Source organism: Streptomyces sp. NPDC005931 (assembly GCF_042871235.1).
Classification (GTDB): Bacteria; Actinomycetota; Actinomycetes; order Streptomycetales; family Streptomycetaceae; genus Streptomyces.
Window position 1 is genome coordinate 687,733 of the sequence record NZ_JBIAIG010000003.1, and the last position, 89,972, is coordinate 777,704.

At 72.6% G+C, this 89,972-nt stretch carries 73 protein-coding genes, 1 tRNA gene and 4 pseudogenes (1 of these 78 running past the window's edge); 48 read left to right on the plus strand and 30 right to left on the minus strand.

Features of this window, described 5'->3' with window-relative positions:
- Positions 1 to 732, minus strand: partial view of an AMP-dependent synthetase/ligase gene (locus tag ACFYOV_RS10610; RefSeq protein ID WP_389085420.1) — the 5' end (the start) only. Its footprint begins 1,095 nt before the window's first position; the window shows 732 of its 1,827 coding nt (coding positions 1-732); the start codon lies at positions 730 to 732; its stop codon lies off the left edge, out of view.
- A gap of 335 nt (positions 733 to 1,067) precedes the next feature.
- Complete coding sequence (locus ACFYOV_RS10615; RefSeq protein ID WP_389085422.1) at positions 1,068 to 1,946, minus strand: LysR substrate-binding domain-containing protein; 879 nt, start codon at positions 1,944 to 1,946, stop codon at positions 1,068 to 1,070.
- A gap of 131 nt (positions 1,947 to 2,077) precedes the next feature.
- Between ACFYOV_RS10615 and ACFYOV_RS10620 the strand changes: the two genes are divergently transcribed.
- Positions 2,078 to 3,118: a bile acid:sodium symporter family protein gene (locus ACFYOV_RS10620; protein ID WP_389085424.1), complete on the plus strand. Its 1,041-nt coding sequence runs from the start codon at positions 2,078 to 2,080 to the stop codon at positions 3,116 to 3,118.
- On the opposite strand, the gene ACFYOV_RS10625 is transcribed toward ACFYOV_RS10620, so the two are convergent.
- Entirely contained in the window at positions 3,054 to 4,286 is a 1,233-nt protein-coding gene (locus ACFYOV_RS10625; RefSeq protein WP_389085427.1) for a DUF4185 domain-containing protein, read from the minus strand. The genes ACFYOV_RS10620 and ACFYOV_RS10625 overlap by 65 nt on opposite strands.
- A gap of 57 nt (positions 4,287 to 4,343) precedes the next feature.
- Entirely contained in the window at positions 4,344 to 5,192 is an 849-nt protein-coding gene (fdhD, locus tag ACFYOV_RS10630; protein WP_389085429.1) for a formate dehydrogenase accessory sulfurtransferase FdhD, read from the minus strand.
- Positions 5,193 to 5,701: 509 nt separating this feature from the next.
- Here fdhD and ACFYOV_RS10635 point away from each other — a divergent pair.
- Both ACFYOV_RS10635 and ACFYOV_RS10640 read left to right on the plus strand, forming a co-directional pair.
- Positions 5,702 to 5,971: a hypothetical protein gene (locus ACFYOV_RS10635; RefSeq protein ID WP_389085432.1), complete on the plus strand. Its 270-nt coding sequence runs from the start codon at positions 5,702 to 5,704 to the stop codon at positions 5,969 to 5,971.
- A gap of 158 nt (positions 5,972 to 6,129) precedes the next feature.
- On the plus strand, positions 6,130 to 7,068 hold the full coding sequence (locus ACFYOV_RS10640; RefSeq protein ID WP_389085434.1) for a beta-ketoacyl-ACP synthase III: 939 nt from the start codon (positions 6,130 to 6,132) through the stop codon (positions 7,066 to 7,068).
- A 117-nt stretch (positions 7,069 to 7,185) separates the two neighbouring features.
- Here ACFYOV_RS10640 and ACFYOV_RS10645 read toward each other — a convergent pair whose 3' ends face one another.
- Together ACFYOV_RS10645 and ACFYOV_RS10650 are read right to left on the minus strand one after the other, a co-directional pair.
- A complete protein-coding gene (locus tag ACFYOV_RS10645) occupies positions 7,186 to 7,950 on the minus strand; it encodes a hypothetical protein (RefSeq protein WP_389085437.1) in 765 nt (254 codons plus the stop codon).
- Positions 7,947 to 9,659, minus strand: coding sequence for a serine/threonine-protein kinase (locus tag ACFYOV_RS10650; protein ID WP_389085439.1), 1,713 nt, complete (start codon positions 9,657 to 9,659; stop codon positions 7,947 to 7,949). Before ACFYOV_RS10650 ends, ACFYOV_RS10645 begins: the two co-directional genes overlap by 4 nt.
- A 289-nt stretch (positions 9,660 to 9,948) precedes the next feature.
- Between ACFYOV_RS10650 and ACFYOV_RS10655 the strand changes: the two genes are divergently transcribed.
- The 16 genes from ACFYOV_RS10655 (at position 9,949) to ACFYOV_RS10730 (ending at position 30,040) form a co-directional block, all read left to right on the plus strand.
- On the plus strand, positions 9,949 to 11,130 hold the full coding sequence (locus tag ACFYOV_RS10655) for an ROK family protein (protein WP_389085658.1): 1,182 nt from the start codon (positions 9,949 to 9,951) through the stop codon (positions 11,128 to 11,130).
- A 476-nt stretch (positions 11,131 to 11,606) separates the two neighbouring features.
- The gene (locus ACFYOV_RS10660; protein ID WP_389085441.1) at positions 11,607 to 13,124 is read left to right on the plus strand and encodes a sugar ABC transporter ATP-binding protein; all 1,518 of its coding nucleotides are present in this window, start codon (positions 11,607 to 11,609) and stop codon (positions 13,122 to 13,124) included.
- Positions 13,121 to 14,140, plus strand: coding sequence for an ABC transporter permease (locus ACFYOV_RS10665; RefSeq protein WP_389085444.1), 1,020 nt, complete (start codon positions 13,121 to 13,123; stop codon positions 14,138 to 14,140). Before ACFYOV_RS10660 ends, ACFYOV_RS10665 begins: the two co-directional genes overlap by 4 nt.
- Positions 14,141 to 14,158: 18 nt before the next feature.
- Positions 14,159 to 15,208 (plus strand): substrate-binding domain-containing protein, encoded by a 1,050-nt coding sequence (locus tag ACFYOV_RS10670; RefSeq protein ID WP_389085660.1) that lies wholly within the window; start codon positions 14,159 to 14,161, stop codon positions 15,206 to 15,208.
- Between the two features lie 80 nt (positions 15,209 to 15,288).
- Positions 15,289 to 16,497: a Gfo/Idh/MocA family protein gene (locus ACFYOV_RS10675; protein WP_389085446.1), complete on the plus strand. Its 1,209-nt coding sequence runs from the start codon at positions 15,289 to 15,291 to the stop codon at positions 16,495 to 16,497.
- A 15-nt stretch (positions 16,498 to 16,512) separates the two neighbouring features.
- Positions 16,513 to 17,511, plus strand: a complete 999-nt coding sequence (locus tag ACFYOV_RS10680; RefSeq protein ID WP_389085449.1) for a sugar phosphate isomerase/epimerase family protein — start codon at positions 16,513 to 16,515, stop codon at positions 17,509 to 17,511.
- Between the two features lie 101 nt (positions 17,512 to 17,612).
- Positions 17,613 to 20,123, plus strand: coding sequence for a PQQ-dependent sugar dehydrogenase (locus ACFYOV_RS10685; RefSeq protein ID WP_389085451.1), 2,511 nt, complete (start codon positions 17,613 to 17,615; stop codon positions 20,121 to 20,123).
- A gap of 363 nt (positions 20,124 to 20,486) precedes the next feature.
- Positions 20,487 to 21,668: an inositol-3-phosphate synthase gene (locus tag ACFYOV_RS10690; protein ID WP_389085454.1), complete on the plus strand. Its 1,182-nt coding sequence runs from the start codon at positions 20,487 to 20,489 to the stop codon at positions 21,666 to 21,668.
- Positions 21,669 to 22,039: 371 nt separating this feature from the next.
- Entirely contained in the window at positions 22,040 to 23,155 is a 1,116-nt protein-coding gene (locus tag ACFYOV_RS10695; RefSeq protein ID WP_389085456.1) for an SCO3242 family prenyltransferase, read from the plus strand.
- On the plus strand, positions 23,152 to 24,138 hold the full coding sequence (locus ACFYOV_RS10700; protein WP_389085458.1) for a sugar phosphate isomerase/epimerase family protein: 987 nt from the start codon (positions 23,152 to 23,154) through the stop codon (positions 24,136 to 24,138). Before ACFYOV_RS10695 ends, ACFYOV_RS10700 begins: the two co-directional genes overlap by 4 nt.
- Positions 24,135 to 24,983, plus strand: coding sequence for an EboA domain-containing protein (locus ACFYOV_RS10705; RefSeq protein ID WP_389085460.1), 849 nt, complete (start codon positions 24,135 to 24,137; stop codon positions 24,981 to 24,983). Before ACFYOV_RS10700 ends, ACFYOV_RS10705 begins: the two co-directional genes overlap by 4 nt.
- Positions 24,983 to 25,870 (plus strand): TatD family hydrolase, encoded by an 888-nt coding sequence (locus ACFYOV_RS10710; RefSeq protein ID WP_389085463.1) that lies wholly within the window; start codon positions 24,983 to 24,985, stop codon positions 25,868 to 25,870. The genes ACFYOV_RS10705 and ACFYOV_RS10710 overlap by 1 nt, the downstream gene beginning before the upstream one ends.
- A gap of 3 nt (positions 25,871 to 25,873) precedes the next feature.
- Positions 25,874 to 27,043, plus strand: coding sequence for a metabolite traffic protein EboE (eboE, locus tag ACFYOV_RS10715; protein ID WP_389085466.1), 1,170 nt, complete (start codon positions 25,874 to 25,876; stop codon positions 27,041 to 27,043).
- A complete protein-coding gene (locus ACFYOV_RS10720; RefSeq protein WP_389085468.1) occupies positions 27,040 to 28,458 on the plus strand; it encodes an alkaline phosphatase family protein in 1,419 nt (472 codons plus the stop codon). The genes eboE and ACFYOV_RS10720 overlap by 4 nt, the downstream gene beginning before the upstream one ends.
- A gap of 107 nt (positions 28,459 to 28,565) precedes the next feature.
- Positions 28,566 to 29,753, plus strand: a complete 1,188-nt coding sequence (locus ACFYOV_RS10725; protein ID WP_389085470.1) for a sugar phosphate isomerase/epimerase family protein — start codon at positions 28,566 to 28,568, stop codon at positions 29,751 to 29,753.
- A gap of 199 nt (positions 29,754 to 29,952) precedes the next feature.
- Positions 29,953 to 30,040: transfer RNA gene (locus tag ACFYOV_RS10730), tRNA-Leu, on the plus strand.
- Positions 30,041 to 30,127: 87 nt separating this feature from the next.
- Here the strand turns inward: ACFYOV_RS10730 and ACFYOV_RS10735 are convergent.
- Positions 30,128 to 31,234 carry a VWA domain-containing protein gene (locus ACFYOV_RS10735; protein ID WP_389085472.1) on the minus strand — a complete coding sequence of 369 codons (1,107 nt, stop codon included), beginning with the start codon at positions 31,232 to 31,234 and terminating at the stop codon, positions 30,128 to 30,130.
- A 650-nt stretch (positions 31,235 to 31,884) separates the two neighbouring features.
- On the opposite strand from ACFYOV_RS10735, the gene ACFYOV_RS10740 reads away from it, so the two are divergent.
- The 14 genes from ACFYOV_RS10740 to ACFYOV_RS10805 are packed head-to-tail and all read left to right on the plus strand — an operon-like array spanning position 31,885 to position 43,525.
- Positions 31,885 to 32,316, plus strand: coding sequence for a cupin domain-containing protein (locus ACFYOV_RS10740; protein ID WP_086700962.1), 432 nt, complete (start codon positions 31,885 to 31,887; stop codon positions 32,314 to 32,316).
- Complete coding sequence (locus ACFYOV_RS10745) at positions 32,313 to 33,344, plus strand: methyltransferase (RefSeq protein WP_389085476.1); 1,032 nt, start codon at positions 32,313 to 32,315, stop codon at positions 33,342 to 33,344. Before ACFYOV_RS10740 ends, ACFYOV_RS10745 begins: the two co-directional genes overlap by 4 nt.
- The gene (locus ACFYOV_RS10750) at positions 33,341 to 34,387 is read left to right on the plus strand and encodes a methyltransferase domain-containing protein (RefSeq protein ID WP_389085478.1); all 1,047 of its coding nucleotides are present in this window, start codon (positions 33,341 to 33,343) and stop codon (positions 34,385 to 34,387) included. Before ACFYOV_RS10745 ends, ACFYOV_RS10750 begins: the two co-directional genes overlap by 4 nt.
- Before the next feature lie 2 nt (positions 34,388 to 34,389).
- The gene (locus ACFYOV_RS10755; protein ID WP_389085481.1) at positions 34,390 to 35,676 is read left to right on the plus strand and encodes a beta-ketoacyl-[acyl-carrier-protein] synthase family protein; all 1,287 of its coding nucleotides are present in this window, start codon (positions 34,390 to 34,392) and stop codon (positions 35,674 to 35,676) included.
- Positions 35,673 to 36,911 (plus strand): beta-ketoacyl-[acyl-carrier-protein] synthase family protein, encoded by a 1,239-nt coding sequence (locus ACFYOV_RS10760; protein WP_389085483.1) that lies wholly within the window; start codon positions 35,673 to 35,675, stop codon positions 36,909 to 36,911. The genes ACFYOV_RS10755 and ACFYOV_RS10760 overlap by 4 nt, the downstream gene beginning before the upstream one ends.
- Entirely contained in the window at positions 36,890 to 37,315 is a 426-nt protein-coding gene (gene acpS, locus ACFYOV_RS10765) for a holo-ACP synthase (RefSeq protein ID WP_389085485.1), read from the plus strand. Before ACFYOV_RS10760 ends, acpS begins: the two co-directional genes overlap by 22 nt.
- 37 nt (positions 37,316 to 37,352) lie before the next feature.
- The gene (locus ACFYOV_RS10770) at positions 37,353 to 37,601 is read left to right on the plus strand and encodes an acyl carrier protein (RefSeq protein WP_389085487.1); all 249 of its coding nucleotides are present in this window, start codon (positions 37,353 to 37,355) and stop codon (positions 37,599 to 37,601) included.
- A gap of 4 nt (positions 37,602 to 37,605) precedes the next feature.
- On the plus strand, positions 37,606 to 38,058 hold the full coding sequence (locus ACFYOV_RS10775) for an SRPBCC family protein (RefSeq protein ID WP_389085490.1): 453 nt from the start codon (positions 37,606 to 37,608) through the stop codon (positions 38,056 to 38,058).
- Positions 38,055 to 39,254 carry a methionine adenosyltransferase gene (gene metK / locus ACFYOV_RS10780; RefSeq protein ID WP_389085492.1) on the plus strand — a complete coding sequence of 400 codons (1,200 nt, stop codon included), beginning with the start codon at positions 38,055 to 38,057 and terminating at the stop codon, positions 39,252 to 39,254. The genes ACFYOV_RS10775 and metK overlap by 4 nt, the downstream gene beginning before the upstream one ends.
- A gap of 34 nt (positions 39,255 to 39,288) precedes the next feature.
- Positions 39,289 to 40,272, plus strand: a complete 984-nt coding sequence (locus tag ACFYOV_RS10785; RefSeq protein WP_389085496.1) for a carbohydrate kinase family protein — start codon at positions 39,289 to 39,291, stop codon at positions 40,270 to 40,272.
- Positions 40,269 to 40,793 carry a methyltransferase family protein gene (locus tag ACFYOV_RS10790; RefSeq protein WP_389085498.1) on the plus strand — a complete coding sequence of 175 codons (525 nt, stop codon included), beginning with the start codon at positions 40,269 to 40,271 and terminating at the stop codon, positions 40,791 to 40,793. The genes ACFYOV_RS10785 and ACFYOV_RS10790 overlap by 4 nt, the downstream gene beginning before the upstream one ends.
- An 11-nt stretch (positions 40,794 to 40,804) precedes the next feature.
- Entirely contained in the window at positions 40,805 to 41,650 is an 846-nt protein-coding gene (locus tag ACFYOV_RS10795) for a cyclase family protein (protein ID WP_389085501.1), read from the plus strand.
- Positions 41,647 to 42,918 carry an acyltransferase domain-containing protein gene (locus ACFYOV_RS10800; RefSeq protein ID WP_389085504.1) on the plus strand — a complete coding sequence of 424 codons (1,272 nt, stop codon included), beginning with the start codon at positions 41,647 to 41,649 and terminating at the stop codon, positions 42,916 to 42,918. Before ACFYOV_RS10795 ends, ACFYOV_RS10800 begins: the two co-directional genes overlap by 4 nt.
- A gap of 19 nt (positions 42,919 to 42,937) precedes the next feature.
- Positions 42,938 to 43,525 carry a TetR/AcrR family transcriptional regulator gene (locus ACFYOV_RS10805; RefSeq protein ID WP_389085506.1) on the plus strand — a complete coding sequence of 196 codons (588 nt, stop codon included), beginning with the start codon at positions 42,938 to 42,940 and terminating at the stop codon, positions 43,523 to 43,525.
- Between the two features lie 484 nt (positions 43,526 to 44,009).
- Here the strand turns inward: ACFYOV_RS10805 and ACFYOV_RS10810 are convergent, their stop codons facing one another.
- The 3 genes from ACFYOV_RS10810 to ACFYOV_RS10820 form a co-directional block, all read right to left on the minus strand.
- Positions 44,010 to 45,209: an FAD-dependent oxidoreductase gene (locus tag ACFYOV_RS10810; protein ID WP_389085510.1), complete on the minus strand. Its 1,200-nt coding sequence runs from the start codon at positions 45,207 to 45,209 to the stop codon at positions 44,010 to 44,012.
- Between the two features lie 34 nt (positions 45,210 to 45,243).
- Positions 45,244 to 46,788, minus strand: a complete 1,545-nt coding sequence (locus tag ACFYOV_RS10815) for an MFS transporter (protein WP_389085513.1) — start codon at positions 46,786 to 46,788, stop codon at positions 45,244 to 45,246.
- 133 nt (positions 46,789 to 46,921) lie between these two features.
- Positions 46,922 to 47,563 (minus strand): response regulator, encoded by a 642-nt coding sequence (locus ACFYOV_RS10820; RefSeq protein WP_389085515.1) that lies wholly within the window; start codon positions 47,561 to 47,563, stop codon positions 46,922 to 46,924.
- 729 nt (positions 47,564 to 48,292) lie between these two features.
- On the opposite strand from ACFYOV_RS10820, the gene fusA reads away from it, so the two are divergent.
- Positions 48,293 to 50,383 (plus strand): elongation factor G, encoded by a 2,091-nt coding sequence (gene fusA, locus ACFYOV_RS10825; protein ID WP_389085518.1) that lies wholly within the window; start codon positions 48,293 to 48,295, stop codon positions 50,381 to 50,383.
- Between the two features lie 147 nt (positions 50,384 to 50,530).
- On the opposite strand, the gene ACFYOV_RS10830 is transcribed toward fusA, so the two are convergent.
- Positions 50,531 to 52,360: a coagulation factor 5/8 type domain-containing protein gene (locus ACFYOV_RS10830; RefSeq protein WP_389085520.1), complete on the minus strand. Its 1,830-nt coding sequence runs from the start codon at positions 52,358 to 52,360 to the stop codon at positions 50,531 to 50,533.
- Positions 52,361 to 52,570: 210 nt separating this feature from the next.
- Between ACFYOV_RS10830 and ACFYOV_RS10835 the strand changes: the two are divergent.
- Positions 52,571 to 52,878, plus strand: a pseudogene (locus ACFYOV_RS10835) (family 1 glycosylhydrolase); the annotation flags it as partial.
- Positions 52,879 to 52,952: 74 nt separating this feature from the next.
- Here the strand turns inward: ACFYOV_RS10835 and ACFYOV_RS10840 are convergent.
- Entirely contained in the window at positions 52,953 to 53,468 is a 516-nt protein-coding gene (locus ACFYOV_RS10840; RefSeq protein WP_389085522.1) for a hypothetical protein, read from the minus strand.
- A 321-nt stretch (positions 53,469 to 53,789) separates the two neighbouring features.
- Between ACFYOV_RS10840 and ACFYOV_RS10845 the strand changes: the two genes are divergently transcribed.
- Positions 53,790 to 55,469 (plus strand): N-6 DNA methylase, encoded by a 1,680-nt coding sequence (locus ACFYOV_RS10845; protein ID WP_389085525.1) that lies wholly within the window; start codon positions 53,790 to 53,792, stop codon positions 55,467 to 55,469.
- Positions 55,470 to 55,584: 115 nt separating this feature from the next.
- Positions 55,585 to 55,983 (plus strand): hypothetical protein, encoded by a 399-nt coding sequence (locus ACFYOV_RS10850; RefSeq protein ID WP_389085527.1) that lies wholly within the window; start codon positions 55,585 to 55,587, stop codon positions 55,981 to 55,983.
- Positions 55,984 to 56,546: 563 nt separating this feature from the next.
- Here ACFYOV_RS10850 and ACFYOV_RS10855 read toward each other — a convergent pair.
- Genes ACFYOV_RS10855 through ACFYOV_RS10875 form a run of 5 tightly spaced genes read right to left on the minus strand, consistent with a single transcriptional unit; the run spans position 56,547 to position 64,011 of the window.
- On the minus strand, positions 56,547 to 59,519 hold the full coding sequence (locus ACFYOV_RS10855) for a hypothetical protein (protein WP_389085530.1): 2,973 nt from the start codon (positions 59,517 to 59,519) through the stop codon (positions 56,547 to 56,549).
- The gene (locus tag ACFYOV_RS10860; RefSeq protein ID WP_389085531.1) at positions 59,516 to 60,640 is read right to left on the minus strand and encodes an AAA family ATPase; all 1,125 of its coding nucleotides are present in this window, start codon (positions 60,638 to 60,640) and stop codon (positions 59,516 to 59,518) included. Before ACFYOV_RS10860 ends, ACFYOV_RS10855 begins: the two co-directional genes overlap by 4 nt.
- 58 nt (positions 60,641 to 60,698) lie before the next feature.
- Positions 60,699 to 62,120 (minus strand): VWA domain-containing protein, encoded by a 1,422-nt coding sequence (locus ACFYOV_RS10865; protein ID WP_389085534.1) that lies wholly within the window; start codon positions 62,118 to 62,120, stop codon positions 60,699 to 60,701.
- Complete coding sequence (locus tag ACFYOV_RS10870; RefSeq protein WP_389085662.1) at positions 62,117 to 63,508, minus strand: hypothetical protein; 1,392 nt, start codon at positions 63,506 to 63,508, stop codon at positions 62,117 to 62,119. Before ACFYOV_RS10870 ends, ACFYOV_RS10865 begins: the two co-directional genes overlap by 4 nt.
- The gene (locus ACFYOV_RS10875; protein WP_389085536.1) at positions 63,508 to 64,011 is read right to left on the minus strand and encodes a hypothetical protein; all 504 of its coding nucleotides are present in this window, start codon (positions 64,009 to 64,011) and stop codon (positions 63,508 to 63,510) included. The genes ACFYOV_RS10870 and ACFYOV_RS10875 overlap by 1 nt, the downstream gene beginning before the upstream one ends.
- A gap of 354 nt (positions 64,012 to 64,365) precedes the next feature.
- On the opposite strand from ACFYOV_RS10875, the gene ACFYOV_RS10880 reads away from it, so the two are divergent.
- Both ACFYOV_RS10880 and ACFYOV_RS10885 read left to right on the plus strand, forming a co-directional pair.
- Entirely contained in the window at positions 64,366 to 66,255 is a 1,890-nt protein-coding gene (locus ACFYOV_RS10880) for a DNA/RNA helicase domain-containing protein (protein WP_389085539.1), read from the plus strand.
- A gap of 201 nt (positions 66,256 to 66,456) precedes the next feature.
- The gene (locus ACFYOV_RS10885) at positions 66,457 to 68,571 is read left to right on the plus strand and encodes a DUF2075 domain-containing protein (RefSeq protein ID WP_389085664.1); all 2,115 of its coding nucleotides are present in this window, start codon (positions 66,457 to 66,459) and stop codon (positions 68,569 to 68,571) included.
- A 54-nt stretch (positions 68,572 to 68,625) separates the two neighbouring features.
- Here the strand turns inward: ACFYOV_RS10885 and ACFYOV_RS10890 are convergent, their stop codons facing one another.
- Positions 68,626 to 68,754: a DUF6408 family protein gene (locus ACFYOV_RS10890; RefSeq protein WP_389085541.1), complete on the minus strand. Its 129-nt coding sequence runs from the start codon at positions 68,752 to 68,754 to the stop codon at positions 68,626 to 68,628.
- Between the two features lie 502 nt (positions 68,755 to 69,256).
- On the opposite strand from ACFYOV_RS10890, the pseudogene ACFYOV_RS10895 reads away from it, so the two are divergent.
- Positions 69,257 to 69,564, plus strand: a pseudogene (locus ACFYOV_RS10895) (hypothetical protein); the annotation flags it as partial.
- 280 nt (positions 69,565 to 69,844) lie between these two features.
- Here ACFYOV_RS10895 and ACFYOV_RS10900 read toward each other — a convergent pair.
- Positions 69,845 to 72,703: an ABC transporter substrate-binding protein gene (locus ACFYOV_RS10900; RefSeq protein WP_389085667.1), complete on the minus strand. Its 2,859-nt coding sequence runs from the start codon at positions 72,701 to 72,703 to the stop codon at positions 69,845 to 69,847.
- A gap of 245 nt (positions 72,704 to 72,948) precedes the next feature.
- Entirely contained in the window at positions 72,949 to 73,539 is a 591-nt protein-coding gene (locus tag ACFYOV_RS10905) for an HD domain-containing protein (RefSeq protein ID WP_389085543.1), read from the minus strand.
- 168 nt (positions 73,540 to 73,707) lie between these two features.
- Here ACFYOV_RS10905 and ACFYOV_RS10910 point away from each other — a divergent pair, with 168 nt between their 5' ends.
- Positions 73,708 to 74,250 (plus strand): hypothetical protein, encoded by a 543-nt coding sequence (locus ACFYOV_RS10910; protein ID WP_389085546.1) that lies wholly within the window; start codon positions 73,708 to 73,710, stop codon positions 74,248 to 74,250.
- 12 nt (positions 74,251 to 74,262) lie between these two features.
- On the opposite strand, the gene ACFYOV_RS10915 is transcribed toward ACFYOV_RS10910, so the two are convergent.
- The 3 genes from ACFYOV_RS10915 to ACFYOV_RS10925 all read right to left on the minus strand — a co-directional run bounded on the left by ACFYOV_RS10915 (position 74,263) and on the right by ACFYOV_RS10925 (position 76,612).
- A complete protein-coding gene (locus ACFYOV_RS10915) occupies positions 74,263 to 74,655 on the minus strand; it encodes an SCO5389 family protein (protein WP_389085548.1) in 393 nt (130 codons plus the stop codon).
- Positions 74,656 to 74,716: 61 nt separating this feature from the next.
- Entirely contained in the window at positions 74,717 to 75,679 is a 963-nt protein-coding gene (locus ACFYOV_RS10920; protein ID WP_389085550.1) for an ATP-binding protein, read from the minus strand.
- Positions 75,680 to 75,847: 168 nt separating this feature from the next.
- Positions 75,848 to 76,612, minus strand: a complete 765-nt coding sequence (locus ACFYOV_RS10925; protein WP_389085552.1) for a CDP-alcohol phosphatidyltransferase family protein — start codon at positions 76,610 to 76,612, stop codon at positions 75,848 to 75,850.
- Positions 76,613 to 76,720: 108 nt separating this feature from the next.
- Here ACFYOV_RS10925 and ACFYOV_RS10930 point away from each other — a divergent pair, with 108 nt between their 5' ends.
- The 5 genes and pseudogenes from ACFYOV_RS10930 to ACFYOV_RS10950 all read left to right on the plus strand — a co-directional run.
- Positions 76,721 to 77,704 carry a zinc-binding alcohol dehydrogenase gene (locus tag ACFYOV_RS10930; RefSeq protein ID WP_389085554.1) on the plus strand — a complete coding sequence of 328 codons (984 nt, stop codon included), beginning with the start codon at positions 76,721 to 76,723 and terminating at the stop codon, positions 77,702 to 77,704.
- A gap of 184 nt (positions 77,705 to 77,888) precedes the next feature.
- On the plus strand, positions 77,889 to 78,287 hold the full coding sequence (locus tag ACFYOV_RS10935; RefSeq protein WP_389085557.1) for a 6-pyruvoyl tetrahydropterin synthase family protein: 399 nt from the start codon (positions 77,889 to 77,891) through the stop codon (positions 78,285 to 78,287).
- On the plus strand, positions 78,284 to 79,474 hold the full coding sequence (locus tag ACFYOV_RS10940; RefSeq protein WP_389085559.1) for a glycosyltransferase family 4 protein: 1,191 nt from the start codon (positions 78,284 to 78,286) through the stop codon (positions 79,472 to 79,474). Before ACFYOV_RS10935 ends, ACFYOV_RS10940 begins: the two co-directional genes overlap by 4 nt.
- Entirely contained in the window at positions 79,471 to 80,532 is a 1,062-nt protein-coding gene (locus ACFYOV_RS10945; protein ID WP_389085562.1) for a class I SAM-dependent methyltransferase, read from the plus strand. The genes ACFYOV_RS10940 and ACFYOV_RS10945 overlap by 4 nt, the downstream gene beginning before the upstream one ends.
- A 245-nt stretch (positions 80,533 to 80,777) precedes the next feature.
- Positions 80,778 to 81,767 (plus strand): annotated as a pseudogene (locus tag ACFYOV_RS10950) (lysylphosphatidylglycerol synthase transmembrane domain-containing protein); the annotation flags it as partial.
- Positions 81,768 to 81,907: 140 nt separating this feature from the next.
- On the opposite strand, the gene ACFYOV_RS10955 reads toward ACFYOV_RS10950, so the two are convergent.
- Entirely contained in the window at positions 81,908 to 82,723 is an 816-nt protein-coding gene (locus tag ACFYOV_RS10955) for a creatininase family protein (RefSeq protein WP_389085564.1), read from the minus strand.
- Positions 82,724 to 82,764: 41 nt separating this feature from the next.
- Between ACFYOV_RS10955 and ribA the strand changes: the two genes are divergently transcribed.
- A complete protein-coding gene (gene ribA, locus ACFYOV_RS10960; protein ID WP_389085566.1) occupies positions 82,765 to 83,427 on the plus strand; it encodes a GTP cyclohydrolase II in 663 nt (220 codons plus the stop codon).
- A gap of 24 nt (positions 83,428 to 83,451) precedes the next feature.
- Here ribA and ACFYOV_RS10965 read toward each other — a convergent pair whose 3' ends face one another.
- The 3 genes and pseudogenes from ACFYOV_RS10965 to ACFYOV_RS10975 all read right to left on the minus strand — a co-directional run bounded on the left by ACFYOV_RS10965 (position 83,452) and on the right by ACFYOV_RS10975 (position 86,823).
- On the minus strand, positions 83,452 to 84,684 hold the full coding sequence (locus tag ACFYOV_RS10965) for a serine hydrolase domain-containing protein (protein ID WP_389085568.1): 1,233 nt from the start codon (positions 84,682 to 84,684) through the stop codon (positions 83,452 to 83,454).
- A 251-nt stretch (positions 84,685 to 84,935) separates the two neighbouring features.
- A pseudogene (locus tag ACFYOV_RS10970) lies at positions 84,936 to 86,257 on the minus strand (MFS transporter).
- Positions 86,254 to 86,823, minus strand: a complete 570-nt coding sequence (locus ACFYOV_RS10975) for a TetR/AcrR family transcriptional regulator (protein WP_389085571.1) — start codon at positions 86,821 to 86,823, stop codon at positions 86,254 to 86,256. Before ACFYOV_RS10975 ends, ACFYOV_RS10970 begins: the two are co-directional and overlap by 4 nt.
- 107 nt (positions 86,824 to 86,930) lie before the next feature.
- Between ACFYOV_RS10975 and ACFYOV_RS10980 the strand changes: the two genes are divergently transcribed.
- Positions 86,931 to 87,365 carry a PPOX class F420-dependent oxidoreductase gene (locus ACFYOV_RS10980; RefSeq protein ID WP_389085573.1) on the plus strand — a complete coding sequence of 145 codons (435 nt, stop codon included), beginning with the start codon at positions 86,931 to 86,933 and terminating at the stop codon, positions 87,363 to 87,365.
- 52 nt (positions 87,366 to 87,417) lie between these two features.
- On the opposite strand, the gene ACFYOV_RS10985 is transcribed toward ACFYOV_RS10980, so the two are convergent.
- From ACFYOV_RS10985 to pgi, 3 genes are all read right to left on the minus strand, one after another.
- Positions 87,418 to 88,002, minus strand: a complete 585-nt coding sequence (locus ACFYOV_RS10985) for a histidine phosphatase family protein (protein WP_389085575.1) — start codon at positions 88,000 to 88,002, stop codon at positions 87,418 to 87,420.
- 5 nt (positions 88,003 to 88,007) lie between these two features.
- Positions 88,008 to 88,892 carry a phosphogluconate dehydrogenase (NAD(+)-dependent, decarboxylating) gene (gene gnd / locus ACFYOV_RS10990; protein ID WP_389085577.1) on the minus strand — a complete coding sequence of 295 codons (885 nt, stop codon included), beginning with the start codon at positions 88,890 to 88,892 and terminating at the stop codon, positions 88,008 to 88,010.
- A gap of 6 nt (positions 88,893 to 88,898) precedes the next feature.
- Positions 88,899 to 89,972 (minus strand): glucose-6-phosphate isomerase (gene pgi / locus ACFYOV_RS10995; RefSeq protein WP_389085579.1); only part of this gene is annotated, 1,074 nt, incomplete at its 5' end.

Genomic DNA, 89,972 nt, shown 5'->3' on the forward strand with positions numbered 1-89,972 from the left:
CTGCACCATGCGGCCGAAGACGTGCGCGAGCGGCAGGAACAGCAGCGTCGACGCCTCGTCGCCCTTCCTGGAGTGGAACACCGGCTCCCAGCGCTCGACGACGGTGTCCGCCTCGTACATGAAGTTGCCGTGGGACAGCACACAGCCCTTGGGGCGGCCCGTGGTGCCCGAGGTGTAGATGATCGTGGCGACCGAGTCCGGGGTGACCGCCCGGCGGTGGCGGTGCACCACCTCGTCGTCGAGGTGCGCGCCCGCGTCGTACAGCTCCTGCACCGCCCCCGCGTCGAGCTGCCACAGCCGGCGCATGGCCGGCAGCCGGTCGATGACGGTGGCGATCGTCATCGCGTGGTCCTCGTGTTCCACGACCGCGGCGGTCACCGCGGCGTCGTGCAGCATCCAGAGGCACTGATCGGCGGAGGACGTGGGGTAGACGGGGACGACCTGGACGCCGATCGTCCACAGCGCGAAGTCGAACAACGTCCACTCGTAACGGGTACGGGACATGATCGCGACCCGGTCGCCGAAGCGGACGCCCTGGGCCAGCAGGCCCTTGGCGAGGGCGAGGACCTCGTCGCGGAACTCGGCGCTGGTCACGTCCCGCCAGCGGCCGGCCCCGTCCTTGCGGCCGAGCGCGGCGTGCAGCGGGTCCTCCTCGGCATACCGGAAGACCACGTCGGCCAGACCGCCCGCGGGAGGTGCCGACGCCGACGGAGGGTTGGTGAACTCGCGCAATCCCCGCTCCCCGCTCGCTCCTCGGCGTTTCGACAGTGACACCCCGCACGGCGCGGTGAAAGCTACCCCACCCGGCCGGGGCGCGGGAGGGGCCGGGAAGGTGAGCAACGCTCTCGTCCATGCTGGTCAGTGACGGGAAATGCGCTCACATGGGGAAGGGTCGGACACAAACCTGACGGTTGAGCGAGGTTCGGTGCCGCAATCTCCACGAAATCTGTACGCCCCGGCGGCGACACCCGCAGGCCCACCGCGCCGTGCACGGGGGCCTCACCGGGATCAGCGTACGGGCGGGGCAGAACGTCACCGCCCGCCGCAGGACGACGGCGTCCGCCCGCTCACCTGCCCCCGGCGCCTGTGCGGTGGAGGCGGTCGCCGCCGCCGAGAATCGCCGCCGCCAGGGCGTCCGCCGCGTCCTGGGCGGAGGGGCGGCGGTGGCCGTGCACCAGGACGAAGTCGACCCGGCCGGGTTCGGGCAGATCCGCGCGGTCGGGGACGCGTACCAGCCCGGGCGGGATCAGGCCGCGGGAGTGGACCATCACGCCGAGGCCGGCGCGGGCCGCCGCGAGGAGGCCGTTCAGGCTGCCGCTGGTGCAGGCGATGCGCCAGTCGCGGCCCTGCCGCTCCAGCGCCCGCAGGGCGAGCGCCCGGGTGATGCCCGGCGGCGGATAGACGATCAGCGGCACGGGACGCCCCGGGTCGAGCCGCAGCCGGGGCGCTCCGATCCACACCAGTTCGTCGTGCCAGACCAGCTCGCCCCGCGGGTCCTCCGGCCGCCGCTTGGCCAGCACCAGGTCGAGCCGGCCCGCCGCCAGCTGCTCGTGCAGCGTGCCCGACAGCTCGACCGTCAGCTCCAGGTCGACCTCGGGATGCTCCTCCCGGAACCGCTCCAGGATCTCCGGGAGCCGGGTGAGCACGAAGTCCTCCGACGCGCCGAACCGCAGCCTGCCGCGCGGCCTGGCGCCGGTGAAGAACGCCGCCGCCTGCTCGTGCACGTCCAGGATCCGGCGCGCGAAGCCCAGCATCGCCTCACCGTCCTCGGTCAGCGCCACCGAGTGGGTGTCCCGGCTGAACAGCTGCCGTCCCGTGACGTCCTCCAGCCGCCGCACGTGCTGGCTGACGGTCGACTGGCGCAGGCCGAGCCGCCGGGCGGCCTGCGTGAAGCTCAGCGTCTGGGCCACCGACAGGAACGTGCGCAGATGGGACGGGTCGTACACACCGGACACGTTATCGCGCCACGTGATGACAGTCAGAACGGTGTACGGGATTCCCGATCGCCGGGGGGAACACGCACGATGAGGAGGGCGGCCGACGACCGCCGGACAGTGAGCGACGAAAGTGGAGCACCGTGAAACGCCTGCGACGGCCGAGCCGCATACCGGTCGACCCGTACCTCCTGCTCCTGCTCGGGACGGTCGGCCTGGCCACGCTGTTCCCGGCGCGCGGCACGGGCGCGGACGTCGCCTCCGGTGCCTCCACCGCCGCGATCGCCCTGCTGTTCTTCCTCTACGGCGCCCGCCTGTCCACCCGTGAGGCCCTGGACGGGCTGCGCCACTGGCGACTCCACCTCACCGTGCTGGCCTGCACCTTCGTCCTGTTCCCGCTGCTCGGCCTGGCCTCGCGCGGGCTCGTCCCCGTGCTGCTGACCGACTCTCTCCACCAGGGCCTGCTCTTCCTCACCCTCGTCCCCTCCACCATCCAGTCCTCGATCGCGTTCACCTCGATCGCCCGGGGCAACGTGCCCGCCGCCGTCTGCGCCGGCTCCTTCTCCTCGCTGGTCGGGATTGTCGTCACCCCGCTGCTCGCGGCGGCGCTGCTGGGCGGCAGCGCGGGCGGGTTCTCCGCCGACTCGCTGGTGAAGATCGTGCTGCAGCTGCTGGTGCCCTTCCTCGCCGGGCAGGTGCTGCGCCGCTGGATCGGCGGCTTCGTCGCCCGCCACCGCAAGGTGCTGGGGCTGGTCGACCGCGGTTCCATCCTGCTCGTCGTCTACACCGCGTTCAGCGAGGGCATGGTCCAGGGCGTCTGGCGGCAGGTCAGCCCCGCCCGGCTCGGCGGACTGCTCGCCGTCGAGGCCGTGCTGCTCGCCGTGATGCTGCTGCTGACCTGGTACGGCGCCAAGGCGCTGCGCTTCGGCCGGGAGGACCGGATCGCGATCCAGTTCGCGGGCTCCAAGAAGTCCCTGGCCGCCGGGCTGCCCATGGCGAGCGTCCTGTTCGGCGCGCACGCCTCGCTGGCCCTGCTGCCGCTGATGCTGTTCCACCAGATGCAGCTGATGGTCTGCGCCGTGATCGCCAGGCGCCGCTCGCACGACCCCGTGCCGGACGTCACCGGCCCGGACCCAGCCGGACCGTCACGAACCGGGGCCGGTACAGGGACACGTTCCGGCTGAGCATCACCGCGGCTCCGGTCGTCTCCATCCAGTTGACGTCGTAGCTGAGCACCAGCCGCCCGTCGCCGCTCAGCGCCGGGTGGGTCTGCGGGTTGTAGGCGGCGACCCCGCTCTGCGGCAGCGCGGGGGTGAACTCCTTCGCCGGTCCGTGCCAGGGCCCAGTGGGAGAGCAGGCCCAGTACGCCGCCAGCGTCGTCAGGCCCTTCGTCCCGGTGGCCATGGTGAACAGCACGTACGTCTCCCCGTCCCGCACCACGGAGAACGCGCTGCCCACTCCCGTGCGCCGCCCGTCGCCGAGCACCGGGCGCGGGCGGGCGCGGGTCTGCCACGCGGAGCCGTTCCAGTACTCCCAGGCAGCCGGGTCGGCGAGGGCTCCGTCCGCAACCCGCGCCACGTATGCGTGCGAGGCGGGGCGGGCGGCGGCACGGCGGTCGTCGCCGCCGAAGACGTACGTCCAGCCGTCCCGCGCCACGAGCGTCGTGCCGAACAGGACCCGCCGGGACGGGTCGGTGACCTGCCGCTGGTCCAGCACCTGCACCACCGACTCCGGGCGCAGATCGGGCAGGGACAGCGTGGCGACCTCGGTGGCGGTGGGCACGCCGTAGATCCACGGGGCCTGTCCCGCCGTACGCACCCACAGCAGGACCCGCAGGACCTTCTCCGAGGAGCCCGGTGAGCGGGGCTCGACCCGGGCGGCGACCGGCCAGCGCCACTGGTCCGGGGCCGGATCGGGGAAGAGCGGCGCGGGCAGGGTGGCCTCCAGGCGGCCGTCGCGCATCACCACGGCCGAGTTGCGCACGAGGGGCTCGGTGCTGTCCCGCCAGGCGACGGACTCGCCGACCGGGTTGGGCGGGCGGTGCACCCGGCCCAGGTAGGTGTCCGAGAAGAGCCACAGCAGTCGGCCGTCCGGCAGCCGCACCGAGTGGGTGCCGTCGCCGCCGGTCCAGTCGTCGGCGCGGGCGGCGTCGTCGCCGTAGCGGGAGAACTCCGAGGTGAGCGGGTCGTCCGCGGACCAGGAGGCGACGGTGCGGGGTGCGCAGCCGTCGGCGTCGCCCCGGCGTTCGTCGTCCGGCAGGGCGGTGAGCAGCACCGCACCGAGGACCAGGGCCAGCACCAGGCCGATCCCGGTCCCCGTCCGCCGTCGTGCTCGCGCTGATGGATCGGGCACGGTCGGGGACGTTAGCCGACCGCCGCGGCTCCGGTAAATGGCGCGTGGTGCCGCGGGTCAGCCGCGGGTGGCCCCGGCGCGCAGCGCGATGCGGTCCTCACCGGCGTAGACGTTCATGGAACGGCCGCGCAGGAAGCCCACCAGGGTCAGGCCCGTCCCGGCCGCCAGGTCCACCGCCAGGGAGGACGGCGCGGAGACCGCCGCCAGCACGGGGATGCCCGCCATCACCGCCTTCTGCGCCAGCTCGAACGAGGCCCGGCCGGACACCAGCAGCACCGTCCGCGACAACGGCAGACTCCCCTCCCGCAGCGCCCGTCCGACCAGCTTGTCGACGGCGTTGTGCCGGCCCACGTCCTCGCGCACGTCCAGCAGCTGCCCGTCCTCGTCGAACAGGGCGGCCGCGTGCAGCCCCCCGGTCCGGTCGAACACCCGCTGCGACGCGCGCAGCCGGTCGGGCAGCGCCGCCAGCAGCTCCGGGGAGAGGCGCAGCGGGGGATCGTCGGCCAGCGGCCAGCGGGCCGTGGTGCGCACCGCGTCCAGGCTCGCCTTGCCGCACAGGCCGCAGGACGAGGTGGTGTAGACGTTGCGCTCCAGGGTGATGTCCGGGACCACCACGTCCGGGGCGGTCCGTACGTCGACCACGTTGTAGGTGTTCGTTCCGTCGGCGACGGCACCGGCGCAGTAGACGATGTTCAGCAGCTCCGGCGCGGCGCCCAGCACCCCTTCGCTCACCAGGAAACCGGCGGCCAGCGCGAAGTCGTCACCCGGTGTGCGCATGGTGACCGCCAGCGGCCGGCCGTTCAGCCGTATCTCCAGGGGTTCCTCCGCGACGAGCGTGTCCGGCCGGCTGGACACCGCCCCGTCCCGGATGCGGATCACCCTGCGTCGTTCCGTGACTCGTCCCATGTCCCCTGCCCGTCCGATCCGTCCCGGTTCCGCACCGGCCGGCCCCGAAGCGGAGGCCCTCGCCGCCCGGCCGCCCGGGGGTCACCGGGTGGTCGTGCGGCGAGGTGACCTCCACCCCTCATTGTCCTGCACGCGCGGGGCGGACCGCGGACCGCACGTCACCGCGCCCCGGCGGCGGGCGGGCCAGGTGCCGGCGTGCGGCCGGCGTGGAACGCCGACGAGGTGCGTGGGCGGATACGGGTGCTGGCCGGACCTGCCCGGATACGGGTGCTGCGCCGCCGGCGTCATCGCGGCCGGCGTCCGGGCGGACCCGCGCGCTGGACGCTGCATCCGCCGGTGCCGGAGGCCGCCGTGTCCCGCTACGAGCGGGAGCATCGCTTCGCGCTCCCGCCCCCCACCGCTCGTTCCTCACCACCGTCGGTTGCGGCGGCGCCGGTCCGGCGCACGGCCCGTACGCGTGCGGTGGCGACACCTGGCTGCAGTGGCAGGAGGACCTCGACCTGCTGTCCGTGCCCTTCCCGCACTCCGGCCCGTTCCTCCCCTCGCCCGAGCGGCCCGTGTGCGACCAGCACGCGCCGGGCGAGGAGGACTTCTCCCCGTGCTGGTTCACCGGCTCCCTCGTCCTGGCCGAGATCGGCTGCGGCTCCTTCCACCGTCCGGTGGTCACCGGCCCCGCCCGCGGACAGGTGTGGACGGACGACCTGGGGTGCGGTGGCGCCCTCACACCCGGCCCGGACTTCCGGGACCGGTACGTGCGCCGGCTGGACGCAGGCCGCTGACCGGACGCGAGGCCGCCCGGCCAAGGGGTGGTGCCCGTACCGGGTGATGTGGAAGCCGACAAGCGTGGCGGGTGTTTGCTGTCGGTTCGGGTGCCCTCGTACTCGTGAGTCACTGATCAGACTGGTGCATCCTGCATCCGACCCGAGGGGGACCCGTCATGACCGGTTCGCGCATCGCCGCCGTCGGCCACTACCAGCCTGCCAAGGTGCTCACCAACGAGGACCTGGCGGGCATGGTCGACACCAGCGACGAGTGGATCACGAGCCGGGTCGGCATCCGCACCCGGCATGTCGCGGGTCCCGACGAGCCGGTCGACGAACTCGCCGCGCACGCCGCCGCCAAGGCGCTCGCCGCCGCCGGACGCACGCCCGCCGACATCGACCTCGTGCTGGTCGCCACCTCCACCGCGATCGACCGCTCGCCCACCATGGCGGCCCGGGTCGCCGCGCGCCTCGGCATCCCCGGCCCCGCCGTGCTGGACGTCAACGTGGTGTGCGCCGGATTCACCCACGCCCTCGCCACCGCGGACCACGCCCTGCGGGCCGGTGCCGCGAGCCGCGCGCTGGTCGTCGGCGCCGACAAGATGTCCGACGTGGCGGACTGGACCGACCGCTCCACCTGCGTGCTGGTCGGCGACGGGGCGGGCGCCGCCGTGGTGGAGGCCGCGGAGGAGCCCGGGATCGGGCCCGTGCTGTGGGGGTCGGTGCCCGAGATGGGCAACGCCGTCCGGATCGAGGGGACCCCGCCGCGGTTCGCGCAGGAGGGGCAGAGCGTCTACCGCTGGGCCACCACACAGCTGCCGGCCATCGCCCGCCGGGCCTGCGAGAAGGCCGGACTGGAGCCGCGGGACCTCGCTGCGGTCGTGCTGCACCAGGCCAACCTGCGGATCATCGAACCCCTCGCGCGCAGGATAGGCGCGGTCGACGCGGTCGTCGCCCGGGACGTCACCGAGTCCGGCAACACCTCGGCCGCGAGCATCCCGCTCGCCCTGTCCAAGCTGGTCGAGCGGGGCGCGGTGACGACCGGTGACCCGGCCCTGCTGTTCGGCTTCGGCGGCAACCTGTCGTACGCCGGTCAGGTCGTCCGCTGCCCCTGATGCCCCCCGAGCCGTGGACCGGGCTGCCGTCCGGGTGCGGTCCGTGCCGGTCCCGGGCGAGGGGGCTGCCGGTGCGGTGGGAGGTCGTGGCGGGGGCCGGGTGGCGGCCGCGGGCCCTCAGGGGCAGTCGTAGGTGAGGCGGACCGTGGCCGTGCGGTCGGTCGGGGCGAGGATGCGCAGTTCCGCCCGGGCCTCGTAGCGGCCCCGGCCCTCGAAGCTCCACAGCAGGTGCAGACGCGCCTGTGTCCGCCCCCGCGCGAGCTTCTCCTCCAGGACGCCCGACCGGGTGCCGTCGCTGCGCACCCAGCGGTAGGACAGGGTGCCGGGCCTGCCGTCCGTGGCGACCGTGGCGACGAGGTCCGCGGTGCCGTCGCAGCCCACGGTGGCGGGGTCGGCGGCGACCGACACCTGACGCACCGTCGGCCCGGGGCCGTAGCGCTGCCAGGCGAGGAACGCCAGCACGGCGAGCAGCACCACGGCGGGCAGCGCGTGCCGGCGCCAGCCGCGGCGCGCGGGCGAGGCGGGCGGTTCCACGGTGGGCAGGGTCACGTGCGAGCGGTGCTCGAGGGCCGCCCGGACACCCGGGCCGAACCGCAGCACCGTGCCCTCGATCCGGTCCGGCCCGACCCCTGCGGCGGACGGCGTGCCGTCGTACCGGGCGGTGGCCGCCGCCGTCGCCGACGCGGGGTCGGCGACCGCGGCCGGGTCCGGCACCGTCGCGCGGTCCTCGAGCGTGGCCGCCGCCGGGTCCCGCACGGTGTCCGGATCCGGGCGCTGGATCCAGTGGCTGGCCAGGACCGTCGCGCTGTAGTCGTCATCGGTGCCGGCCTGACCGCCGGCGTTCCCGGCGGGCGGGGGAGCGGGGTCGTTCGTCGGGGTCATCGCAGCTCGCACCCCCTGGTGAGGAGCTGCTGGGACGCGCCGCCGTCGGCGGACGCGGGGTCGGTGGTCGCCCGGACCGTCCAGTAGCACCCGGGGTTCTGGAAGGTGTGCTGGGCGCTCACGGTGTACTGGGTGGCGCCGCTGCGCTCGACGACCTGGGCCGCGCCGTCCGGGGCTCCCGCCTGGCCGGAGGCATTGCCCGTGAACCAGGCGAGGTCGATCGACACCGGCCCGGTGCCGTCGGTGGTCACGGTGACGGTGACCGAGGCGGTGGACGGCCCCGTCTGCCGCCACTCCGACACGGTGACGTCCTTGACCGCGGGCGCGGCCGGCGGGTCGTCCGGCGGGGGCGGCGGAGGGGGCGTCGTCGTGGCCGGCGGGGCGGTGGTGGCCCCGCCCGGCTCGTCGGTACCGGTCCCGGGTTCCGTCCCCGTGCCGGTGTCCGTTCCCGCGCCCGCGCCCGCGTCCGTCCCCGTGTCCGGTCCCGTTCCGGTGTCCGCCGTGGCGTCGTCGGCGGAGGCCGTGGGACCGGCGGTGCTCTCCGCGGCCGTGGCGGTGGGCGAGGCGCCGGACGCCGGAGAGCCGGAAGGGCCGGCCGGCGCGGACGGGCCCGACGTCACGCCGGGCCGGGCGCTGGTGGTGGCGAACGCCTCGGCCGCGCGCCGGGAGTCCTGCCCGGAGTCCGGCGGCGCCGCGTACGCCAGCAGCAGCGCCACGGCGGCGGCCGCGGTGGCGACGACCAGTCCGGGCCGGGTGGGCAGCCACGCCCGCGCCCAGCCCCCTCCCGGAGGCCGGCGCAGCACCGTGCGGGCGGTGTCGACGGCGGAACCCTGCCCCCCGCGGGCCGAGGGCAGCAGCAGCGGGAGCAGCGCCACCAGCGCGGCCAGCCTCCCCCGGCCCCGTTCCTCCCAGCCCGGCCCGTACGCGGCACCGGCCACCGCCTCCAGTTCGGCGACGAACGCCCGCGCGTCGCCCGGCCGGTCCGCCGGGCTCTTGGCCAGCCCGCGGTGGACCAGCGGCCGTACCGCCTCGGGAACCTCCTCGGCGGGCACGGGCGCGTCGACGTGCCGCAGCGCCAGCTCGGCGAAATTCTCCCCGGCGTACGGTTTGCGGCCGGTCAGACACTCGAAGAAGGTCGCCGTCGCCGCGTACACGTCGGTGGCGGGAGAGGCCGCCTCGCCCCGCCACTGCTCGGGTGCCATGTAGGAGGGCGTTCCGGCCACCCCGGCGCACGCCCCCGTGTCCACCGCGATGCCGAAGTCGACCAGTTTCGACAGCCCGTCGGCCGTCACCAGCACGTTCTCGGGCTTGTAGTCCCGGTGGACCACACCGACCCGGTGTGCGTCGGCCAGTCCCAGCAGCGACCCCTTGAGGACGACGAGCGCGGCCTCGGGACCGACCGGGCCCCGCCGGGCCAGCAGCGTCCGCAGGGAGACGCCGTCGACCAGTTCCATCACGATGGCGGCGCCGTCCGGGCACTCCACGTACTCGTACAGCCCGGCGACGTACGGACTGTCCAGCCCGCCCAGCAACCGGGCCTCCGCGCGGAAGTCGTGCACGAAACCCGGGCGGGTGCGCAGCTCCTCGCCGAGGTACTTCACCGCGACCGGGACACCGGTCTCCTCGTGGACGGCCAGAATCACCCGTCCGCTCGCCCCGGCCCCGAGCTCCAGCGACTCGGTGTAGCCCGGTACTGCCCACGCGTTCATCGACATTCCCCCCGGGGCCGCCGTTCGCCACCGGGAGTATCGCTCACTCCTCGGTGTCCGGCCCTCGCGGTGACAGACACCGTCCCGGCCACCGCGGTTGCGGTCGGCGCCGGTCCGGTCGACTGCAACGCACCTTTGTCCTGCGAGTGGAAGAAGTAGGGGACGATTCCTGTGCGACTTCTTCCCAGCCTCGGCGGCCGCTGCTACGTTCCTCCCGAAAGCAGGCCGCACAGCGGGCCGGAAACCGGCGCGCACAGGCCGTTCCAGGCGGGAGGGGTTCGTGAGACGGATGACGGCGCGGCCCGCCAACGCCCACCAGGCCAGACTGCTCAGGCTGTTGCGCGACGGCGGCCCCAGTTCCCGCGCCCAGCTGGGCGACCAGGTCGACCTGTCACGGTCCAAGCTGGCCGTGGAGGTGGACCGGCTGCTGGAGACGGGGCTGGTGGTGGCCGACGGACTCGCCGCCTCGCGCGGCGGCCGGCGCTCCCAGAACATCCGGCTCAACCCGCACCTGCGGTTCCTCGGCGTGGACATCGGTGCGACCTCGGTCGACGTCGCCGTCACCAACGCCGAGCTGGAGATCCTCGGGCACATCAACCAGCCCATGGACGTGCGCGAGGGGCCGGTCGCGGTCTTCGAGCAGGTGCTGTCCATGGCCGCCAAGCTGAGGGCCTCGGGGCTCGCTGAGGGGTTCGACGGCGCCGGCATCGGCGTCCCGGGCCCGGTCCGGTTCCCCGAGGGCATCCCGGTGGCTCCGCCGATCATGCCGGGCTGGGACGGCTTCCCCGTGCGGGAGGCGCTCAGCCAGGACCTCGGCTGCCCGGTCATGGTCGACAACGACGTGAACCTCATGGCGATGGGGGAGCAGCACGCGGGCGTCGCCCGCAGCGTCGCCGACTTCCTCTGCGTCAAGATCGGCACCGGCATCGGCTGCGGCATCGTCGTCGGCGGTGAGGTCCACCGCGGGACGACGGGCAGCGCGGGCGACATCGGGCACATTCAGGCCGTGCCCGACGGCCGCCCGTGCGCCTGCGGCAACCGGGGCTGCCTGGAGGCGCACTTCTCCGGCGCGGCCCTGGCCCGGGACGCGACGGAGGCCGCCCAGCAGCAGCTCTCCGTCGAACTCGCGAGCCGCCTGGAGACCAAGGGCACGCTCAGTGCCGTCGACGTCGCCGCCGCGGCCGCCGCCGGGGACGCCACCGCCCTCGACCTGATCCGCGAGGGCGGCAACCGCACCGGCCAGGTCATCGCCGGCCTGGTCAGCTTCTTCAACCCGGGCCTGGTGGTGATCGGCGGTGGTGTGACCGGCCTCGGTCACACCCTGCTGGCCGCCATCCGCACCCAGGTCTACCGCCAGTCACTGCCCCTGGCGACCGGCAACCTGCCCATCGTCCTGGGCGAGTTGGGACCCACCGCCGGAGTCATCGGTGGCGCCCGCCTGATCAGCGACCACCTCTTCTCACCCGCGTAACCCGCACACCGCACGGCAGCACCTACCGCAGCGCGACGCCCACCGGGCACCCCGCCCGCTCCGCAACGCACCGCAGCACGCGCGCACGCCCACCACTGCACTGCCCGGGCACCACGGCACTCCGCACGCCCGCACCACGGCACCTCGCCGGCACCGCCTCGCCTCGCCCGCACCACGGCACCGCCCGCACCACGGCACCGCCCGCACCACGGCACCGCCCGCACCACGGCACCGCCTCGCCTCGCCCGCACCACGGCACAGCCCGCGCAAAAGGCACAGCCCGCGCAAAGGAACCGCCCGCACCAAGGGACGGCACGCACCAAGGCACCGCCCGCGCCACCGGACCCGCACGGCCCGGCACCGAGCGGGACAGCCCGTCCCCGATGCCCGCTCCACTCCGCCTGTCCTGCCCTGACAACGTTGGCCCACCGCGCCCTGCCACCGGCCTGCCCGCACGCCCGCCGAGGGGAATCCGCATGGCACCACAACCACCGCTGCTCAGCATGTCCGGCATCACCAAGTCGTTCCCCGGAGTACGCGCCCTCGACGGTGTCGACCTCGACGTCCAGGCCGGCGAGGTGCACTGCCTGCTCGGTCAGAACGGCGCCGGCAAGTCCACCCTGATCAAGGTGCTGGCCGGTGCCCACCAGCCCGACACCGGCACCATCCACTGGCGCGGCGAACCGGTCACCCTCCGCTCGCCCATCGCCGCCATGCGCCTCGGCATCGCCACCATCTACCAGGAACTCGACCTGGTGGAACACCTGTCGGTGGCCGAGAACGTCCACCTCGGCCATGAACCCACGACCGCCGGTTTCGTCGTCCGCGCCGGGGCCGCCCGCGCCTCGACAGCACGGCTGCTGCGGCGACTCGGGCATCCCGAGATCGAACCGGCACGCCCCGTCGGCGAGTTGTCGGCGGCGCAGCAGCAGATCGTGTCGATGGCACGGGCCCTCTCCCACGACGTGCGGCTCATCGTCATGGACGAACCCTCCGCAGCCCTCGACCCGGACGAGGTGGACAACCTGTTCCGCATCGTCGCCGGCCTCACCGCGGACGGAGTCGCCGTCGTCCACATCTCGCACCGGCTCGAGGAGATCCGGCGCATCGGCGACCGGGTGACGGTCCTGAAGGACGGGCGCGCCGTCGCCGGCGGGCTTCCCGCGAAGTCGACGCCGACCCGCGAGGTCGTCGCCCTGATGACGGGACGCAACGTCGAGTACGTCTTCCCCGGGCGACCCGCCTCCGCCCCCCGCGGCGAACCGGTGCTCACCGTCGAAGGGCTGTCCCGCCGGGGCGAGTTCGCCCCGCTGGACCTCCAGGTGCGGCCCGGGGAGATCGTCGGGCTCGCCGGGCTCGTCGGCTCCGGGCGCTCCGAGATCCTCGAGACGGTCTACGGCGCCCGCAAGCCGGACACCGGCCGGGTCCTCGTCGACGGACGCCCCCTGCGGCCGGGCAGCGTGCGCGCGGCCGTGCGCGCCGGACTCGGGCTCGCTCCCGAGGAGCGCAAGGCGCAGGCGCTGCTGATGCTGGAGTCCGTCACCCGCAACGTCTCGGTCTCCGCCATGTCCCGCTTCGCACGGGCCGGCTGGATCGACCGCGGTGCCGAACTGGGGGCGGCACGCGCGGCGACCCGCGAACTGTCCCTGCGCCCCGACAACCCGGACGTGCCCGTGCGCACCCTGTCCGGCGGCAACCAGCAGAAGGCGGTGCTCGCCCGCTGGCTGCTGCGCGGCTGCCGGGTCCTGCTGCTCGACGAACCCACCCGCGGCGTCGACGTGGGCGCCCGCGCGGAACTGTACGCGGTCGTGCGCCGGCTGGTGGACCAGGGTCTGGCCGTGCTTCTGGTCTCCAGCGAGGTGCCCGAGGTGCTCGGTCTCGCCGACCGCGTCCTGGTGCTGCGCGAGGGCCGGGTCGTGCACACGGCGCCCGCCCGCGAGCTCGACGAACACCGTGTACTCGACCTCGTCATGGAAGGAAGCCCGGCGTCATGACGCAGCCCGTCTCCCCGCCGCGGGACGGCACCGACAAGGTGCCCCCGGCCGGTGAACCGCCCGCCTGGCGCGCCGTGTTGTTCCGCGCCGACGTCCGCACGCTGTCCCTGCTCGGGGTGCTCGCCGCGCTGGTCCTGATCGGCGGCATCACCAAGCCGGACGAGTTCCTCGACACCCGCAACCTCCAACTCGTCCTCACCCAGGCGTCCGTCATCGGTGTCGTCACCGTCGGCATGACCTTCGTCATCACCTCCGGCGGCATCGACCTGTCCGTCGGTGCGATCGTCGCCCTGGCCTCAGTGTGGGCGACCACCGTCGCCACCCAGGAGTACGGCTTCGGCGGCATCCTCCTCACCGCCGTCCTGGTCGGGTCGGGATGCGGCCTGATCAACGGGGTGCTCATCGCGTACGGCGGAATGGTCCCGTTCATCGCCACGCTCGCCATGCTCGCCTCGGCCCGCGGTCTCGCCCTCCAGATCACCGACGGGCGCACCCAGATCGTCACCGTCGACGGCGTCCTCGACCTGGGCGAGCGCGACGCCTACGTACTCGGCGTGCCGCCGCTGGTACTGGTGTTCGCGGCGGTCACCGTCATCGGCCGGCTGGTCCTCGACCGCACCACCTTCGGGCGCCGCACCGTCGCCGTCGGCGGCAACGCGGAGGCCGCCCGGCTGGCCGGCATCGACGTACGGCGGCAGCGGCTCTACCTCTACCTGCTGTCCGGGCTGTGCTGCGGCATCGCCGCCTTCCTGCTGATCGTCCTGTCCGGCTCCGGCCAGAACACCAACGGCAACCTCTACGAACTCGACGCCATCGCCGCCGCGATCATCGGCGGCACCCTGCTCAGCGGCGGCCGGGGCACCATCACCGGCTCCGTGCTCGGCGTCCTGATCTTCACCACGATCACCAACATCTTCGCCCTGAACAACCTGCAGAGCGACGTCCAGCAGATCGCGAAGGGCGCGATCATCGTCGCCGCCGTGCTGGTCCAGCGCCGAACCGCGAGCACGACCTGAGGAGAGGGTTTGACCGCCATGCCAGAGCGCACGCCTTTCACCAGCCGCAGAGGACTGCTCCTCGGAGCCGCCGCCGTCTCCGCCGGAGCCCTGGTCACCGGGTGCACCAGCAACGAGTCCAGTGCCGACGAGCCGGCCGCGAACGACCGGCCCGCCGCCGACGACAGGCCCGGCAAACCGGTCACCATCGGCTTCGCCGGACCGCAGGCCGACCACGGCTGGCTCAACGCCATCAACGACAACGCCAAGAAGCGCGCCGAGAAGTACTCCGACGTCACCCTGGAGATCACCGAGGGCTCCAACGACACCGCCCAGCAGATCGGTCAGATCGAGACCCTCATCAACAAGAAGGTCGACGTGCTGGTCGTGCTGCCCGCCGACGGCAAGGCGCTCACCCGGGTCGGTCTGCAGGCGATGCGCGCCGGCATCCCCGTCGTCAACCTCGACCGCATCTTCAACACCCCGCAGGCGTACCGCTGCTGGATCGGCGGCGACAACTACGGCATGGGCCTGAGCGCCGGCCACTACATCGGCGAGAAGCTCAAGGACAAGCGGAACGCCCGCGTCGTCGAACTGGCCGGCCTGGACAATCTGGAGCTGACCAAACAGCGCACCCAGGGCTTCGACGACGCCCTGAGGAACTACCCGAACGTCAGGAAGGTGGCCCGCCAGGCCGCCGAGTTCACCGTCGAGTCGGGCCAGTCCAAGATGGCCCAGCTGCTGCAGGCGCAGTCGGGGTTCGACGCGCTGTGGAACCACGACGACGACCAGGGCGTGGGCGCCCTGCGCGCCGTCGAGCAGGCCGGACGCGACGACTTCCTGATGGTCGGCGGCGCGGGCTCGCTCTCCGCCTTCCGGGCCATCAAGGCCGACAACGAGGTCCTCAAGGCGACCGTCCTGTACCCGCCGACCATGGCCGCCTCCGCGATCGACCTCGCCCGCGCCCTCGGCCAGGGCAAGGGGGTCGGCGGCCTCGCCGAGTACGAGATCCCGGCGTCCATCACCCTGTACTCGGCCGTCGTCGACAAGAACAACGTCGACCAGTACATGTCCACCGGCTTCAAGTGAGCAGCCCCGCCCCACGGGCCCGACCAGCCCACCGGGCGGGGGCCGCCCCCGCCCGCCACGACGACGAGGAGGACATCCGCATGGCACAGCCGCAGCAGTCAGAAGGGGCAGACACGGGGAAGCCACCGCTGCGCGTCGGCATGGTCGGTTACGCCTTCATGGGCGCCGCCCACTCCCAGGGCTGGCGCACCGCGGGCCGCGTCTTCGACCTTCCGCTCAGCCCCGAACTGGCCGTGATCTGCGGCCGGGACGCGGGCGCGGTGCGCGCGGCTGCCGACCGGCACGGCTGGGCTGCGACCGAGACCGACTGGCGCACGCTGGTCGAACGGGACGACGTGGACCTGGTCGACATCTGCACCCCCGGCGACAGCCACGCCGAGATCGCCCTCGCCGCCCTCGCCGCCGGCAAGCACGTGCTGTGCGAGAAGCCGTTGGCCAACACCGTCACCGAGGCCGAGGCCATGCACCGCGCGGCCGAAGAGGCCGCGGCACGGGGCCAGTCGGCCATGGTCGGCTTCAACTACCGCCGGGTTCCCGCCACCGCGCTGGCCCGGCGCATGGTGGCCGAGGGCCGCGTTGGCACCCTGCGGCACGTGCGCGTGACGTACCTCCAGGACTGGCTGGTCGACCCCGCCTTCCCGCTCACCTGGCGGCTCAGGCGCGAGCACGCCGGTTCCGGCTCGCTCGGCGACCTGGGCGCGCACATCGTCGACCTGGCGCAGTACCTCGCGGGGGAGCATCTGGCGGGTGTCTCCGCGCTCACCGAGACCTTCGTCCGCGAGCGCCCGCTGCCCGGCGGGCCCACCGGCGGTCTCGCCGCCCTCTCCGCCGCCGGCACCGGGCAGGTCACCGTGGACGACGCCGCCCTGTTCACCGGCCGCTTCCCCTCCGGGGCCCTAGCCTCCTTCGAGGCCACCCGGTACGCCACCGGCCGCAAGAACGCCCTGCACATCGAACTCAACGGCGAGCGCGGATCACTGGCCTTCGACCTGGAACGGCTCAACGAACTCTCGTACCACGACGGCACCGAACCCGGGGCGCACGCCGGCTTCCGCCGCATCCTGGTCACCGAACCCGACCACCCCTACCTGGACGCCTGGTGGCCGCCCGGCCACGGCCTCGGCTACGAGCATACCTTCGTCCACCAGGCCCGCGACCTGGTCCACGCCGTCGCCGAGGGCCGCAGCCCCGAACCCTCCTTCGCCGACGGGCTCCAGGTGCAGCGCGTGCTGGCGGCGGTGGAGGAGAGCGCCGTGAAGAACTCCGTCTACACCCCGATCGCGGCCTGAGGAGGACCGATAGGGATGCCCCGCACCTTCACCCTGTTCACCGGCCAGTGGGCGGACCTGCCCCTGGAGGAGGTCTGCCGCCTCGCCCGCGACTTCGGCTACGACGGACTTGAACTCGCCTGCTGGGGCGACCACTTCGAGGTCGACAAGGCGCTTGCCGACCCGTCCTACGTCGACTCGCGCCGTCAACTGCTCGACACGTACGGCCTGAAGTGCTGGGCGATCTCCAACCACCTCGTCGGCCAGGCGGTGTGCGACGCGATCATCGACGAGCGCCACCGGGCCATCCTCCCGGACGGGGTGTGGGCCGACGGCGACCCGGAAGGCGTACGGCAGCGGGCCGCCGAGCGGATGAAGGACACCGCGCGTGCCGCCGCCGCCCTCGGTGTCGACACCGTCATCGGCTTCACCGGCTCCGCCATCTGGCACCTGGTCGCCATGTTCCCGCCCGCCCCCGAGTCGATGATCGGCCGCGGCTACGAGGACTTCGCCGAGCGCTGGAACCCGATCCTGGACGTCTTCGACGCCGAGGGCGTGCGCTTCGCCCACGAGGTCCACCCCAGCGAGATCGCCTACGACTACTGGACGACCGTCCGCGCCCTGGACGCGGTCGACCGGCGGCCGGCCTTCGGACTCAACTTCGACCCCTCCCACTTCGTCTGGCAGGACCTCGACCCGGTCGGGTTCCTCTGGGACTTCCGCGACCGGATCTACCACGTCGACTGCAAGGAGGCCCGCAAACGCCTCGACGGACGCAACGGCCGCCTCGGCTCCCACCTGCCCTGGGGCGACCCCCGGCGCGGCTGGGACTTCGTCTCCGCCGGTCACGGCGACGTCCCCTGGGAGGACGTCTTCCGCATGCTGCGCTCCATCGGCTACCGGGGCCCGGTCTCCGTCGAGTGGGAGGACGCCGGCATGGACCGGCTCCAGGGCGCCCCCGAGGCGCTGATCCGCCTGAAGGCGTACGACTTCGAGCCGCCGTCGGCCTCGTTCGACGCGGCGTTCGGCAACTGACCGCACCCGCGCACCCGCTCACCCCCGACGCTCTCCGGGATGACGGCGCATCCCTTCATACGCACCCGCCCGTACGACCGGCCCCGATGATGGAGGCACACGTGCACGGGAACGACCCCACCACCCCCGACGGCCACGAGACCCGCAGACGGCGCCCGTCCTGGCGCAAGGCCGTGGCCCTGTTCGGGGGCGTCCTCCTGGCAGGCGCCACCCTCACCGTCACCGCCCCGCAGGCCGGTGCGGCCGACGCCGGCCCGCAGGCCGCACCGGCAGCGTCCGCCGCCGAGGACTTCCAGCAGGTCACCCTCGCCAAGGGCGAATCGGAGGTCGGCGAGCCCATGTCCCTCGCCGTCCTCCCGGACCGCTCCGTCCTGCACACGTCCCGCGACGGGGAACTGCGCCTGACCGACGCCGCCGGCAACACCCGGCTCGCCGGCAAGCTCCAGGTGTACTCCCACGACGAGGAGGGCCTCCAGGGCGTCGGCGTCGACCCCGGCTTCGCCGAGAACCGGTTCGTCTACCTCTACTACGCGCCCCCGATGGACACCCCGGCCGGCGACGCCCCCGAGACGGGCACCGCCGCCGACTTCGCCCCGTTCGACGGCGTCAACCGCCTCTCGCGGTTCGTGCTGAACACCGACGGCACCCTCGACGCCGCCAGTGAGAAGAAGATCCTCGACGTCCCCGCCACCCGCGGCATCTGCTGCCACGTCGGCGGCGACATCGACTTCGACGCGGCGGGCAACCTGTACCTGTCCACCGGCGACGACAGCAACCCGTTCCAGTCGGACGGCTTCACCCCCATCGACGAACGGGCCGACCGCAACCCGGCCTTCGACGCGCAGCGCACCTCCGGCAACACCAACGACCTGCGCGGCAAGATCCTGCGCATCAAGGTCGGTGCCGACGGCTCCTACACCGTCCCCGAGGGCAACCTCTTCCCGCCCGGCACCGAGAAGACGCGGCCCGAGATCTACGCGATGGGCTTCCGCAACCCCTTCCGGTTCGGCGTCGACAAGAAGACCGGCACCCTGTACGTCGGTGACTACGGCCCGGACGCCGGCGCCGCCGACCCCGCGCGCGGCCCGGCCGGTCAGGTCGAGTTCGCCCGCGTCACCGGCCCCGGGAACTTCGGCTGGCCCTACTGCACCGGCGACAACGACGCCTACGTCGATTACGACTTCGCCACCAAGGCGTCCGGCGCCGCCTTCGACTGCGCCGCCCCGAGGAACACCTCCCCGCACAACACCGGCCTGACCGACCTGCCCCCGGCCCAGCCCGCCTGGATCCCGTACGACGGCGGATCGCTGCCCGAGTTCGGCAGCGGCTCGGAGTCCCCGATGGGCGGCCCCGTCTACCACTACGACCCCGCACTCGACTCGCCGGTGAAGTTCCCCGAGGCCTACGACGGCGACTTCTTCGCCGGTGAGTTCGGCCGCCGCTGGATCAAGCGGATCAGCAGCGACGCCGCCGGCACCGTCCAGTCGATCACCGACGTCCCCTGGACCGGTACCCAGGTGATGGACATGGCCTTCGGGCCCGACGGCGCGCTCTACGTCCTCGACTACGGCCTCGCCTGGTTCGGCGGGGACGAGAACTCCGCCCTCTACCGCATCGAGAACGCCACCGACGGCCACTCACCCGTCGCCCGGGCCGCCGCCGACCGCACCTCCGGGCAGGCACCGCTGAGGGTGCGCTTCTCCTCCGCCGGCACCGGCGACCAGGACGGTGACGCCCTCACCTACCGCTGGGACTTCGGCGACGGCGCCACCTCCACCGCCGCCGCCCCCACGCACCGCTACACCAGGAACGGCACCTACACCGCGACCCTCACCGCCGAGGACCCCTCCGGCCGCACCGGTAGCGCCTCCGTGCGCATCGTCGTGGGCAACACCGCACCCACCGTGGTGCTGGAAACACCCAAGGACGGCCGGCTCTTCGACTTCGGCGACGCGGTCCCGTTCAAGGTGAGGGTCACCGACCCCGAGGACGGCAGGGCCATCGACTGCTCCAGGGTCAAGGTCACCTTCGTCCTCGGCCACGACTCCCACGGCCACCCGCTCACCTCCGCCAACGGCTGCTCCGGCACCCTCCGAACCAGCGCCGACGGCGGCCACGACGAGGACGCCAACATCTTCGGGGTGCTCGACGCGGAGTACACCGACAACGGAGGCGGCGGCCAGGCCGCGCTGACCTCCCACGACCAGAACGTGGTGCAGCCCCGGCACCGCCAGGCCGAGCACTTCGGCGACGCCTCCGGGGTCGACGTGATCACCAGGGACACCGCGCACGGCGGCCGCACCGTGGGCAACGTCCACAACGGCGACTGGGTCTCCTTCACCCCGTACGTCCTGCGCGACGCCGAGACGATCACGGCGCGCGTCTCCTCCGGCGGCACGGGCGGCACGCTGGAGATCAGGGCCGGCTCGCCCACGGGCACGCTGCTCGGCAGGGCGGCCGTACCCGTGACCGGCGGCTGGGACGACTTCCAGGACGTCACGGCCGGCCTGTCCCGCGCCCCCAGGGGCACCACCACGCTCTACCTGGTGTTCGAGGGCAGCGGCACCGGAGCCCTGTTCGACGTGGACGACTTCACGTTCACCACCGGCTGAGGGGGCCGCCATGCCGACGGAGGGACGACAGTTCACCGCCGCCCTGGCCGACGCCCTGCTGCCGGGCTGTGTGTCCGCCCCGGCCGTGTCACAGCCTGCGCGGCGGCGCGCAGCCGAGACGGTCACATCGGCAGCATCCAGAACCACGGTGCCGAGGACCGGGTGTCCTTCCGCGACGTCCGGATCAGGAACCTGCCCGCGAGGACGGGGGCGCCGACGGCCCCGGCCGTTTCGTCGGGCCACTGAACGGCGGCGGGCGGGGGACGCCACCCTCCCGCCCGCCCGCCACCCTCCCGCCGCCGTCACCGTCCTGATCAGCGGGTTCGCTCAGATCGTCGTCCGACTTCGATGAGGAGGCCGCCCATGTCCGAGACCCGATCCGAATCCCGTGTGGGGGTGTGGCTGGTCGGGGCGCGCGGCTCCGTCGCCACCACCGTGGTGGCGGGGTGTGCCGTCCTGACCGCGGGGCTGCACCCACCGACGGGCATGGTGACCGAGAGCCCCGACTTCGCCGGGAGCGGCCTGCCGCCCCTGTCCTCCCTGGTCTTCGGCGGCCACGACACGGTCGACTGCCCCCTGCCCAAGCGGGCCGAGGCACTCGTCGCCGGCGGGGTGCTGCCGCCCGGCCTGCCCTCCGCCGTCACCGCCGAACTCGCCGCCGCGGACCGCGAGATCCGGCCCGGCGGACCGGCCGCCGGGGACACACGGGGAGAGGAGGAACTGATCACGGCCTTCGCCGCGGACATCCGTGACTTCGCCGACCGCCGCGGACCGAACCGGGTGGTGGTCGTCAACCTGGCCTCCACGGAACCCGCCCCGGCCGGCTCCGCGCTCCCCGCCAGCTCCCTCTACGCGGCCGCCGCCCTGCGCGCCGGCTGCTCCTACGTCAACTTCACCCCGTCCACGGGACTGCACCACCCCGCGCTGGCCCCGCTCGCCGAGTCCTGCGGCCTGCCGTACGCGGGCCGCGACGGCAAGACCGGCCAGACCCTGCTGCGGTCGGTGCTCGGCCCGATGTTCGCCCAGCGTGCGCTGGCCGTGCGGGCCTGGTCCGGTACGAACCTCCTGGGCGGCGGTGACGGCGCGGCCCTGGCCGACCCGGCCGCCGCGGCCGCGAAGAACGCCGGCAAGGAACGCGTCCTGGCCGACACCCTCGGCACCGCCCCCGAGGGCCAGGTGCACATCGACGACGTCCCAACCCTCGGCGACTGGAAGACCGCCTGGGACCACATCGCCTTCGACGGCTTCCTCGGCACCCGCATGATCCTCCAGACCATCTGGCAGGGCTGCGACTCGGCGCTCGCCGCCCCCTTGGTGCTGGACCTGGTCCGGCTGGCGGCCCGGGCCCACGAGGCGGGTCTGTCCGGCCCGCTCGGCGCGCTCGGCTTCTTCTTCAAGGACCCGGTGGGGGAGGGTCCGGCGGGACTGCCGCAGCAGTACGCCGACCTGGTCCGCTTCGCCGAGAGCCTGCGGCGGGCGGGGCCGGGTGAGCACGGGCCGAGCACGCGCGGCCCGCTGTCCCGCGGAGCCGGGGAGGAAGCGTGAGGCCGGCCGGGGAGGGGTGGGGACGGCCCGAAGAGCAGGAACCTGAGCGGCCGTTCGGGACGGATGCGTGGTGCGCGACGGCGGGGGGTGGTTGGGCCCCGTCCGGCGAGGAGTCCGCGGAGGCGGCCGGGGCCGGGCGGCTGCCCGTGGTGCCGGGTGGCGAGCCGGATGCGGGCGGGGAAGGGCCGGGGGAGCCGGATGCGGGCGGGGAAGCGCCGGGGGAGCCGGGTGGGGCCCGTGGGCCGTGCCCGGCGCCCGGTGGAGATGCGGAGGTGGCCGGGCGGAGGAGGCCGCGGCCGGGTGGGCGCGGTGGTGGGCGAGAGGTGGCAGGGCGCGGGACGCAAGGGGACGGGAGCCGTCGGCGCCGCCCGGTGAGTCCCGAGCACGTCGGCACCGCACCGGGCGCCACCCGCGGGCGCGCGTGGGCCGAACTGCTGCGGCTGCCCGCCCTGTTCACCGTCCCGGGCGACGCCCTCGCCGGGGCCGCGGCGGCCGGTGGGCGGCCCGGCGGGCGCACCCTGATCGCCATCGGCTCCTCCGTGTGCCTCTACGAGGCCGGCATGGCCCTGAACGACTGGGCCGACCGCGCCGAGGACGCCGCCGAACGCCCGCACCGCCCGATCCCCTCCGGCCGCGTCCGCCCCGCCGCAGCCCTCACCGCGGCCGGTGCGCTGACGGCGGCCGGTCTGGGCCTCGCCGCCCGCGCCGGGCGCCCGGCCCTCACGGTGGCCGTGCCGCTCGCGGCGACCGTCTGGGCGTACGACCTGGCCCTGAAGCACACGCCCGCCGGTCCCGCGGCGATGGCGGCGGCCCGGGGACTGGACCTGCTCCTGGGAGCGGCGGCCACGACCGGGCGCGCCCGCCCGGCCCTGCCCTCCGCCGCGCTGCTCGGCACCCACACGCTCGCGGTCACGACCGTCTCCCGCCAGGAGACGCGCGGCGGCTCATCCCTGGCACCCCTGGTCGCACTGGCCGTCACCGGGCTGCTGACCCGGCTGGTGGCGCGCCGCCCGGCCCGGCCACCGGCCGGCCGAGGACGCGCCGACGCTGCTTGCCCGGCGGGCAGCGGGCTCACCGACGGCCTGCGTTCGTGCGCCCCGGGCCCTGGGGACCGGCCGCGCCCCGCCGGCCGCCCGGCCTCCGGGAACCCTCCCGGTGCCCGCGGGAGCGCCCGCCCGCGGACGGCGCTGGCGGCGTGGCCCGCCCCTGCCTCGGGACCGTCCCGTACGCCCCGCCTCGACGCCACCGGTGCCCTGACCGCCGTCCTCGGCGCCGTGTACGCCGCGACCACCGCGCGCCCCTACGTCCACGCCGCCCTCAACCCCTCACCTCCGCTCACCCAACGGGCCGTCGGCGCCGGCGTCCGCGCCACGATCCCCCTCCAGGCCGGCCTCGGCGCCCGCGCCGGTGCCGCCGTCCCCGCCCTGCTGACCGCCGCGCTCGCCCCGCTCGGGGCGCGGTTCGCGAGGAAGGTGAGCATCACATGAACCCGTCCCGGGCGGCTCGGCCTCCTGCAGCCGTCCCCCTCCGCCTCGGCTACGGCACCAACGGCCTCGCCGACCTGCGGCTCGACGACGCCCTCGGCCTGCTCGCCGACCTCGGCTACGACGGCGTCGGCCTCACCCTCGACCACATGCACCTCGACCCGCTCGCCCCCGACGTCGCCGCCCGCACCCGTCGGGTCGCGCACCGGCTGGACGCGCTCGGTCTCGGCGTCACCGTGGAGACCGGCGCCCGCTACGTGCTCGACCCCCGCCGCAAGCACGGGCCCTCGCTGCTGGACCCCGACCCGGACGACCGGGCCCGCCGCGCCGGCCTCCTCCTGCGGGCCGTCGAGATCGCCGCCGACCTCGGCGCGCACGCCGTGCACTGCTTCAGCGGCGTCGTCCCCGGGGGCACGGACGAGGCCACCGCGTGGAGACGCCTCACCGAGACCCTCACCCCCGTCCTGGACGCCGCCGCCACCGCCGGCGTCCCGCTCGCCGTAGAACCCGAACCGGGCCACCTGCTCGCCACCCTCGCCGACTTCCACCACCTGCGCCGCGCGCTCGGTGATCCCGGACCGCTCGGCCTCACCCTGGACATCGGCCACTGCCAGTGCCTCGAATCCCTCGCCCCCGCGGACTGCGTGCGCGAGGCCGCGCCCTGGCTCCGCCACGTCCAGATCGAGGACATGCGCCGCGGCGTGCACGAGCACCTGCCCTTCGGCGACGGCGAGATCGACTTCCCGCCCGTCCTCGCGGCGCTCGCGGCGACCGGCTACCGGGGCCTCACCGTCGTCGAACTGCCCCGCCACTCCCACGCGGGCCCCCACTTCGCCGCCCACTCCCTGCCCTTCCTGCGTCGCGCAGCCGCCCGGTCCGCCACGGCCCGCACCCCGGCCGCCGCCCACCCCTTCACCTCGCCCACCGCCCCCGACCGAGCACACGGCGATCCCTCCGTCACCCCCGAAGGGAGCAGCACCCCATGACCCGCCCCGACGCCACCCCGGCCACCCCGGAGGCAGGAACCACCCACGGCGATCGGTCGGTCCCCCACGCCCCGGACCACCAGGCAGCCGACGGCACCACCCCCGCCGCCCGCACCGGCCCGGGCACCACCCCCGTCCGCCCGGCCCCTGACGAGGCGAGCGCGCCGTCCACCGCCCGGGAGGGCGACGGCAGCCCCGCCACCACCCCGCTCCCCGACCTGCGCCGCCGCCTCGCCGACCGCCTCACCGGAGCCGCCCGCGCCTGGCTCGATCAGGCGCTCGACGAGGCGAGCACCCACCCGGGCGCCCACGGACCCATCTCCGTGTGGGAGTTGCGCCTGGCCGAGGCCGGCCGCCGCTGCGGTGCCGAGCACGCCGACGCCGCCCGTGTGCTCATCCTGCACGCGGCCCGCGCCGACGCCGACGCCCTGAGCCGGGTCTACGTCCAGGGCACCGCCGACGAACGCCGCGCCGTCCTGCACGCCCTGCCGCACCTCGTGCCCGGTGCCGAAGCACTTCCGCTCGTCGAGGACGCCCTGCGCACCAACGACACCCGGCTCGTCGCCGCCGCCGTCGGCCCGTACGGCGCCCGGCACCTCGACGCCCACGCCTGGCGGCACGCCGTACTGAAGTGCCTGTTCACGGGCGTCCCCGTGGACCGTGTGGCGGACCTGGACCGGCGGGCCCGCGGCGACGCCGAACTCGCCCGCATGCTCGCCGACCACGCCGACGAGCGCACCGCCGCCGGCCGCCCCGTCCCGGAGGACCTGCGCCGCGTCCTGACCACGACCGAGTCCGCCCCCGCGCCGCACACCACGGACCACCCCCACGGCAAGGAGTCCTGATGCGCCTCTTCGACCCCCACATCCACATGACGTCGCGCACCACCGACGACTACGAGGCCATGCACGCCGCGGGCGTCCGCGCCGTGGTCGAGCCCGCCTTCTGGCTCGGCCAGCCCCGCACCTCTCCGGCCTCCTTCCTCGACTACTTCGACTCCCTGCTCGGCTGGGAACCCTTCCGCGCCGCCCAGTACGGCATCGCCCACCACTGCACCCTCGCCCTCAATCCCAAGGAGGCCAACGACCCCCGCTGCACCCCCGTCCTCGACGCGCTGCCCCGGTATCTCGTCAAGGACCACGTGGTGGCCGTCGGCGAGATCGGCTACGACTCCATGACCCCGGCCGAGGACACCGCCCTCGCCGTCCAGCTCCAGCTGGCCGCCGACCACGGCCTGCCCGCCCTCGTGCACACCCCGCACCGCGACAAGCTCGCCGGTCTGCGCCGCACCCTCGACGTCGTCCGCGAGTCGGCCCTGTCCCCGGAGCGCGTGCTGGTCGACCACCTCAACGAGACCACCGTCAAGGAGGCCAAGGACAGCGGCTGCTGGCTGGGCTTCTCCGTCTATCCCGACACCAAGATGGACGAGGAGCGCATGGTCGCGATCCTGCGCGCCTTCGGCCCCGCGCGGGTCCTGGTGAACTCCGCCGCCGACTGGGGCCGCAGCGATCCGCTCAAGACCCGCAAGGTCGCCGACCTGATGCTCGCCGAGGGCTTCACCGACGACGACGTCGACCACGTGATGTGGCGCAACCCCGTCGCCTTCTACGGGCTCAGCGGCCGGCTGGACCTCGACGTCGCCGCCACCGCTGCCACCCACGAGGGCAATACCATCCTGCGCGGCGCGCCCAGCACCCCCGCAGGGGACCCCGCCGCCACCCCGGAGGCGTGAGCCATGCGCTTCCGCCACCCCGACGGCTCCACCGTCCACCTCGCCTACTGCACCAACGTCCACCCCGCCGAAACCCTCGACGGCGTCCTGGCCCAGCTGCGCGACCACTGCGAGCCGGTACGCCGGCGCCTGGGCCGCGACCGGCTCGGCATCGGGCTGTGGCTCGCCAGGGACGCCGCCCGCGCCCTCGCCACCGACCCCTGCGCCCTGCGCGGACTGCGCCGTCAGCTCGACCGGCGCGGCCTCGAGGTCGTCACCCTCAACGGCTTCCCCTACGAGGGCTTCGGCGCCGAAGAGGTCAAGTACCGCGTCTACAAGCCGGACTGGGCCGACCCGGAGCGCCTGGAGCACACCACCGCCCTGGCCCGGGTCCTGGCCGGACTGCTGCCCGACGACGTCACCGACGGCAGCATCTCCACCCTGCCCCTGGCCTGGCGCACCGCCCACGACGAACGGCGTGCCCGCACCGCGCGCACCGCGCTGCTCACCCTCGCCCAACGCCTCGACGCGCTCCAGGAGCTCACCGGGCGCTCCATCCGCCTCGCCCTCGAGCCGGAACCCGGCTGTGTCGTGGAGACCACCCGCGACGCCATCGCCCCGCTCACCGCGATCGCCCACCAACGCCTCGGCGTCTGTGTCGACACCTGTCACCTCGCCACCTCCTTCGAGGACCCGCACACCGCCCTGGGCGACCTGACCCGGGCCGGCATCCCCGTCGTCAAGTCCCAGCTCTCCGCCGCCCTGCACGCCGAACACCCCCGTCTCCCCGAGGTCCGCGAGGCCCTGGCCGCCTTCGCCGAACCCCGCTTCCTGCACCAGACCCGCGCCTCCACCGCCACCGGACTGCGCGGCACCGACGACCTCGACGAGGCCCTGGCCGGCGACACGCTGCCCGACGCGGCACCCTGGCGCGCCCACTTCCACGTCCCACTGCACGCGGCCCCCAGCGCGCCCCTCACCTCCACGCTGCCCGTACTGAAGGCCGCCCTGACCGGGCTCGTCGGCGGCCCGCACCCGCTCACCCGCCACCTGGAGGTCGAGACCTACACCTGGCAGGCCCTCCCGCCCGAGCTGCGCCCCCGGGGCCGCGCCCAGCTCGCCGACGGCCTCGCCGCCGAACTGACGCTCGCCCGAGACCTGCTGACCGACCTCGGCCTGAAGGAACTGCCATGACCGCGCCCGGGCACACCGCCGGCAGCCACCACGGCACCGCCCGCCCCATCCCCCTTCTCGTCCTCGACGTCGTGGGCCTCACCCCCCGCCTCCTCGACCACATGCCCCACCTCAAGGCGCTCGGGCAGTCCGGCTCCCGCGCGGCCCTCGGCACCGTGCTGCCCGCCGTCACCTGCACCGCCCAGTCCACCTTCCTCACCGGCACCCTCCCGAGCGAGCACGGCATCGTCGGCAACGGCTGGTACTTCCGCGAGCTCGGCGACGTCCTGCTGTGGCGGCAGCACAACGGTCTTATCGCCGGCGACAAGCTGTGGGACGCCGCCCGCCGCGCGCACCCCGGATACACCGTGGCCAACATCTGCTGGTGGTACGCCATGGGCGCCGACACCGACATCACCGTCACCCCCCGTCCCGTCTACTACGCCGACGGCCGCAAGGAACCGGACTGCTACACCCGGCCCGCCGCGCTGCACGACGAACTCACCGACCGCTTCGGCACGTTCCCCCTGTTCCACTTCTGGGGGCCCGGGGCGGACCTCGTCTCCAGCCGGTGGATCATCGACGCCACCCGCCACGTCAACCGCACCCGCACCCCCGACCTGACCCTGTGCTACCTCCCCCATCTCGACTACGACCTCCAGCGCTTCGGCCCCGACGACCCCCGCTCGCTCGAGGCCGCCGCCGGCCTGGACACCGCGCTCGCCCCGCTCCTGGACGACGCACGCGCCGAGGGACGCACCGTTGTCGCACTGTCCGAGTACGGCATCACCCGTGTGAACCGGCCCGTGGACATCAACCGCGCCCTGCGGCGCGCCGGTCTGCTGGAGGTGCACACGCAGGACGGCATGGAGTACCTCGACCCGATGGCCTCCCGCGCCTTCGCGGTCGCCGACCACCAGATCGCCCACGTCTACGTGCGCCGCCCCGAGGACCTCGACGCCACCCGCGCCGCCCTCGCCCCCCTGCCCGGCATCGAGCGGCTCCTCGACGACGAGGGCAAGAAGACCCACCACCTCGACCACCCGCGCGCCGGCGAACTCGTGGCCGTCGCCGAACCGGACGCCTGGTTCACGTACTACTACTGGCTCGACGACGCCCGCGCGCCCGACTTCGCGCGGCTCGTCGAGATCCACCGCAAACCCGGTTACGACCCGGCCGAACTCCTCATGGATCCCCTCGACCCGTACGTCAGGGTCAGGGCGGCCACCGCACTGGCGCGCAAGAAACTCGGCATGCGCTACCGCATGGCGGTCGTGCCTCTCGATCCCTCATCTCTTCGCGGCAGCCACGGCCGCCTCCCCGCGAGCGACGACGACGGTCCGCTCCTCATCTGCTCCACCCCCCGCGCTGTCGGTGACCGCCTCGCGGCCACCGACGTCAAGTCGCTGCTGCTCCGGCTCGCCGGACTCACCTGACGCGACAGCCCGGTGAGATCCAGCTACCGAGAGTGAACCACGCGGCACTGACAACGGCCGGTCCCGGCGGCAGCGGGAACCGGCCACGACGAAGAAGGCAGGCATCCGTGTCCCTTTTCCCCACCACCCCGACCAGCGGCGACGCCGCGGCCGACGGCCCCGGCGAGGCCCTGCGTCGCCGGCTCGGCATCGACCGCCGCCGCTTCCTGAGCAGCTGCACCGCCGCCGCGGCCGCCGTGATCGCGGCTCCCGTCCTGGGGGCCCCACCGGTGGTCGCGGCCGAGGGCACCCGCAGAGGCGAGGAGCGCGGCGGCGACCTCCTCGTACCGGCCGCCCGGCGCGGCGTCATCCTCTACACCGTCCGTGACGCCATCGGCCGCGACCCCCTCGCGAGCGATCTGCCGTCCGGCTTCCGCGAGGTCTTCGAGGAGCTGTCCCGGTACGGCTACCGTCAGGTCGAGTTCGCCGGTTACGGGCAGCACCCCAACGCCCCCGGAGGGGCGAGCCTGGAATCCGTGCAGGGCGCCCGGCTGCTGCGCTGCTGGCTCGAGGACAACGGCCTCGGGGCCCGGGGCAACCACGGCTTCATCCCGCCGTCCTGGCCGCTGACCACGGCGGACCTGGACACCTTCAAGAAGCACCTGGAGATCGCCAACATCCTCGGCATGCCCCACATGGGCACCGGCGGCGACCCCACCGGCAGCTCCCACCGGGCCGACTGGGACGTGGCCGCCGACAAGTGGAACACCCTGGGAGAGATCGCCCGGCGCGAGGGCGTCAAGCTCTACACCCACAACCACGACGCCGCGTACGGCTTCCTGCTCGACGGCGGCCCGCTGGACGACCAGGGGCGGCCCACCCGCAGCTCCGGCATCCGCAGGCTGGAGTACTTCCTCCAGGTCACCGACCCGCAGACCGTGTGGCTCGAGATGGACATCTTCTGGGCGCACGTGGCCCAGTACAAGTTCCGCACCTATACGGCGCACGACGGGTCGGTGCGGGAGAACGTCTTCGACCCGGCCGCGCTCGTCGCCCGCAACAACCGGCGTTACCCGCTGTTCCACGCCAAGGACGGCACCGTCAACACGGTGAACGGCATGGGCTACGACATGGTTCCGTTCGGCACGGGCGACATCGACTACCGGACGTTCTTCACCCGGGTCGGGCACCGTACGTACCACAACCCGATGGTCGAGCAGGACAACGCACCGAGCTCCACCGACCCCGGCCAGTCGCTGCGGCACGCGAAGACCGGCTACGACCACCTGGCCTCGCTGCGCAGACGTCGCCGCTGACCCGCGTCCGTCCGCCCGCCGGGTGGTCCTTCCCCAGGCACCCCGGGAAGGGCCCCCGGCCGACTGTGATCCTGCTCGCCCTGCGTGACCGCGGAGCCACTCCGTGTGAAGGAAACGCAGGTGAAAGGCGCTGCGAAACCTTGGTATGGTTGTCCATGTCGCCGCGGGGAGCGCCCCCGGGCACGGCGGCGGACACCTTGTCCGGGTGGCGGAATGGCAGACGCGCTAGCTTGAGGTGCTAGTGCCCTTTATCGGGCGTGGGGGTTCAAGTCCCCCCTCGGACACCAGTTGCAGTTCGTACAGCAAACTCTCACCAGGGCCCCGACCGCCAGGTCGGGGCCCTGTGTGCTGTGGTCCCTGCTGTGGCCCTTCGGCTACAGCATGACCAGCAGCCTGGTCCCCGGGACGAGCTTCCTGTTGACCGAGGTCGACTGGACGAACACGGTGTAGGCCGCGTTGCTCCCCGGCGTCACCGTGACCTCGGTCGCCGGGAGACCCAGCAGTTGCCGGGCGGCGGGACCGGAGAACACCTTCCCGGTCATGCGGCCGGTGACCGGGTCCTTCTCCGCGACGGCGATCTTCTTGGTGGCCTGGATCTTCTCGCGCTTGGACAGCTCGTAGAAGGCGCAGCCGGTCTTGTACGGATGTCCGGCGCGGGTGACGAAATCGCGGATCGAGGTCTGCTGGTCCACCGGGATCAGCACGTACTTGCCGGCGTCCAGGGCGTCGAGGCTGGACTTCACGTCCGCCGTGCTCAGGTCCTGCCCCATCGCAAAGAGGTTCCTCGTGCCGCGCACGCCCTGCTCGCGGTCCCGCAGGAACCTCGTGGCGGCCGACTTGACGGCGCCGATCGCCTCCTCGACACCCTGGTCGGAGTCCGCGTCCCAGATCGAGATGTTGCCCGTCGGGAAGCCGTACTGCTGGGCGGTGCGCTTGGCCAGGGAGTTCGGCACCATGATGGCCGAGGTCCAGTGGTCCGGCAGGTTGTTCAACTTGTCCGCGATCCTGTCCCGCCACTCGTCCAGGACCGCGCGCCCGTCGGGGAGGAGGTCGTGGCGTGCGCCCGTCCGGTCGGCGCCGGAGGCGTTCTCCTCGCCGTCGGTGACGACGACCTGGAGGAAGCTGTGCTCGCCGTACTCCTCCCATATGTGGCCGAGGTCGTCGAGCGCCTTCACCGACGCCTGGATCAGCGCCGTCGCGCCGTTCTCCACGGTGTACAGGCCCCGCATGGACGGCAGATGCTTGACGTCCATGTCCCACACCAGATTCTCGACCAGGTGGTCGAAGGCGTAGAGGCTGATCCGGGTCTCGTGGCCGAGCCGGTCGGACTCCTCCTTCAGCCCCTTCACGAACTCGTCGACCACGCGCACGAGCTGTTCCGAATGCCCGCGCATCGAACCGGACTTGTCGATGACGAGAGCGACGTGGTTCACGAAGTGCTTCTTGAGCCGGTCCTTCACCGTTGCGGTCATCGTGCCCATCCCCTTCCGATCGTTCCCCCGGACCACGACAGCGCCCTGCGGAGACACGGCTTTTCCGACGAGGACTCGCCGGTCGCCGTGCGCCCGCCCATGCCTTCGCGCCTCCGAGGAGTCGGGTGCTGAAAGGCCGTCAGCAGAGCCCCCGGGCTGCGCGCACCCCGGCATGGACTCCGGTCCGTCCAGATGATGGCTCCACCATAGGGAGGGGCACTGACAACGCGGGTCGAGCTGCGGTTTCGCGGGTGGGACGCCGGCCCCCCATGACCGGCCACGGAGAGACACCGGCCGGCGTCCTGGCTCCGTCGGCGTCATCGTGTCCGTCCCGGCCCCGTGGGCGTTCGTCCCAGGCGCCGGACGGACATTCGCCCGCCGTGCACGGTGGCCCCTGCCCGTCGAGACGCCCCGGGATGCTCACCTAGATTCGGCACCGTCGGCAGGAAGGGCGAAGGCCGACGCGGCGGGAGCGGGACGGAGAAACCCGCCGGATTCCGTGCGCATTCCGTGCGCATTCCGTCCGCACTCCGCTCGTATGCCGCGGTCTCTCGCCGTCGCAGTAGCGCAGTGGCAGTTCCGCAGTCCCAGTTCTGCCGTCGCAGTTCTGCCGTCGCAGTTCCGTGGCGACAGTTGCCCACCGAGGAGAAAGGCGTCGAATGAAACGCGTGCACCGGACACAGGTGAAGGCCGAGATCGTACGGGAGCCGGGTGCGAAGGAAACGACCCACCGCAAGCTCATCGACACACCGGACGGCGCCGACCGGTTCGTCCTCACGGAGTTCGAGGTCGCGCCCAACGGGTCCACCCCGCCCCACTTCCACGAGTGGGAGCACGAGATCTACGTGATCGAGGGCTCCATGGGCCTCGTCATGCCCGACCAGGGCCGCACCGAGCAGGTCGGCCCCGGCGACGCCGTCTTCATCCCGCGCAACGAACCGCACGGGTTCGTGACCGGCCCCGACCAGACCTGCCGGTTCCTGGTCGTCGCCCCCACCGAGCGGCCCCCGGTGCGCAACGTGTTCCTCTCCGAGGACCCGTACGAGTACACCCAGCTGCCCGAGTACACCAGCCTCCTGGAGGGCAAGTGACCGCCACGGCGCCGACGCGTGAGGACTCCTCCCGGGTCCACGCGATCCTGACCGCGTACCTCCAGTCGAAGGCGGTGTTCACCGCCCTCGACCTGGGTGTCTTCGAAGCCCTGGACAAGGCCCCGCGCCCTGTGGAGGACCTCGCCGCCGAGCTGGGGCTCAGCCTGCGCCCCACCCGGGCCTTGCTGGTCGCGCTCAAGGGCCTGGACCTCGTGCGCGCCGAGGACGGCGCGTACCGCAACAGTGAGGAGGCCGGACGCTACCTGGTCGCCGGACGGCCCGAGTACATGGGCGGCTTCGCCCGGCACCAGGACTCCCACTTCGGCCACTTCGCCCGGCTCGACGAGGCCGTGCGCAGCAACACCTCGCTCAACCAGCGTGTCCTCAAGAAGGGTTACCGCGACCAGGGCGCCGCGGCCGGCGAGGGCCGCGAGGGCACCGGCCGGCTCATCCAGGCCATGCGGGTCAGCTCCCGCCTCCAGGCGGACAAGCTGGCCGCCACCGCGCCCCTGGACGACGTGCGCCACGTCATCGACCTGGGCTGCGGCTCCGGCGACTACTCCATCGCACTGGCCAGGCGCCACCCCGGGCTGCGCGTCACCTCCCTGGACTACCCCGCCGTCACCGACCTGGCCCGCGCGAACGTCGAGGAGGCCGGACTCGAGGACCGGGTCGAGGTGGTGCCCGCCGACATCATGGAGGACATCTGGCCCGAGAGCGACGCCGTGCTGCTCTCCCACGTCCTCGACGGCTACGGCCCCGAGCGCGCCGCACACCTGGTGAAGCGGATCCACTCCCACCTCCCCGACGGCGGACGACTGCTGGTGCACTCCCACATGCCGTCGCTGGCCTCCGGGCTCTTCCCCGCCATGTTCGGACTGATCCTGCTGGTCAACACCGAGGAGGGCGAGGTCCGCGACGTGGACGAGATCCGCTCCTGGGTGGAGGCCGCCGGGTTCCGGGACGTGACCACCGGCCATGTGTCGGCGCTGTCCGGGCTGCTCGTCGCGACGAAGGACTCCGGGTGACGGACACCGCCACGCCGCCCGCCTCCGTCGCCGCGGCCCTCGCCCGCTACTCCGAACTGCCCGACCCCGCGCCGCTGCTGGCCCTGAACTTCGGCTTCGCCCGGGCACGGGCCCTCGGCACCGCCCTGGACCTGGGCGTGTTCACCGCCCTGGCCGCGGCGGCGCCCTGCAGCACTGCGCAACTCGCCGACACCCTGGGCTGCGACGCCCGGTCACTCGGTGAACTGCTCCCGGTGCTGGAGGACTTCGGGCTGGTGTCCGGCGACGACGGGGTGGGCTGGGCGCCGACCGAGGCGGCACGCGCGTACCTGGTGAAGGGGGCCCCCGCCTATCTCGGGGACCACTTCGACGAGGTGCTCGCGCAATGGGACCGCTGGGGCGCGCTCACGTCGCTGGTGCGCACCGGCCACCGCGGCGGCGACCTGGGGGATCCGGCCGGGCGCGGACGGCACCCGGGCATGTTCGCCGGTGCGTTCCCGCTCGCCGTGCGGGTCGCCGCCGCCGTGGTCGAGGCACTGGACCTGCGCGGCGCGGGCCGGGTGCTGGACCTCACCTGCGGCAGCGGCGAGTGGGGCATCGCGCTGGCCGGTGCCGACCCCCGGGCACGGGTGACCGCCTACGACGATCCCGCTCTGCTCGCCGTGGCCCGCGGGCGCGCCGCGGAGTTCCGGGTCGCGGAACGGTTCCGCTTCGTGGCGGGCCGCCTAGGTGAGACACCGTTCGCCCAGGGTGAGTTCGACACGGTCGTCATGGCGCACGCGGGCCGGTTCGCCGGCCCGCGCACCGCCGCCCGGCTGATCCGGGAGGGCGCCCGCGTCCTGAGGCCCGGCGGCACGCTGCTGCTCGCCGACGTCATGCGGGCGCCGCCCGGACAGCCCCCGCTCAGCCGCCCGATGCTCGCGCTCAGCCTCCTGGTGAACACCGAGAACGGTGGCCTGCCCGAGGCCGGCGCCTACCGCGCCCTCATGGCCGAGGCCGGGATCGCGGCGAAGGAATGCGTAACTCGCGGGCTGGTGACGGCCCTGACGGGAGAAAGGCAGTAACCATGCGAGAAGTGGTCGTCACCGGGCTCGGAGTCGTCAGCCCGGCGGGAACGGGAAAGGAAGCCTTCTGGGACACCGTCTCGGCGGGCCGCAGCGTCACCAAACCGCTCTCCGACATCACCAGTTCGGCCCTGTTCGAGGAATTCGAGTTCCTCTCGGACGCGGTGGCGGAGGTTCCGGGCTTCGAGGAGCACATACCCTCGCTGCCGCCCGAGATCCAACGGCTCGACAGGTACGTCCAGTTCGCCGTCGTGGCCGCCACCCAGGCCATGCGGGACGCCGGGCTCGACAGCGGCGGCCACGCGGCCGACCGCACCGGCATCTCGCTGTCCACGGCGATCTGCGGCACGCCGAAGATGGAGGAGGAGTTCCTCGCCGTCACGGACGAGGGCCGCAAGCCCATCGACCCGGCCAAGGCGGGCCGTGACCTGTACCTCGCCTCCATGTCGAACACCCCGGGCACGGTGCTGTCCGCCCTGTTCGGAGCGCAGGGTCCGTGCGTCACGCTGTCCACCGGCTGCATCGGCGGCCTGGACGCGGTCGGCCACGCCTACGAGACCATCGCCCACGGAGACGCGGACGTGATGATCGCCGGCGCCACCGAGGCGCCCATCACCCCCGTCACGGTGGCCTCGTTCGAGATCATCAACTGTCTGTCCCGCGCCCACCGGGACCGGCCCGAGGCCGCCTCCCGACCCTACGACGACGGACGCGACGGCTTCGTGCTCGGCGAGGGCTGCGGCGTGCTGGTACTGGAGGAGCGGGAACACGCCCGCGCCCGCGGGGCCACCCCGTACCTGCGGATCGACGGGTTCTCGCACACCTCCAACGCCATCCACATGACCGACCTGCTCTCCGACGGCGCCGACCTGACCCGCGCCATGACGCAGGCCGTCGAGGGCGCCGGGCTGAGCCCCGACGACATCGACCACGTCAGCTCGCACGGCAGCTCCACCCGCCAGAACGACACCTGCGAGACCAGCGCCCTCAAACTCGCCCTGGGGCGGCGCGCCCGGGAGATCCCGGTGAACTCGGCCAAGTCCATGCTGGGCCACGCCCTGGCCGCCGCCAGCGCCATGGAGCTGGTGCTGTGCGCCCTGGCCTGCACCCACGGCTTCGTGCACCCCACCGCCAACTACGAGACGCCCGACCCGACGTGCGACCTCGACTACGTGCCGGGCACCGGCCGGCCCTGGGACGGCACGGTCGTCCTCAAGGACGCCAGCGGCTTCGCCGGCCTGCACGCGGCCCTGGTCGCGAGCGCCGTCCGGGAAGGAGGCCGGCGATGAGCGTCGTCGTCACCGGGATCGGAGCGGTCACCCCGGCCGGCACCGGCCTCGACCCCCTCTGGGAGGGCGTCCGGGACGGCACCGCGCACATCACCGCCATCGACCGCTTCGACGCCTCGGCGTACGCCTGCCCGGCCGCCGGACAGTCCGGCTTCGACGCCGACGCCGAGCTGCCGTCCCGGTTCGTCAAGCGCACCGACCGCTTCACCCACCTCGCCGTGCACGCCGTGCGCCAGGCCCTCGACGAGGCCGGCCTCGCCGTCGGCACGGAGGTGACCCCGGAGCGCACCGGCGTCATGGTCGGCAACATCCTCGGCGGCTGGGAGTTCGCCGAACGCGAGCTGCGCAACCTGTGGACCGACGGCCCGCGCGCGGTCAGCCCGTACCAGGCCACTGCCTGGTTCCCCGCCGCCCCCCAGGGCAACATCTGCATCGACCAGGGCGTCAAGGGCCCCGCCCGCACCTTCGTCGCCGACCGGGCGAGCGGCGCGTACGCCCTGATCGGCGCGGCCGAGGCACTGCTGCGCGACCGCGCCGACGTCGTCATCGCGGGCGGTGTGGAGGCACCGCTGTCGCCGTACGGCTGGCTGTGCCTGGAGACCAGCGGGCTCGGCGCCAAGGCCCGCGGCACGCTGGAACCCAGCGAGCTGTACCGGCCCTTCGACGCCGGGCACGGCGGCAGCGTCTTCGGTGAGGGAGCGGTGTTCCTGATCCTTGAGCGGCGCGAGCACGCCGCACGCCGGGGCGCGCGGATCCTCGGCGAGCTGGCCGGCTGGGGTGTGAGCACCGACGGCTACATGCCGTACTACACCGTCGAGCCGACCGGCCGGGTCCTCGGCCGCGCCATGCGCACCGCCGCCGATCGGGCCGGGGTCTCGGGCGGGGACCTGGGCGCGGTGTTCGCGCACGGCTCCGCGATCCCCTTCGAGGACGTCACCGAGGGCTACGCGCTGCACGAGGCCTTCGGCCCGGCCGCGGCCCGGGTGCCGGTCACCGTGCCCAAGTCCGGGTTCGGCCACCTGCTCGGCGCCGCCGCACCCGCCGACGTCGCGCTGGCCCTGCGGGCCATGCGGGAGGAGACCGTGCCGCCCACCGTCAATCTCGACCGCCCGGCGCCCGGCATCGACCTGGACCTGGTGCGCGCCGCGGCACGGCCCGCCCCCGGGTGGGAGCACACGCTGGTGGTCTCCCGGGGCCTGGGAGGTGTCAACGCGTGTCTGCTGCTGAGGCGTTGACCGCGGCCGCCGGACCCCACGCACCGGGCGTGCGGGCGGTGGGCATCGACGTGGTCGGTATCGGACGGCTGGGCGCCATGCTGCAGCGGCGCGGGCAGCCGCTGCTCGACCGGTTGCTCACCCCCGCCGAACAGGCCCTGTGCCACGGCGCGTCGGCGCGCCACCGGGCCGCCTGCCTGGCCGGCCGGGTGGCGGCCAAGGAGGCCGTCCGCAAGACCCTCGGCCGGCACGGCGAGGGCTGCGCGTGGCGGGACGTGGAGATCGACCGGGAACCGTCCGGGGCGCCGGTGCCCCGGCTGACCGGGCGGGCGGCGCGGGCGTTCGAGGCCGCCGGGTTCAGCCGTCTGCACCTGAGCATCACGCACGAGGCCGGCGTCGCCGTGGCGATCGCCGTGGCCGTGTGAGACACGACGAGAGCGAGTGAAGGAGTCAGTGAGGCGGATGAACGTTCGGGAAGAAGTGGTCGACGTCCTGCGCGGCGTCGGATTCGACGGCGGGGAACTCGAGGACGGCCGACACCTCGGCCGCGACCTCGACATCGACTCCACCGAGCTGGTGGAGATCGTCGTCGCCCTGGAGCAGCACTTCGGGATCGACATCGACGCCGGGGCCGAGGGCGGATTCGCCACCTTCGGCGACCTCGTGGCCTGCGTGGCGCGCCTGCTCCCGGCCGCCGCCGGAAGGGGATGAGCCCGTGCCGCGCATCGAGAACGGCATCGTCGTACGGGCGGACGCCCGGCACGTCTTCGACGTCACCAACGACATCGCCCGCTGGTCGGAGATCTTCGACGAGTACAGCCACGCCAAGGTCGTCTCCCAGGAGCGCGAGGGCCGCTGGACCGAGATCTTCTTCGAGCTCACCAACGCCGAGGGAGCGAGCTGGCGCTCCTGGCGCATCCTGGACCACCGCGAACTCGTCGCCGTCGCCGAGCGGCGCGACCCGCTGTACCCGTTCCGCTACATGCACCTGAGGTGGACCTACCAGCCGGTCGCCGAAGGCACGCTGATGACCTGGATCCAGGACTTCGAGCTCGACGAGAGGTTCGAGGTGCCGCTGGAGACCGTCCTGGAGCGGATGAACGTCCACACCCGGCACAACCAGGCCGGCATCAAGCGCAGGATCGAGTCCGGGGCCGTACGGCCGTGACCCGGCGCCTGTTCACCTCGGAGTCGGTGACCGAGGGACACCCCGACAAGATCGCCGACCAGATCAGCGACGCGGTCCTGGACGCCCTGCTCGCCCAGGACCGTGACGCCCGGGTGGCCGTGGAGACCCTGGTGACCACCGGCCAGGTGCACATCGCCGGGGAGGTCTCCAGCCGTGCCGCGGTCGACGTCGCCGCCGTGGCGCGGGAACGGATCCTCGCCATCGGCTACGACTCCTCCGCCAAGGGCTTCGACGGAGCGAGCTGCGGGGTCAGCGTCTCCCTCGGCCGGCAGTCGCCGGACATCGCCCGGGGCGTGTCGGACACCTACGAGTCCCGGATCGAGGGACACGCCGACGCACTGGACCGGCTCGGCGCGGGCGACCAGGGGCTCATGTTCGGCTTCGCCTGCGACGAGACACCGGAGCTGATGCCGCTGCCCGTCACCCTCGCCCACCGGCTGGCCGCCCGGCTCTCCGCGGTCCGCCGGACCGGCGTCCTGCCCTATCTGCGCCCCGACGGGAAGACCCAGGTCACCGTCGAGTACGAGGGCGACCGCCCGATCCGGCTGGACACCGTGGTCCTCTCCAGCCAGCACGCCCGCGACATCGACCTCGACACGCACCTCGCCCCCGACCTGCGCACCCATGTCCTCGAGCCCGAACTCCGGTCGCTGGAGGGCACGCTGGACGTCTCCGGGGTGCGGCTGCTGGTCAATCCGACCGGCCGCTTCGAGATCGGCGGCCCCATGGGCGACGCGGGCGTCACCGGACGGAAGATCATCGTCGACACCTACGGCGGAACCGCCCGCCACGGTGGCGGCGCCTTCTCCGGCAAGGACCCCTCCAAGGTGGACCGGTCGGCGGCGTACGCGATGCGCTGGGTGGCCAAGAACGTGGTGGCCGCCGGCCTGGCCTCGCGCTGCGAGGTGCAGGTCGCCTACGCCATCGGCACCGCCCGGCCCGTCGGCCTGTTCACCGAGTGCTTCGGCACCGAGACGGTGCCGGTCGCCGCCGTCCAGCGTGCCGTCACCGAGGTGTTCGACCTGCGGCCGGGCGCCCTGGTGCGCGATCTCGACCTGCTGCGCCCGATCTACTCCCGGACCGCCGTCTACGGGCACTTCGGCCGCGCCGAGCCGGAGTTCACCTGGGAGGTCACCGACCGGGCCGACAAACTCCGCCAGGCCGCCGGGGCCTGACCGGCACCACCGCCATCCCACAGGAGGCTGCAGGGTGCGCATCGCCGTCACCGGGTCCATCGCGGTGGACCACCTCATGTTCTTCCCGGGCCGCTTCAGCGAACAGCTGGTGCCCGACCGGCTGCACAGCGTCTCCCTGTCGTTCCTGTGCGACCGGCTGGAGACCCGGCGCGGCGGGGTCGCCGCCAACATCGCCCTGGGGCTGGGCCGGCTGGGCCTGACGCCGCTCCTCGTGGGGGCGGTGGGGTCCGACTTCACCGACTACCAGGTGTGGCTGAAGCAGAACGGCGTCGACACCGACCCGGTGCTGGTCGTGCCCGGCGGGCACACGGCACGGTTCGTCTGCACCACCGACGCCGACCACAACCAGATCGGTGCCTTCCACCCCGGGGCCATGGGCGCCGCCTGCACCATCTCGCTGCGCGAGGTGGCCGAGCGGTCCGGGCCGCTCGGCCTCGTGGTCGTCTCGCCGAACGACCCGGCGGCGATGCTCCGGCACACCGAGGAGTGCCGCGCCGCCGGACTGCCGTTCGTCGCCGACCCCTCGCAGCAGATCGCCCGGCTCTCCCGAGCGGACGTGCAGTTCCTGCTGTCGGACGCCCGCTGGCTGTTCACCAACGAGTACGAGTCGGCGCTGCTCCAGGAGTCCACCGGCTGGACCGCCCGGCGCGTCCTGGAACGGGTCGCGACCTGGGTGACCACACTCGGCGCCGCAGGGGTGCTGATCGAGCGCTCCGGCCACGAACCGGTCCTGGTGCCCGCGGTCCCCGACGTCACCGCCGTCGAACCGACCGGGGCGGGCGACGCGCTGCGCGCCGGAATGCTCGCCGCCGTCGCCCGGGGCGTCCCGGTCGAGGCGGCGGCCCGGCTGGGCTGCGCCCTCGCGTCCTTCGCCCTGGAGACGGCCGGCACCCAGGAGTACACGGTGAGCGCACGCTCCCTCGCCGCACGGGTGCGCGGCGCCTACGGGGAGCGTGCGGTGGGCGCGCTGGCCACCGTGCTCGGGAGCATGCCGTGAGCCGCGGACGGACACTGCGCGCGGCGCCCCTGCTGATCCCGTTCGTGGTGGCGGGCCTGGTCCCCGCGGCGCTCGGCCTGTGGCTGCCGGGTCCGCCACCGCCCGGCCCGGGCGGGCTGCGCGTGACCGCCGGGCTCGTCCTGGCCCTGATCGGCGCCTGGATGAACGCGGACGCCGTGGACCGCGTCTATCTGCGCCAGCCCACCCCCCTGGGCGACCGCCCGCCCGAACGGCTGGTCCGGTCGGGCTGGTACGGGGTGATCAGGAACCCCATGGCCGCCGGAATGACCCTGCTCCTGACCGGCGAGGCCCTGCTGTGGTCGGCGACGGCCGTCCTGGTCTGGGCCGCGTTCGTGCTGACCGTGTCCTGCGTGACAGCCGTCCGGGTCGAGGAGCCGGGACTCAGGGAGACCTTCGCCGAGCAGTACGCCGCCTACCGGCGCGCCGTGCCCGGGTGGATCCCCGGCACCGCGGGGGCCACCGGCCGCAGGGCCGCGCGCCGGCGCGCACGCACCGAGTGAGGAGTGACTGCATGTCGATGTACGTCGATCTGAGCATCCCCGTCAGCCGCCGGGCCCCCGGCGTCGAGTTCGAGCAGTGGCTCCACCGGGACGGCATCCGCCATCTCTCCCGCCGGATCAGGGCGTTGCCCGGCGACAGCCGCAGGGACCGGCTGGTGAACCACTGGCGGTGGCTGACCGGAAGCCGCCGGCTGCGCCCCCGGGACCTGCCGGACGGCTGCTTCCTGTCCAACGAGTTCTACCGCATGTCCGTGCACCAGGGGACGCACGTGGACGCGCCGTTCCACTACGGGCCCGAGTGCGAGGGCCACCCCGCCAAGAAGGTCATGGACCTGCCCCTGGAGTGGTTCCGCGGGCCCGGGGTGGTGCTGGACGTGCGCGCCGGCGGGAGCAGGGTGACCGCCTCGGACGTCAAGGAGGCGCTGGCGGCCTCCGGTTCGCGCGTCGGGCCCGGGACCGTGGTGCTCTTCCGTACCGACTCCGACCTGCGCCTGGGCACACCGGCGTACCACACGCAGTCGACGGCGATCACGCCCGAGGCCGTCGACCATCTGCTGGACCTCGGGGTGAAGGTCCTCGGCACGGACTGCTGGAGCTTCGACGGGCCGCCGCGCGACATGGTCGAGCGCTACTACGCCTCGGGCGACCGCGAGGTGTTGTGGCCCGCCCACATGCACGGCAGGCGACGGGAGTTCGTGCAGATCGAGGGGCTCGCCCGGCTCCGGGAGATCCCGGACGGGCCCTTCACCTTCACGGCCTTCCCGGTGGCCCTGGCCGACGCGGGCGCCGCCTGGTGCCGTGCGGTGGCCGAAGTGCCCCGCGGGGAGCGCGCGTCGGCAACGGAGCGACGGCCGTGACCGCGGGCCCCGGAACCCGTTTGCTCGTGCTGTCCGCGCCCGGCCCCGAGAAGCTGGCGGAGCTCGCCCGCGACACCGCGGCGCGGCTGGCGCGACCCGGCGGACCAGCGCTGTCCGAGGTGTGCGCCCGCGCCGCCGAGGGTCCGCACTCCACCCACCGGCTGAGTGTCACCGGACGCACCGCCGACGAGATCGCCACCCGACTGGACGCCCACCTGGCGGGGGAGACGGTCCGCGAGGTGCACACCGGGGTCGCCGAGGACGTGCCGCGCGTCGCCTTCCTCGTCAGCGGCCTCGGCGCGCAGTTCGCCGGCATGGGGCTGGGCCTGTACCGGGCCGAACGGGTCTACCGGGAGACGTTCGACCGCTGCGCGGAGGCGGCCCGGCCGTTCGTCTCGGTGCCGTTGCAGCGGCTGCTGCGCCCTGACGCCGAGGCCCGTCAGGTGCATCGTTCGGCGCACGCCGCGCTCGGCACGTTCTGCGTGAGCACGGCCCTCGCCGAGCTGTGGCGCAGCCGGGGCGTCGAGCCGGCGGCGGTGCTGGGATTCGGCTCCGGCGAGTACGCGGCCGCCGTCTGCGCCGGCGCGCTCCCGATGGAGGACGCGGTGCGCCTGCTCGGCACCGAGATCACCCTGGCCGAGCGGGTCACGGACGGCGCGATGGCCCTCGTCGCCCTCGACGAGCACGCCGCGCTCGACGTCCTCGCGGACTTCGAGCCCACCGTGGGGATCGCGGCGGTCGTCTCACCGGGGGAGGTGACGCTGTCGGGGCGGGCCACCACCCTGGCCCGGATCACCGACCGGCTGACCGCCGCGGGCATCAGGGTGGGCCGGCTGCCGGTGCCCGCGGGACTGCACTCGCCGCTCCAGGAGCCGGCGCTCGGGGAACTGGCCACGGCAGCGCGAGGGGTGCGTGCGCACGCCCCGCGCGTGCCCCTCGTCTCCACCGTCACCGGGCGCCCGCTGGCCGCCGGAGAGCTCACCCCGGCGTACTGGAGGCGGCACATGCGCGGTCCGGTGCGCTTCCTGGACGCGATCCGCGCGGTGGACGCGATGGGGATACGTGCCTGCCTGGAACTCGGGCCCGGGCGTGCGCTGGTGGGGCTGGGCGCCCGCTGTCTGCCGGGCGGCGGACGGATCTGGCCGGCCTCGCTGGGACGCAGCACCGACGGCACGGCGACGCTGCTGAACGCCCACGGCCGGCTGTACACGGCCGGGGTGCCGGTGCATCGCTCCTTGGTCGCCGTGGGGGCCCGACCGGCCCCTTGACATCGATATACTCCGCGGAATGGTGCAGGGAGAAAACACCCGGTCGGTTCCGGGCCGGCCGCGCAGCGCGGAAGTGTCCAGGGAGATCGTCCAGGCGGCACTCGCGCTGCTGCGGGAACGCGGGCCCATGGGAGTGACCATGGAGGCCGTCGCACAGCGTTCCGGGGTTGCCAAGACCACGATTTACCGGCGCTACAGGAACCGCTACGAGCTGCTGCGTTCTTCCCTGGGCTTTGTGGAGGACATTCCCGAACCGCCGGTGGGAGTTCCGGCCCGGGCACGCCTGCGGTATTTGCTCGAGCAATTCAGACGGGGTGTGGAGGACGTGGTGGGGCTGCGGGCCCTCGCCGCGGCGCTGCACGGGGACGAGGACCCGGAATTCACCCGTGCCTTCCGGGAGACCATTCTGCGTCCCCGCCTGGACGTCATGCTCGCCACCCTGCGCACGGGCGTGGCCGACGGGGAACTGCGGGCGGACGTGGACCACGAGACGGTGGTGAGCATGCTGGCCGGCTCCTACATCGCCCGTTCCGTCACCCAGGGCACCCCGCCGCCCGACTGGGCCGACCAGGTCCTGGACGTCATCTGGCCGGCCATCCGCGCGTGACGCGGGCGCGTGGCGGCGACAGGTCGTCACGCGAGCCGCGCCCCGACGGCGACACCGCTCGGGCCGATCGCACCGGCAGGCACACCGCGGCCTCCCGGACCGTGGGACACGGCGCGGTGTGAACCGCGGGACAGGGCGCGGTGTGAGCTGCCGGCGCCCAAGGCCGAGCCGCCGGTCCCCCGGAACCCCGGCCGCCCGGGTGAGGCGGTCCTCCGCAGCCTGCCCGTGCCCGGGCCCGCACTCCTCGGACGCTCCCGCCGAACGCCCGCGTGAGCCGACCGCACGTGCCCCCCGCTCGCGCCCGCGCTCGGAGCGTCCGCGCGCCCCCACCGACCGCCGGGCAGCACGTGACCGTCCGCACCCGCAGATCGGGCACCCCTGCTCCATCTCCCTCCGGCCCCCTCCGGAGGGTGGCGGCCACACGGCGTCAGCTCAAGGGCTCCACCCGTTCCCGGTCCTCTCGGACGGTGGTGCCCACGCGGCGTCAGCTCACGTGCTCCGGCCGCAGGCCGACCCCGATGAACTCGGCGGTCCAGCGGGTCAGGAAGGGGAAGCGGCGCACCACGCGGGCGGCCAGGGGGCGTTCCACCGTGGCCCTGCGGTCCTTGGGGTACAGGTCGGCCAGCATGTGCACCTGGGCCGTCTGCACCGCCCGCACCGGCAGGGACCGGCGTCGCTGGACCGCGGCCAGTTCGCGCCGGTCGGGGGTGCGGCCGGCGCGCAGCACCGGGCCGAGCATCCGTGCGGCGGCCACGGCGTCCTGGACGGCGAGGTTGATGCCCACCCCGCCGGCCGGTGACATCGCATGGGCCGCGTCGCCGATGCACAGCAGCCCCGGCCGGTGCCAGGTGCGCAGCCGGTCGACGCGCACGCTCAGCAGCTTCACCCTGTCCCAGTCGGTGATCTCCCGGCCCAGCCGTGCGGCGAACGGGCCGTGCACGGAGGCCACGTCGGCATGCAGCCGGTCCAGGCCCTCCGCGCGGACCGTGTCGTAGGCGCCCCGCGGGATGACGTAGGCGATCTGCCAGTACTCCCCGCGGTCGATGGTGACCAGTACGAAGCCCGGGCCGGTGTGCAGGAAGCTCATGGTCTCGCCCGGCTCCCGGCTCAGCCGGAACCACAGCACGTCCATGGGTGCCGCGGACGCGGAGACGGGCAGTCCCACGGACCTGCGCAGGGTGGAGTGCCGGCCGTCGGCGGCGATCACCAGGTCCGCCCGGATCTCCAGCGGCCCGTCCGGCGTCACGGCCCGTACCCCGCGGACCCGGTCGCCCTCCCGGATCACCCCGGTGGCCTCGGCCTTCTGGAACAGCCGGAACGCCTCCAGGTCCTGGCCCTTGCGCGCCAGGAAGTCCAGGACGTCCCACTGCGGCATGAACGCGATGTACGGATGGGCTCCGCGGATCCTGGCGAAGTCGGCGAAGACGGTGGGGCCGGCGGGCGTCTGCACGGTGATGGTGGTGACCTTGCTGTGCGGGATCCGCAGGAACTCGTCGATCATGCCGAGTTCCTCGATGACCCGCAGGGTCGAGGGATGCACCGTGTCCCCCCGGAAGTCCCGCAGGAAGTCGCCGTGTTTCTCCAGGACGATCACGTCCACGCCCTGCCGGGCGAGCAACAGGCCCGCCATCATGCCCGCGGGGCCACCGCCGACGACGACGCACCGGCTGGTCAGGGTCTGCACAGTCTGCTCCTGAGGTTGGCGTGAGCGCGGGGAGTCAGTGCCCCGCGGCGATCGGAAGGGGCTCGCCGTCGGGCCCGGTGCTGACGAGGTCGCTGCTGCGGATCAGGGGGAGGACGACGACCGCCCCGACGAAGGCCACCACCGCGGCGACGGTCAGGATCGAGTTGAGGCCGTCGACGAACGCGCCCTGCGCCGCCCCGGCGAAGATCCCGCGCTGCTCCTCGGGCAGGTGGGCGAGGGCGGGACCGACCTGCCCGGAGGCCACCGCGTGGCCGAGCTCGCCGGCCCTGGCCTGCAGCGGGGTGCCCATCAGCGCGTCGTGGACGCCGTCGCGCACGCGGTCGGCGAAGACGGCGCCGAGCGAGGCCACCCCCACGGCGATGCCCATGGAACGGCAGGTGTTGCTCAGCCCGGAGGCGACACCGACCCGGGCCGGCCCGACCGCGCCCATCGCGGCGGCGACCACGTTCGGGTTGACCAGACCGACGCCGAGTCCGGTGACCAGCTGGCCGGCGAGCAGACCCGTCCAGTCGTCGGAGACGGAGATGTCCCCCATCAGCAGCAGCCCCGTACCGATGCAGGCCAGGCCCGCGGAGACCAGCCATCGGGCAGGCAGCCGGGTGCCCAGGCGGGCGGCCACCGCGGAGGCCACGAAGATGGACAGGGTCAGCGGCAGCAGCCGCAGTCCGGCCGCCAGCGGTTCGTGGCCCAGGACCGTCTGGAGATAAAGCGTCAGGTACAGCAGCAGCGCGAACGCCGTCGTGCTCATGGCGAGCACACCGAGCGCGGCGCCCGTGGTGGTGATCTTCTCGAACAGTTCGCCCGGCAGCATGGGGTCGCGCCGCATCCGTTCGATCACCACGAAGGCGGCGAGGGAGACGCCCGAGACGATGAACGCGCTCACCACCGGAGTGCTGCTCCAGCCCTCCTCGTTGGCTCGCAGGAGAGCGAAGGAGAGCATGCCCAGGGCGGTGCCGAGGGTGAGGAAGCCGGGCCAGTCGATGGCGCCGGGCCGCTCCGCGCGGGACTCCTCGACGCGCAGCACGGTGGCGACGAGGGCCAGGATCCCGACCGGAAGGTTGACCAGGAAGATCCACCGCCAGCCCGCGCCCTCCACGAGGACGCCGCCGGCGAGCGGCCCCACGGCCAGGGCGGCGCCGCTGACCGCGCCCCAGACGGCGAGCGCCACATGACGTTCCTTGTTGTCCGGGTGGGCGGCGGCCAGCAGAGCCAGGGACGTCGCCAGCAGGGCGGCACCGCCGACACCTTGTAGCACCCGCGCCAGGTTGAGCATCAGCGGGTTCTGGGCGACGCCGCACAGGAGCGACGCGAGGGTGAAGACGGCCATCCCCCAGCAGAAGACGGCTCGTCTGCCGAACCGGTCGGAGAGCGATCCCGCTGTGAGGAGGGCGGCCGACAGGGCGACGGCATAGGCGGCCACCACCCACTGGAGATCGGTGAGGGACGCGTCGAGCGCCTCCTCGATGTCGGGTAGTGCGATGTTCACGATCGTGACGTCCAGGAGCAACATGAAGCTGCCCACCGACACCACGCACAGGGTCCACCAACGACTGAGCACGACGCCGCCCCCTCCCCTTCCGGAGTCAATACGATACGCTACGAGTAGCGTATCGTATTGATCCATGAGGTCGCACCGGTCCACGAGGGAGGGGTGGGAGGGCGTGCCGGAGAAGGCGACGGGTGAGCCGGGGTCAGGTCTTGGCCGCGGGTTCCGGGCGGAACTCCGGGCTGCGCAGGGCGTACAGGGCGGTCTGGAGGCGGTTGCGGGTGCCGAGTTTGGCGTAGATGCGGCTGAGGTAGTTGCGCACGGTCTTCGGAGTGATGCCCAGTCGGGCGGCTATGCGGTGGGTCTCCTGGTCGTCCGCGACCAGGAAGAGGATCTCCCGTTCGCGCCGGGTGAGCAGGTCGAGGGGCGAGGAGTCGCCGCTCAGCCCGCCGGAGACGAGTTCGAGGATCTGTCCGGCGGCCGCGGCGGACAGGGCGGCACCTTCGCGGTGCACGGTGAGCAGGGCGTCGCGCAGCTCCTGCGCGTCGATGTCGCGGGAGAGGTAGGCGTTGGCGCCGGCCACGAAGGCCTCGCGCATGTAGATCGGCTGCTGGCTGGACGCCAGGATGATGATGCGGACGTGGCGCGAGTCCTGGCGGATCGCCCGGGCGGTGTCCATGCCGCCGTTTCCGCCGGCTCCCAGGCCCATCACGACCAGGTGCGGGTGGTGATGTCGCAGGTGACGCAGCGCGGTGGCCTCGTCGTGGGCGACGGCCACCACCGAGAACTCCTTGAAACTCTGCAGCAGATTCCGGAAGCCTTCGGCGACCAGGCGTTCCGTGTCCATGAGTAAGATCCGAATCGATGGCATCGGCGACCCTCCGTAATTCACGATCGTGTAGAGAGTGCGCGGGTGCATCGGGATGCCCCCGTTGCGGGCCGGTGTTCCACTGTCGAGGAATTGACCCACTGTCGGCCGATGATACACGAGTGCCCGTACTCTTTTCGGACAGCACCGAGGAGTTGATGCGCGCGTAACGCCTGGTTGATGGCGAGGGGGGCCTTCCGTTTGCGTCATTTTTCGGCACACTGGTAATTGAACGCCAGACTGCTTCTCATTTATATATCGCACGTTATTCGAATGAAGTCGATGGCGGACGCGGAACGCTCGCGGAGGGAAAGCGATTGCCCGCCGCGGGCACCGTACGGAACGGCTCGCCCGCCCCGGCCGCGAAAATCCCGTGGATCCCCGTCCGCCCGTGTCCCTACACTCGGCTCGCCATGAGGCGCCGCCCACCGCCGGGCGGCGCGCCGCTGTGAGAGAAGTTGAGGGGGAGTCCGTCGTGCGTGACCACGCCGCCGTCGTCGCTCCCCGTTTGCGGTACACGGTGATCCTGGTGTCCTCGTGCCTCCGGTACCTGCTGCGCGCCCGGTACCGGATGCCCGTGACGCACGGCTGAACCGAACCGTCGACGACCCCACCGGGGCGCACCCGTGACGGCCCGTCGCTCCGTTCCGTGCGTCCCGGCCCATCGCGCTGCCCTTTTCCCGGACCACCGAAAGGCCACCACGGGCCATGCGCACCGACCCGAACACCAACCCCCTCGCCACCGTCCGCAACCTGGGCATCCTCGCCCACGTGGACGCGGGCAAGACCACCGTCACCGAGCGGATCCTGTACGCCGCCGGCACCACCCACAAGCGCGGCGAGGTCCACGACGGCACGACGGTCACCGACTTCGATCCGCAGGAGCGCGACCGGGGCATCACCATCTTCGCCGCAGCCGTGAGCTGCGCCTGGGACGGCCACCGGATCAACCTCATCGACACCCCGGGGCACGTCGACTTCGCCGACGAGGTGGAGCGCTCTCTGCGCGTCCTCGACGGTGCCGTCGCCGTCTTCGACGCGGTCGCCGGCGTGGAGCCGCAGAGCGAGGCGGTGTGGCGGCAGGCGGACCGGCACGGTGTGCCGCGCATCGCGTTCGTCAACAAGATGGACCGGGCCGGCGCCGAACTGGACGCCGCCGTCGCCTCGATCCGGGAACGGCTACACCCGGCGCCCCTGGTCGTCCAGGTGCCCATCGGGGCGGAGGACGCCTTCACCGGCGTCGTCGACCTGGTGCACCTGCGGGCGCTGATCTGGACGGACGACGGTGACGCCGGCGACGCGGTGCCGGTGCCGGAGGCGTTGCGCGAGGAGGCGCTCAGGCGGCGCCGGCTGCTGGAGGAGGCCGTCGCGGAGCTGCACCCGGGCGCGCTGGAGGAGTTCTGCGACACGGGCTCGCTCGGCGCGGCCACCCTCGCCTCGGCCCTGCGGGACCTGACCCGCAGCGGCGACGGCGTGGTCGTCCTGTGCGGCTCGGCGTACCGCAACCGCGGCATCGAACCGCTGCTGGACGCCGTCGTCGCGTATCTGCCGTCACCGCTCGACGTGCCGCCGGTGCGCGGGACCGGGGGCGACGGTGCGCACGCCGACGGCCCGCACGGCGACGATGCCGCGCCGGAGCGGCCGGCCGATCGGGCGGCGCCCTTCGCCGCGCTGGCGTTCAAGGTGAACGCCACGGCCACCGGACGGCTGACGTATCTGCGGGTGTACTCGGGAACCATCGGGAAGGGAGACGTGGTGTGGGACGCCACCGCGCGCCGCAGCGAGCGCATCGGGCGGATTTTGCGCGTCCAGGCCGACCGGCACGCCCAGTTGGACCGTGCCGTCGCCGGGGACATCGTCGCCGTGGTCGGGCTGAAGTCCGCCCGCGCCGGGTCCACCCTGTGCGCCCCCCACGCCCCGCTGGTCCTCGAGCCCCCGGGCGTGGCGGAGCCCGTCGTCTCCGTCGCGGTCGAGGCGCTCCGGGGCACCGACACCGGGCGTCTGGCGTCGGCACTGGCACGGCTGGCGGAGGAGGATCCCTCGCTCGTCGTGCGGACCGACCCGGAGACCGGCCAGACGGTGCTGTCCGGCATGGGCGAGCTGCATCTGGAGGTCGCGGTGGAGCGGGTTCGCCGAGATCACGGTCTCGGGGTCGACGTCGGCCGGCCGAGGGTCGGTTACCGGGAGACGGTCGGACGGGGCGTCTCGGGCTTCGGGTACCGGCACGTCAAACAGGACGGCGGTGCGGGGCAGTTCGCGCATGTCGTCCTCGACGTCGAGCCGCTCGGCACGTCCGGCTCCGGCTTCGCGTTCCGGTCCACCGTGGTCGGCGGACGGGTACCGCAGGAGTACGTGCGCGCGGTTGAGGCCGGTTGCCGGGACGCCCTGGCCGAGGGGCCGCTGGGTGGTCATCCGGTGACCGGGCTGCGCGTCACGCTGACCGACGGGGCGACCCATGTGAAGGACTCGTCGGACACCGCCTTCCGCACCGCCGGCCGGTTCGCACTGCGGGACGCCCTGCGGGCCTGCGAGATGGTCCTGCTGGAACCGGTCGTCGAGGTCACGGTCACCGTGCCCGAGGACGCGGTCGGCGGGGTGCTCGGCGATCTCGCCGCCCGCCGCGGCAGGGTGACCGGCTCGGTCACCCGCGCCGGCGCGACGGTCCTCACCGCGACCGTGCCGCTGGCCGAGCTGTTCGGCTACGCGACCCGCCTGCGCAGCCGCACCCAGGGCCGCGGCACCTTCACCACCCGCCCGACGGGCTTCGCCCCGGCCCCGGCCCCGGCTCCCACGCGGTGACCGGGACCGGACCGGGCGGCGCCACCGGCGGGGCGTGGTGACGGCGGCCCCTCCCGCACCCCCATGCGGGAGGGGCCGCCACCGGCGCAGGACCGCTCCGCGCCGGTGGCCACCGGCGCGGACCGACGGCGTGCCCCGGCGCCGGGCTCAGGGGTAGGACACCACCGTCGACGGCACGGTGGTGGTGCCCGACGTCGGGGTCCCGGTGTCGTTGATGACGCACTCGTACTGCCCGTGACCACTCAGCGAGACCACCAGAAGGTCGTGGAAGCGGACGCCGGGCCGCGTCGGGGCGGCGAAACCGTGGTGCTGGACGATCGTCGGGTCGACGTTGTAGTAGCAGTAGCTGCCCATGCCCCAGCCCTCGTGGGTGGTGACGTGGTCGGCGACCTTGTAGGCGGCGTACCCCTTGATCGAGCCGTTCTGGATCGCGGCCTGGTCGGGGGCGTCGTACGCCTTCTCGTTCTGGAAGAACACCGTCCGGCCCCGTTCGCCGTTCCACTGCACGTCGTACTTGTTGAAGTGCTCGACGAACAGACCGGTCGCGAGCACGTCGTGGCCGTTGACGACGACGCCGTAGTCGCAGCGGTTGGTCTCCCAGCCCACGCCGTCGCCGTGGTCGGCGCGCCAGACCCAGGTGTGGTCGATGATGGTGTGCCGCGCGTTGACCACCATGCCGGTGGTCGCCCTGCCCGGGCCCGCGCCGCCGATCCGGATGAACACGTCCTGCACGGTGACGGGGTTGGCGGCGTGGTCCCGGGAGGCGCCCCGGGGCCCGACCTCCAGCAGGACCGGGGAGTCGACCGGTCCCGCGTCGATCAGGAAGCCGGCCAGCCGTACGCCGTCGACGTCGGCGACCTTCAGTGCGGTGACGCCGTGGTCGGGGATGAGGGTGGCGTAACCGAGGCCGAGCACCACGGTGTTCGGGCGGTTCACCCGCACCGGCCGGTCGACGTGGTAGATGCCCGGCGTGAGCAGCAGGTGCAGCCCCTGTTCCAGCGCCTGGTTGAGCGTGGCCGCCGAGTCGCCGGGCCGGGCGACGTAGAAGCGCTCCAGCGGCAGTGAGGTGCCGCGCGGGGTGCCGTTGCCCCAGGTCACACCGCGTGAGCCGGTGCGCAACGCGGGCAGGAAGACGCGGTATCCGGTGCCGTCGAGGTGCAGGAACGGCTTCTCCCGGGAGAGGGGCGTCGTGTCGAGCGTGGTGTACGGCGGGTTGGGGAAGCTGTGTGCGGGCGCGCCCTCGACGCCGGAGAACACCATGTTCCACACGGCGTTGGTCCAGCCGCCGACCGAGCTGTCCCGGGTGTACCACTGCTGCTGCGAGTACGGGCCCACGGTGCCGTCGATGCGGCTGTCGGCGATGTAGCCGCCGCTGGCCCAACCGTACCCGGACGGCGCGAGGTTGAGGCCGCCGTGCACGTGCATCCGGCGGAACGGGGCCGCCTGGGCCACCGCCCAGCGGTTGGTTCCGTTGACGGGGACGACGGCCAGGTTCTCGGCCGAGCGCCAGAAGTTCTGGGTGGCGTTGCCGCCGAACCAGCCCGCGTCGACCGTCAGATCCCCGTTGATGGTGGTGTCGTCGGGGGAGAGACCGAGGCCGGAGACGGAGGTGTAGAAGCCGATCCGGGCGTTGAGGCCGTGGTACGTGCCCGGCTTGAACAGCAGTTGGTAGCGGCCGGTGCCGAACTGCGCCGACTCCTGCTCGGCGAACACCGCGTCCAGCTCGGCCTGGATGCCGGGCGTGGAGGGGTCGAAGACGATCACGTTCGGTCCGAGGTCGCCGCCGCCCTTCAGCCGCCGGGGCTCGGCGGGGGCAGCCGGAGCCCGCGGCACCGGGGCGGCGGACGCGGTGCCGGCCAGGCCGGCGGCCAGCACGGGGACGGCCGCGGCCGCCCCGAGAACGGACCGGCGGCGGAGGGCGGACGGCCGGATGGACGGCGGGGTGGACGGCGGGGCGGAGGGGGAGTCGGAGGTCATGGGGCGGCTCTCTCTGGTTCAGGAAGTGAACGGCATGGGGTGATGGGAGCGCTCTCTCGCCGCTGAATGGTTCATCCCCGCAACAGTTGCGTCAAGAGCTGCGGCAGGAGTGGGGCGAGCCCGTCCAAACCCTTGACGCTGCGCCCCGGCAGGGATTAACTCATGTCCTAAATTAAGTCCTGAGGCACAGCCTCGTGCACGCCCGGAAAAGTCACCGAGAACGGCTCGGCTTCCCGGACGTCGTCCGCCCCGACGGCACCGTCGAGGACCCGGAACGCCAGGAGTACCTGGTGAACCACCTGGCGGCCTGTGCCGACGCCGCCCGCAAGGGCGCCCCGCTGGCCGGCTACTTCGCCTGGTCGCTGCTGGACAACTTCGAGTGGGCATACGGCTACGACAGGCGCTTCGGCCTCGTCCACGTCGACTACGCCACCCGGACCCGCACCATCAAGGGCAGCGGTCACCGGTACGCGGACATCATCCGCCGGCACGGCGAACGGGGGTGGCGGGCGGCCTGAGGACCGGTCGGGCGTGGTCCCCTCGATCTCCTGCTCGCGCGGGTGCGGACCGCCGGGATCGCCCTCCCGGTGGGCTACCGCTCGTCCGCCAGGCGGAGGACCGCCTCCTTGACGGCAGCCAGTTCGCCCATCAGACGGTCGACGGCAGCGTCCAGGAGGAGCACCGGGTCGTGGGCGGACCAGAAACGGACGACCTCGCCCAACTGCTCGTCCCAGTAGGTGCCAGAATCACCCACAGGGAGCTCGAGATGCCGTGCCAGCTCGACGAACCCGGGGCCGGGGACGCGGGATTCCTGAGCGACCACCAGCGCGGAGAGCATCGGTCTGCCGTGCTCCACCTCGTAGCGGCTGACGTTCCCGAGTGCGGGGAACAACGTACGGAAGGGCGGTCGACTCATACCGCTGCGGTGGCCCTCCGGATCGATCAACAGACCGAGTTCCTTGTACGTCAGGCACGCCTCGCGCGGCTTGCCCGGATCCGCCTCCCGGGCACGGCTGCTGAGGACACGGTGGATATCGCGTTCCGCCGGCGTCAGGGTGATCACGTCGGTCTCCAGGAGATGAAGGCCCGCGGCCGCGGCTTCGGGCACGGAACCCCAGGGCAGCGGAAACTTTAGGGCATACCGCATCGCTGCGGAAGTCCGTTGAGCTGAAAGGGCGTTCAGGGTCCGGTGGATCCCTGTGAGCGCCGCCGTGGTGGGTACGCAGGCCGAGCCCGCCGTCCCCGGCGCCCGCCCCAGGGGCAGGCGACTGCTGCGGGCCGCCGGGCTCTGCGGCTGCCCCGCCTCTACACGCGCGCCCCGGCGGGACGACGCGCCGCCGCGGCTGCCGACGGCGCCCGCCTGCCTCGTTGACGCCGTCAACGCCGGGTGTCATTGATGACCGGGTGCTGCCTGTGTACGGTGGCCGGTATGTCACAGCCCCCGGCCACCCCGGCGAACCCGTTGGTAACGGGCTCCGAGATCGCCCGTCTGGCAGGCGTCACCCGCGCCGCCGTCTCGAACTGGAGGCGGCGCCACGACGACTTCCCGGCGCCCGTCGGGGGCGGCGCGAACAGCCCCCTGTTCGACCTCGCGGAGGTCCAAACGTGGCTGGACGAGCAGCGCAAGGGACAGGACGTCGCCGACGAGGTGCAGCTGTGGCAGGTGCTGCGCGGCGCCTACGGTGACGACATCCTGCGCGGGCTCGCGGACGTGGCCGAGGCCCTCGGCGCCCCGGACGCCGCCGGTGACGCACAACCGGACCTGCCCGCCGACGCCCTCCGGCTCGCCCGGCGCATGGCCGACAGCGGTTCCCCCGGTGACGTGGTGGACGCCCTCGCCGAGCGCTTCACGGACTCGGTCCGCCGTGCAGGGTCGGACCTCGTGAGCTCACCGAGAGTCGTCCGCGCCGTCCGGCACGTCGTCGGCGACCCACCGGACGACGCGGTGCTGTTCGACCCCGCCTGCGGAATCGGTACCCTCCTCCTCGCCGTCGGCCCCGCGCGGACGGCCCACCGCCACGGCCAGGAGGCCGACCCCCGCAGCGCCCGGTTCGCACAGGCCCGGGCGAACCTCGTCGGACGCCCCGGCGTGGAGATCGCCGAGGGCGACTCCCTGCGCGCCGACCGGTGGCCGGAGCTCAGGGCCGACCTGGTCGTCTGCGATCCGCCCACCAGCGACACCGACTGGGGCCGCGAGCACCTCCTCCTCGACCCGCGCTGGGAGCTGGGCACCCCCTCACGCGCCGAGGGGGAGCTCGCCTGGCTCCAGCACGCCTACGCGCACACCGCACCCGGCGGCCGCGTCGTCATGGTGATGCCCGCCTCCGTGGCCTACCGCAGGGCCGGCCGCCGCATCCGGGCCGAACTCGTCCGCCGCGGCATCCTGACCCGGGTCACGGCCCTGCCACCCGGCACGGCCGCCGCGCACTCCCTCCCCGTGCACCTGTGGCACCTGCGGCGCCCGCGGACCCCCGAGGAGGCGGCCACCGCGGTGAGCATGGTCGACCTCACGTCCAACGACCCCGACGGCCCCCTCGACCCGCGGCCCGAACAGGTCACCGAGGTCGCCCTCATCGACCTGCTGGACGACCTGGTGGACCTCACCCCGAGCCGGCACGTCGTGGAGTCCCACCGCGACTACCTCACCGAGTACGAGACCCTGCGACAGGAGCTGGCCGACCACCTGCGGCGCCTCGGCGACCTCCTCCCGGCCCTGGCCGCCGGCGAGGGCCCGGGTGCCCTGGACGGGCCGAGCGTCAGCGTCGCCGACCTGATGCGGGCCGGACTGGTCGAGCACGCCGACCCGGAACCGGTCTCGGTCAGCGACCAGCTCGACACCGACTTCCTCCAGGGCTTCCTGCACAGCGCGGCCAACAGCCGCCGCTCCACGACCACCAGCGGTACGTTCCGCCTCGACGGCAAGGGCGCCCGCATCCCCCAGATGGACCTGGCCGCCCAACGCCGCTACGGCTCCTCCTTCCGCGCCCTGCGGGAGTTCGACGAGCGCTCACGCAGAGTGGCGGAACTCAGCCGCCAGATCACGGCCCTGGCCCGGGACGGCCTGAGCAACGGCGCGCTGACGCCGCCGGATCCGGACGGTTCGCACTGACGCACCGGCCATCCTCGAAAATGCGTACGCGGATGTCGTGGTGACCTGGCATCATGAGTCGCCGCACTGTCGTGGTCCTTCCGGGGGCCGAGTGTCCTGACCGAGGGGGAAATCCGTGGCGGACTGGATCTACGTCCTCGATCCGCGCAGGGACACCATGGACGGAGAGCCGTCCGACAAGGAGATGATCCGCCGACTGGCCGAGACAGAGCTGGAGTTGGAGCTCTGGCTCAGCCGCCGCAACCGCATGGTCCCGGGCGACCGGCTCTGGTTCCTCTTCGTCCACCCGCAGTCCGAGGTGGCCGCCGTGGCCGAGGTGGACCAGGAGCCCCTGGCCGACCACGAGGACCCCGACGTCCCGTACGTGGTCGCCGTGACCCTGCTGCCCAAGGCGACGAAGGCGCTCTACCGGGAACCGGTGCGACGCGACGAACTGGGCCTGGGACACGTGCGGTCGGTGCAGAAGGTGAAGCCCGAGGCCCTGCCGGTGCTGCTGGCACGAACGGGGCTCTGAGGCCGCCTCGCCCTCCCCGGCGCCGTACCGGGCGTCCCCGACGCAGCCCGCTCCCTTGCCGCACGACAGGACCCGGGACCCGAACCGTGGACACGGCAGTCCCGGATCCGTGGAACGCTGCTCGGCCCCGCGCTCGGAGACACCCTCGGCGCGGCTCGGGGCAGGGTGCCGGACACCGGCCCGCTGCGCGCCGGGGTCAGCACGCAGCGGGAAGCACGGCTGGGCGCCGACCGTGCGGCAGGAGGCGCATCCCGACGAGTCCGGCGACCTGCGCCAGTCGCACCGTGGCTCGCCGCCCGTGCGAACCGTGGGCCCCATCGGACACCTGCGCTTCCCGATGACGACGTGCCCGATGTGCTCCTCGCCCGGCCCGGTGCCGTGCGCAGCGCACACTCTTGGGATCGAGAAGATCGTGGATTCACCAGCCGAAGGGCTTTCGGACCCCTACGCCTGAACCCCCGCACGGCCCGCCCGCGGCTCCACGGGCGCGCCGGTCACCCCGGAGCCGGCGCAACCTCGGCGCCACGGGTGCGCCGGTTCTGCGAGCCGGCGCACCCCCGGCGTCACCTGCTCGCCAGCAGTGACTCGAGGGCCTGCGCGGTGGCGGTGTGGCGCCTCATGAGCTCGGCGCCGGTCGGGGACGGACCGGCCGACGGCGTCCACGGGCCGTCGCAGCCCAGCAGTCCCGCCAGCGCGTCGCACGTCGCGGGGTGCGCGGACAGCAGCCCCACGCCCGACGGAGCGGAAACGTCGGACCGTGCCCAACCCTGCGCACAGCCCAGCAGCTCCGCCAGCGCGTCGCACGTCGCCGGTCGGGCGGCGAGCAGAGCGGCGCCGGGACGGACCCGGTCCCCCTGCCCCGCCCGGCGGGCTGCACGCGGCTGCGGCTGCGCACGCCACGGCGGCACCCACGCGTCCAGCTCCGTCAGCCGGGCCGGGAAGGTCCGCCCGGCCTCGCGGATCAGATGTGGAGCGAGCTCCGCGGCACCCGAACGCAGAGTCGTGATCAGCTTCGGCAGCCACGGCAGGAGCACTGTATCCGGCAGCCGGCCGAACGCGTTCGACACCGCCTCCACGACCACGTCCGCCAGCCCCGGCACGGGCTCCAGCGCGTGCACGAAGCCACTGAGGTACCGCGGATAGGCGGGCACCACCAGCGGGTTGTCCAGCAGTTCGTCGCACCGTCGCCGCACCTCGGCGCGGGACAGCGTGCCGAGGTGCACCTGCGCCGCCCACAGCAGCGCCGTCCTCGACGGGTCGTCGGGGTGCGACTGGGCGACCGCCAGCTCCAGCTGGGCCCGGTCGCAGCCCAGCGACAGCGCCAGACTCTCCATGCTGAACAGGAAGCCCAGCATCGCGGCCACCTGCCCCACCGTCGCGTCCTCGTCGCGGAATGCCGTCGGCAGCAGCGTGCAGTAGTGGGCGTAGCCGGTCCTGACGAACGACTCGATCCACGACGGCAGCACCGGTTCGCTCGTGCGGTAGTACGCCAGCAGGACGCGCACCCTGCGCAGCACCTCCGGCGCGCCGTCCACGCTGCGTTCGGTGGAGAGCACCTTCAGCGCGTGGGTGCCGAGTTCGTCCGCGAGGCGACGGCTGCGCAGGTACAGGACCGCGTCCTCGACCGCGGCCAGCACGGTCGCCGTGGTCGCCTGCGGACCGTACGCGTCGCGCCGCAACCGCTGTTCCAGGACCTGTTCGAGGCTCACTCCCTCGTAACCGAGCTCGATGAGGGCCCGTTGGTGAGTACCGAGCGCCAGGTCCCACGACTCCTGGACGGACCGCTCACCGAGCCGTCGCTCACCCATGATCGGCCGAGCCGCACCGTGCGGCAGCAGACGCCGCAGCATCCACAGCACATCGGAGCACGCCCGCAGTTCGGGCCGGGACACCATGTCCAGCAGGGCGCGCTGCACCCCGCGCTGCTGGAGCTTCGGCCCCAGCGGCTCCAGCCGGTCGTACACGTCGCGGGCCAGCGGTGGCAGCGCGTCGTAACCGACCTGGCCGGTCCGGTCGCCGCCCATCATGCTCTCGACGAGCCGACGCACGTCTCGCCGCCCGGGCACGCGGTCCTTCTCGATGCAGGTGACCGCCGCGTCCTGGAAGTCGTACGGCGTCGGCTTGGCCCGGTCCCGCATCCCGGCGAGCAGGATCGACGTCTCGAAGACCGCGATGGCGTCCGCGGTGGAGGCGAGATAGCCGTTGCGCCGGGCGGCCCGCACGATGTCCACCGACCACCCGAGGAGTTCGGCCTCGTCGAGACCGTCGAGCACGGGGGGCCTGCGCAGGAAGCCGGACAACTGGTCGCCGGTGTCGGCGGTTTCCCTGACGGTCCCCGCGGACCCGGCCGCCTTCCCTCCGGCCCTCTTCACCGCGGCCTTCTTCACCGCGGCCTTCCTCCCGCCGGCCTGTCCCGTGAGCCGGTACGGCTGCACCCGGGTGCGCTTGAGGGCCTTCGCCCACTCCGTCGCCGCGATGGACACCGATCCCGCGGCGAGACCGAACTGCGCCTCGATCGCCGCATGGCTGGACGGGATCAGCCCGTACTGCCAGGTGGTGGCGGTGCGCGGAGAGATCGTGAACGTGCCGGTGCTGCCGTGCACACCGAACTCCTCCACCCGGCTGGCCGCGTGGAACGCGCCGCAGACGTAGAGGCAGTCCGCCGGATCCGTCCCCGTCTCCGCCAGGTGCTCGCGCATCCGGGTCCACATGTAGCGCTCGCGGTCCTCGTCCACCCGGACCCGGTCCCCGTCGCCGGGGGCGAGCCGCCGGAACAGACTGCCGATGAGGAACATGACCTGGCGGTAGGTGTCGTGGTCGCTTTCCCCGAGCGGCACCTCCACGTACTGGTGCCACCACTCCGACCAGTGCCGCACCCTGCCGTGGCGCAGCAGATGCTCCTCCAACTCGGCGAACCGCGGACGCAGGTCGCCGATCTCCACACCGACCGCCTCGCCGTGCAGCGCGGCCTCTTCCTCCCTCGCCTCCGCCGAGGCGTCGGGGCGTGTTCCCTTCTCGGCCGCGGGCGTCCGCCCACGGGTGTCCCACTGGAAGACGTGGTCCGAGGACCGGTCGACCAGGACGAGCTCCACTCCCGGGGTCTCCAGGGCGTACGCGATGGCCTGGTACTCGGCGGACGCCTCGGTGACCGGCGCCACGACCGACAGCGGCGCCCATTCGGCGGGGAATCCGTCGACATCGCCGGCGAACGCCTGCCCCGCCACCGGCAGCTTGCAGTTGCGCAGTTCGGTCAGCAGCGGCGCCATGTCCTCGCACAGCTCGAGGTAGACGACCCTGGGCTGCTTCTCCCGCAGGCGGCGGGCCATCGCGAGCGCCGAGGCGGGGGAGTGGTGACAGACGGGGAAGATCTCCAGCGGCTCGCGGACCGCGCGGTCGACGTCGTCCACCATGCCGAGCAGGATGTTCTCCAGCGCGTCCGGCCCGCCCGCGAACGCGCGGGCGGCTTCCTGCAGCTGGCCGCGGAGCGCGGCGAACGTGCTCTCCTGGGACGTGTCCATTGCGGTGGTGCCGCTCATGACAGCGTGGCGATGGCGTCGCGGCCGCCCTCGAGGAACTCGGGCCAGGAGCCGCCCTCCTCCTTGCTACGCGGCTCCACGACACCGTGCAGGTACTTGTTGAGGATGGCCAGGTCCTCGGGTTCGCGGCGGGTCAGGGAGCCGACGAGCGAGGAGGCGAGGGTGCGGGCGGTGAGGGTGCGCTCGCCGAAGAAGGTGCCGTGCAGCACGGCGTCCTCCAGCACACCGATCTGCTCCGCCGTGGACAGCGCGGACTCCAGCTTCTCGTCGTCGCTGCCGGCCGCCGCGGCGGAGGCCCGCAGGTCGGCGAAGCTCTGCAGCAGGACGTCGAGCAGGGTCGGCGGCACGTCCAGGTCGAGCGAGTGCCGGCGCAGCAGCTCCTCGGTGCGGAAGCGGACGATCTCCGCCTCGCTCTTCTTGTTCGTCACCACCGGGATGCGCACGAAGTTGAAGCGGCGCTTGAGCGCGGAGGACAGGTCGTTGACGCCCCGGTCGCGGCTGTTGGCGGTGGCGATGATCGAGAAGCCGGGCCTGGCGAAGACGATGTTGTCGCTGTCCCGGTCGCTGCCCAGTTCGGGGACGGAGATGTACTTCTCGGAGAGGATGGAGATCAGCGCGTCCTGGACGTCGCTCGTGGAGCGGGTCAGCTCCTCGAACCGGCCGATGGCGCCCGCCTCCATCGCGGTCATGATCGGCGAGGGGATCATCGACTCCCGCGACTGGCCCTTGGCGATCACCATGGACACGTTCCAGGAGTACTTGATGTGATCCTCGGTGGTGCCGGCCGTGCCCTGCACCACCAGCGTGGAGTTGCGGCAGATCGCGGCGGACAGCAGCTCCGCCAGCCAGCTCTTGCCCGTGCCGGGGTCGCCGATGAGGAGCAGACCCCGGTCGGAGGCCAGGGTGACGATGGACCGCTCCACGAAGCTGCGGTCGCCGAACCACTTCTGCGGGATCTCCCGGTCCAGGCCGTCGGAGCGCTCGGAACCCAGGATGAACAGGCGCACCATCTTCGGGGACAGGCGCCAGGAGAACGGCTTGGGGTTGTCGTCGATCGACTCCAGCCAGTCGAGCTCCTCGGCGTACTTGATCTCGGCGGGAGCGCGCAGCAGGTCGGACATGGAGGAAGGCCTTTCGATGAGGACGATCACGCAGTGGCTCGGCCGAACTGCCCTGTGATCAGGTGAGAAACGTCTTGAGCTCGTGCACGAGCTTCTTGATGTGGCCGGAGATCACCGGCGTGCCGAGGTCCTTGAACCGCTCCCGGAACCACGGGTTGACGCTGCCGCGCCCGGAGCTGGTGACCGAGCCCACGGGGATGAACTTCGCCCCCGAGCGGTGGATGGCGGCCATGCTCTCGAAGAGCTCGTGGGTTCGCCACTCGTAGAAGTCGGAGATCCACACCACGACCGTGTTGCGCGGCTCGGCGATCTTCGGCTGGGCGAGCGCCATGGCCACGGTGCCGTCGGTGCCGCCACCGAGCTTGGTGCGCAGCAGCGTCTCGAACGGGTCGTGGGCCCACGGAGTGAGGTCCAGTGCCTGTGTGTCGTAGGCGATCAGGTGGACGTCCACCTTCGGCAGCCCGGCGAAGATGGATGCCAGGATGGTGCAGTTGACCATCGAGTCGACCATGGAGCCCGACTGGTCCACGACGACGATCAACCGCTGGGGCGTGGTCCTGCGGCTGGTGTGTCGGTAGTAGAGGCGGTCGACATAGAGCCGTTCCTCCTCCGGGTCCCAGTTGGTGAGGTTCTTCCAGACGGTGCGGTCCAGATCGAGGTTCCGGAAGACGCGCTTCGGCGGGACGGACCGGTCGATGTCGCCGACCGTGGCCTTCTCCACCTGGGTGCGCAGCACCTCGGTGACCTCGTCGACGTAACGCCGGATCAGTGCCTTGGCGTTGGCCAGGGCCACACCCGAGAGGTTGTTCTTGTCGCGCAGCAACTGCTCGATCAGCGACATGCTCGGCGTCAGCCGGGAGGCCAGCCGCGGGTCCGCCAGCACCTCGCGCAGATGCATGCGCTGGACGAGACCGGCCTCGATGGCGCCCAGCTCCGGGCCGATCTCGGGAAGGAGCCGGCCGAGGTCGGGCGTACGTCCGCCACCGGTTCCGGTCGGACCGACACCCCCGCCGGCGCCCGCACCGCGGACTCCCGGGCGACCGCCGCGCAGTTCGCCGGGACGGCACCCCAGCGCCCGCTCCAGCCAGCCCGCGTCGGACTGCCAGCGGGCCAGCTGCTCGGCGGTGACGGTGCCGGCGCCGGAGGCGAAGACGTTCAGCAGCACCTTGGACACCAGCGCCGCGCGCCGCACCTCGGCGGCACGGTCACGCGCACCGTCCGCGTCCGGCTCGGGCGCCATCAGCCCGTCGAACTCCCCGGCCAGTCCCGGGTGCCGCTGCACGAGCGAGTCGACGGACACCCCCGGGTCGAGCAGCGCGGACGGCAGGCCGATGTCCTCGACCACGGCGAGGCTCGCCGACTCCAGGCCGGCCTGCTCCTCGTGGTCGAAGAGCCGGGCCAGCAACCGCCAGTACAGCACCTGCCGCCGGTTGTCGTGAGGTTCGGGAGCCGCGGCCCCCGCGGTGGTGGGCTCGGTCATTTCCGCAGCAGCCTTCCGGCGCGTTCGCGCAGCACGGTGACCGCGTCGGTGGCGGCCTTCTCGGCCCGCACGCCCGCCTTGTCGGTCGTGCCGCCGGCCCAGGCCCCCGCGTGGACGGCGACCGTCCTCTTCCGCACGGTCGTCTCCACGGCGAGCGGCTGCAGCAGGAACTGCCCGGCGTCCCAGCGCAGCAGCGCGAGACACGCCCCGGACGCCGCGACGGCCTCCGACGTGAGCGGACCGGCGGCCGGGATCCGGTCGGTGTCGACGGCGAGACGCCGCCCGGCCACCTCGAACACCGGCGTGTCGCCGTCCTGCTCGACGGCGTACCCCTCCAGCAGGACCGGCACGGCGATCCGTGCCGGATGCCGGTCCAGGGGAGCGGTCGCGAAGGCGGCGGCGGTGGGCAGCGCCACCCGCGCGGTGGCGAACACCTCGGCGGGCTCACCGGCGCGGGCCCGGGCGTCGTCCCAGACCAGATCGCCCTCGGCCGTGAGGGGCATCGAGTCGAGTTCCATGGCCCGGCCCTCGCCGACGGCGGCCAGCAGGGACATGTGCGGCCGGAGCAACTGCCACAGCCCCGCCCCGACGACCGTGTCGGGCTTCGTCGCGGACACCGAGGCGCGCACGAGCCGCGGCGTACCACCGTCCGAGGGCTCCAGCACCGCGTGCACCTGGGCCTGCACGGCGGTGGCGTGCTCCTGCACATCGACGCCGAGCGGCAGCAGCCGCCCGCTCACCTCGCTCACCACGCCGGCACCGGCCGCGCCCGGCAGGGCCAGCAGCAGGCCCCGCGACCACAGGTCGGCCCAGCGCCGCACCGGAACCCGCTCCAGCGTCGCCCCCGGGCAGGAGGCGGCGAGCTCGGCGGCGAACCCGTCGAGCAGGATGGCCAGGCGGCGCAGCGCCAAATCGGGCAGCATCGCCGAGACGACGGCCGCGGCCCCGGCGACCAGCTCGTGGTCGATGCCCCGCCAGCCGGCCCGCGCCAGGTCGGACAACCAGGTCCGAGCGGCGGCCAGAAGATTGACCGCGTGCCCGTCACCCTCACCCTGCACGGGGCTCTCCTCGGCGACCGGCCGCCCGACGGCCTCCTCGACGCGGGCCACCAGGGCGTCGTGCACGGACCCGAGCAGGGCGGTGCGTGCGGCGGCGAGCGCCACGAAGTGGTCCTCACCCGCAGCCCCCGCGGCGGCCTTCTCCGCCGACTCGGCGACCCGCGCGGCCAGCGGCGACCCGGCGACGGCGTCGGCGAGTCCCGTCAGCCCGTCGGCCTGGGCCGGCTGCGGGCGCAGCAGGCCACCGAGGAGGGCGTCGTCGAAACCGTCCACGGCGGCGAGGACCTCGTCGAGCCCGTCGACCGGATCGGTCAGCAGATCGGCACGCATCATGCCACCGCCCTCGTCACCGGGAACCACTGCATCTCGGGCAACGGCCGTGTGGTGGCCGCGAGTTCGAGATACGCCAGGTGCCGCAGGAACCGGCTGAACACCTGCGCCGCGGCCGAACGGTCACCCTGTGCCGGGCGCGTGGCCGTCATGGCGTCGGTGAGGGAGTGGGCGCCCGCCTGCTCACCGGTGACCTCCACCTTCAGGTAGCGGGCGACGCGCTCGGCCCCGTACTGGAGCACGGCCTCGCCCACCAGCGCCCGGAGGTGATTGCAGAACCCCCCGCGCGCCCCTCCGCAGGGCCGGTTGTTGTTGGTGCTGCACGCGAACGCGTACGTCCCCGCCGCGACCGACGACACGTACACCCGCCCGATGTCCGACCCACTGGACACCACACCCTGCAACCGCCCGTCGGCCAACTCGACGAACGGCACCTTGGCGAGCTTCCGCGGCCGCGCGGAGGGCACCACCCGCGCCGTGCTCGACTTCTCCCAGACCGACAACGCACCATCTCCTAGGCATGCGAAGGGGGACGCCCTCGCCAGAGCGGCGGGACGTGATCGAACTTAGCGGGGGGTACTGACAACGCCGTCGGTTCACCCGTTGCGGACGGATCGCGGAGGTCTGTGCAAGGCCCGTGGTCACTGCTGCTCAGTAATCCGGAGAGGGTGGGTCCCCGAGACTCCCGGAGATGCCGTCACCGGCAGAGCCCTGCCGACGGCGACGTTCCGAGTCCCGCCAGGTAACCTCGAACACATCGTCACCGCGGCCCGACGGGCTTCCGCTCCACGCCGGTGGAGTCTCGAAGGACATGCCCCCACCCGCACGAGTCACTTCGTGCTGCCTGGGGGAAGTTCTTGCTGTTCCGTGCGTCTGCGAAAACGGTCGCCGTCATGGCGTTCGACGGTTCGCTGTTCCTGCACCTCACCGACCAGTTCGCCCATATGCACGGCTACCGGCCCGGCACCTCGGAAGTGCGCTCCTGGGAGCGCAGCATCCCCGTCCTGGCAGCAGCGCTCAACGACGCAGGTCTGGGCGACGTGGAGCTCATGCTGGAGTACGCCCTCCCGCTGAACAGCAAGCGCGCCGACGTCGTGCTCGCCGGCGTGCACCCGGTCACGGGCGAGCCGTCCTACGTCGTGGTGGAACTCAAGCAGTGGACTGAGGTCCTGCCCCATGAGGACGACCCCACACTGTGCCACGTCGCGCGCTACGCCCATCCGGTCCTGAACCCCGTCGAGCAGGTGCGCCGTTACTGCGACTACCTGGTCAACTTCAACGGAGCGGTGGCCGGGCACGCGCACCGGATCAGCGGAGTGGCGTTCCTCCACAACGCCACGGAGTTCGACGTGGCCGGCCTGCGGGAAATCGAGCGCGACGGTCTCGGTCTCCTCTTCACGGGGCAACGCCGTGGTGAATTCCTCGACCACCTCCGCTCGAGGCTGAGTGGCGGGCATTCCGGCGCGAGGGCGGCGGACGAACTGCTCTCGGGCGCCACGGTGCCGTCCAAGCAGTTGATGTCCGTTGCCGCCGAAGAGGTGCGGGAGCGGCAGCAGTTCGTGCTCCTCGACGAGCAGCAGGTCGCCTACCGCATGGTGCTCAACGCGGTCGAGAAGGCGAAGCGCGCCGACCGCAAGGAAATCGTCGTCGTCACCGGCGGCCCCGGTACCGGCAAGAGCGTGATCGCCCTGCAACTGCTCGGCGAGCTGTACCGGCGCGGGATGCCGGCCCTGCACGCCACCGGTTCCCAGTCGTTCACCAGGACGATGAGGAAGGTCGCGGGCTCCCGCAAGCGGGAGGTGCAGGACCTGTTCAAGTACTTCAACAGCTTCATGACCGCCGAGAAGAACAGCCTGGACGTCCTGATCTGCGACGAGGCCCACCGCATCAGGGAGACCTCGGCCAACCGCTACACGCCTGCCGAGCACCGCACCGGCAGGGCGCAGATCGACGAACTCATCGATGTCGCCCACGTGCCCGTCTTCCTCCTCGACGAACACCAGGTGGTGCGGCCGGGAGAGATGGGCACCGTGGCCGACATCAAGGCGGCGGCGGCCGAGCGGGACATCCCCTGCCACGTCGTCCCCCTGGACAGCCAGTTCCGCTGCGGAGGCAGTGATGCCTACCTGCGCTGGGTCGTCCGGCTCCTCGGCCTCCACCCCGGCGGGCCGGTCGTCTGGGAAGCGGACGACCGCATGCAGCTGCAGGTCGCCGACAGCCCCCAGGAGATGGAGGAGTTCCTCGACGCCCGCCGGGCACAGGGCTACGGCGCCCGCATGTCCGCCGGTTACTGCTGGCGCTGGTCCCCGGAGCCCAAGCCCGGCGCTCCGCTTCCGCTCGACGTCGTCATCGGCGACTGGGCACGCCCCTGGAACCTGCGCGGTGACCGTTCCGTCTCCGGCGCGCCCCCGGCCGCCCTGTGGGCCACCGACCCGGCGGGTTTCGGTCAGGTCGGCTGCGTCTACACCGCCCAGGGCTTCGAGTACGACTGGTCCGGTGTCATCATCGGCCCGGACCTGGTCTGGCGCGGCGACCGCTGGGTCACGGACCGCACCGCCTCCAGGGACCCGGTGTTCAGGAAGTCGACCCCGGACGCTGACGTGGATCGCCTGATCCGCAACACCTACAAGGTGCTGCTGACCCGCGGCATGGTCGGCACGATCGTGTACTCGACGGACCCGGAGACGCGGGAGAAGCTGCGGGAGCTGGCGGGCGGTCGGCTGGATCAGCGGGCTTCCACGGTGTGACAGGGGGCGGGTCCACGCCAGGAAGCGCACGATCCGGCCATGATGGCTGCGCTTCGCGTCTGCCGCGGCGGCATCGTCGTCCGTAGTACGGCTGGTCTCCCTAAGATTCCGAGTGCTGATTGCGGACCGACGGGCTTCCTCACGAGGACACGCCCCCACCCGCACGAGTCACTCGTGCTCTGGGGGACCCACCTCGTGTCCATGCTCCTGCTGCGGCTGGCAGCACAGGATCTGCTGACCTTGAACTCAAGGCGCCGCATGGTGCCACACCTGGCCGCCAGGTGGCGGCACTTCCGAGGCGCCGACGCCTCGCTGTCGGAACGGTCCGCGTGGGCCGAGAGCCTGGTGCATCTCGCGGAGGACCTGGTCGCCGCCGGTCGCGGAAACGTGGAGATGATCGTCGAGTGTGCCGCCACCGTCGACGAGGCCGACCGCCCCGGCGACCCCAGGCTCATCGACGTCGTTCTCGTGGGCCACCATCCCGACGACAGGCGGGTGTCCGTCCAACTGGTCGAGCTGAAGCGCTGGTCGATGGTGACCAGGGTGGAACGAGCCACCGCGGAACTGGTCCACGTACCCGGAGTGGGCAGGAAGAAGCACCCAGCCCTGCAGTTGCGCGAGTACTACGAGGCGTTCACGGGCTGCAGGGGACCGCTGGTCGGGCTGGACTTCGAATGCGGCGGGTTCGCCTACCTGCACAACGCCACCGACGACTCCGTCCGGCCCTTGGTCGACGTGGACGCTCCGGCCGGCGTCTACGCCGGTGTCTACACGAACGACCGGCGCGAGCAACTGATCTCCGACCTGCGCAAGCACTTCGCCGGCGAAGGGGGCGCCTCCGCGGCCGAGATACTGCTGCAGAACATGGGCTTACGCAACACACCCCTGCTCGACGCCATGATCCGCTCCCGAGGCGAGGACACGGTCTTCACCTTGCGCGGCCGGCAGAAGAAGGTCGCCGACCAGATCCTGGACACCGCGGCCAAGGTCCTCCCGGATCCGCAACGCCCCGCTCTCGTACCGGACGAGCGGCGCGTGGTCTTCCTGGTCGCCGGCGGCGCCGGTACGGGGAAGAGCGCCATCGGCCTCCAGGTCAAGGCGGAGCTGGAGGCGGGTGGCCACACGGTCAAGTACGCCAGCGGCAGCAGAGCCTTCAACGGCGCGATCCAGGAGCACGTCGGTTACGGGGACCGGGAGTTCAGGGAGAGCTTCACCTACTTCAGCAATTTCGTCTCCCCGCCGGAGCCACCCCTGGACGTGCTGATCTGTGACGAGGCGCACCGCCTGAGAGAGCGTTCGACCAACCGTTTCTGGAAGCCCGAACGACAGGGGACCAAGCCCCAGGTCGACGAGCTGCTCGACGCCTCCCGCCTCACCGTCTTCTTCCTCGATGAGGGCCAGTGCGTGCGGCCGAACGAGGTCGGCACCGTCGATCTGATCGAGAACGCGGCGCGACGGCACGACGCCACCCTCGTCCGGTACCAACTCCGGGAACAGTTCCGCTGCGGTGGTAGCGACGCCTACATCCGCTGGGTGCGCGCCGTGCTCGGGATTACGGACGAGGAACCGGAGGGGTGGACGCCGGACGGACTGATGCACGTGGAGGTGGCGGACAGCCCGGAGGAACTCGAACGAATCATCCGCACCGAAGCGCTGGCCGGGGCGTCCGCTCGTCTCGTCGCCGGGTACTGCTGGCCCTGGACGAAACCGATCGGCAAGGAGAGGCGGCTGGAGGCCGACGTGCGGATCGGTGACTGGCACAGACCGTGGAACGCGGACAGCGACGCGTTCTGCGAGAACGGCGCGCCACCGTCCAAGATCTGGTCCGTGCACGAGAAAGGGCTTGATCAGATCGGCTGCGTGTACACGGCCCAGGGTCTCGAGTGGGACTGGTGTGGTGTGATCATGGGGGAGGACATGGTGCGCCGGGACGGCCAGTGGGTGTTCCGCCGCGGCAAGGAACGGAAGGATCCGGAGTCCGGTGTCAAGCGGGTGGCCGTCCCGGGCTCGTTCGATCCCAAGGTGAGGGCCGGCAGCGTCGACGACCAGGAGTTTGCCCGGTTGGTCCGTCACGCCTACCACGTGCTGATGACCCGGGCGAGCCGGGCGACGGTGCTCTACTCCATGGACGAGGAAACCCGTAGTTACCTGAAGGACGTGGTCGGTAATGTCCAGGTCCACGGGCTGCGCCCCACGTGGGAGAACCTCCCCGAGGAGGCCCGCGTACCGCACCTGCCCCGGCCGCGCCGAGGGCGGCGCTCCCGCAGGAGGCGCCAGAGCACGGGCCCGCACTCACCCGACCAGTATCTGTTCTGAAGCACAACGCCTGCATGCGGAGTGGCGGGCTCTCCGGGCCCGCCACAGCCTGCGTCAGAAGAGCAGGCGCGCTGCCGCCACCAGGGCCGTCACCACGAGCTGGGTGACGACGCCCGCGGCGACGTCGACCAGGATCTCGCGAAACCGGTGACGACGTGCAGGCTTGTACTCAACGGGGTTCATCGATGTCCACTCCTTGGCGTGAGCTGGGAATGGCGGGACCGCCCTTCCGGGCATCCACATCACGCCGCGTGCGAAGCGCAGCGGAAACCACTCGTCAGTCACAGCATGGGGGCCGACATCCGAACACCGCCGACGTACCCTCCGGGAAGGTGCGCAGCGGAGGCAACGGTAATGCACCACCCATGCGCGCTCACGCTTTTCGGCCACCGCAGGAACGGGGTCACGCGCGGTCCTAGGACGGGCTGAAGCCAAGGCGGGGCTTGGACGGGCACGAAGGACGGCGTGCACGCGCCGAGCTTCGGCGTTGCGTCGCCGCTCCTCGTCGTCTCCCGAGTCGTTGGCAAGTGTGCAGTCCTCTGGGGGCAGGCACTGACTTCTAGTGAATCATCGGCACATGTAGAGAATTGCTGCAGCGGCGGCGGCCGGCTTCCGCAGGAGGGCAAGGGCGGCAGGGTGACACGGAGACCTAACCCAGCCGCACAGAACGTGCGTTGCGACCAGCCTGCCTACCATCGACAGGGAGGCATATCTGCGGAGGGCGCTGGCACGCTACTGCTCCGAGGATCAATCCGCCAAGCGATCGAAGAGGGCCCCGCGGCCGCGGGTATCTCGGTCGACGTTCTGGACAGAGCGGCCAAGGAGTCCATCCGCTATGAGACCGCCAAGGTCAGCGCCCTCTCCGCCGCTGCCGGGCTACCCGGTTTCATGGCCCTTCCCGCCACTGTGCCCGCCGACATGGCCCAGTACTTCGGCCACATGCTGCGTATCGCTCAGAAGCTCGCCTACCTCTGCAGCTGGCCCAATCTGTTCTGCGTGCAGATGACGAAGCCACCCTTCGCGAAGAGCGTATCGAAGGCCATCCGTGTCGTCCGGGGCACTGGCACGCGATGTCGTGGCGGGTGAGGCCCACTCCGGTGTGTTGGGAGCAGAACCGGCACAAGGTCTCTGAGGAAGCCCTCCTGCTCGAAAACCCCGTGGCCAAGCACGCTGTGCCGAATGTACTCCAGTGAGCCACGTATCCGTAGGCCCCGTAGAGCATGACTCGGCGTAGTAACGACCGGTCCTCACGGTGCCGGGACGCTTGTCCCGCTCACTCGATCGAGCACTCCTTCACACTCAGCGGCTTGGCGCTGCCCGCCGGTCTGCTGCACAGAACCTCCGCCTTCGAAACGCCCTCCGGCGTTCTCCGGACGCGTGCGAGGACGATGCTGTGGCCGTGCCGTTCGCCGTACAGGGGCGCGTCGGTGAAGTCGATCGTTCCGGTGGCCATGCCGTCGAGCTTGACGCCCCTCAGGTTGATCCAGGTCGCGGCGCGGCTCTGGCGTACGTCTCCGAGGCTGGCCGCCCAGTACAGGGCACGCGTGGCGTCGTGGGCCAGGGCCGTCTGGCCGCTGGCGAAGTCGGGGGCGTCGTACGTGGCCTCCCCGTTCTCCAGCCAGGGGAGGTGTTCGGCGGCGTCCTGGTAGAAGGCGGTCCCGGACGCCGCTTCCCGCAGCTCGGCCAGGGCAGCGTGGTACAGCGTGATCCGCGGGGCCACGCCGTCCCGGCCGCCCGTGCCGGAGAACTTGGCCTTGCTCAGGTCGTCACCCGTGAGGATCGACATCTCCCTGTTCGCGCAGCCCGGTTCGACCCCGAGCTGCGTCATCAGCGGCCCGATGTCCTCGACCCGTCCGGCGAAGTAGATCACCGACGGGACGTCCTCCCCGCGGCAGATGCTCTCCGCGTGCAGCCGCAGTTCGGGTTTGCCGTTCGCCACCTGGTAGGTCCGTTCGGGCAGCAGCCGGAAGCCCTCCCGCTTCAGCATCTGCCCGCCGTAAAGCGCCTGTTCGCTGGTGTACCGGTCCTGCGACTGTTTGGTGTCACGGGCCAGCACCAGGGCGTGCGGGGCCCTGTCCCGGCCGCGCAGCTGCCGGGCGACGAGACCGAGCGCCTTGGCCTGGTGCTCGTCGGGAGCCGCGAGGCTGAACCAGTTGGAGAACTCCTTCGGCAGGTACGTCGCCGAGTTGGTGCCGGAGACGACGGGGAGTCCCGCGGAGTGGAGCCGGCGCGTCACGTCGGGGCTGCTCTGCAGGTCACGGCCGAAGCCGACGACGCCGACGACGGTCGGGTCCCGGTCGGCATACTCGGCGATCGCCTCCGCCGTGACACGCTGGTGCCCCATGTCCGCACCGCCGTTGGCGAGCAGCACCCGCAGTTTCACCCTGTAGTTCTCGTTGACGACACGCTGGGCGAGGTAGACGCCGGCCAGCTCCTCGGCTCCCTTGACCAGGGACGGGTCCACCGGGGACGAGCTCAGCGGTCCCGCGTACACCACCGTGACGTAGGCGCCGGGGTGGTCGCGCAGCACCTCGGCGTTCTCGGCGTGCACCAGCTTCTCCAGCTCGCGCAGCCTCCCGCCGTCCTCGTAGGCCCCGCCGGACAGGTGAGCGCCGAACCGCACGTCTCCGGCGGCTATGCCGACGCATTCCGTGCCGCCCCCGGGCGCGGGGCGAAGCCGGGTGTCGCGGTCGGCGGTCAGCAGGCCCGCCGAGCAGTACGTCCGGTGCAGTTCGCGGGCGTGGACGACGCCGACGGTCGCGGCGAGGGCGAGGACCAGAGCCAGGCTGTACACCGACCACACGACACGGGCCACGGCCGGCCGGTGCCCCGCCCTCACGCACCGCCAGTCCGTCTGGCGCAGCGGGACCAGCTCGTCACGGGGCAGCGGGATCCGGAGCACCCAGGGCAGGGCGTTGGTCCTGCTCGGCGACTGATCGGCCCGGAGGTTCCCGGCCCATTCGTCGTACCAGTGCCGCAGCCGCTGCTGCAGGCGCGAGGACTGGGGCCGGAGCGGGGGCTGCGGCCGGCCGACCGGCACGCTCGTGTCCGTGCCCCGGTCGAGCAGCGCCGCGTCGTCCGCCGCCACGCCCGCCACGATCAGCAGCGGGTCGAGTTCGCTGCGCCGGCTGCGGACGTCACTGACCGCCCTGATCAGCTCGATGCCCCCGTTCTCCGGGCCCACCCGGCGCAGGAAGAGCACCGGCGGCCGGGTCCGCTTCAGCCCCCGCAGGTCCCAGCTGCCGCGCCGGTGGCTGTCCCGCAGGTCCTCGAAGAGCGCCAGCACGTACAGCTGGAGGGGGAACGGGCCGCCCTCGCGCATGGCCTCGGCCACGTCGTAGGCGCGGGCGGCTATGGCCCGCCAGGAGCGGACGGGCCGCAGGAGCCGCACGCTGGTCGCCTGGCGGCGGGCGGCGGACTGGAGGAACGTCGTGGTCAGGAACCACCGGCTCTCCCTGCGCAGCCACAGGAAGAGGGGTGCGCGTCCGGGGACGTGGTTGAGGGCGGCGAGCAGGACCATCAGCCCGATGCCCGCCAGGACGGCGACGTACCACTCGGGACGGGTGAGCAGCGCGGTGAACGCTCCCAGAACACCCATGGGGAGGAACTGCTGCACGTCGTTGAGCAGCACCAGCCGGTTGTGGCGCGGGGGTCTGCGGGGGCGCCAGCGTTGCCGGGCCAGGATGCGAAGGAGGTGCGTCTGGGCCTGTTCCCGCTGGGCGTCCCCGTCCGGAGTGCCTGCCGGGGCGGTCGGCCAGTGCTCGCGCATCTCCGGGTCGTCGGTGGCCTCCTGAAGGGCACGCACGAGGCCCAGACGAGGGAAGGAGTAGGGCCGGTAGGTGGCGGAACGGTCGCCCCATTTCCGGCTGTCACCGAGGTCACGTAGGAGCCGAACGGCCTGGGCGGTCGGGTCGAGGCTGCCCGGCTGCGGCTCGGTCGGGGCGACGGCCAGGCGCGTACCGTGGCGCTGCTGCCCGTCGCGCAGTTCGTCGACGAGTTCGGTGACGCGGCCGTCGTCGTCGGCATCCTCGGCGTGCAGCACGATCACCGGCATGGGAGCGTCGCCGGCCCGGAAGTCCTGGATGAGCGACTCGAGTTGTCGTTGGACGTCGATGCCCGCCTCGGTCGACATGCCCGGGTGGCCGCCCGGGCAGTCCTGAGGGAAGTTCTGATCGCGGCCGTGCATGGACACCCCCCGTGGTCGTAAGACACATGTGTCACAAGCGCCTTGTGAGGATAACGCTCGCCCCTGACAACTGCTCCCTGCGATGGAACGGTTCGTCGTGGTGGTGAGGCGGGCGCGGGGGCACGCGTACGGTGGTGACGCCGTCCCGGTCCACGGGCCCCGCGTCCGAACGGCGGACGTCGCCGCGCCTCCTACGATCCGGCGCCCGGCACCGGCCGGGTGAGGTCCGGGTCGCCGAACTGCGCGCGCAGGGCCTTGAAGGCCGTCACCTTCTCCTCGCCGAAGCGGCTGACGTGGGCGGCGTACTCCTCGGCAGAGAGGAACGCCGACGGCCGGGACTTGCTGTGGAACTTGTCCGCGTACATCACCAGCTTCTCCTCCTCCGTGACCGCCAGGTAGTCGCCGGGAGGAATGGGCAGGCCCTGGGCCACGACGTCCTGCCGGGTGAGGCCCACTCCGGTGTGGTGGGAGCAGAAGCGACGCAGGGGCTCGGGGAAGCCTTCGCCCTCGAGGATCTCGTGGCCGAGCAGGCCGTGCCGGATGTAGTTCCTGTGGTCCAGGCGTCCGTCCTCGCCGTAGAGACGGTAGACGCCGATGTCGTGGAGGAGGCAGCCGGCGCGGACCAGCTCGGCGTCGAGGTGTGCGAGGTGGGGGGAGGCCAGGAGCTGTTCGGCGATGCTCCAGACGATCTCGCAGTGCGTGTGGACGAGGGCGAACGCCTCGGGGGTGGGTGCGTGCTTCTCGTGCAGCGCGCGGATCTCTGCGGGGCCCGGAATCCTCATCGGGGGAGCGTAACAACCGTTCGTCGGCCGAGCCGGGCAGTTCCCGCCGCACCCTTTTTCACGCGATCGGATGATGCTTCGGGGAGCGGGCACCTGCCGGGTCCGCGGGCCGTTCGAGCTGGTGACGGGACTTGTTGTCCCTCCTCAGCACGGAGACGGGAGCACATCGTGAAACTGGCTTTCCACCGCAATGCCGACGGCACGACGACCGGGCGCAACGAGGCCAACGGCTTCACCGTGACGCACGCCGAAGAAGAAGAGGTGAGGCGGCAGTTGTGCGAGGACGCCGGGTGGGACTACACGCCTCCGCCTCCTCCCGTGCCGCCCGGGTTCCACCGGTTCTCGCTGGTGCACGACGACTTCCGGGACTCCGGGTTCACGGACGAGCGGTATGCGGGGCTGCGCGCCCGTCCGCCGGAGGGGTGTGTGCCGGTCGACTGGGGGTGTTTCGCCCTGGAGTGCGAGCGGCCGGGGAAGACACTGATGGACGCGGTCGCGGGCACGGTCGCGGAGATCCGTCGCGGCCATGGGCTCGTGATGAACAGCCTGGGGGTCGAGAAGCCCCAGGAGTGGTTCGACACCGACACCAAGAACGGACACGCGGCGAAGATCGTTGCGCATCTGGTGGTGATGGCCGCCGACCGTGCCCGGCTGCTCGGGTACGGGCGCAAGGACGTGGTCCGGCTACTCGACGCCACGGGGATCGAGTAGCCGGGGGAGGGTTCAGCAGTCCCTGAAATCGGGGGACTGGTTCAGGATCTGTGCCCGGACGGAGGTGAAGCGGTCGTGCCTCTGACCGCCCTTCGCCTCCGGGCGGAACGCCGCCACCCGGTGGCAGTTCTGGAAGGCCAGGGTCACGCCGAAGTGGCGCTCCAGGCTGCCGCGGATGGCGTCGCTGGCGAGGGCGCGGAGGAGTTGGCCGCGTTCCTTCTCGGACGGGGGAGGGGTCTGGTTGTCGGTGAAGTCGGCGGTGCCGGCCTTCAGTTCCGCGGCGAGGGAGGCGATCAGGTCGTAGGCGTACGGCAGGGACGTGCGGACGGTGTCCACGAAGTCCTGCTCCCGGATGTCGCCCTGCTCGGCTGCGGCGAGGAGCTTCGGGGAGACGTCGAGGGACATGGAGGGGTCCGTTCTCGGTAAGGGAGTGGAAGAAAAGGGAGAGAGCGAGAGGGAGAGGGCCTCAGGCCAGGGCCGCGGGGCCCGGTACATAGTCCGGGTCCACCTGGGCCGCCAGCGACTCGCCCGTGCGCGCGTCCGCCCACGCGCGTGCGTTGCGGAGGTGGAACTCCACGGCGTGGCGGTGGAGCCGGTTCCAGTCGCGGGACTGCGCGTCCACCGTCTCGCGCAGGACGGTCAGGGCGTGGCGGTTGTGCGGCTCCAGCGCGTCGAGTGCTTCCGACTCGGTCCGGCCCTGTTCCGCCGCACGCACCCAGTCCGACTGCACCAGGTGGGTCAGCAGGTCGTCGCCGACCTGTTCCTTGAGGAAGAGCAGGTCGTCCTCTCCGGTCACCTTGTTGCCGACGACCGCGAGGGGGATGCCGAACTCGCGTGCGTGGTCGCGGTACTGGCGGTAGACCGAGACGCCCTTGCGGGTCGGTTCGGCGACCAGGAAGGTCATGTCGAAGCGGGTGAACAGGCCGGAGGCGAAGGCGTCGGCGCCGGCGGTCATGTCGACCACGACGTACTCGCCGGGGCCGTCGACGAGGTGGCCGAGGTAGAGCTCCACCGCGCCCAGCTTGGAGTGGTAGCAGGCCACGCCCAGGTCGCTCTCGTCGAACTCGCCCGTGACCATCAGGGGCACCCCGCCGGCCCGGGAGACGTGCCGCGTGTGCAGTGCGTCGTCGCCGAGGAGACGCAGAAGACGTGAGCCCCGGCCGGGCGGGGTCGTCTTGATCATGGAGTCGGCGGAGGTGATGCGGGGGTTGGTGCCGCGCAAGTAGGCCTTGATGCCGGAGAGGCCCGGGCCCAGGGGAGGGGGTGTCGGCGGGCTGTCCTCGCCGGGTGCGAGCGCCTGGGCCAGGTGCTGGTTGATGTCCCCGTCGACGGCGAGGACCGGGGCGCCGGACTGTGCCAGGTGGCGGCTGAACAGGGCGGACAGGGTGGTCTTTCCGCTGCCGCCCTTTCCGACGAACGCGATCCTCATCGACGCACCGCCTTTTTGAAAATGAATGTCATGTGTGTAGTTGTAGGGGTGGTCTCCCGGCCGCGTCAAATCCTTCGCGTCGTGTCCGGTGGCTTTTACCCGTCGAGCAGCCAGGGAGGCTTCACACGTGTGCCGTTGCCCGTGGGTGACCGCCCACCCGGCCGGCCGTCAGCCGGCGACCAGTTCCCGTCGCACTTCGTGTCCGGGCGGAGCCGTCTCCACCCGCGACATCCGCCGCAGCCACAGCACATCGCGGCCGAACGACCACACCAGGAGACCCAACGCCAGTACCACCACCGCGACGTTGACCGCGTGCGGCAGCAGGGCCGCACCGGCCACCAGCAGCAGCACCCCCTGGAGCGCGGCCACCGCCTTGCGGGCCGTGCTCGGCGGGAGCGGGGCGGTCAGCCAGGGCCATACCCGGGCCGCAGCGACGAAGCCGTAGCGCATTCCCCCGATCAGCAGCACCCACGGGCCCATGGCCATCGACACGTACACACTCAGCACCAGGATCAGGAACGCGTCCACCTCCATGTCGAAGCGGGCGCCCAGCGGGGTCGACGTACCGGTCCTGCGTGCCACCTTGCCGTCCACGCCGTCGAGGATCAGCGCCACGGCGGTCAGGCCCACGAACAGGGATACGGGCGGGGAGTCCTGGAACGAGTCGGCGACCAGCGCGGTCACGCCGCCGACGAGGGTGGCCCGGCCGAGGGTGACCCGGTTGGCCGCGCCGAAGGTGCGCAGCCGGGAGCGGTACAGGGCCCGGGAGAGGACCGCCCAACTGGCGACGGCGAACGCGAGACCGGTCAGCCATCCCACGGGGCCCATGCCGATCGCCGTACCGAGCAGCGCCAGCAGCAGGATCTGCACGCCTGCCCCCACGGCGGTCTCCTGCTGTACGAGCCTCGCGTCGTAACTGTTGTTCAGGGCCACCGAGCATCCTCCGGCCGTGTGACAGAGTCGATCAACGCCGCTACCTTGTGCGCGGCCTGTGCACCCCTCGGTACGCGTGCAGCTTCCCGATCGTTCAGGAGGACTTCGATGAACCGCACCGCCAGTGCCTTCTGGGTTGACTCGCCCGGACGAGGCGAGATCCGCGACGTCGCGCTGCCCGCGCCCGGCGAGGGCGAGGTGCTGGTGCGCTCGCTCTACTCCGGAGTGAGCCGCGGCACGGAGACCCTCGTCTTCCGCGGTGGCGTGCCCGAGAACCAGCACGAGGCCATGCGCGGACCGTTCCAGGAGGGCGACTTCCCGGGTCCGGTGAAGTACGGCTACCTGAATGTGGGCGTCGTGGAGGAGGGCCCGGCGGCGCTCACGGGGCGTACGGTCTTTTGCCTCTACCCGCACCAGACGCACTACGTGGTTCCCGCGAACGCCGTGACGCCCGTGCCCGCGAACGTGCCGGCCGGGCGGGCCGTGCTGGCCGGCACCGTCGAGACCGCGGTCAACGCCCTGTGGGACGCGAAGCCGCTGGTGGGCGACCGGATCGCGGTGGTCGGCGGCGGTATGGTCGGCTGCTCGGTGGCGGCGCTGCTGGCACGGTTCCCCGGCGTGCGCGTGCAGCTCGTCGACGCCGACCCGTCGCGGGCGAAGACCGCCGAGGCCCTGGGCGTCGGGTTCGCCCTGCCCGGGGACGCCCTCGGCGACTGCGACCTGGTCGTGCACGCCAGCGCCACCGAGCAGGGACTCACCCGCTCGCTGGAACTGCTCACCGCGGAGGGCACGGTCGTCGAACTGAGCTGGTACGGCGACCGGAAGGTGAGCCTGCCGCTCGGTGAGGCCTTCCACTCCCGGCGGCTGGTCATCCGCAGCAGCCAGGTCGGCACGGTCTCCCCGGCCCGCGCGCACCGCAGTTACGCCGAGCGGCTCGCGCTCGCCCTCGACCTGCTCGCCGACCCCGCGCTCGACGCCCTCGTCACCGGTGAGTCCGCCTTCGAGGAACTGCCCGACGTCATGCCCCGGCTCGCCTCCGGAGAGATACCGGCCCTGTGCCACCGTGTCCGCTACGACAGCCGGTCACGGTGAGCGGAGCGCGACGAATCGGTTCGATCCGGTACGACGCGCCCCCTCGCCGTACCGAAACACGAGCGCCTGACCTGAGAAAAGACGTATCCGAGGCTGAACGCGGGAAGGGACAGGGCCGTACTACACGGCATCCCCGGCGGCGATCGGCCGGGGAACAGACGCGCCGCACCTGGAGGGTCGTCCGTTGTTCAGCATCACCGTCCGCGATCACATCATGATCGCCCACAGCTTCCACGGCGAGGTCTTCGGGCCGGCCCAGCGCCTGCACGGGGCCACATTCCTTGTGGACGCCACGTTCCGGCGCGAACAGCTGGACGACGACAACATCGTCGTCGACATCGGACTGGCCACCCAGGAACTCGGCGCCGTCGTGGGCGAGCTGAACTACCGCAACCTCGACAACGAACCGGACTTCGCGGGCATCAACACCTCCACGGAGTACCTGGCCAAGGTCATCGCCGACCGGCTTGCCGAACGCATCCACAAGGGTGCGCTGGGCGAGGGCGCCAAGGGCATCGCCGGGATCACCGTCACGCTGCACGAGTCACACATCGCCTGGGCGAGTTACGAGCGTGCGCTGTGACCGACACGACCATCGACCGGGCCGGGGCCACCCGCCTGGACTATGTTCCCCTTCAGGCGTCCTTTCCGGCCAACGGCGGGATCATCCCCATGTCCCTGCGCACCGTGCACTTCCTGATGCCGGGCGGTGTCGACGACCCGGCCGCGCCGAGCGGCGGCAACGCCTACGACCGGCGCGTCGGCCTGGACCTGCCCGGGTTCGGGTGGCAGGTGCGGGGGCACGCCGTTGCCGGTGACTGGCCCCGGCCGGACGCGGCCGCCCGTACGGAACTCGCCCGTACGCTGCGCGAACTGCCCGACGGCAGCGTCGTTCTGCTCGACGGGCTCGTCGCCTGCGGGGTACCCGAGATCGTCGTACCGGAGGTCGGACGGCTGAGCATGGCCGTCCTGGTCCACCTCCCGCTCGGTGACGAGACCGGGCTCGACCCGGCCGTCGCCGCCGATCTGGACGCCCGTGAACGGGCGGTGCTGCGGGCGGTGCCCGCCGTCGTCGCCACGAGCGACTGGGCCGTGCGCCGACTGGTCTCCCACCACGGACTCGTGCCCGACCGCGTCCACGTCGCCGCTCCCGGCGCCGACATCGCGCCCCTGGCGCCCGGCACCGACGGGGTGTCCCGGCTGCTGTGCGTGGCGGCCGTGACACCGCGCAAGGGACAGCACCGGCTGGTGGAGGCACTGGCCACGGTGGCCGACCTGCCGTGGACCTGCGCACTCGTCGGCGGCCTCGGCCAGGATCCCGGGTACGTCGCCCATCTGAGGGCCCTGATCCGCCGGCACGGCCTCGGGGAGCGGCTGGAGCTGACCGGCCCGAAGTCCGGCACCGCACTCGACGCCAGTTACGCCGCCGCAGACCTGATGGTCCTCACCTCCTACGCCGAGACGTACGGCATGGCGGTCACCGAGGCGCTGGCCCGTGGCATCCCCGTACTGGCCACGGACGTCGGCGGGTTGCCCGAGGCGGTCGGACGCGCCCCCGACGGCGGGGTGCCCGGCATCCTGGTGCCGCCGGAGGACCCCGCCGCCATCGCCGCCGAACTGCGCTGCTGGTTCGGTGAGCCGGACGTGCGCCGCCGGCTGAGGGCGGCGGCCCGGGCCCGGCGTGCCGCGCTGGGCGGCTGGGCGAGCACCGCACAGAGCCTGGCCGGGGTACTGCGCCGGCTGCCGACCGGACCCCGGAGGGCCGCATGACGAACCCGGCGACCACACAGCACGGCGCGACGGTCCCCGTTCCCGGACCCGCGCGGCCCGGGTCCCGGGACGCCACCGGAACCGACTCCGGTCGCCCGCGAGGGAGTGCCGTGGAACCCGAGAGCATCGCCGGGGTCACGGACCGGTCGGTCATCCCCGGAGCCGGTCCCGCGCCGCGCCCCGGTGAACGGGCCACCCTGCGGCTGCGGGAGAGCGGAGCTCAGGAGCCGCCCCGGTACGCGCCCGAATGGCTGCAACTGCGCGAGCCGGCCGACGCCGACGCCCGCTCGCACGACCTGTTCGCCCCCTTGCGCACGCGGCTCGCCGAGCCGCCGCGGCGGGCCGACGGTCTCGTCGTCCACGACATCGGTTGCGGCACCGGCTCGATGGGCCGCTGGCTCGCGCCCCAGCTGGACGGCCCCCAGCACTGGATCCTGTACGACCGTGATCCGTACCTGCTGCACTTCGCCGCCGTCGCCTCGCCGCGCTCCGCCGCCGACGGCAGCCGCGTCACCGTGGAGACCCGGCGCGGTGACGTCGCCCGCCTCACCGCGGAGGCGCTGGCCGGCGCGTCCCTGGTGACGGCGTCCGCGCTGCTGGACGTCCTCACCCGGGAGGAGGTCGGCGCCCTCGCCGCGGCCTGTGCCGGCGCCGGTTGTCCGGCGCTGCTGACCCTGTCCGTCGCCGGGCGCGTCGAGCTGGCCGAGCCGCATCCGATGGACGAGGAGATCACGGACGCGTTCAACGCCCACCAGCGCCGGGACGGGCTGCTCGGCCCGGACGCGGTGACGGTGGCGGCCGAGGCCTTCGCCGAGCACGGCGCGACCGTGCGCCTGAAACCGAGCCCCTGGCGGCTGGGGGCGGAGCAGTCCGCCCTCACCGAACAGTGGCTGCGCGGCTGGGTCGGCGCGGCGGTGGAGGAACGCCCGGAACTGCGGGACCGCGCCGACCGCTACCTGACGGAACGCCTGACCGCGTGCGCGGAGGGCCGGTTGCGGGTCACCGTCCACCACACCGACCTGCTCGCCCTGTGCCGCCCGGCGGACGGGGCGGCATGAGTACGCGGACGGCGGGGGCGGGGAGCGCGGCGACGGCAGGGACCGGGGGTGTTTCGACCGCCGCGGCACGGGCCGGTGACAGGGGGAACGCCGGACGAGCAGGCCTGCAGGCCGGGTCCCGTTCCGGAAGGCGCCCCTTTCTGATCGTGCCGAGTGCGCCGCGTCACGGTGCCGACGCCTCGGCAACAGCGACCTCGGCGTCCGCCGACGCCTCGGCAGCAGCAGCCTCGGGAGGCGTCGGCGCAATGCCCGCCGACGCCTCCGCAGCCGCCGACGCCACGACGAACGCCGACGCCGTGCAGCTCACGGAGTTCGGCCGAACCGACGGCGTTGTGGACTGCCCCGACGCCGCGCAGCCGCCGGTCGCCGAGTCCCCGCAAGCACCTGTCTCCGCCCCCCGGCGCCTCCTCGCCCGTCTGAGAACGCCCGCTCTTCGCACGCGCCTCGGCGCCGTCGCCGGACTCGCCATCCTCACCTTCCTGTTGTGGCGGCTCGGCACCGGTGTCTTCCTGGACGGGCTGCGGCGGATCGACGGGGCGGCGATGGCGGCGGCGCTCGGGATCGGGGTGGTGACCACCGTGGGCAGCGCCTGGCGCTGGGCGCTGGTGGCCCGGGCACTGCGGATCCGGCTGCCCTTCGGCGCCGCCGTCGCCGACTACTACCGGGCCCTGTTCCTCAACGCTGCCCTGCCCGGAGGCGTCCTCGGCGACGTGCACCGGGCGGTGCGTCACGGGCAGAGCGCGGGGGATGTGGGGCGTGGCGTACGGGCGGTGGTGCTGGAGCGGACCGCCGGGCAGCTCGCCCTGTTCGCCGCCGGCGCCGCGGTCCTGCTGACCATGCCGTCCCCGGTGCGGGAGGAGGCGCGGCACGCCGCCCCGCTCGCGACGCTCGCCGCGCTGGGCGCCTTCGCGGTCGTCCTCGCCCTGCGCATGAACCGGCCGCCCTCCCACCGGGGCCGGGTGCTGCGCGCGGCGCTCGTCGAGGCGCGCGAGGGACTGATCTCCCGCCGCAACGGGCCGGGGGTCCTGGTCTCGTCCGTGGTCGTGCTCGCCGGGTACGTGGCGATGTTCGTGCTCGCCGCCCGCGTCGCCGGAACCGGTGCCTCCGTCACGGAGTTGCTGCCGCTCGCCGTGCTGGCACTGCTCGCGATGGGGCTGCCGCTGAACGTCGGTGGCTGGGGCCCCAGGGAGGGCGTCACCGCCTGGGCGTTCGGCGCGGCCGGCCTCGGCGCCGGCCGCGGGCTGGCCACCGCCGTGGTCTACGGCGTGCTCAGCCTCGTGGCGAGCCTGCCCGGAGTGGTGGTGCTCGTGGCCCGCTGGTACGCGGGGCTGCGCGCCGGGTCCCGTTCCGGCGGACCCGGCGCGCCGAAAGGGTCCTACCCGGACTCGCCGGTCCGTGCGGCGGCCGGTGCCGAATCTGCCGCGGCTTCACCGGAGGTCAGCATCGAGAAATACGCGCCGAAGGAATCCGTGAGGCTCACCAGCAGTTCCTTGCCCTTTTCCGCCGAGCCCAGTGAAGGACGGCCGATGACACCGGAATCGGTATAGCCGGACATGCCGAGGGTGAGGAGATGACGGCGGTCGTCGGCGACGAAATCGGCGGTCTCGTGGCCGGGCCGGAGCAATTCGGGATGAGTGTGCAGAAGGATGGAGGTCTCGATTTCCCCCGCGTGCATGTCGGTGAGCAGCGAGGTGGCCACGCCGGCCCGCTGCCGCGCCGCCTCCCAGTCCTCCGCGGCCGGGAACAGCGCCATCCGCTCACCGCGCGCGGAGGACTCCTGAACGACGTTGCCGAGTACGTAGTTCCCGCCGTGGCCGTTGACCAGTACCAGGGTGTCCACCCCGGACCGGCGGAGCGAGTCGGCTATGTCCCGTATCACCGCATGAAGGGTCACGGAGGAGATGGAGACGGTCCCCGGCCAGGCCGCGTGCTCGTGCGAGCAGGAGATCGTCACCGGAGGAAGGAGGTGGACCGGATAGGCGTCGGCCACCTCCCGCGCGACGGCACAGGCCACCAGCGTGTCGGTCGCCAGCGGCAGGAACGGACCGTGCTGTTCGAAACTCCCGACCGGAAGGACCGCCACCTGCGCGGCGACTCCCGCGCCCCGCGTCCGCACGTCCTCCGTGGTGTCCGCCGGCACCACACCGTGCACCGGGCGGTATGCCGCCGACCGCTTTTGTGAACCACTCATTACTTCACGGCCTTTCGTCTCTGCTTAGGAACTCGAGAATCATGACAGAAAAAGTAGGCGTACTCGGCAAGAAGTCTCCGCAGCGGACCGGCGTGGAACGCGTCGTGAATGCGCCGCTGCCCACCGTGTACGGCAATTTCCAGGCCGTCGGTTACCTGGACCACGACCGCGGTGACGAGCAAGTGGCCCTCGTCCACGGCGACATCGGCACGGACCGTGTCCTCACCCGGCTGCATTCGGAGTGCCTCACCGGGGACGCCTTCGGCTCGCAGCACTGCGAGTGCGGCGACCAGCTCGCCTCGGCGCTGCGCGCGGTGGTCGCCGAAGGCGCGGGCGTGGTCGTCTACTTGAGAGGGCACGAGGGCCGCGGCATCGGTCTGCTCGCCAAACTGCGCGCGATGGCGTTGCAGGCGGAGGGCCTGGACACCGTGGAGGCGAACCTGGCCCTGGGGCTTCCGGTGGACGCCCGCGACTACGGCGTGGCCGCCGGGATCCTCCAGGACCTGGGTGTGCGGTCGGTGCGGCTGATGTCCAACAACCCCCGCAAGCGCGAGGCGTTGGTGCGGCACGGCATCCAGGTGGCCGAGCAGGTGCCGCTGCTGATACCGCCGTGCGAGAGCAACATCACGTATCTGCGCACCAAGCGCGAGCGCCTCGACCACCACCTTCCGCACCTGGATGCGGTGGCGGCCCATCTCTCCTGACGCCGCGCCGGTGAGCCCGGCGGGTCAGCCGGTCACCGCCTCGTGCACCAGCCGCTTGAGGTCGGGAAAGACCGTGTGGGAGGACCCGGGCCGCACCTGCGTGTAGAACTGCACGGTCAGGTCGCGGCCCGGGTCCACCCAGAAGGTGGTGGTGGCCACTCCGCTCCAGCCGTAGGTGCCGGGGCCGGACGGGGCCTGGGTGCGCGACGGGTCGACGACGACGGAGACGCCGAGGCCGAAGCCCACCCCGTCGTTGCCGGGCTCGTCGTGCGCGGGGCGGCTGCCGACGGCGCGCAGGTCGGCGCCGCCGGGGAGGTGGTTGCGGGTCATGAGGTCCACGGTGTCCGCGGCGAGCAACCGTTCGCCGTCGCCGTACTCGCCGCGCCGCCGCAGCATTTCCGTGAAGCGGTGCATGTCGAGCGCGGAGGCCACCATCCCCCCGCTGCCGGACAGGAACCGGGGGCGGCCCCGCAGCGGCAGTCCGGAAATGGGCTCGATGCCGCCGTCGTCGGTCTCCCCGTACATCTCCGCGAGCCGCCCCGCCTGCTCGTCGCTCACCTCGAACCCGGCGTCGGTCATGCCGAGCGGCCGGAAGATCCGCTCCGCGAGGAACACGTCGAGGGGCTGCCCGGACACCACCTCGAGGACCCGGCCCAGCACGTTGGAGGCGACCGAGTAGTTCCACTGGGTGCCCGGATCGAACTGCAGCGGCAGACGCGCGTACATGTCGACCGTCTCCGCGAGGTCAGCCCCCGGCACCACGGACGACTCCAGCCCGGCCGCGCGGTACAGCGCGTCGACGGGGTGCGCGTGGTAGAAGCCGAAGGTCAGCCCGGCGGTGTGGGTCATCAGATGCCGTACGAGCAGCGGCCCGGCGGCCGGACGCGTCCGGACGTCGTCCCCCGATCCGCTCACGTACACCCGCGGCTCGGCGAAGGCCGGCAGATGCCGTGCGACCGGATCGTCCAGCGACAGCCGGCCCTCCTCGACCAGCATCAGCGCCGCCACGGACGTCACCGGCTTGGTCATCGAGTAGATCCGCCACAGGGTGTCGCCCTCCACCGGCAGCCCGGCCGCGACGTCCCGCCGCCCGTACGCCGTGAGGTGCGCGACGTGTCCGCCGCGCGCGACGGCCACGAGGAAGCCGGGCATGCGTCCCTCGTCGACCTGACGGGCGAAATGCCGGTCCAGACGCTCCAGCGCCCCCGGATCCAGTCCGGCCTCCTCCGGGCCGGTCTCCTGCCGCAGCACTGTCATCGGGCTCTCCTTCGACCACACTCATCGAGGTGAGTCCGGCATACCCCTCAGGGGCCGCCTCAGACATCGTCAGGGCCGGTGAACGCGTCACCTGCACCAGTGATCGGTCCCGCACGCGCGTGACCGGTTTCCCACCGGCACAGGGAGATCCACCCCGCGTACGCGCGGTGACCGGACCGCCGAACGCGCGATGACCGGACGGCGAACGGGCGATGACCGTACCGACGATCAGCCGACGACAGGCCGCACGATCATCCCCTGACCGGGGAACGAGCGCGCTCGGCACGGTGATCGCCGGGCACCTCGTCCGCCCGCCCGGGCAGCGCCAGTGCCGCCGCCGCACCGGCCACGCCGACCGCGGTGAGCGCGAGCAGGGAGCGCCCGGCACCGCCGTGATCCATCAGGACGGTCGCCGCGGCCACTCCGAGCGCCGGCCCGATGTTCATGGCGGTCTGCTGCGCCCCGCCCGCGACCCCGGCGTACTCGACCGGACAGTGCCGTACGACGACGTGTGTGGCCGTGACCATCACCGTGCCGAAGCCGGCGCCCAGCAGCGCGAACCCGGTGATCCCCACGGCGAGGGCGCTCATCGCCGCCACCGTGGTACGGCGGGCCCCGGCCCGGCGCAGCGGCACCGTGCAGAGGGCGGCGGCCGTGACCATCAGCACGGCCAGCGGGACACCACACAGGGCGCTGTCGAAGGCATCAGACCGAGCGTGCGCTGGAGGACGTACACGGCGACGAACGTGGCACCCGACAGCGCCGCCGACGCCGCGACCAGCACCGCCAGCGCGGGAGCGACGGCCGGGGCGCCCACGACGGCCGGAGGCAGCAGGGGGTCTCCCGTCCGCCGTTCATGGCGCACGAAGGCGGCACCCGCGGCCGCCACCGCGACGGCTTCGGCCGCGGTCGTCCGGTCGCCCCCGGGCAGCACGACCAGGACGTGGACCAGCCCCATCAGCGTCATCGCGAGCAGCAGCGCGCCGGGCACGTCCAGCGCAATGGGGGAGGCGGGGCGGCGGGGTTCCCGTGCGCTGAGGGCGAGCAGGCCGAGCAGCACGGCCGGGACGACGTTGAGGAGGAACACGGCCCGCCAGCCGTGAGCGGTGACCAGTGCCCCGCCCACCAGGGGCCCGGCCGCGACCGCGAGCCCGATGGCACCGGTGCGCACGGCGATCGGTGTGCGCAACCGGTCGGGTGGAAAGGCGGCCCGGAGCATGCCCAGGGTGGCGGGCTGGAGTAGCGCTCCGCACACGCCCTGCGCAACCCGCAGCGCGACGACCCACCCGATGTCCGGCGCCAGGCCGACGGCCGCCGAGGTCGCCCCGAAGCCGAGCATGCCGACGGCGAACAGGCACCGGTGCCCGTACCGGTCGCCCAGTCGGCCCGCGAACACCAACAGGCTCGCGACAGCGATGAGATAGCCCGTACTGGTCCACTGGACCTGAGTGAAGGAGGCGTTCAGGTCGCGCTGGAGCGCGGGCTGGGCGACCGTGAGCACCGTGCCGTCGAGGGCCACGATCGCGGCCCCGGCCACGCTGCTCACCAGCGTCAGGGAGCGGCCGCCGCTCATCCCCGGGCCGGCCCGAGGTGCGCGTCCAGCGCAGCTTGCAGCAGGGGACCCGGATCCCCGCTCCCGGTGGCGAGTTGCAGGCTTCCCCACCCCCACAGTTGGGCGATGCCGTGCAGGTTCGCCCACAGCGCCCCCGCGACGACGCGTGCGTCCCGGTCGGGACGCACCCGGCCGACCAGCTCCACGAGGCGCGCGAAGAGCGGCAGGCTGGTACCGCGCAGCCCCAGGTGTCCGCCGGCCAGGAGGTCGTGACGGAACATCAGTTCGTACATGCCTTGCTGTCGCAGGGCGAAGTCGAGGTAGGTGCGGCTCAGCGCGTCGAGCCGGGCCCGGGCGTCGGCCGGCGCCGCCTCGAGAGCCGCCTGCGCACACGCCTGGAGCTCGGTGAAGCCCACGCGCGCGATGGCGGACAGCAGTTCCAGATGCGTGGGGAAGTAGCGGCGCGGCGCTCCGTGCGAGACGCCGGCCCTCCGGGCGATCTCCCGCAGCGTCAGCGCCTGCGCGCCCTCCCGGGTGACCAGGTCGACGCCGACCCGGATCAGGCGCTCCCGCAGATCCTCGTTCACGGGCACTGTCTACCAGCGTCGGTAGACAGTGTCTACTCGGCCGTACGGGCGTACCCGCCGAGGTCGCGTGCGGGAACGTCGGCCCGGTGCGGAGCGTTGACCTGGATATGACTCAGGACGCACTGCTCGAGCTGCTCTCCGACGAGCGCAGCGGGGTGCTCGTCACGCTGAAGCGCGACGGCCGGCCCCAGCTGTCGAACGTCCGTCACGCGTACTACCCCGACGAACGGATCATCCGCGTCTCGATCACGGACGACCGTGCCAAGACGCGCAATCTGCGGCGGGATCCGCGGGCGTCCTACCACGTCACCACCCCGGACCGGTGGGCCTACACCGTCGCCGAGGGCACCGCCGACCTCACGCCCGTCGCCGCGGACCCGCACGACGAGACGGTGGAGGAGCTGATCCGGCTGTACCGCGACGTCTCCGGCGAGCACCCCGACTGGGACGACTACCGGGCCGCGATGGTCCGCGACCGGCGGCTGGTGCTGCAGCTGCACGTGGAGCGGGCGTACGGGATCGGGCGGCGCAGCAGTTCCTAGCCGGGGTGGGCGACACCTTACGGGACCCGGTGCGAGGGCACCGTCCGTCCGCTCACGGCCGGATGTTCCACTCCGCGATCACGGGTCGGCCGTGTTCGAGCGACAGCCGGTTGAGCGTGCCGGTATCCAGTCGGAACAGGCGCCCCTGCGACGGGGGCAGCCCCAGTCGGCGGGCCGTCAGCACGCGCAGCAGGTGACTGTGCGCCACCAGCATCACATCGCCCTCCTCGAGCACCCCCGCCAGCCGGGACAGCACCCGGTCGGCCCGCTCGCCGACCTGCTCGGGCGACTCGCCCGGCAGCTGCGGACCCGGCGGCACCCCGTCGGTCCACAGGTCCCAGCCGGGTCTGGTGCAGCGGACGGCGGCGGTGGTGAGGCCCTCGTAGGCGCCGTAGTCCCACTCCCGCAGGTCCGGATCGCTCTCGGCGGCGGTCAGCCCCGCGAGGTCGGCGGTGCGCCGGGCGCGGACGAGCGGGCTGGTGAGGACCAGGACCGGGCGCCGGCCCGCGAGCAGCGGGGCCAGGGACCTCGCCTGGTCCTCCCCGGTGGACGTCAGGGGGAGATCCGTGCGGCCGGTGTGCCGGCCCGCACGGCTCCACTCCGTCTCGCCGTGCCGGGCCAGCAGCAGATCCCCCACGGGCGTTACGCCTTCTTCGTCGATTCGACGGCGTGCCCGCCGAACTGGTTGCGCAGCGCGGCGACCATCTTCATCTGCGGCGAGTCCTCCTGGCGCGAGGCGAACCGCGCGAACAGCGAGGCGGTGATCGCCGGCAGCGGGACCGCGTTGTCGAGGGCGGCCTCCACGGTCCAGCGTCCCTCACCGGAGTCCTCGGCGTAGCCGCGCAGTCCCTCCAGGTGCTCGTCCTCGTCCAGCGCGTGCACGGCCAGGTCCAGCAGCCAGGAGCGGATGACGGTGCCCTCCTGCCAGGACCGGAAGACCTCCCGGACGTCGGTCACCGAGTCGACCTTCTCCAGCAGCTCCCAGCCCTCGGCGTAGGCCTGCATCATCGCGTACTCGATGCCGTTGTGGACCATCTTCGCGAAGTGGCCCGCCCCCACCCTGCCCGCGTGGACGAAGCCGTACGGCCCCTCCGGCTTGAGGGCGTCGAAGATCGGCCTCAGCCGGGCCACGTGCTCCTCGTCGCCGCCGACCATGAGGGCGTAGCCGTTCTTCAGGCCCCACACGCCGCCCGAGACGCCCGCGTCGACGAAGCCGATGCCCCGCGCGCCGAGCTCCTTGGCGTGCCGCTCGTCGTCCGTCCAGCGGGAGTTGCCGCCGTCGACGACGGTGTCGCCCGGCTTGAGCAGACTCGCCAGCTGGTCGATGACGTGCTGGGTGGCCGCTCCGGCCGGGACCATCACCCAAACAGCGCGCGGCCCGTCGAGCCGGTCGACGAGGTCGGAGAGGTGTGCGACGTCGGAGAGCTCGGGGTTGGTGTCGTAGCCCACGACGGTGTGGCCGGCGTTGCGGATCCGCTCCCGCATGTTGCCGCCCATCCTGCCCAGACCAACAAGACCGATCTGCATGTCAGTTCACTTCCTGCGTTCTTCGCGGTAGGCGGCCACCAGTGCGGCCGTGGACGGGTCGAGACCGGGCACGTCGGCACCTTCGGTGAGGGCGGGCTCGACCCGCTTGGCGAGCACCTTGCCGAGTTCGACGCCCCACTGGTCGAAGGAGTCGATGTTCCAGACGGCGCCCTGGACGAAGACCTTGTGTTCGTAGAGTGCGATCAGCTGGCCGAGGACCGACGGGCTCAGCTCGGTGGCGAGGACGGTCGTGGTCGGGCGGTTGCCCTTGAAGGTGCGGTGCGGTACCTGCTCCTCGGGCACGCCCTCCGCCCGCACCTCCTCGGCGGTCCTGCCGAAGGCCAGCGCCTGCCCCTGGGCGAACAGGTTGGCCATCAACAGGTCGTGCTGAGCCTTGAGTTCCTCGCTCAGCTCGGCGACGGGACGTACGAAGCCGATCAGGTCGGCCGGGATCAGCTTGGTGCCCTGGTGGATCAGCTGGTAGTAGGCGTGCTGGCCGTTGGTGCCCGGAGTGCCCCACACGACCGGCCCCGTCTGCCAGTGCACGGGCCGCCCCTCGCGGTCCGCCGACTTGCCGTTGGACTCCATGTCGAGCTGCTGGAGGTAGGAGGTGAACTTCGACAGATAGTGCGAGTAGGGCAGTACCGCGTGCGACTGGGCATCCAGGAAGTTGTTGTACCAGATGCCCAACAGGCCCATGATGAGCGGGGCGTTGGCCTCGGCGGGGGCATTGCGGAAGTGGTCGTCGACGATCCTGAAGCCGTCGAGCAGCTCGCGGAACCGGTCCGGTCCGATGGCGATCATCAGCGACAGGCCGATCGCCGAGTCGAAGGAGTAGCGCCCGCCGACCCAGTCCCAGAACTCGAACATGTTCGCCGTGTCGATGCCGAACCCGGCGACCTTCTCCGCGTTCGTCGACAGCGCTACGAAGTGCTTGGCGACCGCCTTCTCGTCGCCCGCCAGGCCGGCCAGCAGCCAGGTGCGTGCCGAGGTGGCGTTGGTGACCGTCTCGATGGTGGTGAAGGTCTTGGAGGCGACGACGAACAGCGTCTCGGCCGGGTCCAGGTCGTGCAGGGCCTC

What these genes read in the sequence shown, in the direction of transcription:
- ACFYOV_RS10955 (WP_389085564.1), bottom strand. Translation starts at nt 82,723, where the DNA reads ATGAGTGGTTCACAAAAGCGGTCGGCGGCATACCGCCCGGTGCACGGT.
- ACFYOV_RS10660 (WP_389085441.1), top strand. Translation starts at nt 11,607, where the DNA reads ATGGCACCACAACCACCGCTGCTCAGCATGTCCGGCATCACCAAGTCG.
- ACFYOV_RS10830 (WP_389085520.1), bottom strand. Translation starts at nt 52,360, where the DNA reads ATGACCTCCGACTCCCCCTCCGCCCCGCCGTCCACCCCGCCGTCCATC.
- ACFYOV_RS10670 (WP_389085660.1), top strand. Translation starts at nt 14,159, where the DNA reads ATGCCAGAGCGCACGCCTTTCACCAGCCGCAGAGGACTGCTCCTCGGA.
- ACFYOV_RS10645 (WP_389085437.1), bottom strand. Translation starts at nt 7,950, where the DNA reads ATGACCCCGACGAACGACCCCGCTCCCCCGCCCGCCGGGAACGCCGGC.
- ACFYOV_RS10755 (WP_389085481.1), top strand. Translation starts at nt 34,390, where the DNA reads ATGCGAGAAGTGGTCGTCACCGGGCTCGGAGTCGTCAGCCCGGCGGGA.
- ACFYOV_RS10860 (WP_389085531.1), bottom strand. Translation starts at nt 60,640, where the DNA reads ATGTCCGACCTGCTGCGCGCTCCCGCCGAGATCAAGTACGCCGAGGAG.
- ACFYOV_RS10870 (WP_389085662.1), bottom strand. Translation starts at nt 63,508, where the DNA reads ATGCGTGCCGATCTGCTGACCGATCCGGTCGACGGGCTCGACGAGGTC.
- ACFYOV_RS10965 (WP_389085568.1), bottom strand. Translation starts at nt 84,684, where the DNA reads ATGACAGTGCTGCGGCAGGAGACCGGCCCGGAGGAGGCCGGACTGGAT.
- ACFYOV_RS10770 (WP_389085487.1), top strand. Translation starts at nt 37,353, where the DNA reads ATGAACGTTCGGGAAGAAGTGGTCGACGTCCTGCGCGGCGTCGGATTC.
- ACFYOV_RS10690 (WP_389085454.1), top strand. Translation starts at nt 20,487, where the DNA reads ATGTCCGAGACCCGATCCGAATCCCGTGTGGGGGTGTGGCTGGTCGGG.
- ACFYOV_RS10930 (WP_389085554.1), top strand. Translation starts at nt 76,721, where the DNA reads ATGAACCGCACCGCCAGTGCCTTCTGGGTTGACTCGCCCGGACGAGGC.
- ACFYOV_RS10675 (WP_389085446.1), top strand. Translation starts at nt 15,289, where the DNA reads ATGGCACAGCCGCAGCAGTCAGAAGGGGCAGACACGGGGAAGCCACCG.
- gnd (WP_389085577.1), bottom strand. Translation starts at nt 88,892, where the DNA reads ATGCAGATCGGTCTTGTTGGTCTGGGCAGGATGGGCGGCAACATGCGG.
- ACFYOV_RS10920 (WP_389085550.1), bottom strand. Translation starts at nt 75,679, where the DNA reads ATGAGGATCGCGTTCGTCGGAAAGGGCGGCAGCGGAAAGACCACCCTG.
- ACFYOV_RS10700 (WP_389085458.1), top strand. Translation starts at nt 23,152, where the DNA reads ATGAACCCGTCCCGGGCGGCTCGGCCTCCTGCAGCCGTCCCCCTCCGC.
- ACFYOV_RS10760 (WP_389085483.1), top strand. Translation starts at nt 35,673, where the DNA reads ATGAGCGTCGTCGTCACCGGGATCGGAGCGGTCACCCCGGCCGGCACC.
- eboE (WP_389085466.1), top strand. Translation starts at nt 25,874, where the DNA reads ATGCGCTTCCGCCACCCCGACGGCTCCACCGTCCACCTCGCCTACTGC.
- ACFYOV_RS10665 (WP_389085444.1), top strand. Translation starts at nt 13,121, where the DNA reads ATGACGCAGCCCGTCTCCCCGCCGCGGGACGGCACCGACAAGGTGCCC.
- ACFYOV_RS10890 (WP_389085541.1), bottom strand. Translation starts at nt 68,754, where the DNA reads ATGAACCCCGTTGAGTACAAGCCTGCACGTCGTCACCGGTTTCGCGAG.
- ribA (WP_389085566.1), top strand. Translation starts at nt 82,765, where the DNA reads ATGACAGAAAAAGTAGGCGTACTCGGCAAGAAGTCTCCGCAGCGGACC.
- ACFYOV_RS10720 (WP_389085468.1), top strand. Translation starts at nt 27,040, where the DNA reads ATGACCGCGCCCGGGCACACCGCCGGCAGCCACCACGGCACCGCCCGC.
- ACFYOV_RS10905 (WP_389085543.1), bottom strand. Translation starts at nt 73,539, where the DNA reads ATGAGGATTCCGGGCCCCGCAGAGATCCGCGCGCTGCACGAGAAGCAC.
- ACFYOV_RS10650 (WP_389085439.1), bottom strand. Translation starts at nt 9,659, where the DNA reads ATGAACGCGTGGGCAGTACCGGGCTACACCGAGTCGCTGGAGCTCGGG.
- ACFYOV_RS10865 (WP_389085534.1), bottom strand. Translation starts at nt 62,120, where the DNA reads ATGACCGAGCCCACCACCGCGGGGGCCGCGGCTCCCGAACCTCACGAC.
- ACFYOV_RS10795 (WP_389085501.1), top strand. Translation starts at nt 40,805, where the DNA reads ATGTCGATGTACGTCGATCTGAGCATCCCCGTCAGCCGCCGGGCCCCC.
- ACFYOV_RS10740 (WP_086700962.1), top strand. Translation starts at nt 31,885, where the DNA reads ATGAAACGCGTGCACCGGACACAGGTGAAGGCCGAGATCGTACGGGAG.
- ACFYOV_RS10945 (WP_389085562.1), top strand. Translation starts at nt 79,471, where the DNA reads ATGACGAACCCGGCGACCACACAGCACGGCGCGACGGTCCCCGTTCCC.
- ACFYOV_RS10805 (WP_389085506.1), top strand. Translation starts at nt 42,938, where the DNA reads ATGGTGCAGGGAGAAAACACCCGGTCGGTTCCGGGCCGGCCGCGCAGC.
- ACFYOV_RS10980 (WP_389085573.1), top strand. Translation starts at nt 86,931, where the DNA reads ATGACTCAGGACGCACTGCTCGAGCTGCTCTCCGACGAGCGCAGCGGG.
- ACFYOV_RS10680 (WP_389085449.1), top strand. Translation starts at nt 16,513, where the DNA reads ATGCCCCGCACCTTCACCCTGTTCACCGGCCAGTGGGCGGACCTGCCC.
- ACFYOV_RS10705 (WP_389085460.1), top strand. Translation starts at nt 24,135, where the DNA reads ATGACCCGCCCCGACGCCACCCCGGCCACCCCGGAGGCAGGAACCACC.
- ACFYOV_RS10885 (WP_389085664.1), top strand. Translation starts at nt 66,457, where the DNA reads ATGCTCCTGCTGCGGCTGGCAGCACAGGATCTGCTGACCTTGAACTCA.
- ACFYOV_RS10820 (WP_389085515.1), bottom strand. Translation starts at nt 47,563, where the DNA reads ATGGACACGGAACGCCTGGTCGCCGAAGGCTTCCGGAATCTGCTGCAG.
- ACFYOV_RS10855 (WP_389085530.1), bottom strand. Translation starts at nt 59,519, where the DNA reads ATGAGCGGCACCACCGCAATGGACACGTCCCAGGAGAGCACGTTCGCC.
- fdhD (WP_389085429.1), bottom strand. Translation starts at nt 5,192, where the DNA reads ATGGGACGAGTCACGGAACGACGCAGGGTGATCCGCATCCGGGACGGG.
- fusA (WP_389085518.1), top strand. Translation starts at nt 48,293, where the DNA reads ATGCGCACCGACCCGAACACCAACCCCCTCGCCACCGTCCGCAACCTG.
- ACFYOV_RS10900 (WP_389085667.1), bottom strand. Translation starts at nt 72,703, where the DNA reads ATGTCGACCGAGGCGGGCATCGACGTCCAACGACAACTCGAGTCGCTC.
- ACFYOV_RS10735 (WP_389085472.1), bottom strand. Translation starts at nt 31,234, where the DNA reads ATGGGCACGATGACCGCAACGGTGAAGGACCGGCTCAAGAAGCACTTC.
- ACFYOV_RS10915 (WP_389085548.1), bottom strand. Translation starts at nt 74,655, where the DNA reads ATGTCCCTCGACGTCTCCCCGAAGCTCCTCGCCGCAGCCGAGCAGGGC.
- ACFYOV_RS10710 (WP_389085463.1), top strand. Translation starts at nt 24,983, where the DNA reads ATGCGCCTCTTCGACCCCCACATCCACATGACGTCGCGCACCACCGAC.
- ACFYOV_RS10845 (WP_389085525.1), top strand. Translation starts at nt 53,790, where the DNA reads ATGTCACAGCCCCCGGCCACCCCGGCGAACCCGTTGGTAACGGGCTCC.
- ACFYOV_RS10640 (WP_389085434.1), top strand. Translation starts at nt 6,130, where the DNA reads ATGACCGGTTCGCGCATCGCCGCCGTCGGCCACTACCAGCCTGCCAAG.
- ACFYOV_RS10655 (WP_389085658.1), top strand. Translation starts at nt 9,949, where the DNA reads ATGACGGCGCGGCCCGCCAACGCCCACCAGGCCAGACTGCTCAGGCTG.